The sequence below is a fragment of the Arthrobacter sp. TWP1-1 genome (assembly GCF_049897845.1).
Lineage (GTDB): Bacteria > Actinomycetota > Actinomycetes > Actinomycetales > Micrococcaceae > Specibacter.
Genome location: NZ_JAFCXC010000010.1, coordinates 57,672 through 170,555, shown reverse-complemented (window position 1 = coordinate 170,555; position 112,884 = coordinate 57,672). Strand labels below are relative to the sequence as shown.

Annotated in this window: 97 protein-coding genes (1 of these 97 cut by a window edge); 44 read left to right on the top strand and 53 right to left on the bottom strand. The window is 59.8% G+C overall.

Features of this window, described 5'->3' with window-relative positions; translation table 11 throughout:
• Positions 1-183 precede the first annotated feature (183 nt).
• The 4 genes from ACP7B9_RS15760 to mmsB are packed head-to-tail and all read right to left on the bottom strand — an operon-like array spanning position 184 to position 4,668.
• A complete protein-coding gene (locus ACP7B9_RS15760; RefSeq protein WP_425864909.1) occupies positions 184-1,020 on the bottom strand; it encodes an enoyl-CoA hydratase/isomerase family protein in 837 nt (278 codons plus the stop codon).
• Positions 1,017-2,258 (bottom strand): CaiB/BaiF CoA transferase family protein, encoded by a 1,242-nt coding sequence (locus ACP7B9_RS15755; RefSeq protein ID WP_425864908.1) that lies wholly within the window; start codon positions 2,256-2,258, stop codon positions 1,017-1,019. Before ACP7B9_RS15755 ends, ACP7B9_RS15760 begins: the two co-directional genes overlap by 4 nt.
• A complete protein-coding gene (locus ACP7B9_RS15750) occupies positions 2,251-3,744 on the bottom strand; it encodes an aldehyde dehydrogenase family protein (protein ID WP_425864907.1) in 1,494 nt (497 codons plus the stop codon). The genes ACP7B9_RS15755 and ACP7B9_RS15750 overlap by 8 nt, the downstream gene beginning before the upstream one ends.
• A 9-nt stretch (positions 3,745-3,753) precedes the next feature.
• Complete coding sequence (mmsB, locus tag ACP7B9_RS15745) at positions 3,754-4,668, bottom strand: 3-hydroxyisobutyrate dehydrogenase (protein WP_425864906.1); 915 nt, start codon at positions 4,666-4,668, stop codon at positions 3,754-3,756.
• A gap of 181 nt (positions 4,669-4,849) precedes the next feature.
• Between mmsB and ACP7B9_RS15740 the strand changes: the two genes are divergently transcribed.
• Positions 4,850-5,758, top strand: a complete 909-nt coding sequence (locus ACP7B9_RS15740) for a LysR family transcriptional regulator (RefSeq protein WP_425864905.1) — start codon at positions 4,850-4,852, stop codon at positions 5,756-5,758.
• A gap of 292 nt (positions 5,759-6,050) precedes the next feature.
• Here the strand turns inward: ACP7B9_RS15740 and ACP7B9_RS15735 are convergent, their stop codons facing one another.
• The 4 genes from ACP7B9_RS15735 to ACP7B9_RS15720 all read right to left on the bottom strand — a co-directional run bounded on the left by ACP7B9_RS15735 (position 6,051) and on the right by ACP7B9_RS15720 (position 10,432).
• Positions 6,051-6,833, bottom strand: a complete 783-nt coding sequence (locus ACP7B9_RS15735; RefSeq protein WP_425864904.1) for a 3-hydroxybutyrate dehydrogenase — start codon at positions 6,831-6,833, stop codon at positions 6,051-6,053.
• Positions 6,834-6,836: 3 nt separating this feature from the next.
• On the bottom strand, positions 6,837-8,243 hold the full coding sequence (locus tag ACP7B9_RS15730) for an MFS transporter (RefSeq protein ID WP_425864902.1): 1,407 nt from the start codon (positions 8,241-8,243) through the stop codon (positions 6,837-6,839).
• Between the two features lie 236 nt (positions 8,244-8,479).
• A complete protein-coding gene (locus ACP7B9_RS15725; protein WP_425864901.1) occupies positions 8,480-9,196 on the bottom strand; it encodes an SRPBCC family protein in 717 nt (238 codons plus the stop codon).
• 93 nt (positions 9,197-9,289) lie between these two features.
• Positions 9,290-10,432 (bottom strand): alcohol dehydrogenase catalytic domain-containing protein, encoded by a 1,143-nt coding sequence (locus ACP7B9_RS15720; protein ID WP_425864914.1) that lies wholly within the window; start codon positions 10,430-10,432, stop codon positions 9,290-9,292.
• A gap of 134 nt (positions 10,433-10,566) precedes the next feature.
• Here ACP7B9_RS15720 and ACP7B9_RS15715 point away from each other — a divergent pair, with 134 nt between their 5' ends.
• The 3 genes from ACP7B9_RS15715 to ACP7B9_RS15705 all read left to right on the top strand — a co-directional run bounded on the left by ACP7B9_RS15715 (position 10,567) and on the right by ACP7B9_RS15705 (position 15,309).
• Entirely contained in the window at positions 10,567-11,412 is an 846-nt protein-coding gene (locus ACP7B9_RS15715) for an HAD-IIB family hydrolase (RefSeq protein ID WP_425864899.1), read from the top strand.
• Between the two features lie 127 nt (positions 11,413-11,539).
• The gene (locus tag ACP7B9_RS15710; protein WP_425864897.1) at positions 11,540-13,450 is read left to right on the top strand and encodes an ABC transporter ATP-binding protein; all 1,911 of its coding nucleotides are present in this window, start codon (positions 11,540-11,542) and stop codon (positions 13,448-13,450) included.
• Entirely contained in the window at positions 13,447-15,309 is a 1,863-nt protein-coding gene (locus tag ACP7B9_RS15705; protein ID WP_425864895.1) for an ABC transporter ATP-binding protein, read from the top strand. The genes ACP7B9_RS15710 and ACP7B9_RS15705 overlap by 4 nt, the downstream gene beginning before the upstream one ends.
• A 65-nt stretch (positions 15,310-15,374) precedes the next feature.
• Here ACP7B9_RS15705 and ACP7B9_RS15700 read toward each other — a convergent pair whose 3' ends face one another.
• Positions 15,375-16,970 carry a reverse transcriptase family protein gene (locus tag ACP7B9_RS15700; RefSeq protein WP_425864894.1) on the bottom strand — a complete coding sequence of 532 codons (1,596 nt, stop codon included), beginning with the start codon at positions 16,968-16,970 and terminating at the stop codon, positions 15,375-15,377.
• Between the two features lie 183 nt (positions 16,971-17,153).
• On the opposite strand from ACP7B9_RS15700, the gene ACP7B9_RS15695 reads away from it, so the two are divergent.
• Positions 17,154-18,641 carry an MFS transporter gene (locus ACP7B9_RS15695; RefSeq protein WP_425864892.1) on the top strand — a complete coding sequence of 496 codons (1,488 nt, stop codon included), beginning with the start codon at positions 17,154-17,156 and terminating at the stop codon, positions 18,639-18,641.
• Here the strand turns inward: ACP7B9_RS15695 and ACP7B9_RS15690 are convergent.
• The 6 genes from ACP7B9_RS15690 to ACP7B9_RS15665 form a co-directional block, all read right to left on the bottom strand.
• Positions 18,638-20,155, bottom strand: coding sequence for a glycoside hydrolase family 32 protein (locus tag ACP7B9_RS15690; protein WP_425864890.1), 1,518 nt, complete (start codon positions 20,153-20,155; stop codon positions 18,638-18,640). The two genes, ACP7B9_RS15695 and ACP7B9_RS15690, sit on opposite strands and share 4 nt — an antisense overlap.
• A 12-nt stretch (positions 20,156-20,167) precedes the next feature.
• Positions 20,168-21,118, bottom strand: coding sequence for a carbohydrate kinase family protein (locus ACP7B9_RS15685; protein ID WP_425864888.1), 951 nt, complete (start codon positions 21,116-21,118; stop codon positions 20,168-20,170).
• 118 nt (positions 21,119-21,236) lie between these two features.
• Positions 21,237-22,844, bottom strand: a complete 1,608-nt coding sequence (locus tag ACP7B9_RS15680; protein WP_425864886.1) for an ABC transporter substrate-binding protein — start codon at positions 22,842-22,844, stop codon at positions 21,237-21,239.
• A 26-nt stretch (positions 22,845-22,870) separates the two neighbouring features.
• Positions 22,871-23,812, bottom strand: coding sequence for a carbohydrate ABC transporter permease (locus ACP7B9_RS15675; protein ID WP_425864885.1), 942 nt, complete (start codon positions 23,810-23,812; stop codon positions 22,871-22,873).
• 34 nt (positions 23,813-23,846) lie between these two features.
• A complete protein-coding gene (locus ACP7B9_RS15670) occupies positions 23,847-24,809 on the bottom strand; it encodes an ABC transporter permease (RefSeq protein ID WP_425864883.1) in 963 nt (320 codons plus the stop codon).
• Complete coding sequence (locus tag ACP7B9_RS15665; protein ID WP_425864881.1) at positions 24,806-25,849, bottom strand: LacI family DNA-binding transcriptional regulator; 1,044 nt, start codon at positions 25,847-25,849, stop codon at positions 24,806-24,808. The genes ACP7B9_RS15670 and ACP7B9_RS15665 overlap by 4 nt, the downstream gene beginning before the upstream one ends.
• Positions 25,850-26,133: 284 nt before the next feature.
• Between ACP7B9_RS15665 and ACP7B9_RS15660 the strand changes: the two genes are divergently transcribed.
• The 8 genes from ACP7B9_RS15660 to ACP7B9_RS15625 all read left to right on the top strand — a co-directional run bounded on the left by ACP7B9_RS15660 (position 26,134) and on the right by ACP7B9_RS15625 (position 34,644).
• A complete protein-coding gene (locus tag ACP7B9_RS15660) occupies positions 26,134-27,210 on the top strand; it encodes an App1 family protein (protein WP_425864880.1) in 1,077 nt (358 codons plus the stop codon).
• Positions 27,211-27,358: 148 nt separating this feature from the next.
• Positions 27,359-28,237, top strand: a complete 879-nt coding sequence (locus ACP7B9_RS15655) for a diacylglycerol/lipid kinase family protein (protein WP_425864878.1) — start codon at positions 27,359-27,361, stop codon at positions 28,235-28,237.
• Between the two features lie 77 nt (positions 28,238-28,314).
• Positions 28,315-29,112 carry a phosphatase PAP2 family protein gene (locus tag ACP7B9_RS15650; protein WP_425864876.1) on the top strand — a complete coding sequence of 266 codons (798 nt, stop codon included), beginning with the start codon at positions 28,315-28,317 and terminating at the stop codon, positions 29,110-29,112.
• Positions 29,109-29,918 (top strand): DUF1206 domain-containing protein, encoded by an 810-nt coding sequence (locus ACP7B9_RS15645; RefSeq protein WP_425864875.1) that lies wholly within the window; start codon positions 29,109-29,111, stop codon positions 29,916-29,918. The genes ACP7B9_RS15650 and ACP7B9_RS15645 overlap by 4 nt, the downstream gene beginning before the upstream one ends.
• A 211-nt stretch (positions 29,919-30,129) precedes the next feature.
• Positions 30,130-30,513: an ArsR/SmtB family transcription factor gene (locus ACP7B9_RS15640; RefSeq protein WP_425864873.1), complete on the top strand. Its 384-nt coding sequence runs from the start codon at positions 30,130-30,132 to the stop codon at positions 30,511-30,513.
• Positions 30,510-32,159 carry a SulP family inorganic anion transporter gene (locus ACP7B9_RS15635; RefSeq protein ID WP_425864871.1) on the top strand — a complete coding sequence of 550 codons (1,650 nt, stop codon included), beginning with the start codon at positions 30,510-30,512 and terminating at the stop codon, positions 32,157-32,159. Before ACP7B9_RS15640 ends, ACP7B9_RS15635 begins: the two co-directional genes overlap by 4 nt.
• Positions 32,156-33,700 carry a multicopper oxidase family protein gene (locus tag ACP7B9_RS15630; RefSeq protein WP_425864869.1) on the top strand — a complete coding sequence of 515 codons (1,545 nt, stop codon included), beginning with the start codon at positions 32,156-32,158 and terminating at the stop codon, positions 33,698-33,700. Before ACP7B9_RS15635 ends, ACP7B9_RS15630 begins: the two co-directional genes overlap by 4 nt.
• A gap of 143 nt (positions 33,701-33,843) precedes the next feature.
• On the top strand, positions 33,844-34,644 hold the full coding sequence (locus tag ACP7B9_RS15625) for a carbon-nitrogen hydrolase family protein (RefSeq protein WP_425864867.1): 801 nt from the start codon (positions 33,844-33,846) through the stop codon (positions 34,642-34,644).
• Between the two features lie 8 nt (positions 34,645-34,652).
• Here the strand turns inward: ACP7B9_RS15625 and ACP7B9_RS15620 are convergent, their stop codons facing one another.
• Both ACP7B9_RS15620 and ACP7B9_RS15615 read right to left on the bottom strand, forming a co-directional pair.
• Positions 34,653-36,266, bottom strand: coding sequence for a PucR family transcriptional regulator (locus tag ACP7B9_RS15620; protein WP_425864865.1), 1,614 nt, complete (start codon positions 36,264-36,266; stop codon positions 34,653-34,655).
• The gene (locus ACP7B9_RS15615; RefSeq protein ID WP_425864864.1) at positions 36,256-36,459 is read right to left on the bottom strand and encodes a hypothetical protein; all 204 of its coding nucleotides are present in this window, start codon (positions 36,457-36,459) and stop codon (positions 36,256-36,258) included. Before ACP7B9_RS15615 ends, ACP7B9_RS15620 begins: the two co-directional genes overlap by 11 nt.
• A gap of 117 nt (positions 36,460-36,576) precedes the next feature.
• Here ACP7B9_RS15615 and ACP7B9_RS15610 point away from each other — a divergent pair, with 117 nt between their 5' ends.
• From ACP7B9_RS15610 to ACP7B9_RS15600, 3 genes are all read left to right on the top strand, one after another.
• Positions 36,577-38,151, top strand: a complete 1,575-nt coding sequence (locus ACP7B9_RS15610; protein ID WP_425864863.1) for an amino acid permease — start codon at positions 36,577-36,579, stop codon at positions 38,149-38,151.
• Positions 38,151-39,800: a flavin monoamine oxidase family protein gene (locus ACP7B9_RS15605; RefSeq protein WP_425864861.1), complete on the top strand. Its 1,650-nt coding sequence runs from the start codon at positions 38,151-38,153 to the stop codon at positions 39,798-39,800. The genes ACP7B9_RS15610 and ACP7B9_RS15605 overlap by 1 nt, the downstream gene beginning before the upstream one ends.
• Before the next feature lie 480 nt (positions 39,801-40,280).
• A complete protein-coding gene (locus ACP7B9_RS15600; protein ID WP_425864859.1) occupies positions 40,281-41,705 on the top strand; it encodes a polysaccharide deacetylase family protein in 1,425 nt (474 codons plus the stop codon).
• 178 nt (positions 41,706-41,883) lie between these two features.
• On the opposite strand, the gene ACP7B9_RS15595 is transcribed toward ACP7B9_RS15600, so the two are convergent.
• Positions 41,884-42,762 carry an SDR family oxidoreductase gene (locus ACP7B9_RS15595; protein ID WP_425864857.1) on the bottom strand — a complete coding sequence of 293 codons (879 nt, stop codon included), beginning with the start codon at positions 42,760-42,762 and terminating at the stop codon, positions 41,884-41,886.
• Positions 42,763-42,863: 101 nt separating this feature from the next.
• Between ACP7B9_RS15595 and ACP7B9_RS15590 the strand changes: the two genes are divergently transcribed.
• On the top strand, positions 42,864-43,238 hold the full coding sequence (locus ACP7B9_RS15590) for a winged helix-turn-helix transcriptional regulator (protein ID WP_425864855.1): 375 nt from the start codon (positions 42,864-42,866) through the stop codon (positions 43,236-43,238).
• Positions 43,239-43,263: 25 nt separating this feature from the next.
• Here ACP7B9_RS15590 and ACP7B9_RS15585 read toward each other — a convergent pair whose 3' ends face one another.
• The 5 genes from ACP7B9_RS15585 to ACP7B9_RS15565 all read right to left on the bottom strand — a co-directional run bounded on the left by ACP7B9_RS15585 (position 43,264) and on the right by ACP7B9_RS15565 (position 48,136).
• Complete coding sequence (locus tag ACP7B9_RS15585) at positions 43,264-44,391, bottom strand: ABC transporter ATP-binding protein (RefSeq protein ID WP_425864853.1); 1,128 nt, start codon at positions 44,389-44,391, stop codon at positions 43,264-43,266.
• A 21-nt stretch (positions 44,392-44,412) separates the two neighbouring features.
• Positions 44,413-45,243 carry an ABC transporter permease gene (locus ACP7B9_RS15580; RefSeq protein WP_425864852.1) on the bottom strand — a complete coding sequence of 277 codons (831 nt, stop codon included), beginning with the start codon at positions 45,241-45,243 and terminating at the stop codon, positions 44,413-44,415.
• On the bottom strand, positions 45,230-46,108 hold the full coding sequence (locus ACP7B9_RS15575; protein WP_425864851.1) for an ABC transporter permease: 879 nt from the start codon (positions 46,106-46,108) through the stop codon (positions 45,230-45,232). Before ACP7B9_RS15575 ends, ACP7B9_RS15580 begins: the two co-directional genes overlap by 14 nt.
• A gap of 1 nt (position 46,109) precedes the next feature.
• Positions 46,110-47,204 carry an extracellular solute-binding protein gene (locus tag ACP7B9_RS15570; protein ID WP_425864849.1) on the bottom strand — a complete coding sequence of 365 codons (1,095 nt, stop codon included), beginning with the start codon at positions 47,202-47,204 and terminating at the stop codon, positions 46,110-46,112.
• 293 nt (positions 47,205-47,497) lie between these two features.
• Positions 47,498-48,136, bottom strand: a complete 639-nt coding sequence (locus ACP7B9_RS15565) for an ATP-binding cassette domain-containing protein (protein ID WP_425864847.1) — start codon at positions 48,134-48,136, stop codon at positions 47,498-47,500.
• A gap of 54 nt (positions 48,137-48,190) precedes the next feature.
• On the opposite strand from ACP7B9_RS15565, the gene aztB reads away from it, so the two are divergent.
• From aztB to ACP7B9_RS15540, 5 genes are all read left to right on the top strand, one after another.
• Positions 48,191-49,084, top strand: a complete 894-nt coding sequence (gene aztB, locus ACP7B9_RS15560) for a zinc ABC transporter permease AztB (protein WP_425864845.1) — start codon at positions 48,191-48,193, stop codon at positions 49,082-49,084.
• On the top strand, positions 49,081-50,322 hold the full coding sequence (locus ACP7B9_RS15555; protein ID WP_425864844.1) for an ABC transporter: 1,242 nt from the start codon (positions 49,081-49,083) through the stop codon (positions 50,320-50,322). Before aztB ends, ACP7B9_RS15555 begins: the two co-directional genes overlap by 4 nt.
• Entirely contained in the window at positions 50,319-51,230 is a 912-nt protein-coding gene (gene aztC / locus ACP7B9_RS15550) for a zinc ABC transporter substrate-binding protein AztC (protein ID WP_425864842.1), read from the top strand. Before ACP7B9_RS15555 ends, aztC begins: the two co-directional genes overlap by 4 nt.
• Positions 51,231-51,282: 52 nt before the next feature.
• Positions 51,283-52,509, top strand: coding sequence for a zinc metallochaperone AztD (gene aztD, locus ACP7B9_RS15545; RefSeq protein WP_425864840.1), 1,227 nt, complete (start codon positions 51,283-51,285; stop codon positions 52,507-52,509).
• Between the two features lie 412 nt (positions 52,510-52,921).
• Positions 52,922-53,974: a hypothetical protein gene (locus tag ACP7B9_RS15540; RefSeq protein WP_425864839.1), complete on the top strand. Its 1,053-nt coding sequence runs from the start codon at positions 52,922-52,924 to the stop codon at positions 53,972-53,974.
• 82 nt (positions 53,975-54,056) lie between these two features.
• On the opposite strand, the gene ACP7B9_RS15535 is transcribed toward ACP7B9_RS15540, so the two are convergent.
• From ACP7B9_RS15535 to ACP7B9_RS15520, 4 genes are all read right to left on the bottom strand, one after another.
• Positions 54,057-54,221, bottom strand: a complete 165-nt coding sequence (locus ACP7B9_RS15535) for a hypothetical protein (RefSeq protein WP_425864837.1) — start codon at positions 54,219-54,221, stop codon at positions 54,057-54,059.
• A gap of 5 nt (positions 54,222-54,226) precedes the next feature.
• Positions 54,227-55,375, bottom strand: a complete 1,149-nt coding sequence (locus ACP7B9_RS15530; protein ID WP_425864835.1) for a glycosyltransferase — start codon at positions 55,373-55,375, stop codon at positions 54,227-54,229.
• A 238-nt stretch (positions 55,376-55,613) separates the two neighbouring features.
• On the bottom strand, positions 55,614-55,796 hold the full coding sequence (locus ACP7B9_RS15525) for a hypothetical protein (protein ID WP_425864833.1): 183 nt from the start codon (positions 55,794-55,796) through the stop codon (positions 55,614-55,616).
• Positions 55,797-56,223: 427 nt separating this feature from the next.
• Positions 56,224-57,930, bottom strand: coding sequence for a sensor histidine kinase (locus ACP7B9_RS15520; protein ID WP_425864831.1), 1,707 nt, complete (start codon positions 57,928-57,930; stop codon positions 56,224-56,226).
• Between the two features lie 216 nt (positions 57,931-58,146).
• Between ACP7B9_RS15520 and ACP7B9_RS15515 the strand changes: the two genes are divergently transcribed.
• Positions 58,147-58,908, top strand: a complete 762-nt coding sequence (locus ACP7B9_RS15515) for a response regulator transcription factor (RefSeq protein ID WP_425864829.1) — start codon at positions 58,147-58,149, stop codon at positions 58,906-58,908.
• A 126-nt stretch (positions 58,909-59,034) separates the two neighbouring features.
• On the opposite strand, the gene ACP7B9_RS15510 is transcribed toward ACP7B9_RS15515, so the two are convergent.
• Positions 59,035-59,748: an SDR family oxidoreductase gene (locus ACP7B9_RS15510; RefSeq protein ID WP_425864827.1), complete on the bottom strand. Its 714-nt coding sequence runs from the start codon at positions 59,746-59,748 to the stop codon at positions 59,035-59,037.
• Between the two features lie 31 nt (positions 59,749-59,779).
• A complete protein-coding gene (locus ACP7B9_RS15505; protein WP_425864826.1) occupies positions 59,780-60,856 on the bottom strand; it encodes an alkene reductase in 1,077 nt (358 codons plus the stop codon).
• Between the two features lie 170 nt (positions 60,857-61,026).
• Here ACP7B9_RS15505 and ACP7B9_RS15500 point away from each other — a divergent pair, with 170 nt between their 5' ends.
• Positions 61,027-61,632, top strand: a complete 606-nt coding sequence (locus tag ACP7B9_RS15500) for a TetR/AcrR family transcriptional regulator (protein WP_425864824.1) — start codon at positions 61,027-61,029, stop codon at positions 61,630-61,632.
• A gap of 3 nt (positions 61,633-61,635) precedes the next feature.
• On the opposite strand, the gene mmuM is transcribed toward ACP7B9_RS15500, so the two are convergent.
• Complete coding sequence (gene mmuM, locus ACP7B9_RS15495) at positions 61,636-62,595, bottom strand: homocysteine S-methyltransferase (protein ID WP_425864822.1); 960 nt, start codon at positions 62,593-62,595, stop codon at positions 61,636-61,638.
• Between the two features lie 144 nt (positions 62,596-62,739).
• Between mmuM and ACP7B9_RS15490 the strand changes: the two genes are divergently transcribed.
• The 3 genes from ACP7B9_RS15490 to ACP7B9_RS15480 are packed head-to-tail and all read left to right on the top strand — an operon-like array spanning position 62,740 to position 64,740.
• Positions 62,740-63,189, top strand: a complete 450-nt coding sequence (locus tag ACP7B9_RS15490) for a hypothetical protein (RefSeq protein WP_425864820.1) — start codon at positions 62,740-62,742, stop codon at positions 63,187-63,189.
• Positions 63,186-63,938, top strand: coding sequence for a cyclase family protein (locus ACP7B9_RS15485; RefSeq protein ID WP_425864819.1), 753 nt, complete (start codon positions 63,186-63,188; stop codon positions 63,936-63,938). Before ACP7B9_RS15490 ends, ACP7B9_RS15485 begins: the two co-directional genes overlap by 4 nt.
• A 31-nt stretch (positions 63,939-63,969) precedes the next feature.
• Positions 63,970-64,740: an IclR family transcriptional regulator gene (locus ACP7B9_RS15480; protein ID WP_425864818.1), complete on the top strand. Its 771-nt coding sequence runs from the start codon at positions 63,970-63,972 to the stop codon at positions 64,738-64,740.
• Between the two features lie 35 nt (positions 64,741-64,775).
• Here ACP7B9_RS15480 and ACP7B9_RS15475 read toward each other — a convergent pair whose 3' ends face one another.
• From ACP7B9_RS15475 to ACP7B9_RS15465, 3 genes are all read right to left on the bottom strand, one after another.
• Positions 64,776-65,537 carry an IclR family transcriptional regulator gene (locus ACP7B9_RS15475; protein ID WP_425864816.1) on the bottom strand — a complete coding sequence of 254 codons (762 nt, stop codon included), beginning with the start codon at positions 65,535-65,537 and terminating at the stop codon, positions 64,776-64,778.
• A gap of 32 nt (positions 65,538-65,569) precedes the next feature.
• Complete coding sequence (gene alr / locus ACP7B9_RS15470; protein ID WP_425864814.1) at positions 65,570-66,739, bottom strand: alanine racemase; 1,170 nt, start codon at positions 66,737-66,739, stop codon at positions 65,570-65,572.
• 83 nt (positions 66,740-66,822) lie between these two features.
• A complete protein-coding gene (locus ACP7B9_RS15465) occupies positions 66,823-68,262 on the bottom strand; it encodes an amino acid permease (protein WP_425864812.1) in 1,440 nt (479 codons plus the stop codon).
• Positions 68,263-68,567: 305 nt separating this feature from the next.
• Here ACP7B9_RS15465 and ACP7B9_RS15460 point away from each other — a divergent pair, with 305 nt between their 5' ends.
• The 3 genes from ACP7B9_RS15460 (at position 68,568) to ACP7B9_RS15450 (ending at position 72,548) form a co-directional block, all read left to right on the top strand.
• Entirely contained in the window at positions 68,568-69,620 is a 1,053-nt protein-coding gene (locus ACP7B9_RS15460) for a homoserine dehydrogenase (RefSeq protein WP_425864810.1), read from the top strand.
• Positions 69,613-71,025: an aldehyde dehydrogenase family protein gene (locus ACP7B9_RS15455; RefSeq protein WP_425864809.1), complete on the top strand. Its 1,413-nt coding sequence runs from the start codon at positions 69,613-69,615 to the stop codon at positions 71,023-71,025. The genes ACP7B9_RS15460 and ACP7B9_RS15455 overlap by 8 nt, the downstream gene beginning before the upstream one ends.
• 110 nt (positions 71,026-71,135) lie before the next feature.
• Complete coding sequence (locus ACP7B9_RS15450) at positions 71,136-72,548, top strand: aspartate ammonia-lyase (protein WP_425864807.1); 1,413 nt, start codon at positions 71,136-71,138, stop codon at positions 72,546-72,548.
• Position 72,549: 1 nt separating this feature from the next.
• On the opposite strand, the gene ACP7B9_RS15445 is transcribed toward ACP7B9_RS15450, so the two are convergent.
• A complete protein-coding gene (locus tag ACP7B9_RS15445) occupies positions 72,550-73,017 on the bottom strand; it encodes an Lrp/AsnC family transcriptional regulator (RefSeq protein WP_425864806.1) in 468 nt (155 codons plus the stop codon).
• Between the two features lie 76 nt (positions 73,018-73,093).
• On the opposite strand from ACP7B9_RS15445, the gene ACP7B9_RS15440 reads away from it, so the two are divergent.
• Entirely contained in the window at positions 73,094-73,810 is a 717-nt protein-coding gene (locus ACP7B9_RS15440) for an HAD hydrolase-like protein (RefSeq protein WP_425864804.1), read from the top strand.
• 38 nt (positions 73,811-73,848) lie between these two features.
• Here the strand turns inward: ACP7B9_RS15440 and ACP7B9_RS15435 are convergent, their stop codons facing one another.
• Entirely contained in the window at positions 73,849-75,009 is a 1,161-nt protein-coding gene (locus ACP7B9_RS15435; RefSeq protein ID WP_425864803.1) for an acyl-CoA dehydrogenase family protein, read from the bottom strand.
• A gap of 265 nt (positions 75,010-75,274) precedes the next feature.
• Between ACP7B9_RS15435 and ACP7B9_RS15430 the strand changes: the two genes are divergently transcribed.
• Positions 75,275-76,501, top strand: a complete 1,227-nt coding sequence (locus ACP7B9_RS15430) for an acetyl-CoA C-acyltransferase (protein WP_425864801.1) — start codon at positions 75,275-75,277, stop codon at positions 76,499-76,501.
• A gap of 34 nt (positions 76,502-76,535) precedes the next feature.
• Here the strand turns inward: ACP7B9_RS15430 and ACP7B9_RS15425 are convergent, their stop codons facing one another.
• Positions 76,536-77,024 carry a winged helix-turn-helix transcriptional regulator gene (locus tag ACP7B9_RS15425; RefSeq protein WP_425864799.1) on the bottom strand — a complete coding sequence of 163 codons (489 nt, stop codon included), beginning with the start codon at positions 77,022-77,024 and terminating at the stop codon, positions 76,536-76,538.
• A gap of 218 nt (positions 77,025-77,242) precedes the next feature.
• Between ACP7B9_RS15425 and ACP7B9_RS15420 the strand changes: the two genes are divergently transcribed.
• The 8 genes from ACP7B9_RS15420 (at position 77,243) to ACP7B9_RS15385 (ending at position 86,510) form a co-directional block, all read left to right on the top strand.
• Entirely contained in the window at positions 77,243-77,764 is a 522-nt protein-coding gene (locus ACP7B9_RS15420) for a PaaI family thioesterase (RefSeq protein ID WP_425864797.1), read from the top strand.
• Positions 77,761-79,008: an MFS transporter gene (locus tag ACP7B9_RS15415; protein WP_425864796.1), complete on the top strand. Its 1,248-nt coding sequence runs from the start codon at positions 77,761-77,763 to the stop codon at positions 79,006-79,008. Before ACP7B9_RS15420 ends, ACP7B9_RS15415 begins: the two co-directional genes overlap by 4 nt.
• Before the next feature lie 84 nt (positions 79,009-79,092).
• Positions 79,093-79,977, top strand: a complete 885-nt coding sequence (locus ACP7B9_RS15410) for a VOC family protein (protein WP_425864795.1) — start codon at positions 79,093-79,095, stop codon at positions 79,975-79,977.
• Between the two features lie 313 nt (positions 79,978-80,290).
• Positions 80,291-81,298 (top strand): LacI family DNA-binding transcriptional regulator, encoded by a 1,008-nt coding sequence (locus ACP7B9_RS15405; protein WP_425864793.1) that lies wholly within the window; start codon positions 80,291-80,293, stop codon positions 81,296-81,298.
• Positions 81,299-81,403: 105 nt separating this feature from the next.
• On the top strand, positions 81,404-82,723 hold the full coding sequence (locus ACP7B9_RS15400) for an ABC transporter substrate-binding protein (protein ID WP_425864792.1): 1,320 nt from the start codon (positions 81,404-81,406) through the stop codon (positions 82,721-82,723).
• 102 nt (positions 82,724-82,825) lie between these two features.
• On the top strand, positions 82,826-83,905 hold the full coding sequence (locus ACP7B9_RS15395; RefSeq protein ID WP_425864790.1) for a carbohydrate ABC transporter permease: 1,080 nt from the start codon (positions 82,826-82,828) through the stop codon (positions 83,903-83,905).
• Complete coding sequence (locus ACP7B9_RS15390) at positions 83,902-84,816, top strand: carbohydrate ABC transporter permease (protein ID WP_425864788.1); 915 nt, start codon at positions 83,902-83,904, stop codon at positions 84,814-84,816. Before ACP7B9_RS15395 ends, ACP7B9_RS15390 begins: the two co-directional genes overlap by 4 nt.
• The gene (locus ACP7B9_RS15385; protein WP_425864787.1) at positions 84,813-86,510 is read left to right on the top strand and encodes an alpha-amylase family glycosyl hydrolase; all 1,698 of its coding nucleotides are present in this window, start codon (positions 84,813-84,815) and stop codon (positions 86,508-86,510) included. Before ACP7B9_RS15390 ends, ACP7B9_RS15385 begins: the two co-directional genes overlap by 4 nt.
• Positions 86,511-86,762: 252 nt before the next feature.
• Here the strand turns inward: ACP7B9_RS15385 and ACP7B9_RS15380 are convergent, their stop codons facing one another.
• The 9 genes from ACP7B9_RS15380 to ACP7B9_RS15340 form a co-directional block, all read right to left on the bottom strand.
• Positions 86,763-88,505: a DNA/RNA helicase domain-containing protein gene (locus tag ACP7B9_RS15380; RefSeq protein WP_425864785.1), complete on the bottom strand. Its 1,743-nt coding sequence runs from the start codon at positions 88,503-88,505 to the stop codon at positions 86,763-86,765.
• Entirely contained in the window at positions 88,492-88,812 is a 321-nt protein-coding gene (locus ACP7B9_RS15375) for a nucleotide pyrophosphohydrolase (protein ID WP_425864784.1), read from the bottom strand. The genes ACP7B9_RS15380 and ACP7B9_RS15375 overlap by 14 nt, the downstream gene beginning before the upstream one ends.
• A 397-nt stretch (positions 88,813-89,209) precedes the next feature.
• Positions 89,210-89,716, bottom strand: a complete 507-nt coding sequence (locus ACP7B9_RS15370; RefSeq protein ID WP_425864782.1) for a hypothetical protein — start codon at positions 89,714-89,716, stop codon at positions 89,210-89,212.
• A 293-nt stretch (positions 89,717-90,009) separates the two neighbouring features.
• Positions 90,010-91,182: a toll/interleukin-1 receptor domain-containing protein gene (locus ACP7B9_RS15365; RefSeq protein ID WP_425864780.1), complete on the bottom strand. Its 1,173-nt coding sequence runs from the start codon at positions 91,180-91,182 to the stop codon at positions 90,010-90,012.
• A gap of 665 nt (positions 91,183-91,847) precedes the next feature.
• Positions 91,848-92,765: a carbohydrate kinase family protein gene (locus ACP7B9_RS15360; protein WP_425864779.1), complete on the bottom strand. Its 918-nt coding sequence runs from the start codon at positions 92,763-92,765 to the stop codon at positions 91,848-91,850.
• A gap of 116 nt (positions 92,766-92,881) precedes the next feature.
• The gene (locus ACP7B9_RS15355; protein ID WP_425864778.1) at positions 92,882-93,766 is read right to left on the bottom strand and encodes an ABC transporter permease; all 885 of its coding nucleotides are present in this window, start codon (positions 93,764-93,766) and stop codon (positions 92,882-92,884) included.
• A gap of 76 nt (positions 93,767-93,842) precedes the next feature.
• Positions 93,843-94,532: a nucleoside/nucleotide kinase family protein gene (locus ACP7B9_RS15350; RefSeq protein ID WP_425864776.1), complete on the bottom strand. Its 690-nt coding sequence runs from the start codon at positions 94,530-94,532 to the stop codon at positions 93,843-93,845.
• A gap of 341 nt (positions 94,533-94,873) precedes the next feature.
• A complete protein-coding gene (locus ACP7B9_RS15345; RefSeq protein ID WP_425864774.1) occupies positions 94,874-96,277 on the bottom strand; it encodes a GntP family permease in 1,404 nt (467 codons plus the stop codon).
• A gap of 64 nt (positions 96,278-96,341) precedes the next feature.
• Entirely contained in the window at positions 96,342-96,887 is a 546-nt protein-coding gene (locus ACP7B9_RS15340) for a gluconokinase (protein ID WP_425864773.1), read from the bottom strand.
• A 190-nt stretch (positions 96,888-97,077) separates the two neighbouring features.
• On the opposite strand from ACP7B9_RS15340, the gene ACP7B9_RS15335 reads away from it, so the two are divergent.
• Complete coding sequence (locus tag ACP7B9_RS15335) at positions 97,078-97,812, top strand: FadR/GntR family transcriptional regulator (protein ID WP_425864771.1); 735 nt, start codon at positions 97,078-97,080, stop codon at positions 97,810-97,812.
• Between the two features lie 48 nt (positions 97,813-97,860).
• Here the strand turns inward: ACP7B9_RS15335 and ACP7B9_RS15330 are convergent, their stop codons facing one another.
• Together ACP7B9_RS15330 and ACP7B9_RS15325 are read right to left on the bottom strand one after the other, a co-directional pair.
• Positions 97,861-98,217 carry a nuclear transport factor 2 family protein gene (locus tag ACP7B9_RS15330; protein WP_425864770.1) on the bottom strand — a complete coding sequence of 119 codons (357 nt, stop codon included), beginning with the start codon at positions 98,215-98,217 and terminating at the stop codon, positions 97,861-97,863.
• A gap of 128 nt (positions 98,218-98,345) precedes the next feature.
• Positions 98,346-99,182 (bottom strand): MerR family transcriptional regulator, encoded by an 837-nt coding sequence (locus ACP7B9_RS15325; RefSeq protein WP_425864768.1) that lies wholly within the window; start codon positions 99,180-99,182, stop codon positions 98,346-98,348.
• 337 nt (positions 99,183-99,519) lie between these two features.
• Here ACP7B9_RS15325 and ACP7B9_RS15320 point away from each other — a divergent pair, with 337 nt between their 5' ends.
• Both ACP7B9_RS15320 and ACP7B9_RS15315 read left to right on the top strand, forming a co-directional pair.
• Positions 99,520-100,713, top strand: a complete 1,194-nt coding sequence (locus ACP7B9_RS15320) for an AI-2E family transporter (RefSeq protein WP_425864767.1) — start codon at positions 99,520-99,522, stop codon at positions 100,711-100,713.
• A 1,168-nt stretch (positions 100,714-101,881) separates the two neighbouring features.
• Complete coding sequence (locus ACP7B9_RS15315) at positions 101,882-102,766, top strand: DNA-processing protein DprA (RefSeq protein ID WP_425864766.1); 885 nt, start codon at positions 101,882-101,884, stop codon at positions 102,764-102,766.
• Positions 102,767-103,936: 1,170 nt separating this feature from the next.
• Here the strand turns inward: ACP7B9_RS15315 and ACP7B9_RS15310 are convergent.
• The 6 genes from ACP7B9_RS15310 to ACP7B9_RS15285 all read right to left on the bottom strand — a co-directional run bounded on the left by ACP7B9_RS15310 (position 103,937) and on the right by ACP7B9_RS15285 (position 112,441).
• Complete coding sequence (locus ACP7B9_RS15310; protein ID WP_425864764.1) at positions 103,937-104,869, bottom strand: hypothetical protein; 933 nt, start codon at positions 104,867-104,869, stop codon at positions 103,937-103,939.
• 945 nt (positions 104,870-105,814) lie between these two features.
• Positions 105,815-107,818 carry an ATP-binding protein gene (locus tag ACP7B9_RS15305; protein ID WP_425864763.1) on the bottom strand — a complete coding sequence of 668 codons (2,004 nt, stop codon included), beginning with the start codon at positions 107,816-107,818 and terminating at the stop codon, positions 105,815-105,817.
• 2 nt (positions 107,819-107,820) lie between these two features.
• Complete coding sequence (locus ACP7B9_RS15300; RefSeq protein WP_425864761.1) at positions 107,821-108,447, bottom strand: hypothetical protein; 627 nt, start codon at positions 108,445-108,447, stop codon at positions 107,821-107,823.
• A gap of 11 nt (positions 108,448-108,458) precedes the next feature.
• Positions 108,459-109,568, bottom strand: a complete 1,110-nt coding sequence (locus tag ACP7B9_RS15295; protein ID WP_425864759.1) for a hypothetical protein — start codon at positions 109,566-109,568, stop codon at positions 108,459-108,461.
• Between the two features lie 399 nt (positions 109,569-109,967).
• On the bottom strand, positions 109,968-110,915 hold the full coding sequence (locus ACP7B9_RS15290) for a hypothetical protein (RefSeq protein WP_425864757.1): 948 nt from the start codon (positions 110,913-110,915) through the stop codon (positions 109,968-109,970).
• A 614-nt stretch (positions 110,916-111,529) separates the two neighbouring features.
• Positions 111,530-112,441: a hypothetical protein gene (locus ACP7B9_RS15285; protein WP_425864755.1), complete on the bottom strand. Its 912-nt coding sequence runs from the start codon at positions 112,439-112,441 to the stop codon at positions 111,530-111,532.
• A 175-nt stretch (positions 112,442-112,616) separates the two neighbouring features.
• Between ACP7B9_RS15285 and ACP7B9_RS15280 the strand changes: the two genes are divergently transcribed.
• Positions 112,617-112,884, top strand: partial view of a hypothetical protein gene (locus tag ACP7B9_RS15280; RefSeq protein WP_425864753.1) — the 5' portion only. It continues 236 nt past the right edge of the window; only the first 268 of its 504 coding nucleotides appear in the window; the start codon lies at positions 112,617-112,619; its stop codon lies beyond the right edge, outside the window.

Sequence of the window (112,884 nt, the reverse complement as noted above, 5' to 3'; positions counted from 1 at the left end):
ACCACACACCAGATCAACAAACTCCGTGCGGGTGTTCGGGGCAAACAACTTGACCATGAAACGCTCCATCTATCAGAGCGTTGCAACCACCATATGAATTTGCCTCGAAAACATCGGCACCAAGTGTACTTTCGCGCTCGGGCGGGGCGGGCCGGGCTCTGCGCGCTCACTCTGCGGCATTTCCTACTTCTGGGGGCGCAACCAGGTGAACCGCGGCGTTTCCTTCGCCAGAAATGCTGCGACACCAATTGCGGCGTCCTGACTCACGGCCATTTGGCCCTGCCAATAGGCGCTCAACTCATCGACCTCGGTTGAGCCGGCACTGATCGCATTGACCAAGGCCTTGTGCCCGTGAGCGGAGAACTGCGAGCGCGCCGAAAGGTGGAGCGCGAATGCGTTGACCTCCTCCCAGAAGGTGTCGGTGGCGAGGACCTTGGTGACCAACCCCATCTGCAAGGCTTCCTGCGCGTTGACGAAGTCGCCGCTAAACAGCAGGTACTTGGCCGTGGCCGGGCCGGTCAGCTGCACCAGACGTTTGATGCCAGAGAGCGGGTACACGATGCCGATCTTGGCCGGGGTGATGCCGTAGGTGGCCCGCTCAGAGGCCAACCGGATATCGCAGGCGCCGGCGATCTGCCAGCCACCGCCCACGCAGTAACCGTCAACGGCGGCGATGGTTGGTTTGCGAAAGCGGGCCAGGGCGTTCTCGGCCACCGTAATGTCGCCGCCGTCGCTCTGGCCGGTGGCAGGATCATGCAGGATCCTTTCCACGGAGGCAATATCGGCACCAGCGGAGAAGTGGTCTCCAGCCCCGCGCACCACGACCACCTTGACGGAATCGTCGTCATCGAGCTGCGCCAGCAGGTCCTCGAATTGCTGCCACATTTCCTGCGTGATGGCGTTGCGCATCCGGGGATTGTCCATGATGAGCGTGGCCACCGGCCCGGACTGTTCAATTCGCAGCATGCCTACCCTCTCCCCTACCGTTGCCGTGCCTGAATCCACAGTCATCGTACTCATGCAGGCAATTCCTCCCTAGCCGGGACAGGCGCAGGCGCAGCCAGCACGATCCCCGCCTCAATCAGACCGGCTATCTGCTCCTGAGTGAGCGACAACGCCGCGAGGACGGCCTCGGTGTCCTCCCCCAACGACGGCGGGGCCTTGCGAATGCGCGGCGCCTGCCGGTTCACCGAAATTGGGCCCCTGACGAGGGGCAGCTCCGTGCCGTCCGCCCGATGCACGGTCTCCACCATGTCCAGCGAGCGAACCTGCTCGTCGGCAAATGCTTGTTCGTAGTTGTAGATGGGCCCGGCCGGAATGGCGGCACTGCGCAGGAGCGGCAGCCACTCCCCGGCATTCCTACTGGCCAGCAAGGCTTCCAGCTCACCCTTTAGAACGGCTTCATTGGCATGGCGCAGCTTGCCCGTGGCGTACTCGGGGCGCTCCACGAGTTCCGGGGCGCCAAGCAAGGAACACAACTGCTGCCACTGCTTCTCGTTACCCACGGCGATGATGACGGGAATGTCCCCCGTGGCGAACACCCCATAAGGCGTCAGCGCAGGGTGGGTGTTGCCCAGCGGCACGGGAACCTCGCCCGTGCTGAGGTATTTCTGGCTCTGGAATGCACCCAACGCCAGCCCGGTTTCTAGGAGTGAGGTGGACACCTCCATCCCAGCTCCGGTCCTGGCCCGGCCCACCAGCGCCGCGGCGATGGCCAACGCCGTATTGATGCCGGAGACCATGTCGATCATGGGCACACCCACCCGGTACATGTGCTCCGCGTCGGGCCCCGTCACAGACATCAGCCCACTCATGCCCTGCGCCACCTGGTCCAGCCCGGGCGCCTGCGACAGCGGCCCAGTTGCACCAAATCCGCTGACCGAGGCGAGGATCAGCTCCGGTTTAGCGGCACGCAGCTCCTCGGGGTCCAGCCCCATGGTGGCGAGCACTCCCGGGCGGAAGTTTTCAACCACGACGTCGGCACTCATGGCCAGCTTCCACAGCAGCTCCCGCCCCGGTTGGCTATAGAAGTCGATGGCGATCGACTCCTTACCCCTGTTGGCCGAATCAAAGTACAGGCTGTGGTCATTCTCGAATGGTGGCCACGCCCGACTGGAGTCCCCACCCTTGATGCTCTCGGCCTTGATTATTGTGGCGCCCAGGTCCGACAGCAACGCCGTTGCATATGGTCCAGCTAGCGCGCGGCTGAGATCAAGGATTCGGATACCCTCCAGCGGCAACTCCTGCTGGCTACCCATTGGGCACCCCGCGCAGGCGGACGTTGATCTGCTTGGTCTGGGTAAACCCGGCCAGCATGCCTTCTAGGGAAACTTCGCGACCCATGCCGCTTTGCTTGTAGCCGCCATAAGACTGGCCCACCACTTGGCCGCCACCCTGATTGACCTGCACCCAGCCGGCCTCAACCTGATGGGCCGTGTTCAAGGCGTCGTCGAGATTGTGGCTCCAGACATAGGCGGCCAGGCCGTAATTGGAATCGTTGGCCATGCGAATGACATCGGCGGTGTTCTTCCACGGAATCGCCACCAAGACAGGACCGAAGATCTCTTCCTGGGCCAGCCGAAAATCATTCCTCGCTCCGCTGAACACGGTGGGCAGGTGATAGTAGCCCTCGGTCAGCGCACCCTCCGTGGGTGCGTTTCCACCGAGCACGGCCTTCATGCCAGCGGTGGCGCGCCCTTCGTCGAGGTAGCCGGTGATGGATGCGTGTTGCTTGGCGTTGATGATGGCACCCATGTCGCTGGCCTCATCCAGTGGATCCCCGACCTTCAGGGCGCCGAGCTTGGCACTGAGCCGCGTCAGCACGTCGTCGTAAATGTCTTCGTGGAGGAATAGGCGTGAGCCTGCGGTGCAGCTTTGACCTTGGCGGGTGAAGCGCGAGGCGAGGAGCAGACCGTCCAGGAGTTCGTCGTCGACCGCGTCAGGAAAGACGATGGAGGGATTCTTTCCGCCCAATTCCAGCGACATGTGCGCCAATCGCGCCCCGGCCGTGGCGGCCACCCCGCGACCCACCTCGGTGGATCCGGTGAAGGAGACCTTGTCGACGCCCGGGTGGTGGGCCAGCGACTCACCGATGATCGAGCCTCGCCCCGTCATGGCATTGACGACGCCGGCCGGCAGGTGTTTGTTGCACACTTCCGCGAGCAGCAAGATGGTGAGCGGGGCGTCGTCGGCGGCCTTCATGATGACCGTATTGCCCGCGGCTAGGGCCGCCGGGACCTTGAACGCGGCGATCATGAGCGGTGAGTTCCATGGCAGGATCGCGGCGACAACGCCTAGGGGCTCGAGCCTCGTGTATTGCAGTTGGTTATCGCCCGCGGGAAGGGTTGTGCCTTTGACCTCACCGGCAATGCCGGCAAAGTAGCGGAACAGCGAGACCATGGTGGTGGCCTCGGGGCGGGCCTGGGTGCGCAGGGCGTTGCCCGTATCCAGTGCCGTCAGCCTGGCGAATTCCTCGATGCGGGCCTCAAGCTCGTCGGCGATGGCGAGCAGGGCCTTCGCGCGACCCGTGAAATGCTGTGCGCGCCACGCAGGGAACGCCGCCCGAGCCGCGGCAACGGCCCGGTCCACATCGGCTTCGGTGCCGGCCGGGACGCGGGCAATGACGGTTTCGCGGTGGGCCGGGTTCTCAACATCCCGCCATTGACCGCCGGCCGAGGCCACTTCCTCGCCACCAATCCACATGGGCCAATCGCGAACAGTTGGCATTACTAGAACGTCTGTCATGGCGTTTCCTTATCCGAGTGCTGTGGCGGAGGTCTTGAGGGAGCCATCCACGAGGGAGACAATTTGGCTGCAGTCCTTGCCGCCCTCGCCTTCATCGATGAGGCGCTGGAACAGCTGCTGGACGTGCTCGCCGATCTCCAACGGGGTGTTGGTGTTCCGGGCCGCTGCGATGGCAAGACCAATGTCCTTGTTGGCCAGTTCGGCCGTGAACGAGGGCGCGAACCCGTTGTTGGATGCCGCGGTGGGAACCACGCCAGCCACCGGGTACCAGGTGCGCAACGCCCAGCTGTCGCCGGAGGACACGGAGGCAATGTCCCAGAAGACCTGCTTGTCGAGGCCCAGGCGATCGGCCAGTACGGCGCCTTCGGCCGTGGACGCGAGGTTGATGAACAGCATCAGGTTGTTGCAGATCTTGGCGGCCTGGCCCGTGGTGGCCGCGCCCGTGGGGATGATGTTGGCCGCCATAGGCTCGATGTACGCGGAAGCGTCGGCCACGGCGCCACTCTCGCCGCCAATCATAAAGGTCAGCGTCCCGGCAGCCGCGCCGCTCATGCCACCTGAAACAGGGGCGTCGACAAAGCGGAAGCCGGCGGCAGCAGCGGCGTCGTGCACTGCCTGAGCGGACTCGATGTCGATGGTGGAGGAATCGATCAGGAGTGATTCCTTGGCCGCGTTGGCCAGGATGCCGCCGTCGCCGAAGTAAACAGCGCGGACGTGGTCACCCTTGGGGAGCATGGAGAAGACGACGTCGGCGCCAGAGACGGCGTCAGCGATCGAGGCCGCGGGGGTGACACCCGTGGCGACGGCCGCATCGAGGGCAGCGGCACTCAGGTCGAAGCCGCGCACGGTGTGACCCGCCTTGACCAAATTTGCCGTCATGGGTCCGCCCATGTTGCCCAAACCAATCCATGCCACAACCGCCATGATGAAAGCTCCTTTGCTTACGTTTCCCATTATGTCCCAGGGCCGGCGCTTAGCCAGATATGACCAGCATCACATCCTGATAGGGTGCAAACAAGACATATAAAAGCAGACCGCATGTGCATAAATGCAGAATCAGCGGTGCGACATTGGATCGCGACATTTAGATAAGGAGTGATCCAGAGTGGATTTCAAGAGGTTCCCCAGTCCCGACGACCTGCTCATCCTGCTCACGGTGGCAAGGCTAGGGCGCTTTACCGCCGTTGCGGACGCCCTAGACACCACGCACACCACCGTCTCGCGGCGGATTTTGGCGCTGGATAAGCAGATGGGCGGGCGCACGCTGGAGCGAACCCCACAAGGGTGGGAGCTGACGGACCTGGGCCGGGCCGCCGTGGCCGCCGCCGAAGGGATTGAACAAAGCCTGAGCTCCCTCACCACGGGCCTGCGTCATGACGTGGACATCATTTCCGGGGTGGTCAGGGTCAGCACCTCCGACGGTTTCGGCGCCCGCATTGCCACGCCTGCCCTGGTTCGGCTACAAAAGAAGCATCCTCGGCTGCGGGTTGAATTACTCAGCTCCACCCGCCGGCTGAGCCAAAACCGCTCCGGCGTGGACATTGAGGTGGTGCCGGGCAGCGTCGATGCCGGGCGGACAGAGACTGTTTTGCTGACCGATTATGCGCTGCGGCTGTACGCCGGATCGGGATATGCCGCCGAGCATGAACTGCCCGCAACGGTTGCCGAGCTTGCGGACCACCCATTCATTTCCTATGTGGATTCAACGCTTCAAGTCTCCGAACTGGCCCTGCAGCGCGGCGAACTTCCGGCAGGTTCTGCAATGTTCCAATCCACGAGTGTGTTTGCCCAGGTTGAGGCTGTGCGGGCCAACGGCGGCATCGCCATGATCGCGGCGTTCATGGTCCACGGCCAGGAGGGATTTGTGCGTGTACTCCCGGATCATGTGGAGCAGATAGTGCAATATTGGGCCGCCGCACGACCCGAGTCGATGCGTTCACCCGCGGTGCAGGCCGTCCTGGCGGCCTTCAAGCAGGAAACCCGACGGATGAAGGACCAGTTACTCCCGGAGTGAGCGGCTCCGGATTTTAATGACTGCAGGAGCGTTTGGAAATAATGCCCCGTATCTGCAGGAGCGTCGGGTGGGGTGATGAAGTACGACGGCGGGAGGCCGCCCTTTGTGAAAAGGCAGCCTCCCGCCGGGGTGCTTTGGGTGCACCCACCGATCCTCGCTCACATACGGGGTGTTTTTTGCGGACGCTCGCTCACATACGGGGCATTTTTAGCAATCCCTCACTCACGTACGGGGCACTTTTTGTGAACCCTCGCTCACCTGCGGCAGAACGGAAAGGGCGAAGGCTTGTTCACTACGCCGCCCAGCCACCATCCATGACGTAGGAGGAACCGGTCACCATGGCCGCCTGATCTGAGGCGAGCCACGCAACCAGCCCGGCGATCTCTTCGGGTTCGATGAGGCGCTTGATGGCATTCTTGGCCAGCATGATCTCCCCCAACACTTGATCCTCGGGAACCCCATGGCTGGCCGCCTGATCGGCAATCTGCCCTTCCACCAGGGGTGTCCGAACGTAGCCGGGATTGACGCAGTTGCTTGTCACCCCGTGCTCGCCACCTTCCCTGGCCGTGACCTTCGAGAGGCCTTCAAGCCCGTGCTTTGCTGCCACATAGGCGGACTTGAAGGCCGAGGCGCGCAGCCCATGGATGGATGACATGTTGATGATCCGTCCATGCCCCTGCGCGTACATATGCGGCAGTGCGGCCCGGATCAGCAGGAACGGGACCTCCAACATAATGGTGGTGATGCGCCGAAAGGCGGCCGGGTCAAAGTCCTCAATTGGGGCGATGGTCTGAATCCCGGCATTGTTGACCAGGATATCCACCTCAAGCGTCAACGATTCCAGCGCCGCGGTATCGAGCAGGTCAACCTCCCACGACTCCCCGCCCACCTCGGCGGCGATTGCGGCGGCGGCCTCACCATCACGATCGGCCACGATGACATAAGCACCCTGAGCTGCAAGCGCCCGCGCACAGGCGGCCCCCAAACCGCCTGCCCCGCCGGTGATCAACGCCCGGCGCCCAGCCAGAGGTCCGGGCCCAGCCAGAGAACCAGCCAGAGGTCCGCCTACACTCACGCCCTAGCCCACCTTTGATGCGGTCTTGGCCGCAGCGGCACGGCCAAGGGCCAACGTTCCGGCAGCATCGGCGTCGTCAATGTCCTGCAGGGAAACGCCCTTGGTTTCCTTCAGGAACAAGACGGCAATGGCGGTCACCATGCAGGCGCCGAGCAGGTACAGGGCCACGGGGACTGAGGACTTGTAGTGTTCCACGAGCCCTGTGGCGATGAAGGGTGCCATGGAACCGGCCACGATCGAGGTGACCTGGTAACCCAGCGAAACGCCGGAATAGCGCATGCGGGTGGGGAACATTTCGGCCATGATGGCGGGCTGGCCGGCGTACATGAGCGCATGAAACAACAGGCCAATGGTGACGGCGGCAAGGATCATGAAAGTGTTCTTGGTGTCCATCATGGGGAAGGAGAAGAAGCCCCAGGTGGCACCAGTGACGGCGCCGAGCATGTATGTTGGCCGGCGGCCGATCGCGTCGGAAAGCTTGCCGACCAGCGGGACAACAACAAAGTGGATGGCGTGTGCCACGAGCAGGAGTAGGAGGATGCGGGAGGTGTCGATGTCGACGATGATCTTCAGGTACGTAATGGAGAAAGTGACCACCAGGTAGTACAGGATGTTCTCGGCGAAGCGCAGTCCCATGGCTGTGAACACGCCCCGAGGGTAGCGGCGGAGCACTTCCAGCACACCGTAACCGGCCTTGGGGTTCTCCTCGATGTGCTCGCGGGCTTCGAGGAAGATGGGCGCGTCGCTGACCTTGGTGCGGATGTAGTAACCGATCAAGACGATCACGGCCGAGAGCCAGAAGGCCACACGCCAACCCCAGCCGAGGAACGCGGCTTCACTGAGTACGGAGGACAGTGTCAGCAGGACGCCGGTGGCCAGCAGGTTTCCGAGCGGAACGGCGGACTGCGGCCACGAGGACCAGAACCCGCGGGACTTGCTGGGGCTATGCTCGGCAACGAGGAGGACGGCGCCGCCCCATTCGCCACCCACCGCGAAGCCCTGGATGAAGCGCAATCCCACCAGAAGTGCCGGCGCCCAATAGCCAACCTGGCCAAAGCTGGGCAGGCAACCCATGAGGAATGTCGAAACGCCGACAAGGATGATGCTCAGTTGAAGGAGGTTCTTGCGGCCGAATTTGTCGCCGAAGTGGCCAAACACGATTCCGCCGATGGGCCGGGCCACGAAGCCGACGGCGTAGGTCAGGAACCCTGCCATGATCCCGTCGAGCTCGGAGCCGGAGTTCGGGAAGAACATCTTTCCAAACACCAGACTGACGGCCGTGGCGTAGAGGAAGAACTCGTACCATTCCACCACCGTGCCTGCCATGGAAGCTGCGACAACTTTGCGCAGCCCTGATTCCTTCGCCGTCTGTGACGACCCAGCCCGTGATGATCCAGCCTGTGAACTCATGTTTACTCCTCCGCGCCGGGGCGCGCTTGTCGACATTGACAATGGGGCCGGCCCGCGCTGCATTGTGACCCACGCCACGCTTGCCGGTTTTCCCGAGTATGTCAGGCTCCACGAAGGAACATCAATGACCATTAGCGCAGAGTCGGTGCGCATTAATGCACAGCGAGGGCGGTCGGGTTGTTGGACTACTGGCCGAGCTACTTGGACCGGGCGAAAACGAGTCGCGATCTCGTCAGTTAGGCCGAATACAGCCCGTTCAACCAAGCGCCCCACGCTTCGCCAGCGGCTTCGGCATCCGCGCCTTCGGCGAACAGGTGGATCGTCATGCCCACCACGGCACCAAAGGCGTTGCGGCCAAAGAAACGGATCATGGCATCCTCGGTGCGTAGACCCACAAAGTTCTCATCGAGGTAATCCACCGCCGCGTCAACGGTCCCGAGCCCAGCAATGGCGACGCTGACGTGTCCCCCAGCTCCGCCGTCGTCAATCCCCAAGGCGTGCTTGACGGCAGTGAACGCCTCAGGTGAACCCGAAGTAGCCGGCCCCTGAATGTCCGCGAATTCCGCCTGCTGGCCCGAGAAATACTTCACGTACTGGCCCAGCGTGTGCAGGTAGAAGGCGGTGTGCTTCGCGGCGCCGTCGTACTGCTTGTCCCAGTCCTCGAAGAACACGCCGCTGTGTACGTACCGCAGCCACGAGGTGCCGTCCGCGAGCTCGGAGATGTCAAAGTCGAGTTGGTTGAAGAAGCCACCCTCACCGTCCATGCGGTTGGAGTAGCGGTGCGGCGGATCCCAAACCGTCACGGTGCTGCCAAACGGGCCGGCGCCGCCAAGCTTCGGCTCGATCTCCATGGGCCACATCCAGCCCGAGGTTCCACCTGTTGCCGCGGCGAATACCTGCGCGGGGGTGCCGTCGACTTCGGTCTCGTGCACGATCTTGAATTCCTTGGCCATCGTTGCTCCCTAATTTCAGCTCGCGAATTTCAGCTCCTGAGCTAAGTATGCCAACGTCAGCAACGTAGCGGGAGACCCGCGAGCCAGCTGGCGTTACAGTGCCGAATTGCCGGGAGCAGCAGCAAAGGTGAACAGCCGGCGGACCACCAGGCCGTCGGCGAGCGCGTCCAGGCCCTCGTTGATCTCGGTCAGCGGCTTGGTGTCGGTGTGCAGCAGTTCAATGGGCAGGTTGCCATCGCGCCACATCTGGATATAGGCCGGGATGTCGCGGGAGGGATCGGCGTCACCCATGTAGGAACCAATCAGCCGCTTGCCCGTGCCAGCGAATTGCAGCGCCTGCACGTTGAGCATCTGGTCCGGATGCGGCAGCCCCACCGAGACGAGGGCGCCGCCGCGATCCAGCAGGCCAAGGCACGCCTCCATGACCTTGGCGCTGCCGACGGCCTCGATGGCCACATCAACTCCGAAGCCGGTGTGCTCGGCCACCAGCTCGGCAGCCTCGGCAGGGGAACCGGCGAAGTGCGCACCGCAACGCAGCGCCAGTGCCTGCTTTTCCGGCAGCGGATCGATGGCTACGACGGTGGTGTATGGAATCTGCACGGCAGCCATGACGGCGGAAAGACCCACGGCCCCCATGCCAAACACAATCACCGACTGCCCCGCGGTGACGTTGGCGGAGTGGACCACGGCGCCAATTCCGGTGAGGGCGGCGCAACCGAACATGGCGGCGATATCCAGCGGGACGTCGTCGTCAATCACCACCACGGATTCGCGAGCCACCACCGCGTACTCCGAGAACGCGGACACGCCCAGGTGGTGGTTGATCCGCTCCCCCGACGCCGAGCGCAGGATGGCCTCACCGTGCAGCAGATCCCCCGTGCCGTTGACCTCCGCGCCTCGATGACACAGCGCAGGCCGGCCACTGGCGCACGCCTTGCACGTGCCGCAGCTGGGGACGAAGACCAGAACCACGCGGTCGCCGACTTTCACCCCGGCCACGTCAGGCCCGACGCCGGACACGGTTCCGCTGGCCTCGTGCCCCAGAGCCATCGGAAGTGGGCGGATGCGCGAACCGTTGATGACCGAGAGATCGGAGTGGCACAGGCTGGCGCGCTCGATCTTAACCAGTACCTCACCCGCACGTGGAACCGGGATTGGCAGCTGCTCAAGTACGAGCGGCGCGCTGTCCGCATAGGGCCGTTCGGCGTCGGCGGTCCGGAGAATGGCGCTGGTCATCATCGTTGATTCAGTCATCCGTTGATCCTTCAAAAGATTCAATGCGCTGGACCCAGTTTGGGTATGACCCGGCCCGGCCTGATGGTTTTGAAGTGATCATACTTGCTGCCGCGGCAACGGTAGACTCCGTGATCATGAGTGCCGACGCAAAAACCCGAACCATCCACGCCATCTTCCTCGATGTTGACGGCACATACGCAGACTTCGGGATTGTCCCTGAAGCACACGTTGTGGCTGTGCAGGCGGCACGCGCCAACGGGCACAAGGTCCTGCTCTGCACCGGGCGGCCAGTGTCAATGCTGCCAGCACATATTCTCGACGCAGGCTTTGACGGTCTGATTGCCAGCGCCGGCGCCTACGTGGAAGTTGCCGGCGAAGTCCTCGTGGACAAACGGTTCCCGGCCGATCTGGCGAAAAGAACCGTAGCGATTTTGGATGCCAACGATTCTGTCTACGTCTTGGAGGCGCAGGAATCACTCCATGTGGCCCCGGCCGCGGAGCAACGGCTGCGGACCATCGTCGAAGGACACTTCCAAAAGTCGGCCCCCGGCCAGCCCCGCGGCTCTTCAGCCATTCTGGATTCGCTGCTCCCCTGGTCACAGGATTCGCCCCTGTTCGCCAAGGTCACCGTGTTCGAGTCCCGCATTCCCATGGACCAGATGGTCGCAGAAATTGGTGCAGAGATTGCCGTCGTGGCCAACTCGATTGCGAACGAAGGCAGCCATGCCGGCGAGCTGTACCAATGCGGCATCAGCAAGGCCGACGGCGTGGCTGCCGCGATAGCGCGCTTGGGTATTGAGCAGAAAGACACCATCGCGTTTGGTGACGGTCAAAATGATCTGGAAATGATCGCCTACGCGGGCATGGGCGTGGCCATTGAAGGTTCCAGCGCCGAACTCCTAGCCATCGCGGACCGCACGGCCGCGCCGCCAAGCCGCGAAGGCATTGCCGCCGCGTTCGCCGACCTTGGGCTGATTTGATGAACCGGCGCTGATCTAATCAACGTCCAGCGCCAATCACCCACATTGCTACGACCGGACACACTGCACTGGCGTAGGGTAGAAAATCCAGACGTTTTACACAGCATGGGGGCAGTCACACAAGCGCATGGCAGACAAAAACACCACCACACTTTTCCAAACTCTCGCCCGCCTGGGCCCGCAATTGCGGCCCATCCGGTGGCCCCTGATCTGGGGTTTCCTCTCGGCCCTCGCCGCCAGCGCCGTAGCCCTGGCCGTGCCTCAGGTGTACCGCTCCCTCGTCAATACGGCGCTGTTGCCAGGAACCGGGACGCAGGCCCTGTGGGTGGGAGCGGGTGTGGTGCTTGTCCTTGGAATACTTGAGGCCGGGTTAATCTCCCTGCGCCGGCAGTTTGTGATTGTCCCGGTCACCACGGTGGAAACGCGCATGCGAACCACTTTCTACCGCCATCTGCAAAACCTCGCCGTGGAATTCCACGACCGCTGGGGTTCGGGACAATTACTCAGCCGGGCCATGAGCGATCTGAACTTCATGCGCCGCTGGATGGCTTTTGGCGCCATCATGCTGGTGGTGACGGCACTGACAGTAGTGATTGGCGTAGTCCTCATGTTCTCCATGAGCTGGGAACTTGGCCTGATTTTCCTAGCTGCCGCCGTCCCCATTTCCATCTTCGGCTTCCGCTTCCGGCGTTCGTACGGGCGGGTCAGCCGCAAGAGCCAGGACCAGGCTGGCGACCTCGCCACCACAGTTGAGGAATCCGTCCACGGCATCCGCGTGCTCAAGGCATTTGGTCGCGGCCAGGAAGCCCTCGATTCCTTTGCCGGGCAGGCGCAAGAATTACAGGCCACCGAAATCCACAAGGCCAAGTCCCTCGCGGTCTTCTCGCTGGTGGTCACCCTGCTGCCCGAACTGGCCCTCGCTGCTGGCCTGGTGGTCGGTATCTTGCTGGTTTCCAACGGAAGGCTCGACGTCGGAGCCTTGGTTGCGTTTTTCGCCACGGCCGCCGTTGTGGCCGGGCCCGTGGAATCGATGGGCCCGCTGCTGGCCATGACCTTCGCCGCCAAGACAGCCCTGGACCGGCACTTTGAGGTCATCGACGCCGTCAACACCATCGAGGACCCCGCCCAGCCGGTTCATCTGGAAACCGTGCGCGGCGAGCTGGAATTCCGCAACGTCCACTTCCGCTTTCCGGACAGTCCGGCCGGTACCTCTGATTTGCTCAATGGCATCGATCTGACGCTGCACGCCGGGGAAACCATGGCGCTCGTTGGAGTCACAGGAAGCGGAAAGAGTGCATTGCTTAACCTGGTGCCACGACTCTTTGATGTCACCGGCGGCGCCGTGTTGTTGGACGGCACGGACATCCGGGACCTGACGCTGGCCGAACTGCGCCGGCACGTATCCGTCGCTTTTGAAGACACCACCTTGTTCTCCCACTCAGTCCGGGACAACGTGTTGCTGGGTGCCCCCGAACAAAACGACAGTGCGCCCGAGACCCACAATGAAGCTGGGACCCCTAACGATGCCGCCTTGGAACGCGCGCTCGATGTGGCGCAGGCAGGATTTGCCCACACGCTGAGCAACGGTGTCGACACGTTGATTGGCGAGGAGGGGTTGAGCTTGTCCGGCGGGCAGCGCCAGCGCATCGCCCTGGCCCGTGCCATTGCCGCCCGCCCCGCCGTGTTGATCTTGGACGATCCCCTCTCGGCCCTTGACGTCAATACAGAGGAGCGCGTGATGGACAGGCTGCGTTCGGAACTCGTAGGGACCACCACCTTGATCGTGGCCCACCGCCCGTCCACGGTTTCCATGGCCGACCGCGTGGCGCTCTTACAGGACGGCCGAGTCTCGGCCGTTGGCACCCACGCCGAACTTTTGGCGGGCAACAGCCACTACCGGTACGTTTTGGCCAGCCTCACCGAGGAACCGCGCGATCTGGATACGGGTGTGGACGACGACCTCTCTGATGACCTCGGCGCCGAACCGCTCACGCACAAGGGCCCACTCACGCACAAGGACCAGGGAGCCGGCGCATGAGCCGCAAAGAAAAGCCAGTGAAGACCACTTCGCCGCAGGGCACCACCGACGAGGACCGCGTTGATCTGAGCCGTGAGGACAGCCGAGCCGTGCGGCGGAGATCGGTCCGGCTGCTGCGAACATTGCTTCGCCCGGTGCGGATGCGTTTTGCCATCACCGTAGCTCTCGTGGTCCTTTCGCAGGCCGCGAAGGTGGCCGGGCCGTTGCTGATTGCGTACGGGATCGACACAGCGTTGCCTGCCCTCAGCGCGCAACCGGGCGCCAATCCCCTGCCTCTGATCATCACCGGCGGCGGCTACATTATTGCCGCGATTGCCTCGGCATGGCTGACGGCGGCCTACCTGACGGCCACGGCACGGCTCAGCCAGGCCATGCTGCTGGATCTGCGCATTCAAGTGTTCCGGCACACGCAGCGGCTGAGCATGGAATTCCACGAAAGCTACACCTCGGGACGCATCATTTCGCGGCAAACCTCGGATCTGGAGGCGCTGCGCGAACTGTTGGACTCGGGCATCTCCTCGCTCGCCTCGGGCCTGGTGTTCATGGCCCTGACGGCCGTGTCCATTTTCTCCCTCGACTGGATCACCGGATTGCTGGTGCTGGCCACGGCCATACCCATGCTCATGCTCTCGCGTTGGTACCAAAAGCGTTCGCAGGCCGCATACCGCTCCTCCCGGGTGGTTTCGGCCGGGTTGATTGTGCATTTTGTGGAGACCATGACGGGTATCCGTGCCGTCAAGGCGTTCCGGCGCGAAAAAGAGAACGCGGCCCGCTACGAGGAATTGGCCGAGGATTACCGCCGCGTTACGGTCCGTTCCATCAACCTCAACGGCGTTTTCCAGCCCGGTCTGATGCTCATCGGCAATGTGGCCGTTGCCGTTGTGCTGTTGGCGGGCGGTTTCCGCGTGCTGGGCGGCGCATTGGAGGTGGGCGCCCTGCTGGCACTGTTGCTGGCGACCAAGCGTTTCTTCCAGCCCGTGGGCCAGATGGCCATGTTCTACAACTCGTTCCAATCCGCCCAGGCCGCCCTGGAGAAGGTATCCGGTTTGCTGGAGGAGGTGCCCACCGTTCGGCCTCCGCGCCATCCGGTCCCGCTGCCCACGGCAAATGGCGAGATCCGATTCACGGGTGCGGAGTTCCGCTACGGCAGCGGTCCCCTTGTCCTGCCGAAGCTGGATTTACACATTCCAGCGGGCCAAACGGTGGCCGTGGTGGGTGCCACGGGTGCCGGCAAGTCAACGTTGGCCAAGCTCATGTCCCGTTTCTATGACGTGACGAAAGGTTCGTTAACGCTCGACGGCGTGGAGTTACGCGATCTGTCCAGCGCCGATCTGCGCCGCGCCATTGTCATGGTGACGCAGGAAGCGTTCCTGTTCAGCGGCACGGTGGCCGAGAACATCGCGCTGGGCAACCCCGGCGCCACCCGCGCACAGATTGAGGCGGCCGCCCGCGATGTGGGAGCCGACGAATTCATCAAGGCCTTGCCCGACGGCTATGACACCGACGTCAACAAACGTGGCGGCAGGGTGTCCGCGGGCCAGCGGCAACTCATCTCTTTCGCCCGCGCTTTCCTGGCCAATCCGGCAGTGCTGATTCTGGACGAAGCAACGTCCTCGCTGGACATCCCCTCCGAGCGTCTGGTCCAGACCGGCCTGCAGAAACTGCTCGGTGCACAGGGCGCCGCAGCCGGGCGGACGGCGCTGATCATTGCGCACAGGCTGTCCACCGTGGCCATGGCGGACCGGGTCTTGGTGGTTCACGAGGGAAGGATTGTTGAAGACGGCTCCCCCGCCGAGTTGATTTCCGACGGCGGCCGCTTCGCCAAGCTGCATGGCGCCTGGCAGGACTCGCTCGTCTAGAACGGCAGCTCGGCTAGAACTCTAACTCGGCCTGGCAATCCGGCAAGAAGACTCTGGTGGATCTGCTACCACTGGATTCGGCGGAATTCCTGCAATAGTTTGGCTCCGCGGTCCTGATTTAGGGCGGCCGCCCAGGAAATTCGGCCCAACAGATGGCCGCGGAAATCCGGATGCCCATCCCGGTTTTGTGATTCCGGTCCGTGGGTGTGGCAATTGTGCAGGATTGCCTTGAGCCGATCGAACTCCGAGCGGGCCATGTTGGTGCGTTGGTTGACCACCACCGAGGTCACCATCTGGCGAACGCTGGCCTGCCGCACCCGGGTCTTTAGCCGGTTTACGCCGTGCCCCTCGTCCTGAACTATCGCGGTGACCGCGGCAATAAAGGCGTCGGCACGCCGGGCCAATTCGCTGCCGCCGCTAAAGGCGAGGTCATCGGCGTATCTGGTGTACACGCCGTCGAACTTCTCCGCGAGGCCCGCAAGCCGGGAGTCCAGCCTGCGCAAGGAAAGGTTCGCGAGCATGGGCGAGGTGGGCGAACCCTGCGGCAGATGGGGTTGCGAGAGAGCCTGGCGCAGGGCGAAACGCTGCGCTGGATCACCGCCGGGTGGCATCAGCGAAAGCACTCGCGGCGGCACTCGGTGGGTGCAAATTCCCGTCAACCGGTGCGCAACAGCCTCGGTAAAACCGGCCTGCCGCAAGGTGCCAAACACTCGGCCGGCGGTGACGTTGGCGAAGAACGTCACCAAATCCAAATTCACCACCACCTCTTGGCCGGTGTGCAGCGCGGCGCCCGTCACGGCGCTCCGGCCCGGAACAAATCCGTGCGCGGCATCGTGAAGTTCGATCGGGTACAGCATTTCACGCAGAACTGTTCGCTGGATGGCCCGCAGACGAGGCGCCGGAACCTCCAGCAGGCGCGGCAGACGGCCCGACCGCGCACGCCAAAGATAGCGGTAGTGCTGTAATTTTCGCGCGGCAGTTCGGTTCCAGTGCTGTGTATCGGCAAACCATTCCAGTTCGCCCACCGTTAGCTGGAGCAGCTGCGCAAGATCGGCCAGGGTGTCAAGCCGCGGCGTCCGGGGCGGCTTGTTCTCGCGAGCCACGGCGGGTGCGAGCACGTAGTTGGCGAGCCGGAGCGGCTTCCGCTGCTGGGTTGCCTTCGCAAGGGCCTCGGCGAAGGGTTCGGAGCGGCGAATCCTGGCCGCCAGCTCGCGCGGAGCATCCGTGGGCGGGCGCGGGTACCCCTGCAAAACGTGGCTGACAAGCGGGCCCAGCCAACGCCGTCGTGCGCCAAGGACGTGAGCTCCGGCGTTCACGAGGCCCGCCGGGCTCCACTCCGGAGAGGCGAGGAAGGCCTGCGCCAGGGTCGCCACAATGGCTGACGTCGAAGGGTTGGGTGTGCGTTTGAGCGTCGCGGAGGCTGGCGTCACCAATGCGGGCACTGCTGCCTTGGGCGTCAACGTCTCGGTTTCGGGGCTCATGGCTGCGATGGCTTCTCCGATGACCTGGCTGTCTGTTCGGTTGCTGAGTTGCGCGGAGCGCAACGCGGCATCCGAGGTGCGTGGATCAGGCAATACTGCGTGCCCCGGGGTAACCCCGGGGAGGGATGTGCGCCAAAGGACGCTTCCCGCCTCATCGGAGAAACCATCGCATTCGTTCATGCTAACCGACGGCACAAGCTAAGCGACTGCCCCATGACCCCAACCGCTTCCAGTGTGTGGACATCGCATGGCGGCGGGAATAGATGCGGTGCAGCAACCGCTTGCCTCTAGTGGGACCGCCGCGTCTGTCGAGCAGTGCTGTTGGACAGCCGGAACTTTCCCACGAACTCTACGAAAGAAGCAATGCGCAAAGCTCGAGCTCTCACTTTGGACCAGCGGTCGTGGCCGCTCATCGCCGTCTTGGCGATCACAGGCGCTTGCGCCTCGTTCATGTTCACACTGGTCATGCCCATCCAGGCACAACTTCCGCAGCTCTTGGATGCTCCGCGGGAAGCGACGGCCTGGGTTGTGACCATTACGCTTCTGACCTCCGCCATCGCCACGCCGATTTCTGGCAGGCTGGGCGATCTTTTTGGTAAGCGCCGGGTCATCTTGCTCCTGCTCATCACCTTGATTGTTGGCAATATTTTGGCCGCCGTCTCGACGGATTTGACGACGCTGCTGGTAGGTCGCGCACTCCAGGGCCTTATGAGTGGTGTCATTCCGCTGGGCATTGCCGTCCTTCGGGACCAGCTCCCGGCGAAGCGTATTGGCGGCGCTGTTGCCTTGATCAGCGGTTCCTTCGGGTTCGGCTCTGCGCTCGGTTTGCCCATCAGCTCCTTGATCGCCGAGACCATGGATTGGCATGCGCTTTTCTGGATCGCCTCGGCACTTGGGGTGGCCCTCTTCGCGCTGATTGCGTTGATCGTTCCGAAGGACACGGCCTTTGCGACGGGCGGCTTCGACTACGTCGGCGCGTTCGGCCTCTCGGCCGGGCTGTCTGGCCTTCTTGTAGCTATCGCCCAGGGAAACGCGTGGGGCTGGACCTCTCCGCTCACGCTGGGATTCGGCGTCGGAGGTGTCCTGTTGCTCGTCGCATGGGGTGCCTTTGAGCTTCGGCTGGCGGATCCGGTGGTGGATTTGCGAGTCGCGGCACGTCCCACCATTCTCATGACGAACCTTGCCTCTGCCGCACTGGGGTTCGCCTTCTTCTCCTCGGCCGTGCTGTTTCCGCAACTTCTGGAGCTTCCCACGAGCACCGGCCTGGGCCTTGGCGTGTCCCTCCTGTCGATGGGCCTCATTCTTGCCCCAGCCGGGCTGGTGCAGATTGCCATGGCCCCCATCGCGGCCCGGATGAACCGCACGGTTGGCGGGCGCGCCACCCTCGTGACCAGCGCCGTCATCATTGCCTTCTCTTATGCCTTGGCCCTGCTGGCCGCCACCGAAATCTGGCAAATTCTGCTCGCAAATGCGCTCATTGGAGCTGGCATCGGCATCGGTTTCGCGTCCATGCCGATGTTGATCATGGGGGCTGTCGATTCAACGGAAACCGGGGCCGCGAACGGCTTGAATTCCCTCATGCGCGCCCTGGGAACGAGCAGTTCCGCTGCCGTTATGGGCGCAATTCAAGCAGCCTCCAGTGCGGGCATCTCGGGGCCGACGGCGGGAGGCTTCCGGTTGGGATTTGCTGTGGCCCTAGGGGCCGCGGTTGTGGCTGGAATTTTGGCACTCTGCATTCCTAAACCGCGGCCCGTGCACGCTGTGGCCGTTGATACCTCAGTTGATGTCGCAGCGGATAGTTCCGCCCGCACCTCCGAAATGGCCCCCGAATCGGCTTTAGAAACGGCCTAGCCAGCTACCGCGAATGACAAGAGTTCAGCTTGCCCCTGGCTCGCGGTGACGGTGAGCTGCGTGTAGGGCTGCTCCGGAAAGACCAGATCGGTCAGGGTTGTCAGGCCGTCTTCTGCAAAGATCTCAACGGAGCAGGCATCGACGATGATGGTCAGGGAAATGCGCTCCATCGCTGATGCCGCTGAAGTCGCGGATGCGAGGTTCGCGGTCTCGATTGATGCAAAGTTTTCCGCGAATGCTGTCTTTCCGGATTCCCGGCGATCAAGGGACAGGGTTCCCTGGGCGGGGTTCACCGTGATGACAGTTTGGCCATTTCCTTCGCCGTGAAGGATGAAGCCAACATCGCTGCTGCCATCGCTCTTGAGCTCAACGGTAATCACCTTGGCGGTGCCGGATCCTAGGCTGAACGTCTGGGATCCCGAGTCAAGGAGCGACGCGGAACCTTCCAGCGATGCAGGGATGGCTTCCGCGGAACCTGCCGCAACGGGCCGTTGGCGAAGCCGCGGTTGACCGTTGACGCTGGTCAGGGTGATTTCTCGGGGGTAAGCCATGGGTCCGCGCCAAGGGCTGCTCGGAATGAGGTTGGCGTAATCCCAATTGTTCATCCAGCCGATCATGATGCGGCGCCCATCGGGGGCATTACTGAATGAAACGGCCGCATAGTAGTCACGACCCCAATCCAGCCACTGGTATTCGGCCAAGCGCTCCGGATCTTCCGGCCCTTCGGTTACCGTGGTTTCGCTGAGGAACGTTGTTCCATCGAATTCGCCGATGAAGTACTGTCCGGCCGATCCGCCATTGATGCCACCCGGGTTCATGTTCACCGTGAGTACCCATTTGGACAGGGATGGATCTGCCTCGTGGGGAAGTGCAAAGAGGTCGGGGCATTCCCAGACGCCGGCCGTTGCGTTCGCGGGCCCAAAATCGCTGAGGTGGCTCCAGTCAATCAAGTTGTCTGATTTGTAGAGGACAACTTTGCGTTCCATCGCCTCCACAGCAACCATGACCCAGTAGGAGGCGCCGTCGGCCTCATACAAAAATACCTTGGGGTCCCGGAAGTCTGCTGATCCGCGATCCAGGACCGGGTTGGCCTGGTATTTTGTCCAGGTCAGTCCGTCATCGAGGCTGTAGGCCAGCGATTGCGCCTGAATGCCGTGCCGAGACGAGGATTCCGAGTAGGCGCTGGTGTAGACGGCAACCATCGGCGGAATCGCGGCCGTACCAAGACCGCTTGAGTTAGTTGCGTCAAAGACAACACTGCCGGAAAAAATCGCCTCGTCGTCATCGCAGGCAATGGCGACAGGGAGCTCCTTCCAGTCCAGGAGGTTTTCAGACACGGCGTGCCCCCACGACATATTGCCCCACACATCACCAAAGGGATTGCTTTGGTAGAACAGATGGTAAACCCCGGCATGGAAGATCAAGCCATTGGGATCGTTGAGCCAGGTATTTTCGGCTGTGTAGTGCGCGGAAGGACGGTAGGCCTCAATAGCTTGGTTAACCAGTGCAGTCATGGGGAAATATTCCTAGTGTGGAAGTGAAGGCGTCAGGCTGCTGCCTGTCGGACGCTGTTGGATGAGTACTTCCTCGAGTTCGGCGAGGAAAGGCGGGTTGGCACCTGACCGGCCCACAGTGATAGCCGCGGCAGCGGCGGCGACCCGGCCCATCCGCTCCAGCGATACCGCACCGTATGCGGCGTCGGGCGCGGCCAAGATACTAAAGATCAGCGCCGCCATGTAGGAATCACCGGCACCGATGGTATCCGCCACGGTAGTAGGCACAGGTGGCACCATAATCGCAGTGTCGGCACTTGTCAGCATCGCACCAAGCGCGCCTCGCGTAATGACCACCAGATCCGGACCAAGGGTGAGAATATGCTCCGCTACCTCGCTGTTGCTCCGGCCCGGGAATAGCCAGTGCGCATCCTCGTCGCTGAGCTTGACCACGTTGGCCATCGCCGCAATGCGCTCAAAGGCGGCGAGCGATTCCCTGTGCGGCGGAATCAATTCCGGCCGGATATTCGGGTCAAAGGTGACGATGCTCTTGCCTGCGCACTGGAGGACCGCATTTTCAACGGCCTGACATCCGGGATCGGTAAAAGCTGCTGCCGAACCTATGTGCAGGAGGCTGGGCAGCCAGGGGAGATTAACCTCTTGGATGCTCCAGTCGACGCTAAATTCATACTCGGCAGAACCGTCGTCGGCAAGCTGGACGTTCGCTGTTGACGTGCTCGTCAGGGGCTTGGCCCACTCGAGAACCTCGACGCCGGCGCTGTCCAGGTGCGCCCGCACGATGGCACCTAGGCGATCATCTCCAAGTGCGGTCCACAAAGCGGTTTCGGTGCCAAGTTTGGAAAGACCGTAGGCAACGTTCGCGGGCGATCCGCCGGGGTATTCATGAGTCCCCGATGATGTGGTCACTATGTCAATGAGTGACTCACCAATCACCAGCGCCTCGGCGGATCTCGCAGTGGTCAAAGTTGGATTCGGGGGCATGCAGTATCTCCGACGATCAGGTTCGTAAGGTGTGGTTGGGGCCCGTTTTTGCGCTCCGCGCAAGAGGGCGGGAAACGTGCCCCAACCACGTGGACAGGGGCTAGGAGTTGCTCTGGAAGCGGTCGTAGGCCTGCTGGTAGGTTTCGATCATCCGGTCAAGGCCGATGCCCTTGAGCTGGGAAACATAGCCATCCCACTCAGCGTCGACGCCGCCCTGGACAATCCACTTCGCCAGCTTTTGCTTGGTCAAGGACGTCACGTCAGTCTCAATGCTGGAGATCTGCTGCAGTTCCTCGTTGGACAGCGGCACCGGCGGGTAGGCAGCGTTAGCAGCATGCGGCAGGTACATTTCCTGGACGATCTTCTGTCGTTCCGCGGCGCGGGGTTCCGGTGCCACGACGTTGATGAAGTCTTCCTTGGTGATGACCTTGGGTCCGCCCGGGGCGACCTTCTGTCGGCGTTCGCCTTCGCTGGTTGAGGCATCGGCGGGGATCTGTACGAGGACTCCCTTGGCGTCCTTCTCCAGCGTTACGCCGATCGGTCCCCAGTTGGCCTGAGCGGACTGGACCGGCTCGTACAGGTAGTCGACCCAACGCATGGTTGCCGCCGGGTACTTGTTGGCCCGGGTGACGGCAAACGCGCCGCGGTTGATTTCCTGGTTGTTAGCAACGCTAGCGAGCTTCTTGCCGTCAACGCCAGTCAGAATCGGCACCAAGACGTAGTCGCCGGCCTGATCCTCGCCCACCATTTCCTTGATTTCCCACCAGACAAACGATCCGAGGGACTGCGTCGTGGTCTTACCCTTGGCCAGGTAGGACTTGTCATCCTGCGAGAACGATTCCGGATCGATGAGGCCTTCCTTGTACCAGGAGTTCAGCGCCGAGATGGCCTTCTTGTACTGCGGCTGAACGGCGGTGAAGACCACCTTGCCGTCTTGCACAATTCGGTGGTCGACGTTGTCCGGGATGCCACCGAGTGCGGCGATCAGGTCAACAATGTCGCCACAGAAGGTGCCGGGTTCGTAGCTGAGGGGAATGGTCTTTCCGCCACCGGCCGGGTCTGCCTTCTTGAAGGCCAGCAGTGCGTCGTGGTACTCGTCGATCGTGGTCGGTACCGCGAGGCCCAACTTATCCAGCCACGTCTTGTTGATGGCGATCATGTGCGGGAACTGGACCAGCCCGAGTTCTTCCACGGACGGAAGCGTATAGATGTGACCGTCGGAAGAGGTGATGGCGGCCTTGATGTCGGGGCGGGCCTCAAGGATCTTCTTCAAGTTCGGTGCGTGGGAGTCGATCAAGGTTTCCAGCGCCAGCAGGGTTCCGTTGGTGCCGTATGTGGCAACTTCGGAGTCACTGAGACCGGTGTTGAAGAAAGCGTCGGGCAAGTCGCCGCTGGCCAGGATCAGGTTCTTCTTTTCCTGGTAGACGTTGTCCGGCAGGTTCTGCCAATCGACGGTGATGTTGGTGGTCTTCTGCCATTCCTGAACCAGGGTCATGCCCTTGTAGTCAGGGGCCAGTGCCGATTTGCTACCGGAGAAGGTCAGCGTCAGTGGCTTGGTTACGACAGGGTAGCCGCTGCTCTGCAGGCCGAAATCGGCTGAAGAGTCCTGGATGGCACCTTTTGACTTGTCGGAGGAGCAGGCATTGAGCATGAGCGTACCCACGGCCAAAACGCTTAAGGAGGTGAAGTTACGGCGTGAAATCATCATTGGTTCAGTCCCAACTTGTAGTGGTGTTAGTTTTTGACGGCGCCGATGAGGGCGCCCTTGGTGAAGTGCTTTTGCATAAAGGGAAGTGCGATCATCAACGGCAGGCTCGAGACGACGATCATGGCGTACTTGGTCAGTTCGGCGATTCGCTGCGCTGCTGCGTAGGAAGCAACATCGCCTCCGGTAGTTCCGGTGGAGGAGATATCGGATTGGATCAGGATGTTTCGCAGGACCAGTTGGAGCGGGTACTTCGTGTCGTCGTTGAGGAAGATCAACGCGTCAAAGAAGGAGTTCCAGTTCGCCACGACGTGAATCATGATCATGAGCATGATCAACGACTTCGAGAGCGGCAGGACCATCTTCAAGAAGAACGTGAAATCGTTGGCTCCGTCGATCTGGGCTGCTTCGCGCAGCTCTTCGGGGACGGACTGTTCAAAGAAGGAACGGGCGATGATCAGGTTCCAGACACCCACGGCACCAGGCAGAACAACTGCCCATATGGTGTCGAGCATGCCCAAGTCACGGACCACCAGGTACTTGGTGATCAAGCCGCCATCGAAAAACATGGTGATGACGAAGATCAGCATCAGGATCTTCCGGCCGGGGAGATCCTTCCGGGACAGGGCATAGGCACCGCAAAGAATGGTGGTGACGCTAATGAGCGTTCCAACAATCGTGTAGAGGAACGTGTTGCCCAGGCCCTGCCAGATCCGCACATCTGCGAAGATGCGCTGGTAGCCCTCGAAGGTTATTCCCTGGGGGAAGAACCAGACGTTGCCTTCGTAGATCTGGTTGGGATCACTGATCGAGGCAATCACCACGAAGTACAGGGGATAAACAACTGCCGCGATGGCCAGCAACAGCACGATGACGGCCACCGTGTTGAAGACAGGATCGGCAAACTTGTCCCGCAACCGCGGGCGTCGTCGCTCAGGCGTGGACGGGGTGCCGGCCTGGGCAGTTTTCATGTTTCGGGTTTGAGATTCAACAGTCACAGCGACATCACCACAGACTTGCTTGTTGGGTCCGGCGAGCTATCGTGTTGAACGTCAGCAGGAGGGCCAGATTGAGGACGGAGTTGAAGAGGCCAATTGCCGCGGAGTAGCTGAACTGGGCCTGCTGCAGACCTGCGTGGTAAACGTAGGTTTGGATGATTTCCGACGCCGAGAGGTTCAGGTCGGTCTGCATGAGTAGGGCCTTCTCGAAACCAACGTTGAGCAGGTTTCCGATGGCCAGAATGAACAAGATGGTAATGACAGGGGTAATGCCGGGAAGATCGATGTGACGGACCCGCTGGAACTTCGATGCGCCGTCGACCTTGGCGGCCTCGTGCAGTGAGGGGTCAATGCTGGCCAGTGCGGCCAGGTACACGATCATGGAGAAGCCGGCGTTCTGCCAGACATCCGAGATGACGTAGACGGGGCGGAACCATTCAGGAGTACCCATGAAGAAGATGGGCTCTCCCCCGGTCAACTTGATGACATTGTTGACAAGCCCGGAGCGCGGCGACAGCAAGACGAACATGATGCCAACCACCACAACGGTGGAGATGAACGCTGGCGAGTACAGCACGGTCTGGGTGAACTTCTTGAACCGTTCGCTCTGCAGCTGATTGACAACCAGGGCCAGAATAATCGGCACCGGGAAGGCGATCAGGAGTCCCAGAACCGCAATCCACAGGGTGTTCCCAATGACCTGCGCGAATTGGTAGGACTGGACGAACCGGACAAAGTTATCCAACCCCACCCAGGGACTGCCGCTGAACCCGTCAATAGGGTTGTAGTTGCGAAAGGCAATCTGTACGCCGTACATGGGCCAGTATTTGAAGATGGCAACGTAGATGAGCGCGGGGGCTAGTAATACGTATAACTGCCATGCTCGAAGCACCCGCTTGAAGCGCAAAGAAAGAGGGATGTGTCGCTGAATGGGCCGCGCATCCCGCCGCTTTTTGGTGGTCTGACTCATTGGGACTCCTTGATCTTTTCCACTGAGTTCCGTTCAATAAGGGAGCAACCCAAGAGTTCAAGTTGCCCAAGAGGTTTAATTCCGCCGAGGATGAGATCGACGGCACGCCGCCCCATCTGCTCGAAAGAGAGGTCCAAGGTGGTGAGCCCTGGCCTTAGATGAGGCGCAAGGGTTTCCTGGTTGTCGAATCCGATAATGGACACGTCCGCAGGGATTTTCTTCCCCAGTTGCGCCATTGCCTGATAGGCACCCCACGCCGTTCTGTCATTGGCACAGAAGATGGCTGTTGGCGGTTCCGGCAGCGCCATGAGTTCAAGTGCGTACTTGAAGCCATGCTCCTCGCTGCCCTCACCAAACCTGACCAGTGACGGGTCCAGAGTCAGCCCTGCACCTTCCAGGGCTCGGCGATATCCTTCGAAACGCCCCACCGCACCAGGCAGCAGACTTTCGAGCGTCTCGATGTTGATCATGGCCACCCGGCGATGCCCGGCGTCCAATAGATACTGCGTTGCTTCAAAACCTCCGGCCACTTCATCCGGGGCAATACCGGGGAAATACCCAGCCTTGTCCTCGGAGTTCAGTACCACCGTCGGTACCTCACGAAGAACCTCGGGAACATCTAGTTTTTGGTGATACATGGAGGCGTAAACCACGCCGGCGACCTTGTAAGACAACATAGTCTCCAGTGACGCCAGCTCAAGTTCCTTGTCACCGCCAGTGTTGATGGCAATCAAAAGCAGGCCGGACTCCCAAGCCCGCTCTTGTGCACCTTCAATAATTTTTCCAGCGAACGGAGACGTGGCAACAGTGTCGCCGATGAATCCGATCATGCCCGCAACACCCTCGCGCAGCACCTTTGCGTGAGCATTGGTCCTGTATCCGAGGGTTTCAACGGCCTTCTGAACGCGATCTTTCGTTGCGTCAGAGAACCGCGATCCGCTCACATCATTGAGGACCAGGGAAACAGTAGCCTGTGAAACGCCAGCTTCGCGGGCCACGTCATGCATTGTGGGTCCCGATGCGGACTGTTTCCGTGCCATTGTTTTCCGAGCCTCTCCATTGAGTTATGCGTATAACCGAACAGAGAAAACTGTAATAGCTGCCACAGGAATCCGTCAAGTGATTTGACTCAATAATTTTCAAAGAAGTTCGACGGCGGGACTCACCTTGGGCGTTGCGCTCAAGCCGCTCGGCCCCGTCGAGCTCTCCGGGGTTGCTGGATGTCGATGAATCTCCCGTAACAATGCTGGGCGCAAGCTGACAATTTGCCGCCCCATTCATGGCTCGCTCGCGTGGACGTCCAGTCGTGTGGGACAGTAAACCCATGGTTACGTCTTCGCGCAAACCCCTCCCCGGCACTACCAACGGGCAAGCGGCTCCCCTGCCAAAACCTTCAGCGCGAGCGCTGCTCGGAACGCTCATGCACGTCGCCGACGCCGTCCATGCCCTTCGCGGCCGCATGGCTATCGCAACGGGTGCCGTCCCGACCATCGTCGCCTATCCCGGATACGGCAATACCAGCTGGGTGCGCGTGTTGGCCCGGGTTGTCCTGACGGGCAAGTCCGGTGGCGCCACGAGCGGCAAGCTGCGCGGCTGGAAGTCTTTTACCAGCGTTCCCGTACGGCACAGCCACGTGGAAGTGGAGATCGGTGGCGTCAGCCATTCGGTCCAGGCAGATGGCGGTGGACTCGTGGACGTTGTCCTGGACGCCCAATTATCACCCGGATGGCACACGATCATCCTGCGCAGCCCGGACGCGGCCCCGGCCGAGGCGCGCATGCAGATCATCGACCCGGAGGCCCCCTTCGGCATTGTCTGCGACATCGATGACACCGTCATGGTCACCGCATTGCCCCGGCCGCTGCTGGCGTTGTGGAACACACTTGTTCTCAGCGAGCGGGCGCGGACACCAACCCCCGGCATGGCTGTCATGCTCGATCGGGTCATGGCGCAGCATCCCGGTGCGCCGATCCTGTATCTCTCGACCGGCGCGTGGAACGTGGCCCCGGCTCTGGCCCGTTTCCTGGCCCGGAACTTGTACCCCGACGGCGTGCTGCTGCTCACCGATTGGGGTCCGACCAGGCAGCACTGGTTCCGCAGTGGCCGCGAACATAAGCTCAATAACCTAGAGCGGCTCTCACAGGAATTCCCCAGTGCACAGTGGCTCCTTGTGGGCGACGACGGGCAGCACGATCCGGAGATCTATGCCGAATTTGCCCGCACGCATGCCACACAGACGGCCGCCGTCGCGATCCGTCAACTGTCCACCGGCGAGGCCCTGCTGGCAGGCGGCCGCGCTCATGAGGACTCCCCCATGGCCGAACATGGGGCCGTGCCGTGGGTTTCCGCGCCGGATGGGGCCGGCCTGGCAAAGCAACTGAAAGCTCTCGACCTGCTCTAAAATCTCGACGCCTCTCGGCTCGGAAGGGAGCTACCCGCGCCCGTTCGGGTTAGGATTCAGTTCCGTCCTACAAACACGAACTTTCGAGGTCCCCATGGCAGAGCAGCAACTCCGGCAAGACAAACGTGCCGCCGTAGTAATTAATCCAATGAAAGTTCCGGACGAGAATTTCAAAGCGAATTTCCTCCAAGTGTGCGCCGACGCCGGGTGGGCCGAACCGTTGTGGCTGGAAACCTCGGAAGAAGATCCCGGTGCCGGACAGACTCGGGAAGCCATTGAGGCCGGGGTCGACGTCGTCATTGCCGCAGGCGGCGACGGCACCGTCCGCTCTGTCGCTGAAATCATGGCCGGCACGGACACTGCCATGGGTTTGATGCCGCTCGGAACGGGCAATCTGCTGGCGCGAAACCTCGGAATTGACGTCACCGATCCCCTGAACGCGGGCAAGGACGTTTTAGCCGGATCCGAGTCCAAGATCGATGTTGTCAACGCCGTGATTGACCATGGAAAACATGAACGGCTATTCCTGGTCGCCGCCGGTGTTGGATACGACGCCGCCATCATGGGAGACACCATCGACGGGCTCAAAGACCGAGTGGGCTGGCTGGCTTATGTGGAATCCGGCCTACGGAAACTGCCGGGGAAGTCCGTAACTGCCAAGGTTACCGTCGACGGAAAGCAAACGATCCACCACAGGGTCCGGAGCGTGATGGTGGGCAATTGCGGCAAATTGATGGGTGGCGTGCAAATCTTCCCCGACGCATTGGTCACCGACGGAATTTTGGATCTCCTAATACTTGCTCCACGGGGCCGGTTTGGCTGGCTCGCTGTCCTCGCTGGCGTCTTTAGCAAGGGCTCCAACAGAAACAAGTCTGCCCAGAGCTACTCGGGCAAGACTGCAGAGATTGAATTGGACCGTCCGCAGGAATTCCAGCTCGACGGCGACCATCTCGGCACGGCAACACATCTGCGCGTCACTGTCGATCCGCTGGCCCTGACCATCAGAATGACAGAGTCACCTCAGTAGCAGCGCGCGTTTAGACGGCGTTTAAGAGAGCCGTATTTAGGGGACTTGCAAGGCCACATGTCAGGAAGGAGAACCAGATGAATGACAAGGAAATACCTAGGCGCGCACTGATCGATAATGGGGAGGCACCCCAAGGTTGGCGCGAAAAGTTCATTGTGGAGGAACGTTTTGTTCCGACCGCCACAAGACGCCGCCTTTACCGTACGTCGTTAGTGCTGGTGGCGGTGGGGCTGGCATTGTTCCTCCTCCTTCTTTTCGGTGTCTCGACTCAAACGGGGCTACAACGATTTGATCAGCCCGTCTCCACATGGTTTATTTCTCTGCGCTCGGACTGGCTGACAAACATCATGATTGCGTTGGCCGTGGTCTTCGGCCCCAAGGCGCTCCCCATCATCGTCCTGGTCATCATTGTCGGGTGGACGCTGCTGGCAAGGCATGCGTGGCGGCCCATTCTACTGGCGGCCGGCATGATCACCGGCGTCCTTCTGGCCCAAATCCTGGCGCCACTGGTCAAACATCCCCGCCCGCCGGTCGATCTCATGCTTTTCGGTGCCGACAGCACCTACTCATTCCCCTCCGGTCACGTCCTGGGAACCTCAAATGTCTTATTAATTCTTGCTTTTCTCATCGCGAGCCGACGCCAGAATAAACGCCTCACGGTACTTTTATTCACTGTCGCCGCCCTAGTGATCCTCGCCCAGGTGGCGAGCCGGCTCTACCTCGGCTACCACTGGCTGACTGATACCACGGCGTCCATTGCACTATCAATGGCAATACTAGGAGGAATCATGGCCGTCGACACGGCGAGGACGGTTCGCATCCGCGGGGAAGAAGTCCACGGCGAACACTCACAATCCCAGGTCGACGGAACATGAACGCCGGGAGGGAAGCCCGCCGGGCCGCCAGCCGAGCTGGCAACAGCCCCGCCCTGACCACGATCGCCAGAATCGGTTTTGCGGCCAGTGGGCTCGTGCATTTGCTCATGGGCTACCTGGCCATCCGAATTGCCACTCATCAGGGAGGCGAATCAGACCAGTCCGGCGCCTTCGCCCAGATGGTGAAATTGCCCGGCGGGATGATTATTCTGTGGGTCACCGTGGTGGGTCTGACAGCCTTGGCCTTATGGCTTCTTCTGCAAGCCAGCCTTGGCATTGGCTCTTCGTCAAAAAAGAGATGGGCCCGCAGCCTGATTTCACTTGGCAAAGCCGTCGCCTATGTTGCCTTGGCCGCCACTGCCCTGTCGTTGGCCCTCCGGCATCCAACAGACTCGGCCGCGAGCACTCAACAGGCCAGCGGAACCATCCTCTCCCTACCCGGCGGGCAGGCGCTGCTCATCGCCGTCGGACTCATCACGGCTGGTATCGGCGGCTACTTCATCTACAAGGGCGCGCGGAAAAAGTTTCACGAGGATATCTCCCTGCCTGCAGGCGGGGCCGGGAAAGCAGTGGACCTGCTCGGGATTGCAGGATACGTAGCCAAAGGCATCGCGATCGTGACGCTCGGCATCCTGTTCATCGTCGCCGCCGTCAAGGTGGACCCCAAAGATGCTTCGGGCCTCGACGGCGCCCTAAAAGCCCTTGTCGCCCTACCCTTCGGTGAAGCCATTTTGCTCGTGATTGCTTGTGGTCTAGTGGCGTACGGACTCTACAGCTTTGCCCGGGCCAAACTGGCAAAGCTCTGAGCCCCGAGCCGTATGCGGCGCCCTGACAATAACCTGGCAGGGAGCGACGCCACTCACCGCCAAATCCGAGAGGGCCCATCCGCAACATGCGGGTGGGCCCTTGGCGTACCCTGCGCAAGGCTCGCCGCCTGAAACTCACAGCTAACTCGGATATGATGAATTCATCAAGTCATCATTTTGTGTGTTGACCGGGACAGTAACGAGGAGAGCTATGGCATTCGGCGCTGACGAGCGGCCCTTGTATGAGATCAAAGCGAATCTGTTCAAGGGACTCGCCCATCCCTATCGCATCCGGGTCCTGGAAATTCTTGCCGGCGTCCACGAGACACCGGTATCTGCCCTGCTCACCGAGACTGGCCTTGAGGCCTCACATCTCTCCGCTCATCTAGCCGTGCTGCGCCGTTACGGCCTAGTGGTTTCGGAGCGGCGCGCAAGCGTCGTCTATTACCGACTGGCCTTCCCTCAAGTCGCGGACCTATTACAGGTGGCCCGGACGCTCCTTGGTGAATTACTCCAGGATTCGCAGCGTCACCAGGCATCCGCATTGTCCCTGCCTGAAATTACCTCGGCACCTGAGATTGCCCCGGCCCGATGAGTACTTCCTCTCGTTCCCTGCTGTCATTGCTGCCACAGAAGCAGGACTACTTCGGGCTTCGCCGAAGTTGGCGCGGCGATCTACTGGCCGGCATTACTGTCGGCATCGTGGCGCTGCCTCTGGCGCTGGCCTTTGGCGTTAGCTCCGGAGCAGGCGCCGAAGCCGGTCTCATTACCGCCATTATCGCGGGTCTCATCGCAGCGGTTTTCGGTGGCTCTAACGTCCAGGTGTCGGGCCCCACAGGTGCCATGGTGGTGGTACTTGCTCCCATCGTTGCCATCCACGGCGTCGCATCCGTCATGATTGTCAGCATTCTGGCCGGTATTATTGTGCTCGTTGCCGGGGTCCTGCGACTGGGCCGAACCGTCAGTTATATCCCGTGGCCGGTGATCGAAGGGTTCACCGTCGGCATCGGGGCCATCATTTTCCTCCAGCAGCTTCCGTCCGCGGTCGGCGTGAGCGGTGCCGGCCACAGCACCAACGCAGCCGTGGCCGCAGTCGAGTCTGTTCGGGACGCGGCCTGGCCGTCAGCGTTACTGCCTCTTGGCGCCGTCGTCGTTGTAGCCGTCATCATGGTGCTTTTGACCCGTATCAGCGGCCGCCTTCCGGCTTCCTTCATGGCGATCGTGGTTGTCACCCTCGGCGCTTCCCTGCTGAAGCTACCCCTGACCACGATCGGGGAGCTGCCGCAATCCCTACCGATGCCAGCGATTCCGGCGATCAGAACAGATACTCTACTGAGCCTCATGGGACCAGCCTTCGCCGTGGCCGCCTTGGCCGCGATTGAATCACTACTCTCGGCCAGGGTCGCGGCATCCATGGCGGATACCGGACCCTATAACGCAGACCGTGAGCTCGTAGGCCAAGGCCTTGCATCAATCGCCTCGGGGTTCTTTGGGGGCATGCCCGCCACGGGAGCCATCGCGCGAACCGCTGTCAACGTCCGGTCGGGTGGGCGAACTCGGCTCTCAGCTATCGTGCATTCCCTAGCGCTTCTCGCCGTGGTCTATGTGGCAGCAAATGTGGTTTCCGTGATCCCACTGGCGGCACTCTCCGGAGTTCTCATGGTCACGGCTGCCAGAATGATCTCCCCGAGCATCATCAAACAAGTGCTGCGATCGACTCGCTCAGATGCCGTGGTTTTTGTTGTGACCGCGATTATTACCGTGAGTTTCGATCTCATCATCGCCGTCGGGATCGGCATCTCTGTCGCCGCATTCTTCGCCCTCCGGGCACTGAGCAGGGCCAGTGGCGTGCACCGCGAGGAGCTCGACGGCGTCGCCGCACCGGGCGATGAACGGATTGCCCTGTTCCGGATCGACGGTTCCTTGTTCTTCGGAGCCGCCGAACGCATCCTCGAACGCATCAGTGAACATCAGGGAATCGAGGTGGTCATCCTGCGCCTTTCCCAACTCCAACTCATCGATGCCACCGGCGCCCACACCCTCACCGAACTCGTGACGGCGCTGGAACGACGCGGCATCACCGTCCTCATAAAGGGCATTCGGGATGAACATTTGCAGCTTCTGGAACGCTTGGACGTGATCAGCTCGCTCCGCCACCCCAACCATCTGTTTGCCGAGTTGGAACCCGCCATCGTCCACGCCCGCTCCCACATCAGCCGAACCACGAAAGCCCGCGCATGAGCAGCAACTCCCCCCATCGTCCGACGTCAGCCACCGACGGTCCGCAGCTCCCGCGCATCAACCGCCGCACCTTCCTGATTGGCTTGGGCGCGCTGGGTGCTGTTGGCGGGATCGGCTACTGGGCCACGGCGGCGAAGCCCAATAAGACCGGTTCCACCTTTGCCACTCCGCTGCGGATTCCACCGCTGCTGGAGTCGGAAATGCTCGACGGCGAACGTGTCTTCCGCTTGAACGCCCAGGCCGGCGAAACTGAGCTCGTGCCCGGTGTTTCGTTTGCCACGATGGGCTTCAATGGCACCCACCTTGGGCCGACTCTTCGGGCTGCTCGCGGGGACAAGGTTCGCGTTCGCGTCACGAACAATCTCCCGGTCGCGACCACGGCCCATTGGCACGGCATGCTGCTGCCCGCCAGCCAGGACGGAACTCCGCATCAAGCCATCGCGCCGGGCACCACGTGGACTCCGTCGTGGACCATTGCGCAAGACGCGGCAACCCTCTGGTATCACCCGCATCCGCATGGGCAGACTGAATTGCAGGTAGGCAGCGGCATGGCCGGCATGTTCCTGATAGATGAGGCCACACCATCGGGCCTGCCGTCGGACTATGGCGTGGACGATATCCCACTGATCATTCAAGACGTCTCGGTGCAGTCTGGTGGCCAACGCCCAGGAACGCCCACCACCGCACCCATCGGGCGGATCGGCAACACCGTGATCGTCAACGGAACGTACGAACCGCATTTTGTGGCGACAGCTCGTCGGCTGCGCTTGCGGGTCTTGAACGCCTCGGCCGCGCGCTGCTACAACCTTGAGCTCTCGACCGGGGACGAATTCCACCTAGTTGGCACGGACGGCGGGTTACTTGCTGCCCCTGCAGCCATGAGCAGCCTGCTACTCTCCCCCGCTGAACGTGCCGAAATCGTGGTCACCGTGCCGCCGGATGCCGAGCTGGTCCTGCGCTCGGTTCCCCAGGATCTTGGCATGAGCAAGGGCGATGACATGACCTCCGGCGCCGAGGACACGTTTGGAATTCTGCGCATCACCGGGCCAGGCGCGGCCACCTCCGGCGAGCAGCTGACAGAGCTGCCCACGACGCTACCGTCCGCCAAACAGCCTGGGACGGTGTCCGGCGTCGAACGTCATTTCACGCTCGAGGACACAACCATCAACGGCAAAGCCATGGACATGGACCGCATCGATACCGTTGTGGCGGCAAACTCCACCGAGCTGTGGACCATCCAGAACGTCTCCAAGCGGGCCCATAATTTCCACATTCATGGGACGCAATTCATCGTGACCGCGGAGAACGGTGGCAGTCCGGAGCCGCGGAATCTGGGCTGGAAGGACACCATTTTCATCGCACCCGGCGGTACTGCCCAGCTGACGGTCCCATTCAGCAGCTATGCCGATCCCGCCACCCCGTACATGTATCACTGCCACATGCTCTGGCATGAGGATCAAGGCATGATGGCGCAGTATGTTCTCACCGATGGCGAGGCCACCACGGAGCCGATGCAGCACGACGGCGCCATGCACCACTGAGCCCGCGCGCCAGTAGCAAAGGACGAATCGTCCCAAGTTCGCCCTTGCGCGGTGACTTTACGCTCAAACTTTGGGCCGCCGCACGGCTACTCTGATAGTCAAGGACACCCCCATTGGGGATGAGTGATGAGCGAGGAACCTAGATGTTGTTGGCACTGTTGCAAGCCAATGCCGTACCGCTGGACGTGGCGACGAACTTGGCCGTCATCGACTCGGCCGCTCGGGATGCCGCGAGCGCCAGCGCGGATGTGCTGCTGACGCCGGAGTTGTTCGTTCCCGGTTACGATCCCGAACGCATTCACGCCGAATTTGACCGTGACCAACTCCCCCAGCTGCGCGAGGAACTGGCCGCGATAGCCCGCAAGCACGGCATTGCGCTGGTCTACAGCCTGCCCCGGATCGATGGCCACCAGCTGAACATCAGCGCCACGTTTATCGATGCGTCCGGCACCGAGCTGCTGAACTACGGCAAGGTCCACCTCTTTGGTGACACGGAGCGGCAGGCCTTCATCGGCGCAACGGAAGCTCCCGGCGTCGTCAATTTCTTGGGCCTCAACGTCGGGATCGTCATTTGTTACGACGTCGAATTCCCCGAGATGGTCCGCGCTGCCGCGGTGCAGGGCGCCGATGTGATGTTGGTTCCCACGGCTCTGGCTCATGGTTTTGATGAGGTCCCGCAGGTCCTGGTGCGCGCCCGTGCCGTGGAAAACCACGTTGTGGTTGCCTATGCCAACCATTGTGGTGTGGAATCGGACGTTGCCTTTGGTGGCGGGAGTGTCATTGTCGGGGCCGACGGCGGATTCCTCGCGACCGCGGGGACCGAGGCCACCGTCCTCTACGCCCAGCTCGACGCCGACGCCATCCGGGCCAGCCGCAAGGCCGTGCCGTACCTGGCCGAGCGCCGCCCCGAACTCTACGCAAAGTGGGCCGAAGGCCGAGGTTAGGTAGCGGGTTAGGGTGCGGGTGGGGTGTACTGCAACGCGATCCAGAGGTCCGCGCGGGTCTGTGCGTCGTTGAGATCGCGGTTCAGTAACTCAGAGACGACGCCGATCTGGCGCCGGACGCTGTTGCGGTGCAGGCCAAGGGCTTTTGCCGTAGCGTCCCAGTTGCCGTTCTGACTTAGCCAACCGCGGAGCACCGCCAACAGAGCATCCTGACGTTCGGGCTCCAGCAACGGCCCCAATACCTGCTCGGCGAGCATGGTCCCCGCTTCGCGACCCAACAGGCCGGTGACGGACCAGGTCACGGAGTCAACCCGCAGCGTTTCGGCCGTGGCGCGGGCCCGGGACCGCAAGGAACTCACTCGCTGATAGGCCGCCGGAAGGTCGTTGAGTTCCACGGGGTCGCCAATAACCAGCCGCCAACCAAGGCGTTCAACCTCCGCCACCGCGGCGTCGTCCACCTTCAGCCGCGTTACGGCCGTAAAGCCGTACTCGGTGATTTCCACCATCTTGGTGTCAAGGATGCGCCGCCACTGCAGCAACTCGCGGACAGGGCTGTCCGAGCTGCGCCATTGCGGAGCGTCGACGTTGACGCCCTGGACTACCCGCATGGGCGCGGACCGTGTTGAGCCCAGGCTTTGGGCCAGCAGGTCCTTCGCCGCCGCTACCTGCCGGGCCGTTCCGGTGGAGAGGGTCTCGGGGTGCAACAGCAAAGCCGTGGCCAGCTGGCTTGGCGCGAGCGAACCACTGGTGCGTTGCCGCGAAAGCAACTCCAACATGCCAACGGCGGAGGAGACAATGTTGTTGTGAGCCGGTGACAAGCGTTCCACGGAGCCAATCACCAGGGCACCGAGGTTCACGTCCCGGACGCTGCGCAACGGGTGGCCCACCACAAAATCCGAACCCGGCAACGGATAGCTGTCGAGCTCCACCCGCGGCCCCGATCCGGAGAAGATTCGCTGCAACATCGGGCCGAGGGTTACGACGTCGGCCGGATTGCTTCCGGCGCGGGCCCTCACCTTTCCATCGGCGCCGACCAAGACCGCCCAGCATGGCACCCGTTGCACCAGCGTGGCCAGTGCTTCTTGATCCGGCCGCGGCGAGAGCACCGAGCGCATGAGCATCCGGTTGGTTTCCGCGAGCTGACGGAAAACCTTGGCTGAATCAGACTCCAACAGTTGCGCAAACTGCAGCCCGATGGCGGCAAAGGGCACGGTGGGTGGCACCTCCACCAACGTCAGCCCGTGGCGTCGGCACGCCGCAGCCAGAGCAGGCGGCACCTCATCGTGGTACGGCGTCAAGCCAAACCCCAGGGCGCAGACCTTGGCCACGGCCAGCCGCTCAACATACGCCTCAATGGCATCCGCAGTCCCACCCTCGCCTAGCAGCGGAAGGCCAGCGGTCAGCACAAACTCGCCATCCATCAGATACGGCGTGGGGTCGGCAAGCTCGCTCGGCTCAACCCAGCGCAGCCGCGCCTCTAGATCGGCGTCATGCAAAATGGTCAGCTCCTCCGGGAGCTCGTCCAAGAACTGGGCTAGGGTGACGGAGCGGAACCGGGATTCGACGTCTTCATCGGAAAGTGGCAGTGCCCGCGAGCGGCCACTCTGGGATTTAGCCGCCATGGGTGTACAACCGCTGCAGCCGGGGAGTGGTGCGATTGATAATCTCGTCGCCATGTCTGTTGCTGGCCTGGCCCCGCAGAATGCGCACAATATGCACATCGCGCTCAATGCGCACGTTGGTATCGAGGTCAACACCGAATGTGCCGCTTGTCAGCCCTGATACCTCAGCATCAATTAGTGCGTTATGTCTCATAAACATAGGCTACAGGATGTTTTGCACTACCATGAGATGCGCGTCACAAGCTTAGTGTTGAGGAGCTTGCACAGCTTTGTCTGTACCCGCACGACCATACAGAATGGGATTTAGAGGATGTCACTACGTGAACAGCTCAGCCCGCAGTCAACGTCGACTGCGCGCTCCGGGGGTCCGCACCAAGGCAGGCCCGCGGTTGGCCTGGGCCGCCAACTACTTCGCCGTAAACCGCTGGGACAAATGCGCCATGAGGCAGAGGACGGATCAGGCGGCCGCAAACTTGTCCGCAGCTTCGGCGTCCTCCAGCTGACCATGATCAGCGTTGGAGCCACACTTGGTACTGGCATCTTGGTGGTCCTTGGAGACTCCGTACCCCTGGCAGGCCCCGCAGTCTTCATCGCATTTCTGATAGCCGGCATCGCCGCCCTGCTGTCCGCCGTTTCATACGCGGAAATGGCGGGCATGGTTCCGGTTGCCGGTTCCAGCTACTCATACACTTACGTCACCTTGGGCGAGGGTATGGCATGGATTTGTGGCTGGTGTCTTGTGCTCGAATATGCGGTATCCGTGGCGGCCGTAGCCGTTGGCGCCGGGCAGTACATCAATGAGTCCGTGGCCAGCTTTGGTTGGGCACTCCCTGACTTCATCTCGCAGCCTCCCGGATCCGGCGGATTCCTGAACCTTCCCGCCATGGTCATTGTTCTGCTGTCAATGGTGTTGCTGATTCGCGGAGCCAAGGAAAGTGCGTGGGTCAATACAGCCATCGTCGCTGTCAAGATCGTCATCTTGCTGTTCTTTTGCGCCATCGCGTTCTCCGCTTTCAACGCAGGCAACTTCAGCCCGCTCATGCCCATGGGTGCCGCTGGCGTATCGGCCGCAGCGTCACGCGTGTTCTTCTCCTACATCGGCTTCGATGCTGCCTCCACGGCAGGTGAGGAAGCTAAGAACCCACAGCGCGATCTGCCCCGAGCCATCGTGTTCTCTATGGCTATTGTGACAACCTTGTACGTCCTCGTTGCCATCGCCGCCGTGGGCGCCCGCGAGTGGACCTGGTTTGAGGGAACCCAAGCCGCACTGGTTCAGCTCCTTCTAGAAATCACCCACCAGCCATGGATTGCCTTGGTATTTTCGGTTGGTGCTGTCCTCGCCATCGCCAGTGTTGTCCTGACGGTACTGTACGGCCAGACACGCATCTTGATGTCCATGTCCCGTGATGGATTGGTGCCCGAGATCTTCGGCCGCATCTCGAAGAAGCGCGGCACCCCCGTTGCCGGCACCTTGATCGTGGGGATCGCCGTTGCACTGACGGCCGGCCTTATCCCGCTGGGCGCCTTGGCTGACGCCACCAGCATTGGTACGTTGTTTGCCTTTGCGCTGGTCAACATCGCCGTGATCTACCTGCGCCGCAGCCGTCCCGAGCTCAAACGTAGCTACAAGGTGGCATTCTTCCCCGTCACTCCCATCTTGGGTGCACTCATGTGCATTTATCTGATGGCCAACCTTGGCGGAATCACCTGGCTGGTCTTCGTTGCGTGGATGCTGGTCGGGATACTGGCATACTTTGGCTACGGGCGCCGCCACTCGCGGGTGGCCGCGTTGACCGAAACTGAGTATCAGGAACTGTCCAACCGCAGCATTGAGACGAACACCGCTCCCTCTGATGTCCCCGACACCGCGAAGGCACCGCACTAATGACTGACGCAATCACAATGCTGAACCCTGATTTTCCCTTCAGCTATGACCACTATCTGGCCCATCCGGCCGGTCTCGGCAGCGTTCCGCAGGCTGCTTATGGCACCGAAGTTGCTGTTGTCGGCGCAGGGCTCTCCGGTCTGGTTGCCGCCTATGAACTCATGAAAATGGGGCTCAAGCCGGTCCTCTTTGAACCGGAACAAATCGGTGGCCGGCTGCGCACCGCCAGTTTCCCCGGGGCTCCGGATGTCACCGCCGATCTTGGCGGCATGCGATTCCCCGTCTCGGGACGCGCCTTCTACCACTACATAGACCAGCTGGGATTGGACACAGCAGAGTTCCCCAACCCGCTCTCCGGCGCAACCTCAAGCACTGTCATTGAACTGACGGGCGAATCCCACTACGCCGTCACCGAGTCCGACCTTCCCGAGTTCTTCCACGAGGTGGCCCGGGCCTGGCGGGCATCCGTCAACGACGGCGCCCTGTTCGCCCAGATGCAAGAAGCCATCCGGGCGCGGGACACGAAAACGATCAAGGAACTGTGGAACGCTTTGGTTCCGGCCTTGGACGAGCAAACCTTTTACGGATTTATCGCCGCCAGCAAGGCCTTCAAGGAAGCCGGATTCGGCCACCGTGAGGCTTTTGGCCAGGTCGGCTTTGGCACCGGCGGCTGGGACACCGACTTCCCCAACTCGATCCTGGAAATCCTCCGCGTGGTCTACACCGACGCCGACGACGGTCACCGCAGCATCGTCGGCGGGGCCCAAAGGCTCCCGGAGGCACTGTGGGAAGATGCGCCGTCGGGCATGGAGCACTGGCCCGAAGGAACCTCGCTGAAGTCTCTTCATGCAGGATCCCCGCGCGGCGGTGTGGCCAAGATTGCCCGAGCCAGCGACGGCTCCCTTGAGATCACCGAACGTTGGGGCAAGACGCATCGTTTCCCGGTGGCCATCAGCACCTGCCAGCAATGGCTACTCTCCACCCGGATCAACACGGAGGAATCGCTGTTTGCCGCGCCGATGTGGACGGCCATTGAACGATCGCACTATATGCAGTCATCCAAGACTTTTGTCATGGTGGACCGGCCGTTCTGGAAGGACATCGACCCAGCCACGGGCCGCGAGGTCATGTCCATGACGCTGACCGACAGGCTCAACCGCGCCACATACCTGCTGGACAACGGCCCGGATGCGCCCGCCGTCATCCTCCTCTCCTACACCTGGAACGACGACGCGCTGAAGTGGCTCTCGCTGTCCGCCGAGGAACGCGTGGAGCTGATGCTGCATTCGCTCGCCCAGATTTACCCCGATGTGGACATCGCCTCGCACATTGTGGGCGCGCCCATCACTGTCTCATGGGAGGCAGACCCGAACTTCATGGGTGCGTTCAAAGCCAATCTGCCCGGCCACTACCGCTACCAGCAGCGCCTGTTCACGCACTTCGACCAGGCAGAGCTCCCGGAAAGCCAGCGAGGCATCTTCCTTGCCGGCGACGACGTGTCATGGACGGCGGGATGGGCCGACGGCGCAGTCACCACGGCGCTGAACGCCGTGTGGGGTGTCGTGAAACATCTTGGCGGCACCTCGGCCCCGGAAAACCCCGGACCGGGAGAGCTGCTGGCCGAGATCGGCCCGATGTCCCTGGACTAGGACCAACGCCGTTTGCCTGGTTGCAGTGTGTGAATGTTTCAATGTTTCGGCACGGCAACCAGGCCATGTTGTCGAGTTGTTACGAATCAGCTTTTGTTGGTGGATCCGCCCACAAACGTCCTGTGGCGTGGTTCAATGAGTCCTAGATCCGCCACTCGTTATTATCTGTTATCTCTGTTGTTCAACCGGACCCGCGGTTGGATTGGGGGCATTGTGGAACGTCAAAGACCATAAGCCAAGTTCCTTGCCAGCGCCTGAGTGGAGCCAAGACTCTGGCGGTTGGCCGCGCGGCGCATGACAGGGCCGCACAAAAGCCTTCCCTGGCATCTTTTCTCGCTGACGAGAACCACCACGGAGATAACAGTGATAACAGTGCGTACTATCAAGACTTTTTTTGGACACCATCCACCGCGTCATGCCGCACCATCGAGAAGGAAACAAAGTGGCGGCCGGCGCTTCCTCGTGTGGGGCGCCGCGGCAATGGCCCTGCTGGTTATCGGGGCCACGGCAACCATCTCAATCATTCCGGCCCAAGCCGCTGCGCCCAAGACGATTATTAGCCTCACCTTCGACGACGGCAATGCCGATCAAGCGGCGGCGGAGAAGGTGCTGAAGGCCAGCGGGCTGGTCGGAACTTTCTACATCACCACCAGCTGGGTGGGTGACGCGGGGTACCTGACGCAGGCGGATCTGCATAGTTTTGTGGCCGATGGCAATGAAATCGGCGGGCATTCAGTCACCCACCCGGATCTCACAACGCTTTCCTCCGCTGCCGCAACCGCGGAAATCTGTAACAGCAGGACTACTCTGCAAAGCTGGGGATTCGCTGTCGAAAGCTTTGCGTACCCGTTCGCCGCGGAGAACGCCTCCGTCGAGCAGAACGTCAAGAGCTGCAACTACTCCAGCGCCCGTGGGCTCGGTGATCTGCATTCCCCGGCGAGCTGCTCTGACTGCGCCTTTGCCGAGACGCTGCCGCCGGCCGATCCGATGATTATCAAGGCACCGGACCAGGTTGACAGCACCTGGACCTTGAAGAACCTGCAGGATTCGGTGACCAACGCCGAAACGACCGGCGGCTGGGTTCAACTCACCTTCCACCGAATTGCCGTCGGAGGGGATCCCACCCTGACCATTACTCCTACGCTCTTCCAACAATTCGTAACGTGGTTGGCGGCACGTACCGCAAACGGGACTACCTCCGTTCAGACCGTGGCCCAGGCCATGGGAGTCCAATCCGTCCCAACGCCAACCGCCACGCCAACGCCGTCGGCATCACCATCGCCGTCACCTTCACCGACGCAGTCGCAGTCGCCACCCCCGTCGCCCACGCCAACACTATTTACCGATGTGCCAACGAGTTCCCCGTTCTACACCGAGATCACGTGGCTGGCCGAAAACAACATCACCACAGGCTGGGCTGAAGCCGGCAACACATGGACTTTCCGTCCCGTCCAGCCTGTTGCGCGGAATGCAATCGCCGCCTTCCTGTACAGGTTTAAGGGGAGTCCAGCATATGCGCCCCCTGCAGTTTCCCCTTTCAGCGATGTGCCAACCACTGCCCCGTATTACAAGGAAATCACCTGGCTGTTTGCCAGCAATATCACCACCGGATACCTTGTTGGCAACGACCGCACCTTCCGTCCCTACTCGCCCGTAAACCGTGACGCCTTTGCCGCTTTCTTGTACCGGCTTAATGGCAGCCCCGCCGTGACCGGATCCAGCAATTTCACTGACGTTTCCACCACCAACAGGTTCGCCAAAGAGATCACGTGGTTGGCTGCCAATGGAATCACAAAGGGTTGGACCGAGCCGAACAACACCGTGACATTCCGCCCCGGCCTGCCCGTCCAACGCGATGCAACTGCCGCATTCCTCTATCGCTTCAACAGCAAATTCGGAAGGTAGCAGCACCCGCACCGTCCTTCACTCGGAATGAACTGCGGGTTCCAGCCAGCAGCATCGGCGCGCACTACGCGATCCGGTGCGTCATTGGCACTGGCCCGCAGCCGGCATTAAGCAGTACTGGCCTGTTTCGTCCCCGAAACAGGCCAGTACTGTTTACGCCCAGTGCTGTTTTTCGCCCTTAGGCGTTTGCGGCCAAGAGTGCGTCGGCAGCTGCCTGCACGGCGACGGATAGCGGCGTTGTGGGACGGCCGATCAGTGCCTGCAGCTCGCCACCGGTGACGAGCAAATCGCCACGGGCGATGCCCAGATCGCTGTCAGCCAGGATCTGCGCAAATTGTTCGGGTACTCCAGCCCCGACCAAAGCCTGCGTGTAACCTTCCGCGGGCAGGTCTTGATAGGCCACCTGTTGGCCGGTGACCGCTGCGACCGATTCGGCGAGCTCAGCAAGTGTGAAGGCAGTATCGCCACCGAGTTCGTAGACCTTACCGGCCTGATCTTTCGCAATAAGCACCGCTGCCGCGGCCTGAGCAAAGTCTGCCCGGCTGGCGGCGCTGACGCGGCCTTCACCGGCACTGCCGAGCACGGCCCCGTGCTGGAGGAAGTTGCCAAGTTGCTCGGTGTAGTTCTCCAGGTACCAGCCGTTGCGCAGCAGGACGAACGGCAGACCGGACTCGCGCAGGGCATCCTCTGTGGCCTTGTGTTCGCCGGCCAACGCCATGCCTGTCGTGTCAGCGTTAGCGATGCTGGTGTAGGCAATCAAGCCCACGCCGGCCTCCTTGGCGGCGGCGATGACATTGAGGTGCTGCGGAAGCCGCTGGCCAACTTCGCTGCCGGAAACCAGCAGGACCTTGTCGGCGTCGGAAAATGCCTCGCGCAGGGATGCGGGGTCGCTGTAATCGATCGGGCGAACCTGAACGCCGCGGTCAGCAAGGTCTGCGAGCTTTGCTAGATCCCGGCCCGTGGCCACGATCTCTCCGGCAGGAACGTTCTGGTCAAGGAGTGCTTCGACGACGAGGCGGCCAAGCTGGCCGGTTGCGCCGGTGATGAGGATTGTCATGAGGAATCCGTTCGTTGGAGGAAGTCTTTCACTTGTGCCAACATCACGTGTGCGCCATTTCTTCCGAAAGGAGAGTACGCACTTAAAGGTAAGGTACATACATGAAGGTAAGCACTAGTACAGTCCAGCCGCTCGCCCCTCTCCTAGGCGGCATCTTTCCGGCCGCCTGTCCGAGCAGGACCGTGCTCGATCATGTCTCCAGCAAATGGGGTGTGCTCATCCTCGTGGCCTTGGCCCAGGGCCCGCAGCGTTGGAGCGAATTACGCCGTCGAACCGAAGGCATCAGCGAAAAGATGCTGGCCCAAACCCTCAAAACACTCGAAGGCGACGGATTCGTCCATCGAGACGCCCAGCCGGTCATTCCACCCAGGGTCGACTACAGCCTGACCAGCCGCGGCCACGACCTTGTTGCGCTCCTCATCCCGTTATTGGACTGGATCAATGTCCACGCCGAAGAGATCGTCAACGGTCAATAACTGACCCGCACTCCCCCGGGCGCGCTCAGCCTTCCAGCACCAACAGCTGTGCCTTGTCGGCGTCCCAGCCGATCTGCACGTCATCGCCCACGGTACGCCCGGCCGCGCCCGATTCGGAACTGAGCTCGCGGATCTGGAGCTTGTGCTCGCCCACGCTGATCCGGTGCCTAATGGTGGCGCCCAGATTGGTTGAGGAAAGCAATTCTCCTGTGGCGCCATTCTCCTGCGCGGGTCCGGTGCGGAATTTCAGGTGCTCGGGTCGGATTGAGACGGCGTACCGCTCGCCTTGGGCGCCGCGGTCGCGGACCCTTCCTGTCCCGAAGACGCCAAGGTCCACGATGGCCTCGTCGCCTTCACGGCTGATGACGGTGGCCGGGATAAGGTTCGTGTCGCCAAGGAAGCTGGCCACCCAGTCCGTCACGGGGTAGTTGTAGACCTCTTCGGGTGGGCCGGATTGCACGATCCGCCCGTCTTTCATCACCACGATCCTGTCCGACATGGCCATGGCCTCGTCCTGGTCGTGGGTGACGAAGAGGACGGAGATGCCCAACGATTTTTGCAGCGTTTTGATCTCCTCCTGCATGTGCTCGCGGAGGCGCTTATCCAGTGCGGCCATGGGCTCGTCAAGGAGCAAGGCTGCGGGGTTGAAGACGAGCGCCCGTGCCAGTGCCACACGCTGCTGCTGGCCGCCGGAAAGCTGCCGCGGCTTGCGTGCGCCAAGACCTGACAGGCCCACCCGGTCAAGAGCTTCTTCCGCACGACGGCGTGATTCTGCCTTGGGTATCTTGCGCATCCGGAGCGCGAATTCAACGTTTTCGCGGGCGCTCATGTGCGGAAACAGCGCGTAGTTTTGGAAGACGACGCCGAGGTTGCGCTCCCGCGGCGGCAGGGAGTCCACCGGCACGCCGTCGATCATGACGGATCCTGAGGTGTGCTCCTCGAAGCCTGCCACCATCATCATGGTGGTGGTTTTTCCGGAGCCGCTGGGACCTAGGAGGGTGACGAATTCGCCAGGCTGGATCGAAAGGTCCAGCTGGTCGACGGCGACAACGTCACCGTAGGTCTTGCGCACCTGGCGGAGGTCGATCGCACCCTTTTGAGCCGCCGTCGTGCTGGGTATTTCAGTGGTTGAGTCAATAACTGAGGTGCTCATGGGAATCCTTTGCGATTGAATCTAGACGGCCAGGGGCATCTGGTTGGCGGTGGACCGGCGCTTGAGCAGGTAGACCACCTGAATGAGCAGGCCGATCGTGGCCACGGTGACCAGAAGGGCCGAGGAAACCGCGATCTTTGGCGTGAGGTTGAACTGGATGTCTGTGAACATTTTCACGGGCAGCGTTGTGGCGCTGGGTGACTGCATGAACAATGACATGACCGTCTCGTCGATGGAGACCGAGAAGGCGAACAAGGCACCCGAAATCAGGCCGGGCAAGATGACGGGCAGATAGACGTGGCGGAAGACTGAAAGTGTTCCGGCCCCGAGACTTTGCGCCGAACGGACCAAAGCCGGGTTGAGGCCGGCCAGGCTGGCGCGGGTGGTCAGGTACACGTACGGGGTGGCGATGACGGCATGCGCCAGGCCGATGGGGATGATGCTGCCTACGAGTCCCACCGAGATGAAGAACTGGTAGAAGGCAAGCGCCAGCACCACTGTCGGCACAATCATGGGGGCCAGTACCAGCCCCACCACGGCCTGCTGGCCGGGGAATTTACGGCCGTGAAGACCAATAGCGGCACTGGCGCCGAAGATGACACCAAGCACAACGGCGATCCCGGCGGCCTGCATACTCGCGGACAGTGCCGACGTCCAGGCCGTATCCGCGAAGAACCCCTGGATGGCTGCCAGCGAGACACCCTCCGGCGGAAACGTAATGTAGCGACTGTCGTTCAGCGCTACCGGCACCACGATCAAGGTGGGGACAACCAAGAAGGCAAAGATTGGTAGCGCCAGCAGTGACAGCAGTTTTCGCTGCCTGCCGGGCTGGAACGTCTTAGAGCGTTTCATGCTGGCCTCCGGCCTTGAGAACCCGCTGGTAGATGGCGGCGATGATGCTCACCAGGACCGTCAGGATGACTGCAAGCGCAGCGGCACCCGAGAAGTCCGTGAGCTGGCGGGCGTAGTAGTCAATCTCATTGGCGATCATCATGTCGCCGGGACCGCCCATCACCACAGGGGTAATGAAGAAACCGGTGCTGACGATGAACACCAGCAGCCCCGCAGCTGAGATACCTGGAACACTGAGCGGAAGCGTGATGCGGCCAAAGATAGACGTCTCTTTGGCCCCGAGGGATCTTGCGGCCAGCGCGAGTCGGTCGTCGATGGCGGTCAGGGACGAGAAGATCGGGAAGACTGCGTAGGGCAAGAGGCAGTGGACCATGCCGACGATGACGGCAAAGCGGTTGTGCAACAGTTCGAGGGGAGCATCGATCAGGCCAATGTTCTGTAGGAAACCATTGATCAGTCCGTTGTCCTGCAACAACACTGCCCAGGCAAAGTTCTTCACCAAGATGCCTGTCCAGAAAGGCAAAAGGACGACGGCGAACAAGACCACGCGCATCACTCGCCCGCTACGCCAAAGCACCAAGGCGATGGCGTAGCCGAGCACCACCGTGACGACTGTTGTCGTCAAGGCGATCGTGAGCGTATTGATCAGGGACCGCGTGACGAGCGGGTCCGCTAGGACCCGCCCATACGCGTTGTCGGTGAAGCTTGAGGCGACGAGCTTTCCCAATGGGGCGAGGAACAACAACACGTCAAAAACAATGATGGGGGCCAACAGCAAGAGCCATCCACCGCGCCGCCGCGTGCGGCGCTCACCTGGCGGACTACCGGCGCGGGGCCGAGCCCTTTCAAGAGTTGCGTTGGACATGTTAGCTGGCCTGCCAGAGCTTGAACTTCTGCTCGGTCGCCTTCAAGTTCTCGGCCCACCACTTGTCGTCACGAACCAAAATCTTGTCCGCCAACTTCGGGCTCGTCGGCAGAGTGTCGGCGATTTCCTGTGGCAATTTGGATAGCGCCGGGGTGTTGGCGAGGGTCAGATTGGTGACCTTGTCGAACGCCGCGCCAGCCTCGGCGTCGTTGGACATGAAGTTCATGAGCTTGAATGCCGCTTCCTTGTTCTTGGCGCCCTTCGGGACAACAAAGTAGTCGCCGGCAAGAACAGCGTTTTGCGGCGAGAAGTTCAACTTTGCGCCATCCGCCCTTGCCGCATTGATCCGGTTGTTGAAGCTCGTGGAAAGCGATACTTCACGGGAAGTCAACTGCTGGATGGGCTCCTGATTGGCTGCGTGGTAGAGCAAGCGGTCCTTGCCGGGAGTCGCGGCCAGCACACGCAATGCCCGGTCAACGTCCAGCGGGTAGATCTGATCAAACGGGACACCGTCGGCCATCAACGCAGCTTCCAGCACCGAGCTGTCGGAGAGCTGGTTGTAGATTGAACGCTTGGTGTCATAGCGGTTCTGGTCGAAAAATTGCGACCAGTCGGCGGGCGCCTGGCCATTCGTGATCACTGTTTCATCCCAGGCCATCACGAACAGGAAGCTCAGGTACTTGATGCCATATTCGGCCTTGGCATATCCGGGCAGACCCTTGTCGCTGATGATGTCGTAATCGAACTTCTCCAGCAGATCTTCCTTCACGGCGGCCTCATACTCGGGTGCCGTAATTTCCACCAAGTCCCACTGCACATCGCCGGACTGAACCTGCGCCTTGAGGGCGGCAAGGCTGGTATTGGCCAGCAAAGTTGGCTTGATGCCTGACTGCTTGGCAAACGGATCAAGGATGGTCTGGGTGAACTGATCGTTATACGAGCCGCCATAAGAGGTGACCGTCACGGTCGAGTTGGCAGGTGCACCCGTGGATGACTTGGTACTGCAGCTGGTGAGCGCCATTCCGGCAAGCGGAGTTAGCGCTGCCGCCTTGAGGAGAGAGCGGCGGTTGACCAAAGGTGAGCTGTTTTGTGTCATGGCGAAATAGCCTTTCGGCGTCGGCTAGGCAAGGATTGCTTGGCAACTTGTGAGCATCATTGGCTCGGGGACGGCGTTTCGTCACGGGTGGATTGCACCCGGAGGGCTCACGCTGCATTTGCGAAATCGACGCGTGGATCGGAATCCAGCTTTTCGGTGCCGTAACTGTAAACCCAAAGTTTCCTCAGAGTCAACGGTTGTATTTCATTAAGAAACATATTACGTTTAGTAACGCAGCTCACTTAGCGCCTAGTTGTGCAGATCACGTAGGGTTCGTGAGCTCAGTCCAAGTCTCACAGCAGCCGTCCGGCCACCAACCGAATTACGGAGTCGGCGGCAGCGATCGATTCCTCGTCGTGACTGACGCAGGCCACCGCCGCACCGCGGCAAGCCTCCTCGGCAAGCATGATGCGAGTGCGCCTCCGGCTATCCGCATCGAGCCCCGCAGCGGGTTCGTCAAGGAGGAAGATGCGCGCCCTGCGGGCAATCCCCTGGGCAAGTAAGGCACGTTGGCGCTGACCACCCGAGAGGCCATTGAAGGGCGCCGCGGCCAGGTCCGCGAGTTGCACACGATCCAGCGCCTCGGCAACCCGGGCCCTTCGCTCCTTGGCGTCAATTTTCCCTGAACCTCGCGGCGAAACACCCCAGGTTCCCATCGCCACCACTTCCCTGACAGTCAGCGGCAACGCATCCGGCGTAGTCACCCGCTGGACCACCAGCGACACCTCATCGGCGCGTTCCACCACGCCCGTCAGCGGCTGGCGTACGCCCGCAAGAATCTCGATCAAGGTCGATTTCCCGGCACCGTTGGGCCCAGCAATCGCGGTCATGGTGCCCCATTGCAGCTCGACATCGACATTCGTAAGAACGGGAAGATCCCCGAAGCTGAAGGACAGGTCTCGCCCGCGCAGGGCATAGTCAGAAGAAATCACAGTTCACTCTAACCCTATTTGATAATCATTATCATTAGCATCTAGGGTGGTCACATGCATTGGCTAATAGAACCTTTCTCGGCAGACTTCTTTCTGCGAGCGCTGCTCGGCGGCGCCCTGGTTGCGATCATCTGCGGGGTGATTGGCACCTGGGTTGTTGTCCGTGGCATGGCGTTTCTAGGCGAGGCGATTGGTCACGGCATGCTCCCGGGCGTTGCGTTGGCAACGATTGCCGGGGCTCCCGCCGTCGTGGGCGGGGCCATAAGCGCCATCGTTATGAGTGCGCTGATCAGTGCATTGCAGCGACGTGGTCGCCAGTCTTATGACACGAGCATTGGCCTGTTATTTGTCGCGATGTTGTCCCTGGGCGTCATCATCGTCTCTCACTCGCGATCCTTCGCCACCGATGCAACGGCCATGCTGTTCGGGGACATCCTCGCCATGAACAACGGGGATCTGTTCGGCCTGCTGAGCGCCGCGATCGTCACGATCGTTGTTGCCACGGCCCTGCACCGCAGCTTTGTCGCCGCGGCCTTCGATACCCGCATAGCCCAAACACTGGGGCTCCGTCCCCACATCGCGCAGCTGGCCCTGGTGGGCTTGGTGACGCTTGCGGTCGTTTCCTCTTATCAGGCTGTCGGGTCCCTGTTGGTGGTTGGTTTACTGCTGGCCCCGGCCGTCGCAGCCACCCCGTGGACCTCCAGCATCCCCGCCCGCATGGTCTTCGCATCTGCGTTTGGCATGCTCGCCGTCGGGCTGGGTCTGCTCTTTTCTTGGTACGGAGGCACTGCGGCAGGGGCTTCCATTGCCGCGGCCGCCATCACCCTTGCTGCCCTCTCGAATGCGGCGGCAAGCCTCAGCACGTGGCGGCGGTGCTCGTCTGTTTCGACCGCCGCGGAGCCCACTCCCCTCCCCGTTTCCGTGCCACTCTCTGGAAAGTTGTCATGAATATCCGAACACCTCAGGCGGTCCTAGCCGCCCTTGCTTTACTTACCCTCGCCGGATGCGGCGGCGCACCTGGCCCGCAGACATCGCAAGCCACTGCAACTGAAAATGCCCAGCCCGGGCACGGCGTAATCGCCGGCGTGGCACAAGTCGCCGAACCACAACTTCATCTGGTGGCCATCGACGCCGCCGGCAAAGCCTCCATGCTGGATCTCCTCAACGGCACCAAGTCCCAGCTTGGGTCTGTGCAGCCGCCGGCCAATGTCACCAGTGATGGGCGCTATGTTTTCGCGGCCAACGCCAAAGGCGTGGACATCATCGACAGCGGCGTGTGGACCTGGGATCACGTGGACCACTTCCACTACTACCGGTCCGAACCCGCGGCACTCGGCACGGTCTCCGGCGAGGGCGCGGCGACCGTCGCCACAGGATTGCTCTCCACGGCCGGCACCACGGGCATGTTCTTCCCGTCCTCCGGTTCCGCCGTCCTTGTGGATAACTCGGCCCTTTCGGCCGGAACAATTTCCGAGACCCTCCGCCTGGTGGTTGAACCGCATGCCGGTCTCATTGCTCCGCTGGGCGACGGCGCCGTCGTCACCGAAGCTGATGGACATGGCATGGCCGCGCGCCTGCGTGCCGTTGACGCCACTGGCAAGGAATTGACGACGGCGGAGTGCCCAGCTGCCGCGGGCACCATCACCACCCGGGTTGGTCTGGTCATCGGCTGTGCTGATGGTGCCGTGATCGCCACCAGCGATGCGGCGACGCCGGTTCTGGAGCATGTGCCATACCCAGCAGGAGCGGCCGCACCGTCAACCACATTCGACGCACGCAAGGGCCGCCCCACTGTGGCCGGCATCGGAGCAGATCAAGGCGTGTGGCTGCTCAACACCCGGGAGCGGAAGTGGGACTGGCTTCCCACCGCTACCCCCGTGCTCGCCGCTGCCGCCGTGGACGACGACGCCGGGCACGTCGTCGTCCTCGGTTCCGACGGCACAGTCCAGGTGTATGACGAAAACACCAAGGAGCGCGTAGCAACAACGAAGCCGCTGATGCCGGCAACACTGGCCAGCCCGGAGCTGACAGGGAAGGTTGAGCTCACCGTTGACGGCGAGCGCGCCTACGTCAGCGCACCGGCGGAGGGCGTGGTGTTTGAGATTGACTACGCCGACGGCGCCCGCATTGCCCGGACCCTGACCCTCCCCACGCAGCCCGTGCATCTCGTGGAGACCGGCCGATGAGGCGACTCGCGCTCCTGTCCATCGCGGCGGTGCTGGCGATGATCGTGTCGGGGTGCTCGCAAGCGCCAGCGTCACAGGGACCGCAGATTGTGGTCACCACCAACATTCTGGGCGACGTGACGCGTCAGGTTCTTGGCGACCAGGCAACTGTGACAACGCTCATGCAGCCGGAGGCTGATCCGCACTCCTTTGAAATTTCCGCCCAACAGGCGGCTCTCATGGGCAACGCGGATCTACTGGTCTCCAATGGTCTTGGCTTGGAGGAAGGGTTGCAGCAGCATCTCCACAGGGCTGCCGCTGCCGGCGCCCCCACGTTGATCGCCGGAGAGGTGATCGACGTCGTACCCTACAGTTCCGGTGACGCGGAAGGTGCGCCGGACCCCCACTTCTGGACCGATCCGGCCGCCATGCTCAGCGTCGTGAACGCGATCGAGGCCGCCGCAGGCAAGATCCACGGGATCAACGCCGGGAAGTTGGCCGCCAGCGCGGCCGCCTACCGGGCCCAACTGGAGGCACTCGATGCCGAGATGACGACAGCCTTCGCGGCGCTTCCAGCGGAGCGCCGGGCGTTGGTCACCAACCACCACGTCTTTGGCTACCTCGCTGAACGGTTCGATTTCCGGGTCATCGGGGCCGTCATTCCGGGTGGAACCACGCTCGCCGCACCCAGCGCCGCCGATCTGCGCCAGCTCGGCGAAGCGATCAGCAGCGCCGGAGTGCCCACCATTTTTGCCGAATCATCCCAACCCGACCGTCTGGTCCAAGTTCTGGCCAGCGAGGCCGGCATCGACGTGGAGGTCAGTGAATTATTCACGGAGTCCCTGAGCCGCCCCGACGGTGAAGCGCCAACGTACGTGGACATGATGCGCACCAATACTCAACGAATCGTCCAGGGCCTTTCGCCCTGATCACGCACACACAACCGCTCTTGCACCTAAAAGAACTTGTACCCAACAGAAAATGAGGAATCATCACATGCTCCGCCAACAACACACCCGACTGGGAGTCACCGCCGCAATCGCCGGGATCCTACTCGTGGCCACCGGCTGCGCCAATGGCTCCGGCGCACCCGGCGCCGTAGCCGAGGCGCCAGACACCTCCGCCACTGAAGCGAACGGACGCGTCGCCATTTCCTACGAGGGCGGCATCAGCGTCCTCGACGGAAAGACGCTCGAGACCGTAAAGAAGTTTGATTCCGAGGAGTTCACCAGACTCAACGCCGCCGGAGACGGCAAGCACGTCTTCGTCACCACAACGGCCGGCTTCCAGCTGCTGGACATGGCCGAAGCAAAGCTCACAGATCTTGTGGTCGATGCAACCGCGCCGGGCCACGTGGTCCGTCACGCCGGCAACACTGTACTCTTCGACGACGGAACAGGCACCACCACTATCTTCAAATCCGAGGAACTCAGCAACCTCAATGGGGCACTGCCGGAGACACGGACGTACACGGCAGATGCGGACCACCATGGCGTATCAATTGTGTTGGAGGACGGGACGCTCCTCACCACCTTGGGTGATAAGACTTCACGCCCCGGGGCTGTTGCCCTGGAAGCTCATGAGGACCATTGGGACCCCATAGCCGAGAGCAAGGAATGCCCGGGGATTCACGGAGAAGGGACTGCCGCCGATGAGGCGGTGGTCTTCGGTTGCGAGGATGGTGCGCTGCTGTACCACCAAGGCAAGTTCGAAAAGTTCACTGCGCCGGACAAGTACGGCCGGATGGGCAACGCTTTTGTCTCCGAAACCAGCCCGATCGTGGTTGGCGATTACAAAAATGATCCCGACGCCGAAGGCTACCTGCTCAACTCCGTAGCTCTGATCGATACCGAGAAGCACAGCTACAACGTGGTTGAGCTTCCCGACACCGTCAACTACACGTTCCGGGACGTTGCCCGGGGCCCCGGGGACCTGGCTTACATTCTTTCCACGGATGGATCCATTCACGTACTGGACCCGAAAGACGGGAAGATCGTCAATGAATTCCCCGTGATCAAGGCGTGGGAAGGTCCCACCGAATGGCAGGACGCCCACCCGGCCATCATGGTCAACGGCAACACTGCTTACGTGACTGAACCTGCGGCCAACACGGTTCACGCAGTGGACCTCACCACCGGCAAGATCACCACCTCCAAGAAGATGGACGTGGTCCCCAACGAAATAGCCATCACCGTCGGGGCACACTAGCCACTCGTGACACAGCAGGTGCCGCACCTTTCGGGTGTGGCACCTGCTGTGTTTTAACCGGTAACAATGCCGTCCGCGCAAACGGCGCCGCCCTTCATCACCGACTCAATTTTGGTCTTTTAGGAACTCCACCCCAATTTTCGCTACGAAATCGGGTGATGTGTCCCATAATCAAGGAGTCGCATGCTTTGGGTGGGGTGCGCGGTGAAGGTCTGGGTGACTGCCCAGCCTTGCAGGTAAACCGCACCAGGCCGGTTTGCCTACCACGGGACCATAGCGGTCACCGGGTATCTGAAAAGCGGAGGTCTCGGCAATGTCACGCACGCTAATGGCGCTTATCCACAGGAGGAACACGTCAGCATCCCTGACTGGACGAATCTTCGCAAAGAGAGAAAGGCATCTAGCCCTTTTCGTGGCGGTGAGCATGTGCATGCTGGCAGGAGCGATTCCGTCCCACGCTAGCAACACGGCATCGGCGGCGGAGGATCCCGGTCCGGTAGGAAGTTTTGCGTGGAAGGGTTTCAACTGGCAAAAGCGGTTCTGGGGTGGGGCTCCGCAATTCAACCAGAGTTTTGATCCGGCCAATGTCAGCAACCCTGACGCCAACGGCTACGTGGCCTTGACGATATCCAACCCGAGCGGATCAGCCCCGGCGGGAGCGGAATTCCAGTCCACGCGCCAAGGTTTCGGTTATGGAACCTACAGCACCACCGTGGAGAAGAACATCAACTTGCTCCAAAAAGAAGTGGTCTGGGGTTGCCTTTTCCCTTATGACCCAGATGCGTCACCAGGTTTCAACGAGATCGACCTCTGCGAGGCGTCTGCTTGGGGAGGTGGCGCAAGCTACGGGGAATCCTGGCCTGTAACCCAAGGGCACGGCTACTGGTTTGATGCCAGCAAGCCGGCCGGTGAGGGCAACAGCACCATCACCTTTGACGTGCCAAACGAGCTCATCCTGACTCACAAGTTGGTGTGGGAACCGGGCAAATTGACGTTCGAAACGTATGCCGGTGAGGGTTACACCGGCACCTTGATTAAGAGGACTGTCATGGAAGGCGCCACAGTTCCCGTGCCGGCCAAGGAAGCAATCCACTTCAACCTCTGGGTAACCGGCGGCGGTGGCGGTGATCCGGCGCATGTGGCGCCGGAAACCGTGATCCTCCGTGACTTTTCCTTTACTCCGCGGGTTGTTCCGCCCCTGACGCTCACAGCGCCGACTCCAACTATCAGCGGAACCTTACGGACTGGCTCTACCTTGACTGCGAATACGGGAACCTGGACTACAGGAACAACACTGCAGTACCAGTGGTACCGCTCGGAAACAGCCATCCCGGGAGCCACGGCAAAAAGCTACAAACTCGTTCAGGCCGATAAAAACGGCACCATCAAGGTACGTGTCACGGGTTCCAAAACCGGTTACACCACGGTCGCCAAGTACTCTGCGTCCACAGGACCCGTGGCCTAACCCCAAAAAATGCGGAAGATGCGGCCGGGAATCGTGAGGGATGCCCACTTTTCTCGGCCGCATCAGGTAGATCTCGTCTAGCTTATGACTTCTGGGTTCGCACGGGAACAATGCGCTTGATGGCCATGCCCAGTGCCAGCATCGCGAATGCTGCGAGCGCGATCCAGAACATCTGGCCCGCTCCGGTCATGGCAAGAGCCGCCGATCCTGCGCCTGCGGCCACGGGAGCTGTGGGGTTGTTATACATGTCTATTACCAAACCTTCTTCTTGTTAAAAATTGCATCCGTGTAGGCCTTGGCGTGAACCACCTGCAGGAAGAGATCAATGACTGTTTCGTACATGGTCGCGGCCAACAGCATGTACTTCCATCCCCTGAGCCGCACGGTCACGACCCGTTCGATGATGAACACGCCGGTCACTGCCATCCAGAACGCGTGAATGTGCAGTCCCTGCCCCGATCCAAGAGCGACGGCGATCGAGGAGAAATATGCAATCGTGACAATGACGCCAATCATCGAAAGGAACTGGCGCCCCCAGTAGGGACGGGTGATCTTGGTCCATCCGTACTGAACGCAGTTCTCCACCGCACCGCGCTTCCACCGGAGCCGCTGCGCCCACAGCTCACGCCAGGTGGGCATGACCTCGGTGACCAGGGTGCAATCGGCGGGCGATGCAATGCTGTAGCCAAGGGTGAGGAGCGCGAACGAAAGTTCATTGTCTTCGGTGAGTACCGAGGTGTCATAGATACCGCCGTTACCATTACCGGCAGGCAGAATCCCCGAAATCCGGGCGGCAGACACGCCTTGGAGTGTGCCAACCCGGAACAGCGCTGCTGTGCCTGTGACAACAAGGCATTTCCCGTGGAGTCGTTTCACGTCCCTGGCGTACCGGGCGTACTCGTTGCGTTGCAGGTGACCAACGAATCCGCCGCCTGGCCCGCCGCGAAAGACACCGCCGACGGCGCCAAGGTTGCTGTTGGCGCTCAGGTGGCGCACGGCGTTCTCAATAAAGTCCGGCGACAACTGGGAATCGGCATCCTGTACAAGGATCAGATCGTCCGGGTCGGCATCCGCTAGGATCCCATTCAGGGCGAAGTTCAACGCTCCGGCCTTTTTGTCGGTATTTCCCACGGTGCTGATCACTTCGGCGCCGAAATCTGTAGCGAGTTGCTCTGTGGCATCCGTGCAGTTATCAGCAATGACAATCACGCGGTCGGGACGGCGCGTCTGCAGTCCCAGGGATTCGAGGGTCTCGACAATCGCTTCGGCTTCATTGTGGGCGGGGACCAGAACGGTCACTACGCCGCCACCGGCACGATGGGCGCCACGGCGAATTCCCGCGGTGGCCACCTGCAACGTGTTGGGGAGATCCCGTGCATCAATCATTGTCTGAAGTTGCATCGGCGTCCTCCCCTGGTCTTGTTTAGCGGGTCGTATTTAGCCGCAGCCTCTTACTTTCGCAGGAGCAACTTAACCAACAGACAAGAAAACGTCAGGAATGAAACAGGACTACCTCAAGATTGGCTCAAGGAGCGCGCAAGACTAGCCCCGGGATGGCTCACGGGATTGCCGAATGAGTGCCACCTAGCAGGCACTGGGCTAAAGCCGCCTGCCACTTTGTGGCTCAGAAACTTGTACCCTAGGCCGCATCAACATAGGTGGTGGTGAGCCGCAAGGCCGTCTTATCTCCGCAGGCTCGCAGCGCGGCCAATTTCTTGGCTGTCGCCGAGGGACGCCCGGATCCCAAGAGATGGATGAGGTCATTGGTCAGTTGCCCCAGCCGGACTGCACCCACCATCAGGCACGAACTACGCAGGCTCAAGGCTGAGTCCATAGCGTCCTCATCGCAGCCAGAGCAGACAGCTACGTAAATCCGTTCAAAACGCCCAGGCCACATCTGTACATAACTGAACACAAAATTCCGGCAGAGGTCCCGCTCTCCATCGAAGGACTCCTCCAAGGAGTGAAGGGTTGCCGCGTTTACGAGGGGCAATTTAGTAATACCCATTCTCTTCGCACGCCTCCCGACCGAGTGATGATGCCTTAGTAGACCTGACTTGAGTATCAACAATAACGCCCCGCCGGGTGGAAGTAACGGGTATCTTGACTCTTGAGCAGCTACTTGTGTGAAGATTAAGTAAACAGCCACAGAACGCCTTTTCCGCTGACCTTTTGGCAAGTATCTTGGCCGAATTACTATGTATCTTGATCTTTTCTTGAGTATTCACAAAAGATCTAGGACGTCATGCTTAAGGTGCATCGTCGAGTGCAGGTTCACCCGCACTAAAAATTGCGGGGGTTCCCTTGGCCGGGCTCAGACACCCCGGCAAGACAAAACTAACGGTGGTGCCAACCCCCTGTTTGCTGAGCAGGCTAATAGTGCCGCCATGCTTGGCAACAATCGTTTTCGAGATCATCAACCCCAAACCGATTCCCGGAATTGAACTCCGTACGGCCGTTCTCGCTCGGAAAAATTTACTGAACGCCAGAGCCTGTTCCCCGCTATCCATTCCCATACCTGTGTCCTGGACTTCGCACCATAGATCCGCGCCCTTCGCCGTTACAGTCACCGATACGGTTCCGCCGTCGGGTGAGTATTTGACGGCGTTGGATACAAGATTATCCAGCACCTGCCCCATTCTTCGGGAGTCTATAAATGCCTCCATGGGCGCCTCTACCCGCGAGATGAGTGTGACTTTGTTGCGTTCCGCCATCGGAGTAGCCGAGGCCAAACTTTCAGCGACGAGTGAGGAAACCTCGGTCCGGCTCAATTCAAGTGTCACCGAATCGGTGGTCAGCAGGTCCGAGACAAGCGAACTCAACCTATCCACATTCCGCGAAGCAATACCAAGATAATTACGGATATCCTTCGGCAATTCCTCCGGCGCCTCCAGAACCAGGTCCAGATAGCCGCGGATTGCCGTCAAGGGTGTTCGGAATTCATGCGAAACATTTGCCACAAAGTCGTCCTTCGCGGACAAGGCGTTGACCATGTCGGTGACATCATGGAAGGCAATGACGGCCCCGGCACTACTTGCATCGTCAGTTCGCATGATGCGAGCTGTCGCGGACAGGGCCCGGGCCCGCTCGCCGGAGCCAATCCAGATTTGGTAGTTCGTGAATGACTCCCCATTGATGGCGCGCCTCACGGGGCGGTCTTCGGGTGCCAGTGACACCTTGTCCGGACTAAAGAGCAGGAGTTCCTTCTCCTCGGGGTCAGCGATGTCATGCGGCCGGCCCAAAGCGTGAATGGCTACCTGGGTGGAATTCATCAAGCGATCATTGCCAGCATCATCCACAACCACCACGCCAACCCCCACGGTGTCCACAACCGTCTCAAGGAGCAATTCACGGTGTTGGCTTTCCGCAAGCGCTGCACGGAGGAGTTTATCCTTCTCCAGCAAGGAATCGCGTTGCCCGTCCATGCTGGTGGTTAGCACCACAACGGTAATCGCGAAGGCGAGCATCATGAAGGGAAAGAGCAAAGGCCTGATCAGGGCGTCGGCGCTCACTTGGCCCGATTGGAATACCGGATTCCAAACAATCAGCAAACTCGCCAAGGTACTGGAAACCACCGAAGTTTTGGGCGCCATACCCGCGGCGCAGATCCAAAATACCGGGAATAGCGCAAGCATGCCCGCCGCAGAAAGCAGTGGCTGGATGCCGTCACGGAATAATGCAACCGCAACAAAATCCAGGTAGGGAATCACAAGATACGACGCCGGGTGCAGTTTGTCCCAGGGGACTACGACACAGGCCAGCGTCAAAATGCCGTTCAACCACAAACTGACGACCAGTTGTGAATTGCCGAAGAGCCCCGGCTCCAGGACGCCAATTAGTAAGGCAGCCAAGGCCACGGTCAAGAAGAATGGCAGCTGTGACAAGGTGACTCGCACCCGCAGGGATCGCTGGTAGAAAAGCCGACCAATGAGCTGATTTGCAGGTGTGTCAGTCAAGATTACTTCCGTTGATAATCGTTCTTCCCTTGGCTGTTGTGCTGGCGCCATGGGCCATTCGCGGGTCCGATACACAAAATTGATGACCGGAACGGGAAGAACCACAGGGCCGCTACTTTAGATGATGCCATACTGGAGATAGGAACGGGCTTGGGGCCCGGTTGCCATTAGTTGGGGCACCATTTTCCAGCGTTTTAGTGATTTAGTGGGGGAAAAATGGACACTCCTCGTGTGGCGGTCATCATTGAAGATGACCAGGATATCCGGGAACTTATCAGCGTAATTCTCAACCAATCAGGATTCGAGGTTCACGCTGCCAGCACCGGTGCCACCGGTGTGGAAGCCGTACGGCTCAACAATCCTGCCGTCGTGACCCTGGATCTGGGACTGCCGGACATTGACGGCTTCGAAGTCGCACGGCAAATCCGCTTGTTCAGCGATGCCTACATCATTATGCTCACGGGCCGCGCTGATGAAATGGACACCCTGCTGGGGTTGGAATCCGGAGCCGATGATTACATCACCAAGCCATTCCGGCCCCGAGAGCTGAGGGCAAGGATCAGTGCAATGATGCGCCGCCCGAGGTTTACCGGCGAAGGGCTGCCCACAGCAGCGGCCGCTGCAGCAGCCGAAATTTCAGCCGGGTCTGCGTCAGGCAGTTCGGAAGCGGTGAACGGCCTAGTGTTGAACAGCGGGGACCGCACCGCGGAAGTGGACGGTACCGAATTGGAGTTGACCCGCACCGAATTCGATATTCTCCACGCCCTCGTGGACAGCGGTAAGCAGGTGCGCACGAAGTCTGACTTGGTGCGCCGGCTCCGCGGGGAGGAATACGATGTCGGCACGTACATTAGCGATGCTGACGAACGGACCATTGAGGTTCACGTTGCGAATTTGCGCCGGAAATTGGGCGATAACCCGCGGGATCCGCGCTGGATCAAGACCGTCCGAGGCGTGGGTTACCGCCTGGTTCACTAACCTGGTTCATTAGGCAGTAACTCGAAAAGGGTCCCGACGGGCTCGACCACCCTGATCTGGGCCCCGAAAGTGGTCTAAAAAACGGGGCCGCACATTGATGCGCGGCCCCGTTTTTTCCTTCAGTGCTTACGCGTCCGCAGTAGCCAGCTGCGGGTAGAACTTGTCGATAGGAGCACTGAGTCCAGCCTTGAGCTGCACGGAAGTATCGTCAGCCAAGACCTCGTACTCCCCCGCTTCGACGGCGTCGAACACTGTGTGAACCAGCTCCGCCGGATCCTTCTTCGGATCGGTGGAGTGGGCGGCCATGGCTGTATCGACATAGGCGACGTGGACTCCCACCACGTGAACGCCGGCGGGCGCCAGCTCCAGGCGCAGGGAGTTCGTTGCCGACCACAGTGCCGCCTTCGTAGCACTGTAGATTCCAGCCACGGCGTACCAGCTCAGTGCCGAGTGGATATCGATGATTGCCGCTCCTGGCTTGCCCGAGAGGATCGGTGCGAAGGCGCGGGCCAAAAAGACCGGCCCAAAAAAGTTCGTTTCAACGTTGGCCCGAATCTCCTCGTCCGTGTGGCTCAGGATTCCGGGCGTAGGGGTGGAGGCTCCGGCGTTGTTGATCAACACTGTCACATCACCTGCAGCCTCAACCGCGGCCTGAATCGATGCCGAATCGGTGACGTCCAAGGTCAGCGGCACAATCCGCTCGTCGTCCCACTCACGCGGGTTGCGGGCTGAGGCATAGACCTTAGCCGCGCCACGGGCCAGGGCTTGATTAACAAAATGAGTTCCAATGCCGCCGTTGGCTCCGGTGACAAGAACAACTGCTCCCTTAAGTGAGGGCATGATTTTTCCTACTTTCTGAATCTAAGGAGTATTAGGCGTTCGCCAGGACGGGGTAATCGGTGTATCCGGACGCGCCGCCCGCATAGATGGTGGCAGGGTCCAGCTCGTTCATCGGAGCCTCGGCACGCAGACGCTCGACGACGTCGGGGTTGGCCAGTGCCATCCGCCCAACAGGAGCAATATCGGCAAAGCCGGCATCGATGTCGGCGGCGATCTGCTCGCGGGTGCGGCCATAGCGGACCACGAGAACCGCCGTCGGCCATACCTCACGGAAGGACTGCAACAACTCGTCGTCACCCACGTGGTGCAGGTGCAGATAAGCCAGGTTCAGGCCGGCCAGCTCGCCGACCAGGTGACGGTACTGCGCCCGCACATCGGCAACCTCACCTTCATTGATGCCACCCAACGGCATTGACGGGGACAGGCGGATGCCAACGCGGTCTGCGCCGATCTCCTGCGCCACGGCACGGGCCACCTCGATGACGAAGCGGGAGCGGTTCTCGATCGATCCACCATAGGAGTCGGTGCGATGGTTCGCGTTCGGGGAAAGGAACTGGTGCAGCAGGTACCCGTTGGCACCGTGAATCTCCACGCCGTCGGCGCCAGCCGCAATCGCAGACGCTGCGGCGTGAACAAAGTCGGCGATCGTGGTCTGAATGTCCTCGAGGCTCAGTTCGCGCGGCACCGGCGTGGGCTGCTGTCCGCTCGGGGTAGCAATGTCCACGCCGGGCGCAATGGCCGACGGCGCCACCGGCTGACGGTGGTGAGGGGTGTTGTCCGGGTGCGAGGTCCGGCCGGCGTGCATCAGCTGAAGGAACAACGATCCGCCACCTGCATGCACGGCATCGGCGACGTTCCGCCATCCCTCAATGTGCTCAGGGGTATAGATGCCGGGCGTGTTCATGTAGCCCTGCCCGCCGGCCGAGGGCTGGACACCTTCACTGATCAACAGCCCCAGAGAGGCGCGCTGACCGTAGTATTCGGCGACAAGATCGCCAGGAGTTCCGTCAGCATGAGCCCTGTTACGGGTCATCGGTGCCAGCGCGAGTCGGTGTGAAAGCTCCACACGGCCCAGAGTGAATGGTTGCCACAGAGAAGACAAAGTCATGGGGAAAATGTTCCTTCTAAATAGGGAGGGCACTGCGCCGGTGCTGCGATCCGCGAAGCTGGGAGCTCCGGGCCGTCATGGGAGAATGAGTTGGCCCATATCCGAGCCCACGTTGTACCGACTATACTCATAACTGAGCACAATCAGACTTTATTCCGGAAGGGACCATCGTGCCAGAAATTTCCCCGCCCCTCGGACGGCGTGAGCGGAACAAGCAAGCCAAAATGGACCGCATCGTGGCCGCTGCTGGCGAGCTCTTTTCCGAATATGGGGTCGACGATGTCACCACCCAGCAAATTGCCGACAAGGCCGACATCGGAGCAGGCACCCTGTTCCTTTATGCCAAGTCCAAGGGCGAGCTGCTCCTGATGGTGCAAAACTCCAGCTACGCCGATTCACTCGTGCGGGGCAGGACTGCCGCGGAGAAGACTCCCGACATACTTGAGGCCGTCATGGCGATTCTCACCGAAGTGGTCCACTGCAACCGCATCCAGGTGGACAACGGCCGGACCTACCTACGTGAAATGGTTTTTGGCGACCCGGAGGAACCCCACCGCCGCGAAGCGCTCGGTCTCTCCTTTCAGACAGAGGAGGCCGTCGCCGTCGTACTTCAACGAGATCAGCGCATCAATTCCGAGGAAGCCGCTACCCGGGCGCACGTCATCTCCGCCATCATGTTCCTGACCATGTCCGCCACGGGAAACGCCGCAAAGACCATCGAGGAACTGCTAGCGGATATCAGAACCCAGATCCAGGTCCTGCTGCCTACTGCCTGATCGCTACTTGCGAGCTAAAGCGTGGGCGACGGCGGCTATGTCCCGCGGCGTTGTTCGGCAGCATCCGCCAATAAGCCGGGCGCCAGCGTCCCTCCACGAGTCCGATAGTTCTGCGAGACTTTGAGCCTGGGCGCCCTCGACGCCGTCCGTCGCAGGGGCTGGCCCCCAGGTCTTGCTTGTCGGGTCATAGCTTTCGCCGGAATTTGGATACGCAATCAACGGCAGGTCGGTAGCCTTGGCCAGCGCGTCCAGGGCTGGTGAAACCAACTCCAATGGCACACAGTTCACTCCAATGGCCGCCACATGGGAATACTGTCCGCAGAGACGGGCGACGTCGGCCAAGGTTGTGCCGTCGCTAATATGACCGCCATCTCTGAGCGTGAACGAGAACCAAGACTCGACGCCGTACTCTTCCACGAGTTCCAACAAGGCCCTGGCTTCCGAAAGCGACGGCAGAGTTTCGCAGGCAAAGAGGTCCGCACCAGCATCTACCAATGCTGCGATTCTAGGCCTGTGAAAATCCTTGAACTCGTCGGCGCTGAGCACGTAGTCACCCCGATACTCGGAACCGTCAGCGAGAAAAGCTCCATAGGGACCCACCGAACCGGCAATCAGCATGGGCTTCGCACTGGGATTCTCAGCCAGGAACTCACGACGCGCTTCCTGCGCCAGCCGCACACTCAGGGCCACCAGCTCTAGGGCTTCTGCTTCAAGGATGCCCCGTTGCGCAAACCCCTGCGGCGTGGCCTGGTAACTCGCCGTGATGGCTATCTGGGCTCCGGCGGCAAAGTAGTCGCGATGAACCTGCTTGATCAATTCCGGCTGCTCCAGAAGAACTTTGGCTGACCACAGCGAATCTTCCAAGTCGCAACCGTGCGTTTCCAGTTCGGTGGCCAAGGCCCCATCCACTGTCAAATCAGCACCGGCAAGGAGCATACGAGAAAGCGGGTTAGTGAGAGGCATGGCTGTAGCTCCAGGTTTTTTTGACTCTTCGCCAAAGTTGTTCGTGATCTTTATAAGCAAGTTTTCATGCTTGTAATGATTATCACAGTGTGTCACTATGGCAGTCAAGCAATCCAGCGAGAACCTTAAGGAAGAGGTATCCCTATGAGTATTCAGATGAAGTCCGTTCGCAAGCTGCGCGTGCATTGGCCCATAGACTCAACGTCTTTCTCCCGGCTGGCGATGGGTGAGGCTGAAGCCATCCGGGAGGACGAAGGCATAGCAACACTCCTTCAGGCATTGGCCGAATCACCTGAATTGGGCGATTTTGGAAACTACCGGCATGTCTTCGAATCCGGTGTTGGCTTCGAAGGATTCACCGTGACGGCCGGGGCCAACCCCACCCTGGGTCAAGTGGGGCAGCGGACATTGTCGCCAACGTTTGTTTTTACAACGTACTTCGACGCCGCCCTCGATGACGCCGCTGTGGAATCCTTTATGAGTCGCATGATAGAAATCCACCCTTGGGAAGTGCCTGTCATCGAACTCTCTAGCCCCGTCACTATCTCCGGCAGCGTGCCTTCAGCGGCCCGCGCCGAGAAGGTCACATCATGAGTGAAGAGTCGACGAACAGGCTTTGGGATGGCCTCGGCCCCGTCCTCGCAGGCCGAACATTTACTGACTTGACGCATGCCTTCCATCCCGGACAACCGCATTTCCCGGCCTTCCCGGATGAGACCCGCGAGGCCTTGTTTGATCTCGAAAAGGGAGATGGATTCACCGCCCACCGCTATTCGATCGTGGGCCAGTGGGGCACGCATGTGGACCCTCCGTCGCACTTTATCCGCGGCGGACGGACCCTAGACCAGATACCCGTCGATGACATGGTCCTGCCCCTGGTGATACTGGACATCACCGAGCAAGTTCGCAGCAACGCCGATGCCTCTCCCACCATGGCCGACGTCGAAGCTTGGGAAAAGCGTAACGGCACCATCCCTGCGGGCTCGTTCGTGGCGTTGCGGACCGGCTGGAGCCAACGTTGGCCAGATGTGGAGGCCATGGCCAACAAGGACGACGAAGGCATCAGCCACACTCCAGGCTGGTCGCAATCGGTCCTCACTTTCCTTCTGGAGCATCGATCCGTTTCCGCGGTAGGCCATGAGCAGACCGACACAGATCCGGGCGGGGCTACCTCCCGCAATGATTTCAGCCTGGAAACGTACGTATTGAAGCAGAACCGATGGCAGATCGAGCTCCTGGCGAACCTGGCTGGTCTCCCGGAGACCGGTGCTGCCCTGATCGCAACATGGCCAAAGCCACTGCATGGCAGCGGCTTCCCGGCCCGGGTTTTTGCCATCCACTAGGATGCACCATTCCACGGCTAGAATCGGATTCATGCCAAAGACATCAAGTATGGGGCGTGGCATTCAGGCCCTCCTCGCCGTCGGTACTCGAAACGCCCAAGGCCTTCCTGGCGGAACGGTCGCCGACATAGCAGCCGATCTCGACAAGGACCGCAGCCAGGTTTCCCGAAGCCTGCGCGGCGCGCAATTGGAGGGTTTCCTTGACCGCTCAGATCAGCGGTCCTACACCTTGGACTGGTCACTGTTCACCGATGCCCAACTCCTCACCGACCAGCGCTTACAGGCCGACGGCGCAACAGCCTTGGAAGGCCTGGCGGGCGAGACGTCCGAAGGGTGTTTCTTGGGAGTGCTGAGCGGGGACAGCACGGTGACCATCGGAGAGCAGGTACCCGCCAGCAGCAATCTGATCGGCTCTTGGCTGGGCCGGCCATACCCTGCCTACTGCAGTGACGCCGGCCAAGCACTCTTATGGGAAGCCTCGGACGCCGAAGTCCGAACGGTTTTTCCTGCCGCGGCATTCGTCCGTCACGGCCCCAACACACCCATCGACGTCGAGGATTTTTTGGCACGCCGGAATGATGCGCGTGCACGTGGATACTCGATCGTCGACGAGGAAGCAGAACCCGGACTATATTCCTTGGCCGTACCGATCCGTGATTTCAAGGGTGAGGTGGTGGCTGCATTACAAATAGTGGGTCCAAAAACGCGCTTGGAACCCCGGACAGAGCACTGCGCCGCGGCTCTGACGAAGTGGGGAACGTGGCTAGAGTCCAGGCTTGGCTATTCACTTCCGCAGCAATAACACCAGCCAGGCATGACTCTGCAGGGCCTCTTGCTCTAGTTGGCGTAAGAGGTGAGCCGTTCGGCAGCATTGATCAAGGCCTTCGCGATCTTTTTCTCCTTGGAACGAACCTCGGCGCGGTCACCTAGGACGCTGATCGCGGCCAGGATATTGCCGTTCGGGGTCCGGATGGGAACGGCAAGTTCGTAGACGCCATGCTCGAACTCCTCGGCGGCCACAACAAAGCCGCGCGATCTGTCGCGTTCCATGAGTTCGTTGACTTCCGACGGCGCATGAGCGGCACTCGGACCGCCGACGCCGATGAAGTTGACGTCAGTGAGCAAGGATTCCAGGGCGTCCTCGCTGTGCTCCCACAAGAGCGCCCGGCCCGATCCGGTACACCAGACGGGGGTCACCATGCCGGGCTTCACGAAACTTCCTGGCAGTCCCTCGTTGGTGGATGATCGCAGGAGAATGACGCGGCAGCCGTCCCGGACCGAAACTCTACCTTTGAGACCAAACTGGGCCACAAGGGCTTCCAACTCGGTTCGGGTTTCGCGGATCCAGCCGGAGTTGAGCGAGGACGCCAAGGTGAAGAAGCGGGAACCGGTCCGAAATGGGCCCTTATCAACACGTTCCAACAGTCCCAGATCGCACAATTCGCGCGTCAGCCGAGACACTCTACTTTGCTCCATTCCCAACTCTGAGGCGAGCTGCGAAACACCAAGGAGCTGCCGTCCCCACTTTTCCCGGTCCGCAACGAGCCGCACAATTCTAAGACCCTGGGACATGGACGATGATTCTGAGGAAATTTCCACTCTTCATGCTCCTTCCGTCCGGTTAGCCCAGCCTATTCTGACATGCTCTTCGCGGTGGTCAGGAAGCGGTGGCCACCGGCCCACACTGTGTAGAGGTCCGCCAGGATTGCAAAGTTGGCCTTTTCCAGTTCGGCGGGTGTGATTTCGTCGTTTCCTTGCCGACCAAAAAGTACCACTTCGTCCCCCGGAGATACACCGGCCAGGTCTGTAACGTCCACCATCATGGAGTTCATGGAAACCAGGTCCACGATGGCGGCACGGTTGCCGTGGATGAGCACATCACCACCAACTGCCAGTGCTCGCCGGTAGCCATCGCCGTAGCCTACAGTCACTGACGCCAGCAGAGAGTCTCGTGTCAGGACATGCGACTGGCCGTATCCCACGTTGCTGCCAGCCGCATAACTATTGACCGAGGCCACCCGCGCCTTGAAGGTCAGGCACCGCCGAAACGCCCCCACCAAGGGATCCGAATCTCCGTAGATGACCGCACCAGTGCGAACCATATCCAGCCAGGATCCGGGGACATGCTGCGCGGCATAGGAATTTGCGCAATGAAGCAGAACATCCTCCCGGCGCGTCCCAGTGAGCCGCAGCAGGGTCATGGCTTGGCCTTGAAAACGCAGGATGGCTTGCTCTATGTGCTGTACATCATCACGGGGGAAATGAGTCATAATTCCAGCCAGTTCAAGTCCCGGTTGGCTGATGATTTCCACCGCGCAGGCCTGGCCCGACGCCGTCGAAACATCCAGGCTGTGCCTACTGATACCGGATGCATTGATGTCCAGATGGATCTTGATTGCTCTTCCCGACGTGGCAGCGATGTCCTGTATCGCCCATGCACTCTGCGGGTCGGCAACAAGCTCTTCGATGTCATGCTCCAGCCCCGCTTCAACCTCTTGCGGAGCGGCGGCCCGGACGCGCATAATCCGGCCTTTGTGGCCGCAGCGGCGGGCGATGGCTGCTTCCTCATTACTTCCTACGCCTATGAACGGAACTTCCAACCGCACCAGCGATGGCATGAGCAGCTTAGCCCCGTGGCCATATGCGTCAGATTTGACCACTGCACAGAGGAGCGCCTGACCTTCAAGCATGGAAAGGACATCGCGGACATTCGATTCGAAGGCGTCTGAATCAATCTCCAGCCACGTGCCGACGTTCTGGATCGAGGTACTTACATCTGTCAAAAGCTGTTGTGGATTCATATCTTGTCATTCGTTAAGCAGCCTCGCGCCTGGGCCAGCAAAGCCCCAGGCGCGAGGCTGGGTAAGTGATATGGAGGGGCGTGCTATGCCTTTTCGCTTGTTCGTGCCTTGCGGCCGTACTTGAAGTAGAAGAAGGCGTAGCAGGCTCCCACGAAGGGAATTCCGAAGTAGAGTGCCGCTATTTGATTCGGGTCAAAGGCAATGCCAATGAGGGAAATCAGGCATAGGGAGAACGCCAAGATCGGAACCAATGGAAAGAACGGCGCCCGGTAAGGAAGCTCGGCAACGTTGCCACCGTTCCTAACAAAGGCCCTGCGATGGAAGAAATGCGATGCCGTGATGGACATCCAAACACCGACGACGGCGAAACCGGACACTGAGACCAGAACCAGGTACACCGTTTCAGGAGCGACCACGCTACTGATCAGAGAGGCAAGGCCACCAAGCATGCTGACGGAGAGCGCAACCAACGGGATTCCTCGTCGGGTCAACTTCTTCAATTTGCGCGGAGCATGCCCCTCATCGGCGAGTGAGTAAAGCATCCTGGCACATGAGAAGAGTCCGCTATTGCCGGCTGATAAGAGGGCCGTGATGATGACGAAGTTCATGATGTCGGCAGCATAAGGAATGCCGATGGATGAAAAGACCGTGACGAATGGGCTCTCATCCAGTCCCGTCTGCTCGAAGGGAACGGTTGCGGCGATAACTGCAATGGCTCCAACAAAGAAGATCAGCAGGCGTATAACGGTGCTTCGCATGGCCTTCGGGATATTGGTGGCTGGGTCCGAAGTTTCGCCCGCCGCAACGCCAATAAGCTCCGATCCCGAGAACGCGTAGAACACCGCTAAAGCTGTGACCAGGACGCCGGTGAAGCCGTTCGGGAAAAGACCGCCACTGGTAGCGAAGTTCTCAAACAAGAATGGATGATCACCGCCGCTGGCGAGTGGGTGGAAGCCAAACAATGCCGCGCCGCCTAAGACGATGAGGGCAATGATCGCAGCGACTTTGATGATCGCGAACCAGAATTCTGACTCGCCAAAGAACTTTGAGGAGATTGCATTGAGACCGAACAGGAGGGCGGCAAAAATTATGCACCAGACCCAGACGTCAATGTCTGGAAACCAGCGGCGCATGAGCAGCCCAGAGGCTGTGAACTCGGATCCAATTGCCACAGCCCAGCAGAGCCAATAGAGCCACGCGGTTGCAAATCCGGTTGCGGGCCCAATTGATCTCGCTGCGTAAATGTGGAACGCACCCGAGACCGGATAGGCGATGGCAAGCTCACCTAAGCAGGTCATCACCAGGTAGACCACAAAGGAGCCTATGAGATAGGCGATGACGGCACCGAGCGGCCCGGCTTGGGAAATGGTGTACCCGGAACTGAGGAACAGCCCCGATCCGATCACCCCACCCATAGCGATCATGACCAAATGCCGAGCACCCATGGACCGGCGAAGCCCGTTTTCGGCCGGCGGCGACGATGCCTGCGGGGGTTCTAGTACGACGCGTGCTGATGGTTCCATGGTGTCTCCCAAGTGTAATCAGGTCCAAAACTAAAGAAGTCGTGTAGTGCCCCGGGTTGAGCGACCACAATATGGTTCGGCTACGCGACGGGATAGTGATGAAGGTAACACAAAAGTACCCCATTGGTCATTAAGAACATTTAATCATGCGCATGCTGCACAAGGACGATTTGTTGCGATGCATGTCAGATCGGCATCGGGATGGTCAGATTGCCCTGCCCTTCGGTCACAATCACATACTCCAACTGACGCCGAATGCAATCAAGCTTGGATAACCGAGCTAGTTGATTACTTGAAGGAGCATCATGACCACCTATGACATTGCGTTGATCGGCTTTGGCGGCGTCAACAGGACCTTGGCCGAACTTATCGCCACACGCGGTGAGCTGCTGCAAACCGAGTTGGGCTTTGGTTTGAGGGTCGTTGCCATCACCGACCTTCGGCTTGGCTCCCTCCTCCAGCCGCAAGGCATCGACCTAGGTATGGCGCTCAATCTTGGCAACAGCGACGAAACCTTCGCCGACCACGGCGGATCCGCAGATACCAACAATGAAACTGTCATTCGTACCAGCACCGCGGAGATTATCTGCGAGGCCACCTTTACCAACCCCCTCGACGGCGAGCCAGCCGTGTCCCACGTGCAGTGGGCGCTCGAATCGGGCAAGAGTGTCTGCACAACGAACAAGGGCCCGGTTGCCCTTCGTGGCGCGGAACTTTCAGCTTTGGCGAGGCAGAACGGTGTCCGCTTCGAGTTCGAAGGTGCTGTCATGAGCGGCACACCAGTAATCCGCTTGGCAAAGACCGTGCTGGAAGGATTGAAACTCAACGGCTTCGAAGGAATCCTCAACGGCACCAGCAATTACGTTCTAGGGCGGATGGAAGCCGGCCTAGGCTTCGAGGCGGCCATCAAAGAAGCTCAAGACCTAGGGTATGCCGAGGCCGATCCAGCCGCAGATATCGAAGGCTTCGACGTGCAGCTCAAGGTCCTGATCCTTGCGAATGAACTTCTCAATGCCGGCATCGAACTCAAGGACGTTCAGCGACAAGGAATCTCGTCAGTGACCCCGACTGACATTCAGAAGGCAGCCTTGGAAGGGCGACGCTGGAAGCTGGTTGGTTCCGCGCGCAGGAACCCTGATGGGACAGTCTCGGCCGGAGTGGCTCCCGTTGCCCTCCCCTTGGATCACGGACTGGCGGGAATCTCGGCAGCCACGAACGCCGTGTCATTCGACACCGATCTTCTTGGCCCCGTCACCGTGTCTGGCCCGGGGGCTGGTCGAATTGAGACAGCTTACGCATTGCTTTCCGACATCATTGCCATCCACGCCGCAAGGACGGCGGTGGGTGCCGATGTCTGAATCCACTCTCTGCCCACCACAAACCACGCTCCCCCAGTTCCGGATGGTGACGAGCCCCTACGATGGCAGAGTTGTCGGAACAGTTGCGCTGACCGAGGCCACTGCCGGCGAGGCCATCTTGGAAACTGCCCGATCCGGCGCCAGGAAGGCGCGGTCATTATCTCGAAACTCGCGTGGCAGGATCCTGGACGGAGCCGCAACGGACATCGAGCACCGCAGCGAGGAGTTTGCCCGCACCATTGTGGCCGAGTCCGGCAAGACCATTCGCCAAGCCAGGAAGGAAGTCCTGCGCGCGGTCAACACCTTGCGGCTCTCCGCAGCAGAAGCCCGGCGAAATGCCGGCGAGGTCATCCCGTTTGACTCTTATGAGGGTTCCGAAGATCGGACAGGCTGGTACTCCCGCGAGCCGCTGGGCATCATTGCAGCAATCACGCCCTTCAATGACCCCCTTAACTTAGTGGCACACAAAATTGGGCCGGCAATCGCCGGTGGCAACGCGGTCATCCTCAAGCCTTCTGCCCTGACACCCCTGTCCGCCCAGTTACTCACGGATGCCCTCGTAGACGCCGGGCTCCCCTCGGAGGTTCTCACAATCGTGCATGGCGATCGGGAGGTGGCCCAATCCATCATCCGCTCACGCGATGTTCGCATGGTGTCATTCACCGGTGGTTTCTCTACCGGCGAGAGTATCGCCCGGACGGCCGGCCTGAAAAAACTCTCCATGGATCTTGGCGGGAATGCGCCGGTTATCGTGATGAGCGATGCTGACCTTGACGACGCCGTCGAATCCTGTGTTTCAGGGGCGTTCTGGGCGGCCGGACAAAATTGTGTGGGCGTGCAGCGGATTCTTGTTGCCGAGCCGCTGTACATCGAGTTTCGTCGCCGATTCCTGGCGGCCACGGCACGTTTGCTCGCGGGGGATCCCTCCGATGAGCGAACCGATGTTGGGCCCATGATCAGCCAGACTGCGTTGCATGAACTTCGAGCGAAATTGAATGAAGCAATCGACGCCGGCGCCGTATTGCTGGCCGGAAACGAAATTGATGGCAATGTGCTTTATCCAACGGTTCTGGAGGATGTCCCTGCCACAAGCAGGCTGTGGACGGAAGAAGCCTTCGGCCCCATTGTCATGCTGCAGGCTTTCAATACTTTTGACGAGGCCATCGACATTGCAAATGCCATCGAATTCAGCCTTCATGCAGGCATATTCACCAATTCCCTGAGCCAAGCTATGCAAGCCTCTCGCCGCCTCGAGGCAGGCGGCGTGATGATCAATGATTCCTCGGACTACCGTTTCGATGGCATGCCATTCGGAGGATCCAAATACGGCAGCATGGGCCGGGAGGGCGTCCATTTTGCCTATGAAGAGATGACTCAGCCGAAGGTTATCTGCATCAAGGACTAAGGAATTCGTAAAAGGGGCTGGCAGATGAACCAGCCCCTTTTTCGAACTTTCACGACCCAACCGCATCCAACATGCCCCTTCATCGATTTTTTGCATAACGAATGGAACCCATGTCCACCCGCATCGAGACTGATTCGCTCGGCAGTATTGCCGTCCCAAGTACCGTCTACTGGGGCGCGCACACGGCCCGAGCGTTGGAAAATTTCGCCCTCAGTGGCATTCCGGTATCAAGCCACCCTCACCTAGTTCGAGCCTTGGCCATGGTCAAGAGCGCCGCCGCGCAGGCGAACGGCCAGCTAGGGACCCTCACACCCCGGCAGTCATGGGCAATCCAAGAATCCTGCCAAGAAATCCAGGACGGCCAGCACCACGAGCAGTTCTGTGTTGATGTCATCCAAGGCGGTGCCGGAACCAGCACCAACATGAACGCCAATGAAGTGATTGCGAACCTTGCCTTGGAAAAACTGGGCCATAGTCGCGGCGAGTACCAGCATCTGCACCCCATTGACCATGTCAACCGGTGCCAATCAACCAACGACACCTATCCGACCGCGATAAAAATTGCCTTGATTCACGCCGTGACCGGGCTGAACAGTGAACTTGGCAAGCTGGCCGAATCTGCCAGATGCAAGGGGACGGAATTCGCCGTCGTCGTAAAGATGGGCAGGACACAGCTTCAAGACGCCGTACCGATGACGCTCGGACAGGAATTTAACGCCTATGCCGCAACCCTGGAGGAAGACCGCACAAGACTCATGGAGTCCGCAACGCTTATGCGCGAATGCAGTCTGGGTGCAACCGCCGTCGGCACCGGGATCACCGCAGAACCGGGATATCAGCACCTGGTGCTGCGAGCATTGTCGGCGACTTCTGGTGTAGATGTTGTTCCCGCACTTGATCTCATCGAGGCAACCTCGGATGTTGGGGTCTTCATGCACCTGTCCGGCATGCTGAAACGAACTGCCATCAAGCTGTCCAAGATCAGCAGTGATCTGCGGCTGCTGTCCAGTGGTCCGCAGAACGGCTTTGGTGAGATCATCTTGCCACCGCGGCAGGCAGGTTCATCCATCATGCCCGGGAAAATAAACCCAGTTATCCCAGAAGCCATGAATCAGATTGCATTTGCCGTGGCCGGGGCGGACACCACGGTCACGATGGCGGCAGATAACGGTCAGCTCCAACTCAATGCCTTCGAGCCCGTCATTGCTCATGTGCTACTTCAGAGCATCTCGTGGCTCGAAAAGGGGGTCCGCGCTCTTCGCACGCATTGCATGGATGGGATTGAAGCGAATACGGAGCTGCTGGCCCGTCAGACGGCGGCCTCGGTAGGTTTGGCAACCGCATTGATTCCGGCCATCGGCTACGCGGCTGCAGCAGCGGTTGCCAATGAGGCTCTCCGGACCGGATCGTCGATCATTGATATCGTCACCAGCCGGGACCTCCTGAGCAAGGCTGAGACTCAGGCCCTCCTTGAATCGGCAACACTGCCGGTTCACGCCGCTGTTGCACCCGCGGAACGTTGACTCAGTGGGCCTCGGCGACGGCTGCTGCGTCTCGGCGAATTACGCTGGAAAGCGTCAGGGCAGTCACCGTATTTGTTACCCCGGGAAGCGCTGCAACCTGCTCCCAAATCTCCTGAATTCTCTCCAATGTCCGGGCTTCAACCCGCAGCAAAAGATCGAAGTCGCCGCTGACAACATCGCACAAAACCACTTCAGGTATCGACCGCAGTGCGCTGATGACATCCGCGCCACGCACTCTGTCTTTCCGGTACACCATGAGGAACGCCGACACGGGGCTTTGACCCGAGGGCCCGGTGACAACTGTGTACCCCTGGATGTGGCCGTGCCGCTCCATCCGGTCGATCCGTTGCCGAACTGCATTGCGGGAAAGGAGCACTTTCGTGGCCAGCTCAGAGTGGCTAATGCGCGCATTCTTCGAGAGCTCCGCAAAGATCTTCTGGTCTATCTGGTCAAGACTCGCTCGCTCCATGTTCGCCGTTCACCTCAATTGATCCCTTGGCGCAAGCCGATTTAAGCCACTCTCAAGACAGAAAGTTTTCAAGATAATGATACTTCCAGATCAAATCCATCCGGATCTCATCGACATAACGTGCGTCCTGTTCGACATGGACGGAACACTCCTGGATTCAGCTCCCGGAGTTACCTCTAGTGCTGCAGAAGCTCTGACTGCTGTAGGCGCCCCGGTTCCATCCCTCAGTGAGCTACGCAAGTTCGTAGGTCCGCCGATGATCGAATCATTCAGGACTGTCTCAGGTCTGGACGATGAAACGGCAAGGCACGCCCTCCAACACTATCGCCGAGCCTATGCTGATCACGGCGCCATACAGTCCGAGGTTTACGACGGAATCATTCCATTGCTGGATCAGCTATATGGCGCCGGGATCCCCCTGGCTATAGCCACATCAAAGGTGGAGGATCAGGCCGAACGCCTCGCAAAACACTTTGATCTCGGCGGCTACTTTGTCAACATTTGCGGAGCCTCGGATGAGCTTGGGCGAGCAGATAAGACCGATGTCATTGCAGAACTCTTGCAGCGTCTTGCTGCGCAGGGCATCGACGTCTCCAATCCCGTAATGATTGGGGACCGTGAATATGATGTCAGGGGTGCAGCCGCCCACGGCATCCCTTCGATATTCGTAACGTGGGGATACGGACACCCGGAAGAATCCGCGGGCGCCGCGGCTATTGCATCCTCACCGGAGGCGCTGCTGCCGCTGATCTTGAACCCCAGCCGGAACCGAAATCATGCCGTACTCCTCTGACGTATGAATCATTTGTTGCCAAGGACGAGCCCTGTTCCCTACCGGAACGCGGCGATCCCCGTCAGCTTCTGCCCCAGGATCAGGAGGTGGACCTCATCCGTCCCCTCATAGGTGCGCACGGATTCCAGGTTGTTCGCGTGGCGAAGCGGTGAGTAGTCCAGGGTGATGCCATTGCCGCCAAGAATGGTTCGCGCCTCCCGGCAAATCTCGATGGCCTCTCGGCAATTGTTCAACTTGCCAACAGAAATCTGCTCCGGTGCCAGCGTGCCGGTGTCCTTCTTGCGGCCCAGGTGCAGGGCGAGCAGGAAGCCCTTGTTGATTTCCAAGGCCATGTTGACGAGTTTCTGCTGGGTGAGTTGATACCCGGCCAGTGGTTTGTCGAACTGCAAGCGGGTGCCCGAGTAGTCGAGGGCGGCTTCGAAAGCGTCGCGGGCTGCCCCCATGGCTCCCCAGATGATTCCGTAACGCGCCTCGTTCAAGCAGGAAAAGGGACCCTTGAGCCCAGTAACGTTCGGCAGTACGGCCGATCCGGGCAAACGAACGTCAACGAGTTCCACATCGCACTGGATGGAGGCGCGCATGGACAGTTTCGGCTCTATGGGAGTGGCCGTAAATCCCGGAGTCGCGGTCGGCACCACAAAACCGCGCACACCTTCATCGGTCTGGGCCCAGATAATGGCGACGTGGGCCACCGAGGCCAGGCCGATCCACCGTTTGCTGCCGTTGAGCACCCAGTCACCCTTGTCCCGACGCGCGAAAGTGGTCATGCTTCCCGGGTCCGAGCCCGCGCTCGGTTCGGTCAATCCGAAGCACCCAATCGCCTCACCAGCTGCCATGGCTGGCAGCCACTCCTGCTTCTGCTCCTCGGAACCGTGCTTGTAGATGGCGCTCATGGCTAGGGATCCTTGCACTGAGACAAACGTCCGCAGGCCGGAGTCCCCCGCTTCCAACTCTGCGGCGGCCAAACCATATTCCACAGCGGAACGGCCGGCGCAACCGTAACCGTCCAGGTGCATGCCGAGCAGGCCGAGCTTGGCCATTTCCGGGACGATTTCCAGCGGAAAGACGGCCTTTTCATACCAGCCGGCAATGTTTGGTTTGATCTCACTGTCCACGAATGACCGGACAGAATCGCGCAGTCCACGCTCTTCCGCTGAGAGCAGGGAATCAAAATCTATGAGGTCGCTGGGATCGGTCATCGTGGGGCCTTTCGAGGTGATGGTCTGGTTTTTCGGGGTGGGCAGCGGACGACGTCGGAACCTCCCGCCGTCGTCCGCTTGCGTTGGGCGGAACCCGCCTGATGCGTGGCTGCTCGCTTGGCTGGGTCTCTTGGTCAAGTGTCGCGCACAAATTGGCGAGCAAGCGGGAAAACACGTGACCCTCGGGGTGGCAACGGGCTACGTTTAGAAAACCAGGTCATACCCCAGCTGCCCAAGCACCATGAAAATAGGACAAGGAAATGTCATGACTGAGGCCTTTCTGATCGGCGGTGCGCGGACGCCCGTGGGCCGCTATGGCGGTTCCCTCTCTTCTGTGCGCCCCGACGACCTCGCGGCACTCACCGTGCGCGCCGCCGTCGAACGTGCAGGCATTGATCCGGCCACGGTGGATGAGGTGATCCTCGGCAACGCCAATGGTGCCGGTGAGGAGAATCGCAATGTGGCGCGGATGGCGTGGTTGTTGAATGGCTATCCGGACAGCGTTCCTGGGATTACCGTCAACCGGCTGTGCGCCTCGGGGTTATCGGCCATCATCATGGCGAGCCACATGATCAAGGCCGGTGCCGCGGACATTGTGGTTGCCGGCGGGGTGGAATCGATGAGCCGGGCTCCGTGGGTCATGGAGAAGCCTGACAAGGCCTTCGCCAAGCCCGGCGCCGTTTTCGACACCTCGATCGGCTGGCGTTTTACGAATCCCGCGTTCCTCGACGGCGAGCGCAGCCGCGGTGGCAAGGCCGCGTTCTCGATGCCGGAGACGGCAGAAGAAGTTGCCCGGGTTTACGGTATCTCGCGGGCTGACTGCGACGCCTTCGCCGCCCTGTCGCACGAACGCGCGTTGGCGGCGATTGCTGCGGGGAGGTTTGCCGCGGAGATCGTGCCCGTCAATGTCCAGGGGCGCAAGGGAGCCGTAACTGTGGTGGATACCGATGAGGGTCCTCGGCCCGGGACTACCGTGGACGTTCTTGCCGGACTCCGCCCGGTGGTCAAGAGTGGCTCCGTGGTGACGGCCGGCAATGCCTCAACACTTAATGACGGGGCATCGGCAATCATCGTCGCTTCCGAGGCCGCCATTAAGAAGTACGGCTTGACGCCGAGGGCTCGGATTCTGGAGGGCGGCTCGGCCGGAATGGCCCCGGAGCTCATGGGGATCGGCCCGGTGCCTGCAACGCGGAAGGTGTTGGAGCGCGCCGGGCTGGCTGTCGGTGACCTGGGCGCCGTCGAACTTAACGAGGCCTTCGCCTCACAGTCGCTGGCCGTCATGCGGGAGCTGAAGCTGGATGCGGGGATGGTGAATGCCGACGGCGGCGCTATCGCCCTCGGCCACCCGCTGGGTTCGTCTGGGTCTCGGCTGGTCGTGACCCTGCTGGGGCGGATGGAGCGCGAACTGGCCACCGGCGGGCGCAAACTCGGTCTGGCAACCATGTGCGTTGGCGTGGGCCAGGGAACGGCGCTCCTGCTGAAAGGTGTGTGATGACCACACGAAGGCCACTAGTCGTGAACAGCGATCAGTTCGGCGCCGGGTCCACATCAGCGACGTCGACCCGAACAAAATCTACATCCTCGTGCCGCACGTGCACGCCGCTAGCATCGACAAGGACAGCTCGCACACGCTCTTGGCCGTCCCGAGTCACGGGTCGCCTGTTCACCCCTGGCCCGCGAGGAACATTCGCGTCTCCCCACTGCTGCATGGCCACGAGGACCAGCTTGAGTTCATTGCCGGCCGCGGTCAGCTCGTAGGCATCGCGCGTCCGTTGGCCTTGTTCTTGATAGGGAACCTTCTCCAAGACGCCGTGCTCCACGAGTGTGTTTAGCCGCGTGCTGAGCACGTCGCTGGCGATGCCCAAGGAGTCCCGGAACTGCGCGAAGGTGCGCTTCCCGAAGAATGCCTCGCGGAGCAGGAGGAAGCTCCAGGAATCACTGAGAACGCCTAGTGACCTGGCGATACCGCATTGGCTGTCGAGTGCGTTCACGAGGGTTGCTGACTTACGAGGCATGTTCCAACCGTAGCTTGAATCTGCACAACCAATCCAGCAGCAATATTTGACCCGCTGTAGCATCGGTCCATCGGCAACACACCAGCAACCCGAATTGTTACAGCTGGGTTGCCATAACCAATTTAGCTTCGTTATGGTTGATCCAGCCCGTCCGGCCATGCGAATCGCTCTTGCCGCGCTAGCAAACAGTCCTGTTCCGAGAAACCAAAGGATAGCCCGTGACTCCACAGCCTGAGGTGCCGACGAACCGTTCGCGCACCATTCACTACCAAAGTCCGGAGCCGGACAAGAAGAAGCTGTTTGAGCGGACCGGACTCGAGCAGTTGCGCGCCCTCTCTGACGGGACCGTTGCGCCGCCACCCATTAGCAGCCACATCGGGCTGGAATTCGTTTCAGTCGCAGAGGGCGACGTCGTGATGACCGCGCAACCAGATGAATCGCACTACAACCCGATCGGCTCGATTCACGGCGGATTCTTTGCCACCGTCCTTGATTCGGTCTGCGGTTGCGCCGTGCACAGCACGCTGCCAGCAGGAGTGGGCTACACCAGCCTGGAGATCAAGGTGTCCTTCCTTCGGCCCATCACCGCGGAAACGGGAACCGTCACCGCCCACGGCTGGGTCACCCGCCGCGGCCGGAGCGCATCCTTCGTCGAGGCCGATATCCGCGACAGCCAGGGCCGTGTGCTGGCCACCGCATCAAGCACCTGCCTGATCATCCCCATGGGCCCCGCGCAGTGAGCCACCAAGTCCCAATCGAACGCCTACTGCCGGCGCGCAAACGAGGACAGTTAGGCAAGCGTGGCGCATTCCTCGCCGCCGCATCCGTGCTCGCCCTAGTGCTTTGGTCCTCCGGAGCCCCGAGCACGCTGTACCCCAGCTACGCCGAAAAATGGGATCTCGCCCCGGTGGTGATGACCAGCGTCTTCGCCACCTATCCCCTGGCCCTCATCGTGGTCTTGCCACTCTTCGGCAACCTCTCCGACGTATACGGTCGTCGTTGGGTCATGATCGGCGGCGTCGCCTTCATTGCACTCTCCACGCTACTGTTCGCGTTCGCACCAAACGTCGGGTTCCTGTTCGCCGGCAGGGCGCTGCAGGGCATTGGCTCCGGCCTGGCCATGGGAGCGGCAACCGTGTCGCTGATTGAGAACAATCCCCGGATCAGCCCACGCTTTGCCAGTACGACGGCGACAGTTGCCACAGCGACGGGGCTCACCTTGGCCCTCTTCGTCAGCGGACTGATGGCGCAATATGCGCCGCTGCCCTTGGTCCTGAGCTACCTCGTCTTGCTCGTGCTGGCTATCGCGGCGGCGGCAGCCCTGCTCATGACCCCGAGCGACCGGCCCGAGGTTCGGCAGCGTTGGCGCCCCCAGTCCCCCAAGGTTCCGCACGGAATCAGGATGAGTTTCGTGATCGCCACTTTGTCGGTGGCACTTGCCTATTCCGTGGGCGCGATCTTTCTTTCCCTTGGTGCCCACATGATCGCCCAGTTCGTCCAGACCGACAACCGGGCGGTGGTCGGTTCGCTCCTGGCCAGCTCATCTGTGGCAATCTGCCTTACCGCACTGCTGGCTGTACGAGTTCCAGCCCGTACCCAGGTGTGGGCCGGGGCCGTGCTGACGGTCATCAGTCTGGCCCTCATGGTTGGTGCAAGCACGTTTGGATCAAGCGCCCTGTTTCTGAGCTGGTGCCTGATAGGTGGCAGCGCCTATTCCCTGACCTTCACCGGCGGGCTGGGCCTCATCAACAGCGTCGCACCCGCACGCCACCGAGGGGCAACACTCTCGTTGCTCTACCTTGTCGCTTACCTTTTCCAGGCAGTGACGGCCATCGGAGTCGGGGCGCTGGCCACTTCGGGAACCCTGAGCACCGCCGTGATAGTCGCGGCCGCGACACTGGCCGGCCTCTGCCTACTCGTGGTTGTCCTACTCAAGATCTCGACTCGCGTTTCCTCGCAGGCTGCGAGCGCCGTCAACGCTTAGCGGCATCCGCATCGCCGCCCTCAAATCTATTGAAGGCCAAGGACTGCCGTGGCATGCTGAAATGAGTCACTTCGAGGAGGAATCATGCAACGGATCGTGCCCAACGTATGGTGTCAAGGCAACGCGGTGGAGGTCGGAGATTTCTACTCTGCGGTGCTTCCGCAGACGTCAGCCGAGACAACCATGAACTACCCAACAGAAGGCTTGTTGGACTTCCAACGCGATTTTGCCGGGCAACCCCTCGTCGTGGATGTGACCGTCAGCGGTTACCAGATCCGCCTCATCAATGCCGGGACCGAGTTCCGCCCCAACCCTGCCATCTCGTTCGTCCTGAACATGGATCCGCAAGTGTTCGACGGCGGCGAGGATGAGGCCCGCGCCCGCATCCAGAGCATCTGGGAGGCTTTCGCAGAGGGCGGTCAAGTGCGCATGGAGCTGGGCGAATATCCATTCAGCAAGTTCTACGGCTGGGTCGAAGACCGCTTCGGCGTGAACTGGCAGCTGATGTTGAGTGAGTCAACAGGAGAGCTACGGCCATTGGTGATTCCACAGTTCCTCTTCACCGGCCCCATTGCCCAGGCCCAGCAGGCCATCGAGCTCTACACCGGGCTTCTCGCGGATTCAGGCACCGGCATGGTCATGGCCCACCCGGACGAGGCCAACGGCATCATGTTCGCCGAATTCAAACTTGCCGGGCAGTGGTTCTCTGGCATGGATGGCGGCACCGATCACGAATTCACGTTCACACCAGGGCTGTCGCTCGAAGTTTCCTGTGCAGATCAGGACGAGATTGATCGCTTGTGGGAGGTACTCTCCAGCGTGCCCGAGGCCGAACAATGTGGCTGGGTGGTGGACCGCTTTGGCGTGAGCTGGCAAATCGTGCCGGAGAACATGGGCGAGCTCATGGAGCACCCGGGCGCCTTTGCTCGGATGCTGGAGATGAAGAAGCTCATCATCGCCGAGCTGTAACGCGCCGCCGCGTTATCTCGGCGGCCATGAACGTCCCCTCCTCGGCAGGCCGGCCCATAGATCGCGTTTCAGAAATCAACCCGTGCAACGATGCGAGTTCTGGTCACCCGCCAGATTGAGATCGACTCCTCTGCACCGCCGGTTCTGTCGCCTATTTTCGCCTTGCGACCGGCCCATTCCCGCAGCTGTTTACGAAACGTAATGCGTTATCGGTCACAGCACTTAGTGTTAAGCCTGCACTCAACGTAATCGTTTGCGTAAACCTACGAAGACGAGTTGGGCAAGCAGCAATCAACTATGGGAAAGGGATCCAGTGGCCACTATTCGCGATGTCGCCGAGCTTGCTGGCGTATCCCCGGCGACAGTTTCCCGAGTGGTCAATGGCCTCGTGGGCTACTCCGATGCAACTCGGCTCCGAGTCGAAGAAGCAGTCAAAAGTCTGAGCTACGAAACGGACTACTTTGCCCGAGGCCTAAAGATTCGGCAGACCTCGGTCATCGGGCTCCTTGCACCCATGGTTTCGGATGCACTGACTTCCCAGGTCATGCAGGGCGTGGAAATTGAGGCTCAGGAACGCGGCTACGCAGTGATGCTCGGCCGTACGGGCGCCAAGTCGGCCTACATCGCCGATTATCTGCGGACGTTGCGGACCTACCGGGCAGCCGGCGTCATCCTCATCTCCGCGGTGATCACGCCGGAGATCAGGCAATTGCTGGGGCCAACTGTGCCAGTCATCTCCGTCGCCATCAGCGACAAGTCCGGCTCACCCAGTGTTGCTATCAATGACGAGCAGGCAGCCTATGACGCAACCCGTCATCTGCTCCGGCTTGGTCACCGCCGGATAGGTCTACTGACTGGCAATCTGGCGTCCATCTACGTCGCCCAGCCACGCAAACGCGGCTACGAGCGAGCCATGACGGAAGCCGGCTGCAAGCCAGTGACAGCAACGGGCACCTTCTTCTACGAGAGCGGCGCCGCCTGCGTCGATGATCTCCTGAAGCAGGAACCAGGACTCACCGCATTCTTCGCGATGAGCGATGAAATGGGTGCCGCCGCCATCAACGAACTGCAGCGACGCGGATTCCGGGTACCGGAAGACGTGTCAGTTCTAGGCTTCGACAACATCTCCACCTCGCTCCATGTAAATCCCCAGCTGAGCACCATGGCCCAACCGCTCGAGGAAATGGGGCGGACGGCAGTGAAAAAGTTGCTCCGAGCCCGTGACATGGGCCCACAGATCATGGCCCACCGGCTGATTGAGCGCGGATCAACCGCACCAGTCAGTTCCGCAAGGCCAAGCCAAACGGCGTCAACGAACTAAACCCCACACACAAAAGCACACCACCGACAGTGATGTCGGCCGGTTTTCCGTGCCACAAAACAGTCATTCGCATCAACAAATTACCTAAATAACAAGGAGCAACACATGAGGCAGCGCCGCCACACCTGGCAAACTCTTCTCACCACCGCCGCAACACTGACCGTCACGGCATTGGCTCTCACCAGCTGCAGCGGCTCCACGACGGAAGTCAAAGACAAAGCGGCTGTCAGCGCCGATTCCTTCACGGGCAAGGGCCCCATCAACTACGTGTCCAACCGCGACGCCTCGGGCGCCGCAAATAAGGTCATCGACGAATGGAACGCCGCCCACCCGGAGGAGAAGGTGACGTTCATTGAACTGCCCGACTCCGCCGACCAGCAGCGTCAGCAACTCATTCAGAACGCCCAGATCAAGTCGGACACCTTCAGCGTGCTGAATCTCGACGTCGTCTGGACCTCCGAATTCGCCGCCAACAAGTGGATCATGCCGCTCCCGGCAGACTCCATCCCCACCGAGAAGATGATTCCGGCAACAGTCAACGCCGCTACGTACCGCGACGTCTTGGTTGGCGCTCCGTACTACACCGACGGCGCCCTCCTCTACTTCCGTTCGGATCTGCTCAAGGCCGCTGGCATTGCCGCTCCCCCGAAGACGTGGGCCGAGATGAAGACCGCCTGCGCCGCGATCCTCGCCCTCCCCGAAGCCGCAAAAATGTCTTGCTATGCCGGCCAGTTCGACAAGAATGAGGCCCTCACGGTCAACTTCTCAGAGGCCGTGGCCTCGGCCGGCGGCACAGTGGTCGATGCAGAGGGCAAGCCCACCCTCAACACCCCTGAAGCCAAGGTAGGTCTGAACCTGCTGGTTGATGGCTTCAAGGACGGCATGTTCCCCTCGGACGCCATCACGTTCCTCGAAGAGCAGGGTCGCCGCGCATTCCAGGACGGCGAAGTGGTCTTCATGCGCAACTGGCCCTTCCTTCACGCCTCGCTGAGCGCCACTGACGGATCCAGCAAGGTCGCTGGCAAGTTCGGCATCACCTCAATCCCCGGCGTCGACGGCCCCGGCGTTTCCACCCTTGGTGGTCGCAACCTGGCTATCTCGCCGTACACCGCCAACAAGGCCACGGCCTTGGAGTTCATCAAGTTCTTCACCAGCGAAGAGCAGTCGACCAAGCGCCTCGAGCTCAGCTCGCGTGCACCTGTGTACGCCTCCCTCTTCGCTGACCCCGCAGTTATTGCAAAGCGCCCCTTCTTCCCCACGCTGCTGACCTCACTGGAGAACGCCCAGCCGCGGCCCAAGGTAGTTCAGTATGGCGCCACCACCAAGGCCATTCAGGAAGAGGTCTACGCGGCCATCACCGGAGCGAAAGACACTGACACGGCCTTGGCTGATTTGCAGACAAAGCTCACCGAGCTGTCCAAGTAACTCAAGTAATTCAGACAGCTTCATAACGCAGCAGTTCTAACCACGCGCCTGGCCGGCCCGCCCTGCCGGCCAGGCGCACTGCAACTCCAGATAGGTTCCAGCATGACGATTACCACTGCCCCACCCGCCAGCCCACAGACGGGCAATCCACCAAAACACGGTCAAGCCAAGCGCCGCAAGCGCTCCCCCGGCGAAGGCCGCATGGCCGCGATGCTGCTCTCCCCCACCATTGTGGTGCTGGCCCTGGTCATCATGTATCCGTTACTCTCCGCCGTGCATCAGTCACTGTTTCGTGCGGAATCCGGTCTGGACGCAGACGGTTTCGTCTCGGAAGTGGACCAGTTCGTTGGCTTGGCCAACTATGTTGACATGTTCGTTGGGGAGTCCGGCAAGAAATTCCTGAACGCCTTCGCGAACACAACCTTCTTTACCGTCACCACGGTCTTCCTCGAAACTGTTCTTGGCCTCTGCCTGGCACTCGCCATGAACAGCGCCTTCCGGGGCCGGGCCTTCCTGCGCGCCAGCATTCTTGTGCCGTGGGCCGTCCCCACCGCCGTTTCCGGTCTGCTGTGGCGCTGGATTTTCCAGTCCGATGGCATTGCCAACACTCTGCTGGGCACCGAAATTCTCTGGACGGCTGAGGGCAACGCTTCAAAGCTCGCCGTCATCATCGCCGAAGTCTGGAAGACCGCACCGTTCATTGGCCTCTTGGTCTTGGCCGGTATGCAGGTCATCCCCGGCGAGGTTTATGAAGCCGCCAAGATCGACGGCGCGGGCTGGTGGCGCCAGCTCACTTCCATCACGCTTCCCATGGTCAAGCCCACCTTGTTGGTTGCCATCCTGTTCCGCATGCTCGATGCCCTGCGCATGTTTGATCTGCCCTTCATGCTGATTGGCCCAGGAAAGGACTCCGTGGAAACACTGTCCATGCTTGCCTGGGATGAATCCAACCAGCTTCGCTACGGACCCGCCGCTGCGTTCTCGGTGATGCTCTTTCTGTACGTCGCCGTTGTGGCCGTTGTGTTTGTAAAGGTACTGGGCGCTGACGTCACAGGAGCCAAGGAGCTGAAGCTGCTCTCCAAGAAGAACCGCGCCGGGGCGTCTCGCAGCAAGTTGAGCCAAACACCGGTGAACCCTGAACTGAAGAAGACTGAAGACAAGAAGACTGAGGCCAGCTCATGACCATCTCCGACCTCCGCAACGCAGCAAAGTCCTCTGGCGCCAACAGCGCCACCAGCCACGAACCGCCCTCGTTCAAGCCAAAGACCAAACGCACGTGGCGCTCCTACGGCGTCTATGCGGGACTCGCCGTCATCTTCATCTACTGCCTGGCCCCGTTCTACTGGATGCTGGTCTCGAGCCTGCGACGTACCTCGGACATCTTCGACAACACCCTGCTGCCGGCGCCGTTCTCGCTGGAGAACTACGCGAAGGTCTTCAGCGGGAGCACCATGTTTGGCCAAGCGCTGCTGAACTCCCTGATCGTGGCCGGTACCACCACGGTGTTCGCCTTGATTCTGGGTATCTTCGCGGCCTACGCCATTTCCCGTCTCAACTTCCGTTTCAAGTCCCTCATTCTCGGCGTCATCATCGCCACGTCCATGTTCCCCGGAATCTCCGTGGTGGTTCCACTGCTGCGACTCTTCACGGATATTGGCTGGATCAATAGCTACCAGGCCATGATCGTGCCCAACCTTTCCTTCGCCATCCCGCTGGCAGTCTGGAACCTCACCACCTTCATGAAGTCCCTCCCGTTCGATCTCGAGGAGGCCGCCATGATTGATGGTTGCACCAAGTGGCAGGCCTTCCGCCGCGTGCTGCTGCCCCTTGCCGCCCCGGGCGTCTTCACCACTGCGATCCTGACGTTCATCCATAGCTGGAACGAATTCATCATTGCGCTGTCCATGATCAACAACCCGAAATTCCAGACGGCCACTGTTGCGATCTCCAAGTTCACCGGCGCCACTGAATTCCAGGCTCCGTTCGGCGAGCAGATGGCTGCCGGCGTCATCGTGACCATCCCGCTCGTGATCATGGTGCTGCTCTTCCAGCGCCGCATCGTCGAGGGCCTCACCGCAGGAGCAAGCAAGTGACCCCGAACGCGCAAGTTAGCGCCGCGGCCGGAACTACAGCCGTGGCTACTGATGAATGGTGGAAGTCCTCCGTCATTTACCAGGTCTACCCCCGTTCCTTTGCCGACGGCGACGGCGACGGCGTGGGCGATCTCGCCGGGCTCATCACCCGGCTGCCGTATATCGCCACCCTCGGCGTAGACGGGATCTGGATGACTCCATTCCAGCCCTCTCCCCAGCTTGATCAGGGCTACGACGTGAGCGATTACTGCGGCGTTGACCCCCTCTTTGGCACCATGGAACAATTCGATGAACTGCTCCAGCTCGCCCATGAACTCGGCCTGCGCGTATTGCTCGACGTCGTCCCCAACCACTGCTCCTCGGAGCACCCGCTGTTCCAGGCCGCACTTGCCTCAAGCCCGGGTTCACCGGAACGGGACCTATTCCACTTCGTCCAAGGGCCAGCAGATATCGCGTCTGGCGGCACCGACCAGACTTCGGTGGGCACCGACGACGTCCCGCCGAACAACTGGCAAAGCGTGTTCGGTGGAAGGGCGTGGAGCCGTGCCGTGCCGGATTCACAAACGGACACCGACTGGTATCTGCACCTGTTCTCCGCGGGCCAGCCGGACTGGAACTGGCGCAATCCCGCCGTCGGGGACTACTTCGATGACGTGCTGCGATTCTGGTTCGACAAGGGCGTGGACGGACTGCGTATTGATGTGGCGCATGCCCTGTTCAAGGCCGAGGGACTGCCAGACACACCCGCCACGCTTGATCTGGTGGACGGGCTGCGGGCCAATCCGCAGGTTTCGGACCAGGAAGAAGTCCATGACGTCTACCGCAGGTGGCGTGCTCTGGCCGAAAGCTACCAGCCACACCGACTTCTGGTGGGTGAGGTCAATCTGGAACCAGCCCGGGCAGCCCGCTACACCCGTGCCGACGAGATGCAACAGACGTTTGCTTTTGCCTTCGTGAAGCTCAGTTGGGATGCCGCGGCGTGGGCGGCTGCTGGCAATGAACTCGAAGCGGCCCGCGAGCCCCAAGGTGCCGCGCCAACATGGGCGTTGGAGAATCATGACATCGTCCGGTCCGTCACGCGTTTTGGCGGTGGCGAACTCGGTAGCGACCGGTCGAGGGCGGCACTAGTCGCTCTGTTGGGCTTGCCGGGCCCGGCATACCTCTATCAGGGGCAGGAACTTGGACTACCTGAAGCCGATGTTCCCCTCGAGGCCCGGGTGGACCCCATGTGGACCCGGGGTGGAGTTTGCCGCGACGGGGCCCGGGTACCTCTCCCATGGACTGCCGATGCTGCTCAGAATCATGGATTCACGCTGGCTGGTTCAGGAACCCGGCCGGCCGCTGAACCGTGGCTGCCGATCCCCTCTGGTTGGGGCTCGCACGCCATTGACCTCCAACAGAGCGATGCCGAGTCATCACTGGCGTTGACCATCACTGCATTGGAACTGCGCCGCAAGCTGTTGGCCATGGACATTCTTGGCGCGGACGACGCCGGATCTTGGCGCGTGGAGGCGGGGAACCTGCTGATCTGCGAAAGAAACGCCGGCTTCTTCGTCGCCGTCGCGATGGGCACCGAAGCGGTGCAGCTGCCCGTGGGAACTGTGGTGCTCAGCGCCGCTCCCCTATTGAAGGACGGCTGGCTGCAACCGAACAATGCCGCGTGGGTGTTGCGAGGTGAAGAACGGGTCATTTGATAGGTGGGCCGGATCCGGTTTTTGGTGTTGCATTGGCCCCTCTCTGATGGGCCAATGCAACACCAAAATCCCGTCATTCGGGTCCTTTTCGGTGCCTGTCAGATTCCGATCGACGCCACCCGCGTGAGGACTCGAGTGCCGTTACGCAGTTGCCATTTACAGCTTTTTGGCTTCTGTTCCAGAGATACAGGGCCAACAACGAGGCTCTGCTGACCATCAAGACACCACCGGAATCAGGATCACAGTCAAGTCCTAGCTATTAGCGAGCTCACTAACGGCTGGTGGGATGTATTTGCGAAGATATTCGCGAAGGTGCGGGTCGCAGACATAGACGTACGTCCCCAGAATCCCCCGCGTCATTAGGACCGCGTAAATATTCGTGATGTAACGAAGGAGGTCATCGTCGCTGTACACGAGGCCTCGTTTTGGGTTGTTTTCCTTACCCTTCTTGTCGAAATAGTTGGCCCGGTCGACTTTTATGCGTTGTTCAACCGGATCGAAACGAAGGTCCGGCCCTATGATCACGCCCGCGTAGTTAAGGTCATAGCCTTGAATAGTATGAATAGAGCCGACTTCTTCAGTCGAAGTCGATGAGTTCACCCAGTCGGTTTGGGTCCGGTTCCAGCGAAGCTTGCACCCGTCAATTTCGATATCGAAAGCACTTGGGTCAGTCTTCGTTTTCCATTCCCACGCGTACCCAGCAACGAGTCTCGCAAGTTTACTTTTAGTTTCTCGCAGATCCAGGTTCATCTGCATGGCTTCGAGGCTGTCGAACAACCTGAAATCATAGTTGGTGAACTGCGTCAGTTCGGGCGGAGTTGGCGAAAGGAGACACCGCACGTAGTCGATATAATCGGCACCGCCTTGGACACGCATTTGTGAACGTAGTCTATAGAATCGTTCTTCACCCTTCGCCTTTTCAAGCAGGGAAGTCAATACGTGTTCGGGCAGATCTGCTGGTCTGACGCTCTGCGCCGAATCCACCAAAAAGATCTGATGGTCACTACATTTGAGGATCCAATTAAGTTGGGTGAGCTCTAAATCATCTTTTCCAAAAAGTTCCTCGTTGATTTCTCGGTACTTCTTGTTCTGAGGTCCCGACGGTTGGTTAGCGCGCTGGCTTAGTCGATGTGCTTCGTCCACAATCAGCAAGTCATACTTTTCGCCGTTATTTCCAAGTTCAAAGGGGCTAAGTACCATGAACGCTTCAAGGGCCGGCGTCTTCTTGAAGACCTTTTTGATCGAAGATCGCAATGATTGCTGGGGAATGACCAGACCGATCTTGAGATCGACGAGAAAATCACGGTTACCCTCTTGGAAGTAATCGGAAAAGATCGAGTCGCTGTCAAGATTCTCGCCATCAACTGAGGCGTTGATGTCCCTCAGTAGCTTCATGAGGTAAACGGCAACAATCGTCTTCCCTGTACCAGGATCCCCCTGTACGACGATGGTGCTTGATGTACCAATTTCAAGGGCCGAAAGCAGCCCGTCCAATATGTCGCTGACCGCAGCGGCTTGATCAGGGTTGAGCGCCTTGAACGGGGAAAACTTGAAAAGATCGCTGTTCTGTATCTGCGGGATACTCCGCTCAAACAATCCCTCGGCGCGAAGTTTTTCAAAAATTTCGTCGAATGATGCAGTGTATTGCTGGCGGTTGTAATAGTCAGAGTCTGTAACTCCGCCATTTCCGTTCACAACTTGGTAGCGGCCCTCGCCAGCAAACAATCGGATCAGAAAAGACTCTAGGTCGAGGCAAGCGGACTTGTTGAATGTTTCATCGATGACAAGATGCATCCTTTGCATGCCCGCTTTTGCATCTGATTTCAGGTGTTGACGCATGCGGGTAGACACACTTAGCGACTCGCCAACATACACTTCATTTGAATCATTGAGCGTGTAGACGACTGGCCAATTGGTGAATTGATTCCCGGCCCGGCTGAGGTCATCGATTCCGTCGGTTGTAAAGTTTCGCCGCTCGATCCTAAAGCTTGTCATATTTCGTGCTCCGCCCACGAGCTTTCTCGACAGGGTACTTAGTACGAGTCTCTTGCAGCTTCTTGGCCACGATTTCATCCGGATGGCGCCCTAGCGAGTCTGCAAGTAAGTATGCGTACGTCAGTACGTCAGCCAACTCCGCCTCAACTCGTTCCGCATCTGACTCATCATTCCACTGGAAGCATTCAAGCAGCTCGCCAGCCTCAATCGAGATTGATTTCGCCAAGTTTGCGCGGCTATGGAATTGGGCCCATTCACGTTCTGAGACGAACGCTCGCAGGGCAACAATCAGAGAATCATCAGACATGATTTCACCGTAGCATGCCCCACGGGACAGGCTCTCCCGGAGGATCCTTGATCCCGTATCACTCCTAGAAATAGCAATTTTGCGCTTTCCTGAGAAAATTGAAGGTTCAACAGGGAAGAGCCATGAAAGGAGAGTATTCAAGAAATATTCCCTCTTTGTCGACTCCCCGTGGTTCGTGGTGAATCATCCAGGACAACAATGGAATTCACCACGAACCACGGAGCGCCGGCAAAACTGCCACCATGCGTCCCGAATCAAAATGCAGCAAAATAGCTAGCCGACCACTCAGTTCAATCTGCAAGCGTGCGTCCATCGGGGCCTTGCAAAGTCGTTTCACACAGTTGGATGAAAATTTCAGTGTCAACACAGCTTGGCGTGGCAATACATAGCCGACGAACTAGTTGTTGGCACTGGAATAGAAGTCACTCAAGTTCGGGCTGACTTCAACCCAACCACCTAGTTTCTCAGCGATTCCTTCGGCCTCGAGTTCTGTCTTGTCATTTCCAGAAATCGCATAGTCCGACTTGGCAAGTTCGCTAGGGAAAACGGAAACCATCCAATTTTTGCCCATCGCCTGTGCGGACCCCTTGAATCGATCGACATTTGAGCTGAACCCTTCAGTCGTGTCGCCGACTACAGCTACCAGCTTTAGTATCGGTTTTACATCGCATTCAAGTACTTGTACGGTCAAGATTTCAGAGACCCTCTTCGTCGTGGGTTCGTTGCAGTCATCATCGGAAAGATAACTGTGGGAATCGATCACGTCCTGAAGTGAAACTAGGCTTTCCTCAACGGACGGTTGAGGTTTCGCAGGGGACGGCTCACTTGAGGAACAACCCGTTAGAAAAATCAGCCCCGCGGTGACCAGCGCCGCAACACTTCTCGTTTGTGTAGATAAAGACATTAAAACTCCCAATCGAATTGTACTCCAGCAGTTCATCTAACAGGGTTTGACGATCCAGGACCAAATTTCTATTAGCCTTTTCCGGAGTGAGCCCTCTCCTACTTCACGAATTCAAGATGACTCGTATGTTCTCACCTCATGCCTCACACGCCTGGCATCCAAGGTTTGTCTATCAGAATCAACCGACCAAACTGTGAAAAACAACTGACCGTGCCAGAAAACTAGCCTCTTTGGACTACTCTTGGTCCGAGCCTACGTATGGACACCAACGACGTTTTGACGGCCTTCGACCGCTACGGAGTGTTGTCGATGAGCGGAACCCACCCCTCAATTATGTCTTGGCCATCAACTACATTTCTGAGCGCTGTTTCAAACCTTCTAAGGATTGGCCGAAGATCACGGCTCATGCCAGAGTTAGCCTTTGCAGAATCGGCTGCACCTGCGATGGAGGCCATCGCCTCTCGCGAGGAGACAACCAACCCTTGAATGCCAGACACTGCCTCCAATTTCACAGTTTCATCTTCTTCAACCTTAGACTTCTCCAGAACAACTCTAATTATTGGATCAATTCGAAGTAATCCGGTCGAAAATTCTTTAGACATCTTCTCCATGACCTCAAGCGGAAGGGCAACGTCGCTTGCAAGTTTTCGTGCTAAAACAATTTTGGCAGCAAACGGGTTCGGCTTCTTATTCGCTTCGCTCATCTTCACGGAGACTTCACTAAAATGACCGCTAAAATCATTCATAGCCGCCTCGAAAGAGGAAAGAGTCTGTATCCACTCTTCTGTCGCTGGCTGAAAGTCAGCCATTAATTCGAGAAAGCCGGGGGCGTCTTCGTCCTCTTCGCCAGAATCGGGTTGACTATCCGAGACGGAGATGATCGCCCCCGGAATTATTTTAGAATCTACTGGTCCCGGTTTGATGCTTCTTACCCCGGAAGCGAGACTGACAGGGCGTGCTTCTAGGTCGCGAGTCAGTTGAACCAGACGGGTCGCAAGCTTATTTACACGTGTCCGATATTGTGACGATGCCTCGTCAAGAAGGCGTACATCATCCCATGGTTCAAACTGCATTCGAGCAGCGATATCTTTGAGCTCATCACTACTTCCTTCGCACAGTTCGAGGACCGGGGCGTATCGGATCGACAGCAGGAGTTCCTGTAGCCCCAATGACGTAGCCGAAGACACGAATTGGACCATTTCCTTCCTGCATTCTTCTCTCAAGAAGTACGTAGGAGTCAACACTGGAATGAAAAAAGTCGTGCTCTGCATTGCCTCGTCGAGCCTAGCCCGAAAATCCTGTCCCCATTGAATTTCTGCCGAGTCAACAAAGATTTCTATCGTCTCGCCAGTTAGAAATTCGAACTCTGAACGGATCAAGTCCGCCAGATGAGTTATGCGACCGCCCTCGCGTTCATTATCGGCATGGGCATAGCTCAGGAAGGCTTTCGCCGCAATTTCACTCATATATACACTATACGAGAGTCTGGCTTGTTGGGGTCCCTCCAATTGCATCGGTGCTGCGAATGTTGGAAAGGATAGAATGAAAATAACTCAATACTTTAGTGATTTATTTTCTTTTCAAACCGTCATTCTGCCCCTACCAAGGCTTGCGACAGCAGGTACAGGCGGTCGATAAGAGCTCCAATATTCGTCGGCATTTTGGGATCACCTCCAGCCAGTTGCCGCAGCGGTTGCAACCTCCACCGACAAGGTGGCTACCGCTGAAAATGCAGGTCGATGAGTGGAGAGCTAAAGGACGCCTAGCCGCCCCTATCAGGGCCAATCAAACCGGGTCGCGACAAGCTCGACCAGCGATACTTCCGGGCATTCTGGATGCCTATTGGACTTGAGTCGATGACCCCCGCTTGCGGAACAGCAGTCGATTTAGACCTGCCAATAGGTCGTTTGTGGCTTTTTCTGTACGACGGTATTACAACAATGCAAGATACTAAATAGTGGTCGTTGGGCCTTCAAATGGATGAGTTTTGTGTGACTCGGTCGGAACGACCGTCCGACTACGGCACACCCCCAAGCGCGTCCCGCTTCTACCCGGAAATCTGTGGGATGGGGTTCGAGTAGCTTCAGAAGAGCACTGACATGACGCTCAAGAAGACCGACGCCTGTTACGACTAGGCGAGGCTATTTTGTAGTTCGGCGAGAGAGGGCGGGTTGGCCCCTGGCCGCCGGACGGTGATGGCAGCCGCCGTGGTAGCCATCCGGCCCAGCGATTCCAGGACGGAAGGTGTCCAGCCGTTGGTACTTTTGGTGAGTAGCCCAAAGATCAGTGCGGCCATGTAGGAATCACCGGCACCGATGGTATCGGCAACGACAGACCGTACAGCGGGAACGTTGACGTCCGAGTCCGCTGTGAGCAACAGCGAGCCCTTGGCTCCAAGGGTCACTGCTGCCAGATCGGCACCGAGCGCGAGTATGTGCTGTACGGTCTCTTCAGGTGATTTGTGGGGGTAGAGCCATGCCGCGTCCTCATCGCTGAGTTTCACAACGTTTGTGAGAGGCACGAGCTCTTCGAAAATGGAGAGGGCCTCGTGGTGGCTACCGAGCAGATCCGCCCGGATGTTCGGGTCGTAGGTGACGGTACTGGTTCCAGCACATGCTTCCAAGATGGCCTTAACCTCTGCAGCTCCCGGGGCGAGAAAACTCGCAATCGAACCGGCATGGAGAAGCCTGGGCTGGTATGCGGCTGCAGCTGATCCCAAGTCCCAGGTGAGGTCAAAAGCGTAACCGGCAGATCCGTCGTCGGCCAGTGTTGCCGTGGCTGTTGATGTGGTGGCCATGGACTGCGATCCGGGCAGAAGCGTGACGCCGGCGCCCGCGAGGTGGTTTTGGATAGCGGTACCGTGAGCGTCGTTCCCGATGGCGGTGAGGAATCCGGTAGACATTCCGAGCCGTGCCAGGCCAAAGGCTACGTTGGCCGGCGAACCGCCAGGATGTTCGGAGATAACACCATTGGCATGAACTACGTCGATTAGCGCTTCACCGACCACAATTACGTCGAAAGCGTCGGAAGCTGCGGCAGAAGGATTCATCGTAAGTACTTTCAAGTTGCGGTCAGCGGGCGGAAGTTGAATTCATCGCCCGCCGGTGGTCGAGTGGGACACCCGCGGCGGAGCCCTTGCATAGGGATCCGCCGCAATGGTGCGATTTAGTGCAGGACGCCGAACTTCTTGCGTGTCAGGTTGTTCAGGAGGGAGGCACCGATGAGCAGCAGGCCGAGGGCGAGCAGCTGGAACTGGGTGCCTTCGTTGCCGGCGAACGCCAGCAGGATGCCATCATTGAGCCAAACGACGAGCAGGGTGGCTAGCAAGATCCCAGATACTCTGCCGATCCCGCCGGTGATGGCGACTCCACCGAGCACCGCGATGGTAATTGCGGGCAGGGCCAAGCCGTTTCCAGATACGCCCGCGTCCGGCCGCGCGGAGGCAAACTGGGCGACGATGACGATGGCCACGAGGCCGGAAATCAGTCCGGCGATCACGTAGGCCATCATTCGATTGGCGCGGGTGTCCACGCCCGCCCACTTGGCGGCGACGTCGTTTGTTCCGAGCGCGTACAGCCTGCGTCCGAACGTGGTTCGGTTCAGCAGCACCCAGGCGAGCAGGGCGGTGGGAATGAGGAAGGTAAAGATGCCCAGCGGCACATTTGGCAGGCTGTGGCCGATGCCGGGGATCTCCACAGACTGGGCTGCCGAGAAGAAGTCCTGAATCTGTACGGTACTAATGGGTTTTTGTCCGCTGACGACCAACGCCAGCGATTTGAACGCATAGAACGTGGCGAGCGTTGCGATCAATGGCGGGAATCCTATGTAAGCGACCAGGAATCCGTTGATGGCACCACAAACGGCTCCGGCGATGGCGGTAATCACCATGGCCGGGAAGAGCCCCAAATCCCAGATTCCATATGAGTAGCCAAAAACGATGCAGCAGAGTGACACGATGGCGCCTACGGAACGACTTGGAATTAGGGAAGAGGTCTGACCAAGGTTTGATTGACACCTCGTTAGGACAGCGGCCCTGACTCTCACGCACATATCGCGGTGCCAGCTAGGACCACTGTTGAGGTCAGAGTGCGGCGAAATAATTTTCGCCGCACTTCGATTCTGACTGTTATTCGCCAGATCCAGTCGTTACAACTGAGGGCGTGTGCTCTATGACAAGCGTGCTCCGGTGGTTTCCAGCGGCCACCAGCCGAGCGTTGTTTTCGTCGTTGCCTGTTGCACGCCTCTCGGCGATGGCAGCGTCGTTGTCGAAAATCAAGTGGCGGGCCGTGAGTCGACGCAGGCGCTCGTCCTGATCGAGCTCCACGAACCACGTCTCATCCAAGAGGCCGGCAACATTGTTCCACGGGGCTTCATCCAAAAGCAGATAGTTGCCCTCGGTGATAACAAGCCGAGTCTCAGGTGGGATTGGAACTGCACCGGCAATCGCGTCATTCAAGTCCCGTCGAAAGATCGGCGCATAGAACTCTTGAGTGGTTTGCGCCCGTATCTGAGTCAGCATCGCCACATAGCCGACACCGTCAAAAGTGTCCGGGGCTCCCTTTCGGTGCTCCAGTCCACGGGCCTCGAGCACCGATTGAGCCAGATGGTATCCGTCCATTGGCACGAGTGCGACCTGGCGCGGATAACGTGCAAGTAGGTGCTCAAGGAGCCATTCAGAGATGGTCGATTTACCGGCGCCAGGGGCGCCAGCGATACCAAGAATGGAACGCCCCGGGGCCTGGATAAGCGTCTCGGCCCGGGCAAGCAACGACTGCTGCCCACGGTCATCCCACCGCATATGCAAAGGAGCGTTCATCGTCGTTTTCCTAACTCTTGCCTGAACCAGAACGACTACCAACGAGAAGGCTGGGCCTGCTCTAGTCGACAGTTTGGGCTGAAATTTTGGCGGCCGGCTGAGGGGTCATTTTTATTGTCACAACCTCGACTGATGTTAGCTTGCCAAGGCGGCAACGGTATTCCTTGATCAACCATTATGCATAGGCATATTGGTGCAGTCTGATCTACCGATACGCCTATGGTGGAGCTCAACGGCGTCTCCACAGCTTGATATCCCAGGGGTACAACGACGGCGGGGCGCCCAGATTTCTCTGGACGCCCCGCCGTCGTACTTCATCAGCCGAGGCTGAAGGTACTGCGCTAGCCAGCTACACCGGCCAGGAGGAAGATGACCGCGGCGATGGCGAAGCCCATGACGCCGATCAGGGTTTCCATGACGGTCCAGGTCTTCAGAGTGGTCTTGACGTCCATGCCGAAGAAGCGGCCAACCAGCCAGAAGCCGGAGTCGTTGACGTGGGAGACCACCACGGAGCCGGCTGCCACGGCGATAACCAGGGCGGCAACCTGCATGCCGTTCACACCGGCGATGGCCACGGCCGGGGCGATGAGGCCAGCGGTGGTGGTCAGGGCAACGGTAGCGGAACCCTGTGCGATGCGCAGGATGGCGGCGATCAGGAAGCCCGCTAGGATCAGCGGAATGCCCAGGTCGCCCAGGACATCGGCCAGTGCCGCGCCGATGCCAGAGGCGCGGAGCACGCCACCGAACATGCCACCGGCACCGGTGATCAGGATGACCGAGCAAACCGGGCCCAGCGAGGATTCGAGCAGCTTCTCGATGGCGCCAGCGTTCTGGCCGCGGCGGGTGCCCAGGACAAACACGGCAACCAGAACGGCGATCAGCAGGGCAACCGGGGTTTCACCGATGGTGCGCAGGATCTGGAACCACTGCTCTTTTTTGACATCTTCGGACAGCACACCGGAGGACGCAAGGGTGTTCAGGCCAGTGTTGATGAAGATCAGGACCAGCGGCAGGAGCAACAGGCCAATGATGGTGCGGAAGCGCGGCGGGTGCGACTCGGCATCGGCGCTGGCCTGGCCCAGGATTGCCGGAACCGGGAGGACCAGCTTCTTGCCGGTCCACAGGCCGAACAGGTAGGCAGTGACATACCAAGTGGGGATGGCGGTGATGAGGCCGGCGATCAGGACCAGGCCGATGTTGGCATCAAAGAAGGCAGCGGCGGAAACCGGGCCCGGGTGCGGCGGCAGGAAGATGTGCATCACGGAGAAGGCACCGGCGGCGGGGAGGCCGTAACGCAGCACTCCCCCGCCCAAGCGGTGGGCCACGGCGAACACGACGGGCAACATAACTACCAGGCCGGCGTCGAAGAAGATGGGGAAGCCGAAGATCAAGGAGGCGAGGCCAAGGGCGAACGGGGCACGCTTTTCGCCGAACAGGCCGATCAGGTAGTCGGCCAGTACCTTGGCGCCACCGCTGGTCTCAACGATGCGGCCAAGCATAGCGCCCAAGCCTACGAGGAGAGCCACGGTGCCGAGGGTTGTACCGAACCCGTTGACCAACACGGGAACCACCTGGTTGGCGGGGATTCCGGTGGCGAATGCGGTGAGGAGGCTGATCACGATCAGGGCGACGAGTGCATGCATCCGAAGCTTGATGATTAGGAACAGCAATACGACGATCGATGCCGCCGCGATGATCAGCAGAGGTGCTGCGCCTAGCGTTTGGGTCCATCCTTCGATGACCATGGTTCTCCTTTGAACTGAACTACTTGAGGATTGGGGAAATACTAGACAAGCTTGGTGGCCGGGCTCAGCAGGAGCTGAGCTCAGCCTGAGCGGGAAGTGTGAGGCCAGCCAACACGGCGGCGACGATCTCCTCCGGGGAGTTGGAGATGTCTAGGCGAAGGCTGCCTGCGGCAAGTTCGTTGGCGGTCAGTGGTTCTAGGGTGGCCAGCTGGCTCGGCAGGAGCGTGGGCGGCATAAAGTGACCCTCGCGGCCCTGCATGCGCTCGCCAATCAACTCGGCGCCGCCGTCGAGGTGGATGAACAGGACACGGCCCTTTGCTTCGGAAAGCAGCGAACGGTAGCTCTGCTTGAGCGCGGAGCAGGTGAGCACGGTGCTCTTCTCGGCATCTGCTTGGGCGGTCATCCAGCCCTGGATTTCCCGCAGCCAGGGCCAGCGGTCCTCGTCCTGCAGGGGAATACCCTGGGTCATCTTGTCGATGTTGGACTGCGGGTGGAACTCGTCCGCTTCGGCACAGGCCCAGCCAAGGTGCTGGGAAAGAGCTGCCGCAATGGTGGACTTGCCGGAACCGGCAACGCCCATCACCACCAGGTGTGTGGCTGAATACTGCATGTTTTTACTCCAAAGAAGACGCCGTTGGCCGAGTGAAGAAAGTTTGTCGCGAACCTCACAACGAAGTGCGCTGAAAATAAGGTATCACCATTTCGGTCAATAGATACTACCTTTGAGTGTCACAAGTCATACCTTTGCAATTTTGTCGGTACGATCGAGGAGCGCGCAAGTGCAGAGGAGAGCAGGGAAAATGTCGAAGGCGACAGTACCAGACGCGGATGACGCGCACGACGGCGGGGCCTCCCCCGCCATGCACGAACGCGTTCTCGAGGCGGTTGGCTCCGCCATCGCTGCAGGGACCCTTCCCCCGGGCAGCCGGCTGACTCTTGAGGGTCTCCAGCAGGAGTACGGCGTTTCCCGCACCGTTTCGCGGGACACTGTGAAGGTCCTGGAGTCCATGAACCTGGTGTATTCGCGTCGACGAGTGGGCATCGTAGTCCAGGAGCGCAAGCTATGGAATGTCTTTGATCCCAAGCTGGTGCGCTGGCGTTTGGGCTCTGTCCGGCGCGATATTCAGTACAGCAGCCTCACAGAGCTGCGCATCGCCGTCGAGCCTATTGCTGCTGCCGGCGCTGCCCGCCGGGCGAGCGCCGAGGAACGGGCCAGGCTTGTTTTCCTGGCTGCAGAGCTACGGCGGCTGGGCGAAGCCGGCGAACTCGAGGCGTTCCTGACGGTGGACATCGAGTTCCATAGCCTGCTGCTCCGAAGCTGCGGCAATGAGATGTTCACGGCGCTCGAAGGCATGGTGGCCGAGGTGCTCACCAGCCGAACCAAGCAGGGCCTGATGCCTTTCAAACCGCGGAACGAAGCCTTGCAGGCCCATGAGGATGCTGCGGCGGCAGTGGCCCGCGGTGACGCTGTGATGGCGGAGGCCGCCGTCCACCACATCCTAGACGAAGTCCGGAACGCGATGGGGCTGCGCTGACTCCGCCCGTAATGGGCTTGCCAGGATGGCTTGCGTTACTTGAGCGGGCTAAATTTCAATGGCCAGCCTGCTGATCAAACCAACATGAAGTTCGAACTGGTAGCGGAGGGTGACTGTCCCGCCCGGGAAGTTCCCCTCCAGCCGGATCTGCACGACGGGATGAATCTCGTCGTCGACCATTTGTCCGGTACGCATGCTCGTAAAGGTGATCTCACTGGCGGCCTTCTGGAGCCATGCGCTGACCGCATCGATCCCCTCGTATGTATTCCCGTCGTCGATCACGGTCGCGTCCTGGCTGAAGGTGGCCGAGGCCTCGGCATATCGCTTCTCGTCATGGGCATCTAGGAAGGTGACCACCGGCGCGGGCAAGATCAAGGGGTCGTAGCGTGTGAAGGATTCGGTCATGGTGAACTCCATTTCATGGGGATAGCTTGTTGGCTCTTCAACGTAGATGACGTTTTTTGCGTTGAAGTGCTCATGTTTTCACTCTCCCCCTTCCCGTAAGGGGAGAGTCAAGTATCGGCTCATTCCGCCTAGCGGGCCGTGCGGAAGATGGGCCGCCCAATCTCCGTAATGGCTTCCGGCGTTTCCGGAGTGCGCTCGGTAATGTACGACTCCCGAAGTGGGCCGTCTACACCGATCTCGTGACGGGCAACGTAGCTCCCAAGTGCCGCATATACCTCGGCGACCGTTTCATCCCGCCCTTGGTGTCTAACCACTGCCAGATCCACGGCCGGCAGCATTTCGATCTGCGCAGGACCGGGGTAAGGGAGACCGGGGTGTGGGAGCCCGCCGTCGAACATTGAAAGCGGGAAGAAAAGCGCAACCTCACCCTTCTCGTGAAGAAACAGCTCTGTCTCCCAGATCCCACCACGCGGGCCCGCGGGCTGCAGATCAGTAGTTTCAATCACCGCGGTCAGTGTGTTCATGGCATTGCCGTACCAGACCCCTAGATCAGCGAATTTGATGATGTCGCGGACTACCACTGCAGGCGTGGGCGGAACACTGATGTGACGGACCTCGAGCTGATCCGCGGACGGTTGGAGAAGGTTTCTCAGAGAGGCTACGGCGGAGCGGGTTTCTTCAAGTTGGGCTTCCATCCTTTTCAGATGCATCCCGATCAGCTCGTTGCGGTCGGCAATGCTGGGCACCGCCAGTAACTCTCGAATTGTCTCGACCGACATGTCCAAGGCCCGAAAGTGACGGATGACCTGGGCCTGGTTGATTTGATCCGTGTCATAAAAGCGGTACCCATTCGAGGGGTCAACCCGAGCTGGATCGAGAAGGCCCACTTGGTGGTAAAAACGCAACGTTTTCGCGCTTAAGAGCGTTGCTCGTGAGAAGTCACCAATGGACATGCTGATCGCCATAAACCCATTATCAACCTTCCATATAGGGGAACCCCCAACGGGTGATCTGCGCCCCGGCCCGTAAAAGGTGCCTGGCCGTCCTCAATCAGTTCTCATCAAGCAGTGCCCATCAAAGCGGCCGACGGCGACGACCGTCAAGCCCGATACCGCCGAGATACTTAGGGATGGTGGGTTCAAGTTGAAAGCAGTTTCTGATCAATCGCGAGCGTCAGCTGGTTGAGTAACGAAAGATCGTTGTCCACAACCGACCAGAAGAATTGCGGCAGTCTGCTTAGCCACCGCTACGTGCCCGCAGGGGAACCGCCCTGTGGGTAATCGAGGCCTTAGAGTGGAAACTATGAGACTTAGTCCCCTACGCAGACGTGCCGCCCGCGGTCCCGTATCAGCTGTGCCATTGAACAACGTCGCCCAACAGGCAAATGGCAACCACCCCGATCCGTCATACACATTGGCGGAACCTGCCAGCCGTGTGGCGCTACTGTGGTCCAACCCGCTTGGACGCACTGCGATCCGGGCTGCTCAGCTGCTGCTCGTTTTGGCATTAGCCGGCGTGGCAGTCTTCGGGCTGTCTCAGGTTAGCCTCGCCGTGCTGCCACTTTTGATCGCATTGATTCTCTCCAGCTCTCTGTGGCCTCTGGTGCGGTTGGCGCGCAAGGTCATGTCCGCCATGCTCGCCGCTTGGACCGTGTTTCTGGGCTCTTTGGTGGTCATCGGCGGCGTGGGTGCGGGGATAGTCTTCGCCGTTCGAGCTGAGTGGTCCGGCCTAGTTGACCAAGCGGCCCAGGGTTTTCAACAGTTGCAAGGCCTGGTGAAAGACCTGCCGCTGCAGATTAGCCAGCAACAGATTGACGACGGCGTGACTGCCGTGACGGATTTCCTCACCAGCAGCAAATTTGGCGCTGGCGCCCTGACCGGGCTGTCCGCCGCCGGAAACTTCTTCACCGGGCTGGTTCTGCTGTTAGTGATCTTGTTCTTCTTCCTCAAAGACGGCGACAAGATCTGGGCATTCTTCCTTTCATGGATACCCGGCCGCCACGAGGCCAAGTGGCGGGCCAGCGGCACACGCACCGTTGAAACGCTGGGAGGTTACATCCGCGGCACGGCCATCATCGCCCTCGTTGACGCCGCGGGCATCGGCATAGCTCTATGGATCCTGCAGGTACCACTAGCACTTCCGCTTGCGGTCATCGTCTTCATTACCTCGTTCATCCCGATGGTCGGCTCAACGTTCGCCGGCATCATTGCCACGCTCGTAGCGTTAGTGGCCAACGGCCCAGTTGTCGCACTGATCGTGCTCGGTGTGGTCATCCTGGTGAATCAGCTTGAGGGCAACTTCCTGCAGCCCGTCGTGATGGCACAAGCCCTGAACCTGCATGCCCTGGTCATCCTGCTGGCACTGACAATAGGTACCGTTGTGGCCGGCCTTGTGGGCGCCGCGCTTTCCGTGCCTTTGACCGCCGTCGCGTGGGCCATAGTCAAGATCTGGACCGGCCGTGACACCGAGGCGATCCCGACGCGAACCAAGCACTAGCGCGCCACGATCCACCGGTAATTTGCTTCCAGTTGCCGGCTGCAAGTGCATTGACGTTAGGCCCATCTACACCGAGATCTCAGGTTCCAAACCTGTGATGCGGCCATGGGACTCGAAACTTAGTTACGCCCGTGTTGGGACGATTTCGGCGCTGATCCACACTACGCACCGTGATGGCTCGGTAGTCGGCTCCGTTCTGTCTAGCGAGAACCGCAAGGTTTTCCCTGAAGTGTGCGTGTTCATGCCACGCGGCATCACTCCGCGAACCGGCCCCAGATGGGCCTCCTGACCGCCGGGATTGTTGCGCGCCGCAGTGGAATGACGGTGGGCAGTCTCTTTGTCTGACGACGTGATGTGCCGAGCCTGGACATCGCCAAAGGACGCCTCAGGACGGGCCAACCCGATACGGGCCGGGATCAATTTAGTGAGTTTTTAATGAGTTCGGGCGAAATGGCAGCTCACGGGTCATTCCCCCATGCTAAAACCGCAGATCAGCGGCACTACCCCTCCCATTGCCGGATTCGAACCGAGGACCTTTGCGTTCTAACGCCGCTGGCCTTTAAACACGCAATGACGAGACGGATACCCGTCTCGTCATTGCCAAAAACCCTGTAAATCCGGGCTTTCTGGGCCCACTCATATGTTGGGCCCCCTATCGGATTCGAACCGATGACCCCCGCTGTCGCCTCTATCGTCCAATACGAGTTGTCAAAAACCATTCCTGACCCTCGTTGCCGAGGCATGTGCATGACAATACATGGTACTGAAGATCCACCGCTTACCACCCAATTTAATGAGTATTTAATGAGTCGGTCAGATCCCGTTACTGTTCTCAGCGGACCACCTTCAGCAGCTGAATCTCACGACTCACAACCAACCAAAAGTAGCGGCTAGCCAGCGATTCTCAGCTGAAATGCCATACGCTTTACCCAGCGTCCGGGCAGTCACGTTCAACACTGTCGAGCTGCCCATGCACGAATTCAAACAGCCACGCCAACTATCACTCACAGGTAGTTAGCGCATAGTCACTGGTGGAAACTGATACTGCTCTCATTCTTCTCAGCCAAACATACGAAAGGTTGAGCAGGGCAAACCTGCGATCCGCAAAACCCTCTAAGCTTAGAAGTAGCCCGTCCACCCCCATTCCCCAAATCCCCAAAGGAGCGTCATGAATCCCTCTGCAATAGAGAAAGAGCGGACCTCCCTTGTCGCGCTGCTCGTCGGGCCAGACCCGCTGACTCCGTCTAAAGCGAGGTTGGCCGCCACCGATCGAACCTACAGCGAACTCCTCGAAGATCGCGCCGGATCTGCCGCAGACGACCAACGACAGGCGGCCCGAGACCGCATCAAACAGTGGGAATCAGATGGGACCTCGTTCCTGACGGTCCTCGACTCGGCCTATCCTGCACAGCTGCATGACATACACAACTGCCCGCTGTACATCTTCGCCCGTGGCACCCTGATGCCCGCAGGGACTCGTGATTTCGGCGTGAGCCTTGTCGGCTCCCGGAACGCTGCCCCATGGGCGCTGGAAGCGGCCCGCGCAATAGCCCACGAACTGAGCGCCAACGGCGTCACCGTCGTCAGTGGCCTCGCCGCAGGGATCGACTCCGCCGCGCATACCGCCGCCCTCGAGGCTGGAGGTCGCACCGTGGGGATCATCGGCACCGGAATCAGAAACCACTACCCTGCCGCGAACGCCCGCCTTCAGCAGCAGGTGGCCGAGAGGGGCCTGTTAATCTCCCAATTCCTGCCGGACGATGGCCCAGCGCGGCACCATTTCCCAATGCGCAACACAGTCATGTCCGGCTACAGCGCCGTCACAATTGTCGTGCAGGCAAGCGAGTCCTCTGGGACCCGCCATCAGGTGCGCGAAGCAGTCAAGCACGGACGTCCTGTGATCCTCTCTGCCTCAGTCGCAGACGGAACCACATGGGGCCGCCAATTCGCTGCAGACCCCCTAAACAACGTGTTTGTCGCGCGCGACGAACGTGACGCGCTGCGTCTTGCCCAGCAGGCTACACACCCGGCCCTGCCGCGGATGATCGCCTAATGCGACAATTTGACGTCGCGGATAATCAGTATCTGGCCCAAATTGCCAATATTTGCAGGAATCCTGTCGCTGCTGCTTTGCCTGCACAGGGCAGCTTCTTCGGGATTGGGTTCTGTCCGGTCTGCTCTACACCCGTCACGGGCGGAGGTCTATGCAACAGATGCCGTGAGCACCACGGACAGCCAGGCATGGCCGACCGGGTGGTGGTGCTGACGCATGCCGTGAAGGGGGAACAAGGCTACGTCGATCTAGAGTTTTACAAGCAGCAAGGAATCGACAGTCCTCTGGCGATACGGCAGGCATGTCTACTGTATCTAGTGAGCCGGTATCACTGGGACTGCATACAGGGTCTGAGCTCCCGCCCAATCGATGGGGTCGTCCCGGTGCCGTCCACGAAGGGCCGGGTGGATCACCCTTTGCTCAGCCTCACGCGATTCTTGCCTATAAGGGCACCTTTTATTCCGTTCACTGTGGGGTGTGATACCGACGCCGCGGCAAGAATACCGAAAAGGGTCCTGCGCCAGTCCGTGTTCACAGTAGGTAAACCACAAACGGGACGCCCGCCGGGGGAAACTCCAGAGGAGGGTGGCCCGCCCTTGGGCGCCCCGGTACTCGGGAGGCATGTGCTTGTCCTAGAGGACACCTGGGTAACCGGAAGTAACGCCCAATCGGTGAGTATGGCACTGAAGGCCGCTGGGGCCGCGGAGGTTACCATCCTGGTGATGGGACGGTGTCTTAGCCCCGGATGGGCCGACACCGACAGCTATCTGACGATGAATGCACTGCCAACTCGCTACAGCATCGAAGTGTGCCCCGTAACGCGAGGGGCGTGCCCGTAGGACACTCGATCACCGCCAGCTCACCTCGCATTTTTCTCCATAAATCCCAATTCCCGTTGGCCATATTGGCGGATAGCCCTATTTGGTACCGGTAGTCCATGTAGTTGGTGTGTAATCTCGCTAGATCGTGGACTACCGGTACCAACCGAGCCTATCCGCCAGCCAGATGGCGGAAGATGAGCACGTGTGCTTTCACTCAATCGATTGGCTATCTCGACTGGCTGCTTCATGGCCTGATACACAACACTGTTGCCTCTGGTTCCGCCCCGGACCTAATTGACTCGAAGAAAAACCAAGTCAATCTTGAGGGGCGAGAGCACAGCTCAACATTCTAAACAAGCGTCCGCTTCAGCCTATTTTGCCACGCTTCAGCGTTTGTTGGCATGGTGTCGTTCAAAGAGACATTGAGGTCGACCCCGTATGCGCGAATTACTCTCATTCCGTGTTGAGGAGCATCATCGACCAAGGCGCGAATCCTCGCAGCATCGCTGAAAACGAAAGCCGCAAGAATGTCCAACTCGTCCTGGAGTTCAATGTTCATGTCGAGCAATGCGCTACGAAACCTGATGAATTCAGCAAGGTCACTAGCGCTTCCCATCGCCCTCACCACGACGAGCAACTGGTGGATCGGCATGACCGCAATATTTGGGTGGCTGCCCTCAGCGTAAGGAAGACACTCATGGTTCCAAACCGCACCCCCGTAGGAATGTATCGTAACGGCGATCCCGAAGACATCGTCTGCTGGTGCGGTCCACGGAATCCCATCTACTATCACTGCGCCACCATTCTTCACTGCATTCATGCGCAATCTAAGCTGCTTCGTCGCCTTCCCGACCTGATCAGTAAAGGAGTTGATTACGGTATCTGGAGCATGTACCGCGGTCATGGCCTTGCATTCACCAATGAATGTCCCAGCTACTGGATCACGGAAAATGAAGTCCGTCTCCCCCTTGTTCTCAGTTCCAGCTATTGGAATAAAAGTTGAGGCATACGGAAGTTCAACTCCGTGCGGCAAGATCTTGGTGAGAGATCGCTTGACGGCCTCCTCGAAGAGGTCCGACCGGTCCTTATCGTCCGCAAGTCTTCGGCGTGCCAAATTCAAAAGTGCGAGTTCCACGCCGTATGTAGCCTCGCGAAAAGCGACGGGCCGGGTAAGGCCCTCGATCTCGACAAATGGATAAGCCTCGATGTCCAACGATGTCATCAGTGGAAGGACTGGCCCAGCCCAGTAATCTCCGCCTCGGAGCGTCAATGCGTCAACCAAGGGACTAGCGTGAGCAGACGGTGACGGCAACCTCCCGCACACTTCGCCTCCAGCCGCCCGTTCCAGTTGTTCTACATATGCTTCAACCCATTTGAACAGGTCTCGAACGGCTCGTTTCGTAACAAATCCCAATTCGCCGTATTTACCGCGGTTACTTTCGATTTCCGCAGCCATAGATGTGCAAAATAGCTCCGAAGCCCATCGAAAATGAACCACAACCGCCGCTGTCCTTCGCCTGCTTTCTCGCCGAGAACTATGGCGGAGACCGAGTTCCAAGTCAGAATCCAAATCGCTCAAACTCGAGATGATTTCGGACGTGGCCAACCATGCGCCGCAGGCGTCAGTGAATTCTTGTATCTTTTCGGCACTCCGATCCAACCCGTTCCCGCCAACTGCGAGGATCCAAACAAAGCGATTCAATCCGGCATTACTCACGTACTTGGACGCAGCTGAATTTGATGCAGCCGCGTCAAACGCCTTCAAATCAAGCGCTGCCGCACAGTCCAAGACACGTAGAGCTGCCTCAATCCGACGAAGCGACCTGTCTCTATACGCCTCAACCCGGGACAGAACAACAGCACGTTCCGTGGCTTCAGCGGCGCCCCTCAACACGTCACTCAATCCTGCCGTTACCTTCAACGGGAGTACTCGCATCTCGTCCTCGAGACTCGCGCCCCGATAGGCTTCTGCTGCCCAGTCCACAGCCGATTGCCGCCTGTTCATTGATGCCCCCATTCATCTGGTTCCTTCATGCACTGTTCTCTATTCATGTCGTGACGAACATGGACGCTAATTTGCGTGGTATCCGCGGCTCCCTCCGCGCGTGCCATTGCGTTGCTTGCATGCAGACCGACCCAATGCGACATCACTTTAATGAGCCCCAATGGGCTTTGAATGACTGGCTAATGAGTTAGATACAGCACCAATTGCTACGTTGCCTCGCGCTCAATTGACGGCATCAGCTATCAACCCATACGGATAGTGGTCCACGCGTCGGGTGAAGCGGATCACGACATCGTCTGAGAGGGACTCGGGCGGACTGTTGTCCACGATTATGAGTTGGGCACCTTGCCCTTCTGTCGCAAGCCAGTGTTTTGCATGCGCATAGAACCGGTCAACCAAGGTTGCGTCAGCGAAGTCGTCACCGGGACGGGCGTTATGGCCCAGGTTCTTTTGCGGGCTGTCGATGATCAGGAGGCCGGGCGCGTCGGCATCCTGCTCGAAGGCTACTTCCCATAGGGCGAGGTTCCAAGCGAGGGCAATGACCACAAGACCTCCACTGCTCGCATTGGTGTACTCCAGTCCACGGACGTATGGGATGAAATTCGAGTCAATGTACGCGTTGCTGAGTTTCGGGTAACCCATGTCCTTGAGGATCGCCGCAAATCGGTCAGACAGGAGTCGCACAATATGGTCGCGGTCAGGTCGTGCTTTGCGTCGCCGCTGTGACAAGCCACTGACCTCGGCCTGCAGAGAAGCAACGAGCACCTCACTCTTTTCAACCCATTTCCATGCCTTCACCCCAGTTTCCGCAGCCTGCTTCGCCAGTTTGGTGCTGGTGATGTCATTGGTTATTCGGTCCCGCAATGCGAGCCATGGGGCAGGGCTCTCGGTGATCTCGTCGACTGCCAGCGCCGCGTCAATTGCATGCCTCGTGGCCTGGTCCGCGTTATGGACTAGCGTGTCCCTATCGGTGGTCAGCCGCGACATGTAATCTGTAAGGCTATTGATCCGAGCATTCACTGCCCTGAGTTCGCTCGCAACAAGCGAGCTACGCTCCGCCGCCGGGTTCAACTCGAGAGGCGATATCCGTTCGTGGCTGGAAGCAGTTGCCGGATGAGACTCATCAGCCACGTGGTGGCAAAGGGAGCAAGTTCCATCGTCAACCGACGGCGCCACTTCGAGCGGGTGGAAGCATGCCGGACAAACGGTGACACGAAGTGGGTCAAACAGGTTGTCAACGTCAAGCAGGAAACTAAGTTTGCGCCGGTCGTCAATGTACTGCATGCGAAGCGCATCGAGTCGGTCGAGCAATGATTCTCGATCCCGAACCCGGATCCGAGACTCCGATTCGGCGCGACGTGCAGTTTCGAGCGCTTGTCTGATATCGACTGAAGCTGATTCCGTGCTGCGTCGCTGCGCGTCAAGTGACTGTAGCTGCACGCCAAGTGCTGTGAGCTGGACAAACAGTTGGTCGACTATCTGTTGCAAGGCCCCGAGCCCGTCTGGATAGTCGCGATCAGCGGTGATCTTGAGTGCCTCAAGACGCGCCTGCTCCTTGTTCCGCTGTTGCGTGACGCGCTTCTGCTGCTCAGCGAGGACCGACTCCTCGTTGTCATACACGCCGAACATTACTTCTATTGTCTGGCGGTACTTCTGCGCCACCATGTGCGGGTCATTCTCGTAGACCAGGCTCTTGGAATCTAGTCGCTCGTTCCGAACAATCATCACCTTGAATAGATCCCGGATCGAAAGCATCGCAGACCCAGTGTCTTCCTTCACCACGGAGTCCGACAGCCGGATCCCGTCAAGATTGGAAGCGGCGAGGACGAATTGTGATAGTCCGTCGGGGTCGCCAGTCGGCTCGATGGGGAAGCGACGTTCAGCGGCTGTATCAATGCTCTCGAGGGTCGCATTCCACGCCGTAGCGAAAGTTGACGCTGATCCAGCAGCGGAGCGTTCGATAACCGTCGGCGCATCGTCAAGGTCTACGTCCAGCAAGGCCGACCGCACGTTTAGTCGCACCTCATCGTGTGGAGGCAAGTGGCTACCACCGAGACAGTATGCAATGAAATCGACGATTGTCGTCTTCCCCGTAAGCGACGGACCGGCAATGATCGACATTGGCCGATACCCCTCGCTCGCACCGGCTGGTTGGAACGACACCTCGTACGGCGGTGCTGTCTCCGATGCTCCAGCCAAACGCAGCCGCTTCACTCGAATACCCACGTCTAGTCCTCTTCCGTAAGTCTTGTTTTGGCCTTTGTCGCCTCGTCTACTACGGGCAGCGCAGGAACGTCAGCATCGCGAACGTCATCCAGAAGATCCAACAACAGCCAAGAATGTCCGAGCCACTTTTCAACCTGGCCCTCGAGCGCCCGGTTTGGTAGCCGGACGAGCCTACGAAGCACGACATCTGCGGATGCGCGATACCCGTCAGCATATGAAGACTGGAGTTCATCGCAGATTTTTTCACCGCGGTCGGTAATGGCGAATCGGCGACCAGCGAGCTCAGCGAGGCCGTACGCCGAAAGCTGTGCGAAGTCACCTCGGATCCGCTGCCGTCGAGACACAAATCGCTGCCCTGTAGATGCATAGGACAACTGGGTCCGAGAGAATCCCGCAAGCCGCAACGTATCCCGATCGGCAACGTCAGCGGCGGAGCCGCCGGCGACCACGACCCATGGATTGTCAGCGAAGAACTCATAGTAGGCAAGCCTGTCGAGAGACTCGATGCTACGACCTTGGCGTCGCGCGGTCGATAGCAATAGAAGCATCCGGGCCATACGGAATGTGCGGCTGCTTTCCGGAACGAATTCCTCACCAGTTGCGGGCGGTGGCGAAGTTGTCTCGGTCATCTTGTGTTCTTTCACTCGGTCGTTGCCAAGCAGTCAGTTGGTTCAGATGGCAGCCTGTTCGGACCAAGTAATTCGGAGTTGTCGACTCTGCTTGCCCCCAGACTTGCTTTAGTCTCATTGGAGCTAGGCTGCATTGGTGCGTCGGCTTCCACTCGATTGGCGGCGTGATCCGCGGCTACCATTCGCCAGTCTTTGACCCAACCAGCCTTTTGTTGTTCAACGAGCATGTGCACCGCACCTTGTTTGTGTGCTCGTTGAAGGACCAGACCAGCCGTATCCGGAACGACGGCAGCTTCAGTGATTACAGTGCTGTACAAAGCTGTCATCTTGCCATCAGTTGAGGCGGCAGGCGCCTGCTCATTGAAACGCATCTCCCAAATACCATGGACGTCCAACTGAATGGTCCGCAACGCCCGCAATTCTGAGACCGACTCTTTGGCCTCAAGATCGCGCCGCAACGCCTCAGTGGCAAAGTACATGCCGCATGCTGCACTGGTCTCGGAATAACCGGCTGCTTGAAGTTGCCGGACGAATAGGGCGTCTTCAAATAACGAATAGTTTTCCGTGAGTGCGACATCTGGAGCCGAGATCGTCTGGCTGAGCATCGATGCGATCGTGTGCGGGAAGTACTCACGGCGCACGTCGAAAGCCTCGCTGCTCATCAAACGCCGGCGCAGCATGTCACCTTGCCATATCTTGATCCTAGTTTTGGTAGCCCGTTGGGTGCGCTGGGCCCAGCCTTGAAACCACCTCATCTGTTCCGGATGAAGGATCGCCGGCACTACAAGCGTCCACTCTACGATTCGATACTTTTTCTCTTTCGCCTTTGTAGCCGCCGAATCAAACGACTTTCGAACTTGACTCTGTGGGGACTTGCCCTGCCATTCCAGAACATACTTAGACTGCCACACTTGGACGCCCCCACCGCCAAGATCACCAACGAAAGTGTCGATTCCCCAGTCATTGTGATTCTTGGCCGCGACAGTTGTTGCGTCAACCCACTGCACCGCAATCAGGTCTGTAACAAACTGTTCGAAACGCTCCCGTGCGGCGCCGTCGGAGTTGTTGTCGGAATCGAAGCGAGCAAACAGCTGCGGCGGCTCTGGAAGCTGCCGAGTCATCGCCAGTCCGTTACACGGCAAGATGGAAGCCACGTCCCCCGGTATCGTCGACAACTCATTCGCACACGCATGAACAACACCATACCTTAGCGCCATTTCCAGGAATGCACTGACCCCGTAATACGCCGGTTGCTACAGAACCCCTGGTTCGTCTCTCTGAAATCGAGGGCAACGAGGGCTCCTTGTTCTGCCTGAGGGAAAGCGCTTAGTCCCCGGCGCCGATTACTGATGCCGTTCGCAAAGTGGTCCCGTCCTCAGAGAATGAGAGTCCGTACGTCTCGTGATAGCGCTGAACACGCCACAGTGCTCGTTCCTCCCGGAATGGGACGAGCAGTGCGCCTGTGCCGTCGATAATGTGAAGTGCTAGTAGTCGAACGATATACCGTGCGATGACGCTGATTAGGTGAGAGACATCAGGTTCTGGGAATTCTCCCCGATCGAAATGCTTGATGTCGTTGTAGGCCTTGGCGATAGCTCGGGCAAGGGCGACATCGGTCTCAACCACATCCCCCATTTAACACCGAGGACGTTTAGGCACCGGTAGACGTATGTAGCAGTAGTGGGTCGTTCGCGATTGTGCGTTGCCTCCTCGCCGTCGCGTTCACCGATGATCTGGCCTGCCGCTTCGATACTCATGGACATGGAGATAATCACGTCTTCGGCATACGCCCCTTTGCGGCGGAGGACCCCGACCGCAGGCAAGATATACCGCTTCCATCGATCGTGTTGGCCGGCCCACCGCATCATTCCGGCAGCGCCGACCTCTGGGAGATGGGCAAGGAAACGGTTCAAATCGTCTTTACTCAGCATCGGCTGACTGTAGCCTCTGACAGTGTCTGCGCTGATGAGTTGGACCCTCGGGTGCGACAAGATGGTCCCGCCTGCTGAACGATCGACTATGGACTCTGCAGAGACTTTGTGTTGCCGAAAGTGAACTGGCTGCCCGGAAACGAGCGTGAGGAGGTTCACTACTTTTCGTTGTTCGGCTAGGTGGTCCATAAACGGTCGCGGCGTGGTGAACTTCGTGACCAACACCGTGCCGTCTGCGATATTTAGCCCAGTCTCTCCAATGTCATCCGGGCGTGAAGTCCGCCAGTCCGACCTGAACTGCACCGAGGCATCACCTTGCTCCCACGTTTCCCCTTCTAGAGAACGTACGTTGACAGTCAGCCCGTTAGCCAGTCCTTGTTCGTCCGTTTCAGGAGTGAACTCGATGGATTTCATCTGTGTCCACTCTCGCAGACCGTCTATGCGGCTATGAACCTCACTAACGACCAAAGGATCGCCAAGAGGCGCCTCGCATCTGCCGAGCAACGTTTCTCTGGGTGCAAGCTTCCCCAATGACACACCAGACCCGACGATGTGTCCCCGCCAATGGATGCCATAGAGGCCGACAGTTCCCTCCGGTGTTTCTAAGAATAAATTCTGAGGTGGGGACTGGGTCTCAAACCACTCATCTACGTGAGCGAACTGCTCGGAATCACCCCGATGGACTTATGGTACTTCCACAACAACGCCATGCGGTGCCTCCAACTTGAGCGTCGCCCCCGTCCAAAGGGTTGAATCTACACCGTCCACAAGCAGCCCTGCGAGGGATCGTCCGAGTGTCAACATCTCCAAAGTCATATCTCAGTGTAGGAGAACACCATGTCAACGGGAGTTCATTTCCCTCCGTAATATGACAAAGAGAACTTAGTACCACTAGGTTAGCCTAACCATAGAGTTCCCCAGAAGTGGCCGGACCCGAACCAGAACCAATTTAATGATTTCGGTGAGAACGGTACATCTCGCTGTCACATCCCTTGACAAGAAACCGCGGGTTAGCAGGTTAGGGCTACCCACTTCAGGCTTTTCAATCCGACGACTGGTGCGGTCGCGTACATCTGAATTCACCATACTGTGAGAGCGACGGTGGACCTAGCAGGTCGTTCCGTGGCCATGTCAATAGCTGACATCCCACGTTACAGAGGGCTCGCGCGCCGAAGTGCCTCTAAGAGAGAAGCCGTGTCTTCAGGTTTGGACCATTGAGTCGCGACGGCTCGCAACTCACTCTCCTGTCCTGGAGCCAGCGGCGACGGGAACGGAGTAATGAGTAAATATCCATCGGCTTCGGCGCCCTCTACGCGAAGTCGACTGATGGTTTGAGACGCCGTTTTGCTCAGTCGTTCTGCACCGCGATGAGCTTTGATTTCGATGACGACTCGGTGGCCATTGACCTCAGCAATTGCGTCGAAGCCTGCATCGGAGGCCAAAGACGGTTTAGGAAACACCTTAATTGTGGGGTCATCCCATGCCAGCGAGATAAGCGACTTAATTACATTGTTCTTGTAGACCAGCGCTTCCGCGATGGCAGAAGCAGCGGGTGTTCCTCGACTTGAATCTACGTAGGACGCGAGGGCTGCGATGGCTGATTCATCACGTTCTGACGATGCCCCATCGGCATCGCCCTGGTGTGGTTCGGACATTGCAGAGTCAATATTCTTGGTCAGGACGTCGATGACACCAGCGCATGCTGCTTCTTGAACCTCTGACGTTGCGTCGTCAGCAAGCCGCTGAAGGGTTCGGACTATAACGCTTGTCGGTAGCGGCTGGTCTCCAGGACGAGAAGGGATTGCTCGTTCGGATGCCCACTCGAACATAGTCCACCACGCGTCGGCCGTTGAGGCTTGCATCTGGTGAGCGAGTGACTCCCGCGAGACCGAGACTTGTCTGGAGATGCCGTTGAATGCGATAACCGCCGCGATCAGCGCTGCGAATGCCGCGGCGCCTGGACTCTGGGCAAAGTCCCGTAACCATTGCCCCCACGCGGCCAAGTTCGAGGTAGCCAGAGTGACCGCGAGATAGGCGCCGATGGCTGCTGAGATGACGGACACCGGGATCAACCAATATATCGTGACGCTTCGTATTTGTTTGACGGGTGAGGGCACAAATCAATCTTGCCCTATATGTAGCATGTACGTGACCAACCCAGCCGAGTCTGCTCCGGTGCCTGTTGACAAGGATTAGCATAAAGACGTCGCATCACATTCGCCGTGCAACAATATGCTCATGACAGCTCGCCTATACGACCTCTCTTCCTCCTGGACATTCTCTAACAGTCAGCAAGAGGTTTGGGACGTCATTGCTGACCCGAACATGGCATGGCCGGATTGGTGGCCGGGCTGCACACTGGCAAAACCATTGGAACGGACACCGGTTACGGGCCCAACAGATAGTGACGTACTCCTTGCCACCACGGCCACCCTGAATTTCAAGGCTTCACTCGGATACACGCTGTCGGTGTCCTACCATCCGACCGTCGTCGACAGCCCCCGTG

Excerpts from the sequence above, each read along its gene's own strand:
- ACP7B9_RS15760 (WP_425864909.1), bottom strand. The coding sequence starts at position 1,020 with ATGAGTACGATGACTGTGGATTCAGGCACGGCAACGGTAGGGGAGAGG.
- ACP7B9_RS15755 (WP_425864908.1), bottom strand. The coding sequence starts at position 2,258 with ATGGGTAGCCAGCAGGAGTTGCCGCTGGAGGGTATCCGAATCCTTGAT.
- ACP7B9_RS15750 (WP_425864907.1), bottom strand. The coding sequence starts at position 3,744 with ATGACAGACGTTCTAGTAATGCCAACTGTTCGCGATTGGCCCATGTGG.
- mmsB (WP_425864906.1), bottom strand. The coding sequence starts at position 4,668 with ATGGCGGTTGTGGCATGGATTGGTTTGGGCAACATGGGCGGACCCATG.
- ACP7B9_RS15730 (WP_425864902.1), bottom strand. The coding sequence starts at position 8,243 with ATGAGTTCACAGGCTGGATCATCACGGGCTGGGTCGTCACAGACGGCG.
- ACP7B9_RS15725 (WP_425864901.1), bottom strand. The coding sequence starts at position 9,196 with ATGGCCAAGGAATTCAAGATCGTGCACGAGACCGAAGTCGACGGCACC.
- ACP7B9_RS15720 (WP_425864914.1), bottom strand. The coding sequence starts at position 10,432 with ATGACCAGCGCCATTCTCCGGACCGCCGACGCCGAACGGCCCTATGCG.
- ACP7B9_RS15715 (WP_425864899.1), top strand. The coding sequence starts at position 10,567 with ATGAGTGCCGACGCAAAAACCCGAACCATCCACGCCATCTTCCTCGAT.
- ACP7B9_RS15710 (WP_425864897.1), top strand. The coding sequence starts at position 11,540 with ATGGCAGACAAAAACACCACCACACTTTTCCAAACTCTCGCCCGCCTG.
- ACP7B9_RS15705 (WP_425864895.1), top strand. The coding sequence starts at position 13,447 with ATGAGCCGCAAAGAAAAGCCAGTGAAGACCACTTCGCCGCAGGGCACC.
- ACP7B9_RS15700 (WP_425864894.1), bottom strand. The coding sequence starts at position 16,970 with ATGAACGAATGCGATGGTTTCTCCGATGAGGCGGGAAGCGTCCTTTGG.
- ACP7B9_RS15695 (WP_425864892.1), top strand. The coding sequence starts at position 17,154 with ATGCGCAAAGCTCGAGCTCTCACTTTGGACCAGCGGTCGTGGCCGCTC.
- ACP7B9_RS15690 (WP_425864890.1), bottom strand. The coding sequence starts at position 20,155 with ATGACTGCACTGGTTAACCAAGCTATTGAGGCCTACCGTCCTTCCGCG.
- ACP7B9_RS15680 (WP_425864886.1), bottom strand. The coding sequence starts at position 22,844 with ATGATGATTTCACGCCGTAACTTCACCTCCTTAAGCGTTTTGGCCGTG.
- ACP7B9_RS15675 (WP_425864885.1), bottom strand. The coding sequence starts at position 23,812 with ATGAAAACTGCCCAGGCCGGCACCCCGTCCACGCCTGAGCGACGACGC.
- ACP7B9_RS15670 (WP_425864883.1), bottom strand. The coding sequence starts at position 24,809 with ATGAGTCAGACCACCAAAAAGCGGCGGGATGCGCGGCCCATTCAGCGA.
- ACP7B9_RS15665 (WP_425864881.1), bottom strand. The coding sequence starts at position 25,849 with ATGGCACGGAAACAGTCCGCATCGGGACCCACAATGCATGACGTGGCC.
- ACP7B9_RS15660 (WP_425864880.1), top strand. The coding sequence starts at position 26,134 with ATGGTTACGTCTTCGCGCAAACCCCTCCCCGGCACTACCAACGGGCAA.
- ACP7B9_RS15655 (WP_425864878.1), top strand. The coding sequence starts at position 27,359 with ATGAAAGTTCCGGACGAGAATTTCAAAGCGAATTTCCTCCAAGTGTGC.
- ACP7B9_RS15650 (WP_425864876.1), top strand. The coding sequence starts at position 28,315 with ATGAATGACAAGGAAATACCTAGGCGCGCACTGATCGATAATGGGGAG.
- ACP7B9_RS15645 (WP_425864875.1), top strand. The coding sequence starts at position 29,109 with ATGAACGCCGGGAGGGAAGCCCGCCGGGCCGCCAGCCGAGCTGGCAAC.
- ACP7B9_RS15640 (WP_425864873.1), top strand. The coding sequence starts at position 30,130 with ATGGCATTCGGCGCTGACGAGCGGCCCTTGTATGAGATCAAAGCGAAT.
- ACP7B9_RS15635 (WP_425864871.1), top strand. The coding sequence starts at position 30,510 with ATGAGTACTTCCTCTCGTTCCCTGCTGTCATTGCTGCCACAGAAGCAG.
- ACP7B9_RS15630 (WP_425864869.1), top strand. The coding sequence starts at position 32,156 with ATGAGCAGCAACTCCCCCCATCGTCCGACGTCAGCCACCGACGGTCCG.
- ACP7B9_RS15625 (WP_425864867.1), top strand. The coding sequence starts at position 33,844 with ATGTTGTTGGCACTGTTGCAAGCCAATGCCGTACCGCTGGACGTGGCG.
- ACP7B9_RS15620 (WP_425864865.1), bottom strand. The coding sequence starts at position 36,266 with ATGGCGGCTAAATCCCAGAGTGGCCGCTCGCGGGCACTGCCACTTTCC.
- ACP7B9_RS15615 (WP_425864864.1), bottom strand. The coding sequence starts at position 36,459 with ATGAGACATAACGCACTAATTGATGCTGAGGTATCAGGGCTGACAAGC.
- ACP7B9_RS15610 (WP_425864863.1), top strand. The coding sequence starts at position 36,577 with ATGTCACTACGTGAACAGCTCAGCCCGCAGTCAACGTCGACTGCGCGC.
- ACP7B9_RS15605 (WP_425864861.1), top strand. The coding sequence starts at position 38,151 with ATGACTGACGCAATCACAATGCTGAACCCTGATTTTCCCTTCAGCTAT.
- ACP7B9_RS15600 (WP_425864859.1), top strand. The coding sequence starts at position 40,281 with ATGGCCCTGCTGGTTATCGGGGCCACGGCAACCATCTCAATCATTCCG.
- ACP7B9_RS15595 (WP_425864857.1), bottom strand. The coding sequence starts at position 42,762 with ATGACAATCCTCATCACCGGCGCAACCGGCCAGCTTGGCCGCCTCGTC.
- ACP7B9_RS15590 (WP_425864855.1), top strand. The coding sequence starts at position 42,864 with ATGAAGGTAAGCACTAGTACAGTCCAGCCGCTCGCCCCTCTCCTAGGC.
- ACP7B9_RS15585 (WP_425864853.1), bottom strand. The coding sequence starts at position 44,391 with ATGAGCACCTCAGTTATTGACTCAACCACTGAAATACCCAGCACGACG.
- ACP7B9_RS15580 (WP_425864852.1), bottom strand. The coding sequence starts at position 45,243 with ATGAAACGCTCTAAGACGTTCCAGCCCGGCAGGCAGCGAAAACTGCTG.
- ACP7B9_RS15575 (WP_425864851.1), bottom strand. The coding sequence starts at position 46,108 with ATGTCCAACGCAACTCTTGAAAGGGCTCGGCCCCGCGCCGGTAGTCCG.
- ACP7B9_RS15570 (WP_425864849.1), bottom strand. The coding sequence starts at position 47,204 with ATGACACAAAACAGCTCACCTTTGGTCAACCGCCGCTCTCTCCTCAAG.
- aztB (WP_425864845.1), top strand. The coding sequence starts at position 48,191 with ATGCATTGGCTAATAGAACCTTTCTCGGCAGACTTCTTTCTGCGAGCG.
- ACP7B9_RS15555 (WP_425864844.1), top strand. The coding sequence starts at position 49,081 with ATGAATATCCGAACACCTCAGGCGGTCCTAGCCGCCCTTGCTTTACTT.
- aztC (WP_425864842.1), top strand. The coding sequence starts at position 50,319 with ATGAGGCGACTCGCGCTCCTGTCCATCGCGGCGGTGCTGGCGATGATC.
- aztD (WP_425864840.1), top strand. The coding sequence starts at position 51,283 with ATGAGGAATCATCACATGCTCCGCCAACAACACACCCGACTGGGAGTC.
- ACP7B9_RS15535 (WP_425864837.1), bottom strand. The coding sequence starts at position 54,221 with ATGTATAACAACCCCACAGCTCCCGTGGCCGCAGGCGCAGGATCGGCG.
- ACP7B9_RS15530 (WP_425864835.1), bottom strand. The coding sequence starts at position 55,375 with ATGCAACTTCAGACAATGATTGATGCACGGGATCTCCCCAACACGTTG.
- ACP7B9_RS15515 (WP_425864829.1), top strand. The coding sequence starts at position 58,147 with ATGGACACTCCTCGTGTGGCGGTCATCATTGAAGATGACCAGGATATC.
- ACP7B9_RS15510 (WP_425864827.1), bottom strand. The coding sequence starts at position 59,748 with ATGCCCTCACTTAAGGGAGCAGTTGTTCTTGTCACCGGAGCCAACGGC.
- ACP7B9_RS15505 (WP_425864826.1), bottom strand. The coding sequence starts at position 60,856 with ATGACTTTGTCTTCTCTGTGGCAACCATTCACTCTGGGCCGTGTGGAG.
- mmuM (WP_425864822.1), bottom strand. The coding sequence starts at position 62,595 with ATGCCTCTCACTAACCCGCTTTCTCGTATGCTCCTTGCCGGTGCTGAT.
- ACP7B9_RS15490 (WP_425864820.1), top strand. The coding sequence starts at position 62,740 with ATGAGTATTCAGATGAAGTCCGTTCGCAAGCTGCGCGTGCATTGGCCC.
- ACP7B9_RS15485 (WP_425864819.1), top strand. The coding sequence starts at position 63,186 with ATGAGTGAAGAGTCGACGAACAGGCTTTGGGATGGCCTCGGCCCCGTC.
- ACP7B9_RS15480 (WP_425864818.1), top strand. The coding sequence starts at position 63,970 with ATGCCAAAGACATCAAGTATGGGGCGTGGCATTCAGGCCCTCCTCGCC.
- alr (WP_425864814.1), bottom strand. The coding sequence starts at position 66,739 with ATGAATCCACAACAGCTTTTGACAGATGTAAGTACCTCGATCCAGAAC.
- ACP7B9_RS15465 (WP_425864812.1), bottom strand. The coding sequence starts at position 68,262 with ATGGAACCATCAGCACGCGTCGTACTAGAACCCCCGCAGGCATCGTCG.
- ACP7B9_RS15460 (WP_425864810.1), top strand. The coding sequence starts at position 68,568 with ATGACCACCTATGACATTGCGTTGATCGGCTTTGGCGGCGTCAACAGG.
- ACP7B9_RS15455 (WP_425864809.1), top strand. The coding sequence starts at position 69,613 with ATGTCTGAATCCACTCTCTGCCCACCACAAACCACGCTCCCCCAGTTC.
- ACP7B9_RS15450 (WP_425864807.1), top strand. The coding sequence starts at position 71,136 with ATGTCCACCCGCATCGAGACTGATTCGCTCGGCAGTATTGCCGTCCCA.
- ACP7B9_RS15445 (WP_425864806.1), bottom strand. The coding sequence starts at position 73,017 with ATGGAGCGAGCGAGTCTTGACCAGATAGACCAGAAGATCTTTGCGGAG.
- ACP7B9_RS15440 (WP_425864804.1), top strand. The coding sequence starts at position 73,094 with ATGATACTTCCAGATCAAATCCATCCGGATCTCATCGACATAACGTGC.
- ACP7B9_RS15435 (WP_425864803.1), bottom strand. The coding sequence starts at position 75,009 with ATGACCGATCCCAGCGACCTCATAGATTTTGATTCCCTGCTCTCAGCG.
- ACP7B9_RS15430 (WP_425864801.1), top strand. The coding sequence starts at position 75,275 with ATGACTGAGGCCTTTCTGATCGGCGGTGCGCGGACGCCCGTGGGCCGC.
- ACP7B9_RS15425 (WP_425864799.1), bottom strand. The coding sequence starts at position 77,024 with ATGCCTCGTAAGTCAGCAACCCTCGTGAACGCACTCGACAGCCAATGC.
- ACP7B9_RS15410 (WP_425864795.1), top strand. The coding sequence starts at position 79,093 with ATGCAACGGATCGTGCCCAACGTATGGTGTCAAGGCAACGCGGTGGAG.
- ACP7B9_RS15400 (WP_425864792.1), top strand. The coding sequence starts at position 81,404 with ATGAGGCAGCGCCGCCACACCTGGCAAACTCTTCTCACCACCGCCGCA.
- ACP7B9_RS15395 (WP_425864790.1), top strand. The coding sequence starts at position 82,826 with ATGACGATTACCACTGCCCCACCCGCCAGCCCACAGACGGGCAATCCA.
- ACP7B9_RS15390 (WP_425864788.1), top strand. The coding sequence starts at position 83,902 with ATGACCATCTCCGACCTCCGCAACGCAGCAAAGTCCTCTGGCGCCAAC.
- ACP7B9_RS15380 (WP_425864785.1), bottom strand. The coding sequence starts at position 88,505 with ATGACAAGCTTTAGGATCGAGCGGCGAAACTTTACAACCGACGGAATC.
- ACP7B9_RS15375 (WP_425864784.1), bottom strand. The coding sequence starts at position 88,812 with ATGTCTGATGATTCTCTGATTGTTGCCCTGCGAGCGTTCGTCTCAGAA.
- ACP7B9_RS15370 (WP_425864782.1), bottom strand. The coding sequence starts at position 89,716 with ATGTCTTTATCTACACAAACGAGAAGTGTTGCGGCGCTGGTCACCGCG.
- ACP7B9_RS15365 (WP_425864780.1), bottom strand. The coding sequence starts at position 91,182 with ATGAGTGAAATTGCGGCGAAAGCCTTCCTGAGCTATGCCCATGCCGAT.
- ACP7B9_RS15360 (WP_425864779.1), bottom strand. The coding sequence starts at position 92,765 with ATGAATCCTTCTGCCGCAGCTTCCGACGCTTTCGACGTAATTGTGGTC.
- ACP7B9_RS15355 (WP_425864778.1), bottom strand. The coding sequence starts at position 93,766 with ATGTGCGTGAGAGTCAGGGCCGCTGTCCTAACGAGGTGTCAATCAAAC.
- ACP7B9_RS15350 (WP_425864776.1), bottom strand. The coding sequence starts at position 94,532 with ATGAACGCTCCTTTGCATATGCGGTGGGATGACCGTGGGCAGCAGTCG.
- ACP7B9_RS15345 (WP_425864774.1), bottom strand. The coding sequence starts at position 96,277 with ATGGTCATCGAAGGATGGACCCAAACGCTAGGCGCAGCACCTCTGCTG.
- ACP7B9_RS15340 (WP_425864773.1), bottom strand. The coding sequence starts at position 96,887 with ATGCAGTATTCAGCCACACACCTGGTGGTGATGGGCGTTGCCGGTTCC.
- ACP7B9_RS15335 (WP_425864771.1), top strand. The coding sequence starts at position 97,078 with ATGTCGAAGGCGACAGTACCAGACGCGGATGACGCGCACGACGGCGGG.
- ACP7B9_RS15330 (WP_425864770.1), bottom strand. The coding sequence starts at position 98,217 with ATGACCGAATCCTTCACACGCTACGACCCCTTGATCTTGCCCGCGCCG.
- ACP7B9_RS15325 (WP_425864768.1), bottom strand. The coding sequence starts at position 99,182 with ATGGCGATCAGCATGTCCATTGGTGACTTCTCACGAGCAACGCTCTTA.
- ACP7B9_RS15320 (WP_425864767.1), top strand. The coding sequence starts at position 99,520 with ATGAGACTTAGTCCCCTACGCAGACGTGCCGCCCGCGGTCCCGTATCA.
- ACP7B9_RS15315 (WP_425864766.1), top strand. The coding sequence starts at position 101,882 with ATGAATCCCTCTGCAATAGAGAAAGAGCGGACCTCCCTTGTCGCGCTG.
- ACP7B9_RS15300 (WP_425864761.1), bottom strand. The coding sequence starts at position 108,447 with ATGACCGAGACAACTTCGCCACCGCCCGCAACTGGTGAGGAATTCGTT.
- ACP7B9_RS15295 (WP_425864759.1), bottom strand. The coding sequence starts at position 109,568 with ATGACTCGGCAGCTTCCAGAGCCGCCGCAGCTGTTTGCTCGCTTCGAT.